Raw genomic sequence first — 115,343 nt, 5'->3', positions numbered from 1 at the left:
TAATTGCCAAAACATCCCTAACTTTTGGAAGTAGTCCATTTCTTCAAATCCTCTTAGAGATTTTTCTGGAGCTAAATATTTATATATGTAAGTATAATTAACTCTATCATCAAAACCTTGTTTTATATGAGCATTGTTTGCCCACATATTATTTGTTATCTCTGGCCATGCTCTAGCATCTATGTCCATTTGGTGACCAACTTCATGAACAGTCGCCCATAGTACAGACCCAAGACTTGATTTATCTGTTTTAAGCATCGATGTTTCATAATCTCTTTGTATACCCACATGATCAACATAAGCATATGCTAATCCATATGGTTGCATAAGTCTTATTGTTGTTTTTATATTTGTAGAGTCATTTGATGGGTCTGATATATCATCTTTTAATCCCGAAAAATCAAAAGCTTCTTGAATTTGGCTATTTAAATTATTTGTACTTTTCTCTATATCCACCCCTTCTTCTACATATACTTTATATGCTGATGATGTTGTTCCTGTGTAAAGTATTCTATTTGTATTAAACTCAAATAAATCTACTGTATTTTCTGGGTCTTCATCTAATTTTTTCTTATATTCTTTTAATTCTTTTAAGAATTGTTCTTTATCGTCACCTTCATTATATAAAGGAAAAGTTTCTCCACCTTCAATAGTTACAACTGGAGCTTTGCCTTGTTCTTCTTTTGTATATCTATTTAGCAGATATACAGCTCCACCTTTTGCTGTTTTCTTTTCCCATGAGTTGCTATAAATTTCTGGTACTGTTATAACATTTTTACCTGGCTTTAATTGATACCATCTCACCCAATTTGAATAAAATCCTTCATGTTGACTAAATGCAATTGTTGGTAGTGGTACATTTTCCTCAGCTTGCACATACACAACAAATTCTTCTCCTGGCTTTGCAACTATTCCTGTAGATTGATAATCTGTACCAAAATAAGTCATTTTTAAATTATCTCTTGCCTTTGCATGGGTATTTCCATTTTGAGCTACAGTAATAACTTTTTTAGCTTTACTTGTTTTTTTATTTTTCGAACTATCTTTTTTAATTACTTCAGTTGATGCAATTTTTTTTGAATTTTCTTTTATTTCATATGCTAAAACATTTGTTGTAAACAATGAAAAATTTGAAATAATTGATACTAAACTTAATAATGCTATTTTTTTCTTAAACATACCCTTCTCCTAATTAGTTTTAATCAAAAGGGCTAATCACCAATTGCGATAGCCCTTTTATATAAATATTATATATTATCAAGCATAAACATAAATTGTGACGTATAGTTGTCAACCTTATCTTCATATACTAAATAAATTGTATATATATATGAATCAAAACCTGTTGTATCTATTGTTACTACTCCATTTTTGTCCATACAATCATTTATATCTAAAGTAGTGTATTCATGGGTTTTATTATGTTTTACTACTACAGATGTTGGCAGTAATTTTTCACCATTTCTATTTATAACATCTAAACTTACTTTTGCTTTATTATCTTCAGCATAAACACGCCCAGAAATTAAGCCTCCTAGAGGATTTGCCTTTAAATCAGTTAATTTTTTAAGATTTTTTAGTGGTGATAAATCCCTTATTTCATTATATGATATATCTAAAGATTCTAAGTTTATAGCATATTGTAATCCTTCTAAACTTTCAGCATTTGATACTTTTAGTGAAACAAGTTGTCTCATTTGACCAATTGTTATTTCACCTGATGTATTAAGCTCTTTTTGTATACTTTGTTTTAAATATTCATCTTTTATATTTACTACTTTATTTAAGTTTAATTCTACTAGTGAATCTATAGCAGAGTTTAAACTTTCAACTGCACTATCTATTACTTCTTGATTAGTTGAATTTAAAGCATCTTCACCAAATTTTATGGCATTTTCTAAAACTTCTATAGATTGTTCAGTGTAATTATTTAAATCTAATTTTTTTGCTTCTTTTAGAGCTTTTTCCAATTGAACTGTACTAAATTGTGGCACATTTCTAAATCTTGCATCTGCCCAATTGGCATGGTCCCAATTATTTCCGTTAGTTGCCACATCTACTACTAATTTTATTTCACTAGAATTTCTAACATCTACTACTAAACGTTCTTTTGGTGTATTAGCTTTCATAACACCTGTTTGAGCTTTTAATTTTCCATCAACAAATATTTTAAATTGAACACTTGCATCATCTCTTTCTGATACATATTGGTCCATACCAACCCAAGTATCAAATATATCATATCCACTTGAATTATAAACTATTTCTGAATAAGCATGAGTTCCTATACCTTTTGTGAAAGTTTCATAATAACCATCTTCATTTAAAATCTTTATTGCTTGTTGTCTTACTGATTTATCTATACCTATGGCTCCCGAACCTATAGTTGCAGATTTCCACTTTAAGTCAGATATATAAGTTTCTTCTTCTGTAATTGCTACTTTTCTAGTGAACTTAGTTGTTAAATTATCACTATCTGTTACAGAATATACAACATCAAATACACCAAATTTGCCATAACTATAATCCGTATTTACTTTAACTTTTGAAGTTATATCTCCATCTTCATAATCTGTTGCAACTATACCTTGAAGTAAGTCAACTTTTTCTTTTGTATTAAATACTATTACATCATCACCCTTTATTACAGGTTTTGAATAATTTTGATATAATTTAGTATCAGCCCAAGATGCAAAATCACCTACTAAATTTCCATCCACATCATCTGCTATTAAGACAAGTCTTTTAACTCCCTTAATATCTAAACTAACAAATTCTGCTGGTGTATCTTTTCTAATCACATCTGATTTATATACTTCTTTTCCATCAGCAAGAATTCTAAATTTTATAGTTGTGCTATCCATATCAAAGTTTTTATCAGTTCCCACATATGTAGTGAAATAATCATATTGACCTTCTAAGTCATATACTATTTCTGCATTTGTTGCTGCACCAAAACCTTTATCAAAAGTTTTAACACTTCCATCAATATTAAGTTTTATCTTATCATTTGTACCAACTGCTTTATCTTTTATAACACTTCTCCATCCTGATTGTGCTGATATCCAGTTCATATCTGATAAATATTCACTTTTTCCATAAACTATTATTTTTCTTTCTTTTGTAACTGAATTTAAATCTTTATCAATTACTTTATATACTACAGTGTATTCACCTACTTTATCTGAAGAGAAACCACCATCATCTAATATAGTAACTTTTGATGTTATATTACCATCTTCTTGGTCATTAGCTGTAACGCCATCTTTTAAGTTAAAATCACTTTTTCTCTTAACATATGTTACATCTTCAACTTTTATAGTTGGGTATTTTGCTTTTATTATCTTTTCAGCATTATCTAATTCAACTTTAAATAATTCATATGCTGGATGATTTTCAACTTCTTTTCTTAATTCTTCTACCTTTTCTAAAGTATTGTAATTTTCTGATACATCTGTTTTATTTTCATCTTTGAATAAAGTTGACATTTTATCAGCTAGTTTATCTTCTTTATAGAATGATACTTCACTTAAACTTGCCCAATTTTCACGAGCTTCTACAAATTTAAGTTTTACTCTTCTTGCACTTACTTTGCTCATGTCGAACTGTACAATGTCATTAGGTGATCCAGAATATGATCCACTTCCTGCTAAATAAAAATCATCCCCTGATTCATTTTCAGATACATATATTTCAAATTTTGTTGCAAAACCTTTATTATACGCATCTCTTCTTGCACCATATGCCATTTTACTTATTTCTTGAACTTCTCCCAAGTCAAATATAACTTCATTTTTAAATGTGTCGCTATTTTGATTACCAGTTTCCCAATGAGTATTTATATTTCCATCTATTGCATTAGTTATTTTACTATTTCCATAATGACCTGCGTTATTTGTTACAGATGCTATAGGTAATTTAAATTCATCATTATACGATGATAAATTATTAAATTTACCAAATTTAGATTTTTTAACTACATAATCTTCCGATACTGTTACATATCCTTTTTGTATTTCAACATTATCATTTGAATCTTTTACTTTGTATACAATTTCATATCTACCAATTTTATTTGGAACAAAGTTGTTTGATTCAATTGTAATATTTTTTGTTAAATCTCCATCTTCTTGGTCATATGCTTTAATATCTTTCATCTCATCTAATGTGTCACCAAGTTTTAAGAACTTTTCATTTGCAGTTATCTTTGGTTTACCATTGTTTGTAGTTAATTTAGGATTAACTATTATACAGTGGTCTGCTGTATTTCCATTTCCACCATCATTTGCTTCTATTATTAATTCTTTAACACCCGATATTGGTACACTTATATAAGCTAAATTATCATAATATCCTATAACATTTGTAGTTGCTAATGTTTTTCCATCTGCTATTATCTTAAATGTTACACTTGAATTATTATTTGGTTGTATAGCTGAAGAATCAATACCTACTAACGCCTCAAATTTATCATATTCTTTATCAGATAAATCATAAGTTATTTTTCCATTTGCATGAATTCCAAAACCTTTTTCAAATTTTTTAGTTGTTGAATTTATTCTACCTTGTATATTAGAATTTCTTCTTGGTGTTCCCCATGAAGTTGTAGCTGATTTCCATTCAAAATCTGATAAATAATCGTAATCACTTACCACTTCAACTTTCATTATTTTTTCTATATTTGTATTGTTTTCAGTTATTATATATTTTACTTCGTAATTTCCACCTCTCGTAGTATCAACATTGCTCTCAACTTTTAATGACTCTGTTATATCTTCGCCTTCATTTGTAAATGCTTTTGCATAACTTTTAGCATCAAATTTTTCATTTAATTTCAATGTCAATTTCTTTTGTTGAACACTTATACTTGGTTTTAATGAGTTTAGCTGAACTTTATCTCCCGTTGATAAGTTTAATGCATATGGAACAACTTCATATTCGATGTTTTCATTTGTGTCTTTAGCTTTAGTATCTGTATAAGTACCTGATGTAGTAAATGCAATTACTTTTCCATTTTTGATAATTTCAAATCCAAGTAAGTCATTTTTCATATCTTGGTTTATATCCATATTAAGCCTTATACCTGCATCAGTTTTTGATAAAGAAACATCTAAACCTGTATTTTTATTTTCAAATCCATTCCCTTTATAACTTAATGCATTTCCATTTAAGTACCAGATTTTTTCACAATCATTAGAGAATTGTTTTAATTTTTCTTTGCAACTATCAGATATTTTAAATCCGTATTTTTCAAAATATTTAGTTAAATCCATATTTAAAATTTCTGATGAATACAATGCTATTGTATCTCTTTTTTCCTGCTCATTTCTAACACTTGGCTTTCTTTTTCTATAAAGCGATTCTAGTTCTGGCCAATATGTATCTTTCTTTAATTGTAGTTGCCAAAACATCCCTAATCTTTGGCTATAACTAATATCATCAAAATTTTGTGATGAATCATCTGGAGCTAATAAATTGTATAACTCATTATATGGAACTCTATCACCTGCATTATTTTTCATATATGCATTATTTGAAAACATGTTATTTGTTATTTCACCAAGTTCTCTAGATGATATATCCATTTGGTGACCAACTTCGTGAATCATCCCCCAAAGTATACTATTAATACTATCTTGGTCTGTTCTTAATGCTATTTCCTGGATATGTCTTTGAATACCAACATGGTCTCCCGCAGCATATGCAGCTCCATATGGTTGCATTAATCTTACTGTTGTTCTAACATTTGTAGAATCATTTGTCGGATCACTTTTATCATCTTTTAATCCAGCAAAATCAAAAGCATCTTGTATTTGTTTATTCCAAACATCAACACTTTCATCAACATCAACACCTTCATTTACATATACTTGATATGCAGCTTTTGTTGTTCCTGTATACATAAATCTTTTTGTATTAAATTCATATATATCAACTGTATTTTCAGGGTCTTTTTCTAATTTTACTTTATAAGCTTTTAGTTTTTCTAAAAAAGCTTCTTTATCATCTCCTACATTAAATAAAGGAAATTCTTCTCCACCTTCAATACGAACTATTGGAGCTTTTCCTTGCTCACTTGATGTGTATTTATTTATTAAATAAACAGCACCACCTTTTACAGGTTTGTTTGTCCATGAATTATTATAAATTTCAGGAACTGTTATAACATTAAGCCCTCTTTTTAATTGATACTCTCTTTTCCAATTATTATAATGTCCTTCTTGTTGGGTAAATGCTATTTTAGGAAGGGGTGCACCTTCTTGAGCCTCAACATAAATTTTGAATACTTCTCCTGGTTTCGCTACTATACCAGTAGATTGTAAATCTGTTCCAAATCTAGACATTCCTAATGTATTTCTTGCTTTTGCATGAGTATCTCCATATTGTGTCAACGTAAAAGTTCTATCTGAATAATCTTTGTCTCCTTGTAATATCTCTTTTGCTAGATTTATTGCATATTCTAAATCATCTTTTAGTGGATGTTTATTTACTTCATCTTCCAATTTATCTATTACATCTATACTGTTGTATTTATCTTTTAATTTAGTCATAGTACCATCTGTAAATAAATCATTTATAGTTTCAGATAGTGTATCTTTTTTATAAAGCATAAATTCTGAAGCTGATGCCCAATTTTGATTAGCTTTTTTAAATTTAAATTTTATTCTTTTAAATTTAGTTTCTTCAAATTTTATTTCTACGATATCTCCAGTAGAACCTGAGTATCCACCTTGGCTTACTAAAGTAAAGTCATCTTGGTCATCTGTTAGTGAAGCATATATTTCAAATTTCTCAGCAAAACCTTTACCTTTTGCTCCATCTTGTCTTGCTCCATATACTATTCTATCTAAACTTGTAACCTCATCTAATGTAAGTGTCACTTCATTTTCAAAGTCTTCTCTATTGTATCTTCCTGTTTCCCAATGAGTGCTAAAATTATTATCAATAGCTTTATATAGCTCTGATGCTGGATAATTACCACCATTGTTGTTTATTGCGATTATTTTAGATTTGTCTAATTTAAAAACTTTATTGTATTTTTCTAAATTTTTGTTGTTAAGTAAATCAAATTTACTAACTTTAGCTTGATTTGATTGTACATCCTTTTTACTTGATATACCTTGTTTCGGCTTAATTTGTTCTACTTCATGAGCCAAAACTCCTACAGTGTTTGATGAAAAGTTAAAAATTATTGCTGCCAATGTTAAGGCTGCTATTCTTTTTTTATGCATTTTTCTCCTCCCGAATGATTTATAATCTCCTCAGAAGTACATTAATAAAAAAAGTTACTCAAAAAGAGTAACTTAAATCTAGCCTAATAATTTAATGTTTCGTGTAAAAGTATACACTTGACATTAATACTAAGTTTAAAACAAAAAGTATTGTAATGTACCCTTTGGCAACTGGCTGACATAGTTAATAACCTTAGTCCCTATAGCTTTGTGTCCCTAGATTTCCCTAGGTTTACCTATTTAATTTATACATTATTCTACCATTTATATCATTTTTTAGCAATTAAATTATACATTTTTTGATAAATTTATTTTTTAATCTATAACGTATTCTTTATATTCTAAATTTCACCATAAATTTAGTAGATATTAGCTATAATTAAACACAATATTTTTAACCATTTTTTTCCTAATAAAAAATTATTGATATGAGTATTTGTGTATATTATACTGTAAAAAACAAAAGATTTAGAAAGGATTAAATTTATGATAAAAACAATAAAACTTGAAAAGAAGGGACTAGATAATATAAAATTGCTATCTGGTGCACAATTAAAATATATCGCCTTCTTATCTATGTTAATTGACCATGTAAACAAAGCTTTAATATATCCTATTTTAGATGGAGGATTACTTTTAGAAATAAGTGATTTTTTTGATGTTATTGGAAGAATTGCATTTCCTTTATTCGCATTTTTCATTGTTGAAGGATTTTTCAAAACAAAAAGTCGAAAAAAATATCTTGCAAACTTATTAATATTTGCAGTTATATCAGAAATACCATTTGATATGTTTTTCTCCCGCACATTTTTTAATACAAGAGCAAACAATGTTTTATTTACTTTAGCATTATCTCTTATAACAATATGGATTATAGACATACTAAAAAGTAAATTAAAAAATAAACCTAGTATTTTATGGTATTTCTCATCAGTAGTATTAATTCTTATTTCATCATTTATATCTATGCAATTTGGATTAGACTACGAGCATTACTCAATAATAATCGTCTACTTATTTTATATTTTCTATAATAATCTTGTTATAGGTTGTGCTCTTGGATACCTTACTTTAATTAAAACACTTTGGTCTATACTAGGGTTTGGTCTTGTTCTTACATATAACGGAAAACGTGGTAATCAAAATAAAATTATAAATTATTGGTTTTATCCTGTTCACCTTCTTATATTAGGAATATTAAGAATGTATTTTAAAATCTAAAAAAAGAGATTAGGCAAAACCTAATCTCTTTTTTTAGTATGTCAATTTCTTATCTTTTAATTCAAGTATGACATCTGATTTTTTTGCTAATTCCTTGCTATGAGTGACAACAATTACACATTTTCCCTGTTGATGAGCATTCTTTTTTAATATTTCTATAATCTCATCTTCTGTATCGCTATCTAAATTTCCCGTTGGCTCATCTGCTAGTATTACTGGTGAATTTGCTGCAAGAGTCCTTGCAATTGCAACTCTTTGTTGTTGTCCACCTGATAATTTTAATACATTTCTATTAATTTCATCATCCTTTAATCCCAAGTCATTCAATATTCTTTTATCAGCCTTTGAATTAACGATTCTTATATTTTCTAAAGGTGTCATATAATCAATTAAATTATAGTTTTGGAAAATCAATGAAATATTATTTTTTCTATGATTTTCATATCCCTTTGCTTTTATATCTTCATTATTATATAATATTTGTCCGCTACTAGGTTCATCTAGACCTGCTAATAAAGATAGTAGGGTTGTTTTTCCTGAGCCTGAAACTCCTAAAATAGTGTAAAACTTTCCTTTTTCAAATTCTATACTTACATCATTTAAAACTTTTTTTCCATTTTTATATGAATAGTTAACCTTATTTAATGCTAAAATTGACATTTGTCTTCCTCCTAGCTCATTTTTGACAATATTTCTTTTGGTTTTAATTTAATTATCGATCTTGAAGATATCATTACTGAAGTTATAATTATAGCTGTTCCTATTAAATAAACATATGCAACTTCTTTCAATTCTACATCTACATCAATTTCATCTGCAGTTTGAGTTGCTAAAGAACTATTTGCATCAGCTCCTAAAGAGAATCCCCCAAATCCTTGTTGAACTTCTTGTATAGCTTGTTTGCTGGCTTGGCTAACTATTGCATTGCCCATACTTTGTGAGATTGCTTTGCTTGAGAAGAAAGAAGCTCCAAAAGCTATAGTAGCTATAAGCAGTAATTCTATGATATATTGTGAAATAATTTTGAACTTTGGAACTCCTACAGAAAGTAATATTCCTGTTTCATGCACTCTTCCTTGAATCCAAAATGCTAAAACTAGTGAAAGTATTATTATACCAACTACAATCGCTCCTATTAAAATTATATTTATAATTTTTTCCATAGCATCAAATGATTTTGATAATGCTAAAAAAGTATCTTCACTTTTTAATATTGTATATAAACTCCAGTCTTCTGAAATTTTATTAAGACTTGAAATTACGTCATCTACATTTTTGCTAGTGTTATATACAGCGCTTGTATATTGAATTTGACCATCTGAATATCCATATAAAGTTTTTAAAGTGTTTATATCTGATATTATAAGATTTTCTGGAATTTCTAACTGACTTCCTTCTCTTTTTGTGTTTTCACTTTCAAAGATACCTACAATTTCAAGGTCATATTCATTTGGTGAATCACTAGTTGCTCTGTAATCTACAGTATTTTTTGTTCCTTTTATTTTATCTCCAACTTTTAATTTATTTTTTTCAGCTAAAGCCTTGTGTATCAATACTTTATTTTTATCTGTTGCTACAAGGTGTCTTCCTTCTACTAGTCTTAGTGATTTGCTTGTAAATTTAGTATCGTATTGTGTTGATGTATGTCCTTCTACTGAAAAAAGATGTTTGTATTCTTCTTCATTGTATTGAATCATATTATTTGCAGGGTCAACACTGCTTATGTTCTTAAAGTCCATTCCTGAACCGCCAATTATACCATCATAATTTTTTATTCCATCCACTTTAGATATTTTATTAACTAAGCTTTCTGGAATTAGTCCATCAAAGTTTGTAGCGAGATTTGTTTGAAGTTCAAATATGTTTGAAATACCTTTATTTGAATCTTGTCTTGCTACTGTTGCTGCTTTTTTGATAGAAATTCCACTTAAAACAGCTGTTGCTATACCAAATAATATAAATAACATTATAAGACTTTTCTTTTTCTTTCTTGTTATATATAAAATTGATCTTTTAAATGCATTCATTGTTTTCCTCCTCTGTTTGATTTTCTAAAAATATTATAATTTGCTTATGTGAAATATTTATGAAACTTTAAAATAAAAATTACTAAGTTTCTAAAGTGGATCCTATACAGTGGACACGATAAAAAAACGTGTCTACTTGTATAAGATTTATTTTTATATAAAATATTTATAAAGGAGTTGATTTTTTATAAGTAAAAAATATCTTCAAGTAAAGAAATTAAGGAATTATCTATAATCATATGAAATATGAGATTGATTGTAAAAATTGTAATACATTTGAAGAGTTGCAGATTTTAGTAGATGACTATATAGATTATTATAATAATTTCAGATAACAATGGAATTTAAAAAAGCTGACTCCTATTCAATTTAGAAATCAGCTTTTGATGGCGTCTTAGCCATGTGTTTTTTCTTTTGTCCTTGACAAGGGGGCCACTTTATTCAAACTTAGTAGTTTCTTATTATTTGGGTATACACATAGGTCTTTGCGTAATTGGATCAGAAATTACTATACTATCTACTCCAAAAACATCTCTTAACATGTCTTCATTAAATACATCCTCTACTTCTCCTTGAGAATATATATTTCCTTGTTTCATACAAACAAGATTATGAGCATATCTAGCCGCATGATTTAACTCATGTATAACTATAACTATTGTTTTCTTAGTTTTATTATTTAAATCCTTTAATAATTCTAAAATCTCTATTTGATGAGCCAAATCCAAATATGTTGTAGGCTCATCAAGCAAAAGAACATCTGTATCTTGAGTTAAAGCCATGGCAATCCACGCACGTTGCCTTTGTCCCCCTGATAAAGAATCTAACTGTCTATTTTCAAAATCTTCAAGACCAGTTGCTCTAATTGCCCAATTAACCATTTCTTCATCTTTTTGAGACCTTGTGCCAAATATGCTTTTATATGGATTTCTACCAAAATAGCAAAGTTCTTTTACTGTTATCCCTTCTGGTGCTATTGGGCCTTGTGGCAATATAGCCAGCCTTTTAGCTAATTCCTTTGGTTTATACTCATGTATAGATACATTATCTAATAATACACTTCCTTCTTTAGGTGTTAATAATCTACTCATACCACTAAGTAACGTTGACTTACCGCAACCATTTGCACCAATTAAGATAGTAATTTTACCTTTTGGTATAGATAAATTTATATTGTTAACTATTTTTTTGTCTTCATATCCTAAAACTAAATCTTTTATATCTAAACTCATTATTATCACTACCTTTCTAATTAGCTTTTTTTCTTAATAATAAATATAAGAAATATGGTGCTCCTATAATAGCTGTTACTATTCCTACTGGTATTTCCATTGGAGATATTATAGTTCTACCTATAATATCTGAAATTACTAAAAGATTTGCACCTATAAGTCCACTTAGTGGAATAACTAACCTGTGTTTATATCCTACTAAAGTTTTTGCTATATGTGGCGCTATAAGTCCCACAAAACCTATAGTTCCACTTACACTTACGCTGCTAGCTGTAAGTATTATTCCTATTAATAAAAGTCCAACTCTTAATAAAAGTATATTTTCTCCTAAGTTTATGGCTACTTTATCACCTAAAGATAAAATATCTATTTTATTAGCTAAAATTATAGCTAATGGTACAAAGATTGCTACATAAGGAATTAATATTTGAACCTCATCCCAATATCTTCCCCATACACTACCTGTTAACCAAAGAAGTATTGTTTGCACATTGGCTGAATTACTTATATTCAAATATTGAATACCTGCATCAAATAATGCACTCATAGCTATACCCATTATAACTATACTTGTATTTTTAAAATTAGTCTTTTTAGTTAGTAAATAAATAATAATACCTACCATAAGTCCGCCAATCATAGCTGCTATAGATATACTACTTTTTAAGTTAAGACTTATGACAAGACATGCAAAAAAACCTGCTCCTTTTCCTATTCCTAAAACATCAGTTGAAGCTAGAGGATTTCTAAGAACACCTTGAAAAATAGCTCCTGCTATAGCCAAACTCATTCCCACTATCATAGCTATTAGCAATCTAGGAATTCTATATTCAAACACAATAAAAGAATATCTAGAACTGGAGTAATTAAAAATTGCATCAAATACATTACTTATATTTAAAGATTTACTTCCAAAGAGTAAACTTATGAAAGATATTACTAATAGCATTACTATGCTTATTGTAAATATCAATGTATTTTTATTTTTCACTTACTCCACCTCTTTTCATTTCTTTATTAGCTAGGAATATATAAAATACTGCTCCTATAAATGATGTTACTGTTCCTACAGGTGACTCATAAGGATATTTTAAAAGCTTAGATATTATATCCGATAGTAAAAGTAAATTTGCACCATATATTCCACATAATATAAAGTTTTGTCTGAAGTTTCGACCTCCAAGTTTACTAATTATATGAGGTGTTATCAATCCAATAAAAGATATCGGGCCTGCTATTGCAACAGATGAACTTGATAATAAAATTACCACTATTGTAGCCACAGTCTTTGTTAACTTAACATTCTCACCTAAGCTAATAGCTACACTATCTCCCATTTTTAAAGTATCCATAGAATTAGATATTAATATCGTTAAAATTATAGATAAAATAAACCATGGTAATATAGCCATTATATGTATGAATTGTGCATGATGGACTCCTCCAATCATCCAAAATACTAAATCAGATGTTTTACTTTCATTAAATAACATTATAGACTTTGTTATAGAACTTAAAAATAGTTGTATACTTATCCCCACTAGTGTTATTTTTAGTGGAGATAAATTCTTAACGGTTCCAATTACATGAACAAATAATCCTATAACTCCAGCCCCTAAAAATGCACCTAATATTTTAGCCTTATATCCTAATAAAGGGAAAAATACCATTATTACAACTACCGATAATGTTGCTCCTGAATTTATCCCTAAAATTTGCGGTGATGCAAGGGGATTTCTAGTTAAATTTTGCATAATTAATCCTGAAATAGCCATAGATGCTCCTATTAATATGCAAAGTAATACACGTGGTAGTCTAACAGTTCTTATTATTAAATCTTGCTTGCTACCACTATAATTTATAATAGAATCAATAATTTCTTTTATTCCTATATGGCTCATTCCAATTAAAATATCTATTAATAATAACATTGCCACTGCAAATATACCTGCAAATGCAAATCCTATAAATTTACTCTTTTTTACACTATCCATATGAATAACCTTCTAGTTGTCTATTTATTTTCTAGTTATTTAATAACCAGCCTGACATTTCTTTTGTTAATGTATTTACAGAAATAAATCCTCTATATTGAGTCCATGGACCTCTTGCTACAGTTGTATATACTTTGTTATTTTTAACTGCATCTAATGATTTATATAACTGAGTATTTTTCCACTGTGTATATATAGTTGTATCTATATCATCTCTCATATAAACAATTATGTCTGGATTTATTTCAACTAATTGTTCTAAAGATAAAGATGCTTCTCTATCATCACTTTGAATTGCATTTTTAAAACCAGCTTTTTCTAAAACTTGTCCTACAAATGAACTTGAAGTATGTGCTGTATATTCATCGTTCTTTGGTGATACAGTTAATACCTCTTCATCGGATACTTTATCTTTCGCTTTATCTTTAACATCTGATAATACTTTTTCAGCTTCTTCTATTTTAGCTTTTGCTACATCTTCTTTACCAACAATTTCTGCAATAGTTTCAAAATTTTCTATGTATTCATCATATGAAGAATCAATACTATCTAATACTATTGTTGGTTCTATTTTGTTTAAATCTTCATATATTTCACTATGTCTGCTAGTATCTGCTATTATTAAATCTAAATCCATTGAACTTAATTCTTCTAAATTTGGTTCTTTACGATCACCTACTGATACATAATCTATTTTTTCACCATTTGTAACATCTGTTACTTTGTTAGATTCTCCATCATCAGCTATAGCCACTGGGTCTATATCTAAATTATGAAGAGAATCTAAAAATGATAATTCAAGTACTGCTATTTTTTTAGACTTGCTATTTAATTTTGTAGTTCCTAATTTATGTTGTACAGTAATTTGATTATCACTGCTATTATTTTCTTTATTTGTACTATTATTTGTAGTACATCCAACAAGAGCTATACTGCTTAGTATTACACTTGTTATTAATATTTTTTACTTAACTTACCTAATTTCATTTTTAATATAATCCTCCTACATATATTGATAATCATTATCAATTAACTCATGTTATCATATATTTCTTTTACAGTCAATATTCATATATAATTTTATTTTTATAGTACTAAATTTAGTAAACATTATAAAAGCTCCTTTATTAGTAATGATAAAATTATCAAAACGTTAAGGAGCTTTTTTAATAAGTTACATTCTTTGATGTATTTGATTATCTCTACATATTTTATCTATATATATATCTTTTTCTACATCTATGAATACTTTTGCTATTACTTCATAAGCCTCTGCCCATGCATTTAATACTTCTTCTGTTGCCACGTCCCCTAGTACTTCTTTTATTGCTAATAGTAAATTTTTACCTACTATTGGATAATGTTCTGCTTTTACATTAGAATTTACATGAATGCTGCCTATTTTTTTTACTGCTGGTAATAATATTTCTAAATTATCTATATTTTGAGCTGCTGCTAATATTGTCATTGCTAATGCTTTTGGTTGTTCTCCAGATTCTTGTTTATCCATATTGAACATTTCTTTTACTTCTGGGTTATTTGTAAACATTGTTTTGTAGAAAGTTTTTGTTATTTCTAGTCCATGCTCTTTTAACACAGGTACTGTACTTTTTACGATTTCTATTGTTTTTTGATTTAACATACTTACTCTCTCCTATAATGCGTATTTTGTATAGATTTTTTATATACTAAAAATATACCCTGCTATGTTATATATAAATATTTTTATATCCTTTTTCAATTTTAAATTGTGTTAGCACAATTTTCACTATTCCAACCATGATAAGAATAATAAACATAATCCAGTAAATCCAGCGATTAAGCCATGTTGTTTCAGTGTGTGAGAAAAGATTTACCGAAAAAATATATCCATTAATTGGCTTTGGGTAAAGTGATAAAACTATAAGTATAAAGGAAAATAAATCTACCATTCCAAATAGCAAGTCATCAATTGTTACACCAAAATAATTTGATATTTCCTTTAATGAGTCAATACTTAGATATCCCCTTCCTGATTCCCATTTTGAAATGGCAGTTCTGGACACATATAAAACCTGTGCTAATTCTTCCTTCGTAAATCCTCTATTTTTTCTCAACTCCTGAAACCAGTCTTCCTATTACCATAAATATAGAAAATAAAATTGCTGAAATACTAATAATTTTTTTAAGTGCATCGTTTTTTAATCTATAATTAACCTAATAAATAAGTGTTGGCATTGCACTTAATACAAGAAGTGTTGTCGATGATGGGTACGAAGCTTCCATAAATCCTTCGATTAGTATTGGTCTATAATTGATAGGAATCATCTCAAAAATAAGATAATACCCAATTACTATAATGTAATATATCCCCAATAATATAATATCACAGTCCACTTTAAAAAGACTTTTTCTCTTAATTAATTGAACAAATCCAATTCCACCGAATATGATACAGATAAATATTGGTACAAGTCCCAACCAATCAGTGATTGTATAGATTGTCATATGCACACCTGTTAATTTATGAAACCAACAGTTAAATGTTGCAAAACCTATATCAGTTCCATTTTGTCCAAGGGGCTCAACATCTACCGTCTTTATTAATAATGTCCAAATAGTAAATGCTATCACTAACATAATTCCTAAAATTAATAATCTCTTTTCATTCTTTTTCATTTTCCCACGTCCTTTCTTATTCTCTTTTGCCATTATGCTAATTCAAAAGTAACAAAAGGCGTGAAAAATATAAAGAATCGCAACGTCACATGCATGACACCAATGGTATCATCCGCATAAACACTGATGTTTCAAAATAAAATTTGATACATCCATCTAATTTGAATTTTCTCTTACATTCATATTAACCCAAAACATATTTCTGTACACAATAATATGATGTACAGATTTATACTTCAACTGTTGGTTTTAAGCTTATTTAAGATATATATAGTTAAATAAAAATATTGTATTTATTGCTTTTTGTATTCTAATAGATTTCTTTTATAATAAAATTTCATATTGTCGTTTTATGCAGTTTTTTATCAAATAAAATCACAAATACTAAAATCCCTACATATTATATATCAAATAGAAGTTTACCAAAATTTAACTTAAAATACTACTTTTTAGTAAATATATAAAAAATTTAATTAAGGAGAATGATTATGGATAACTATAAAGACATCATACAAATTTCTGGCTGTGAATTAGCTAGACCATATATAAACCGTCAAGTTTATAACAAATACTATGATTTAGATATAGCTTTGCTAAGAGGAACTTTATTCCCAGAACTAGATTTAGTAGAGTCAAATAATTACAACGAATGGCTATATAAAAATCCTAAAAATAGGGTTATGGCCAAAAAGGAGTGTAAAAAATAGTCATGAAATCAAATAAAAAAGAACTTTTAAATAGACTTTTAGAGTATCAATTTGCTTGTATAGAATTAAATTTATATTTAGATAATAACCCACATGATGAAAATGCTCTAGATTCATATAACACATACTTACGTAAATTTATGCAAACTAAGGAAGCCTATGAATGTGAATATGGACCATTGACTAACTTTGGCTATGTGCCAGGCTCAAGCCCTTGGCAATGGGTATGTAATCCTTGGCCATGGGACAATGAATTCTATAATTAGATTTATACAATATAAAGATTAATTTAATTTTTTAACACTTAAAGGAGGTCAAGTTAATATGTGGATTTACCAAAAAACATTGGAATACCCCGTTAACATAAAAAATTCAGATCCAAGGATGGCTAAACTTATACTTGCTCAGCTAGGAGGACCTAATGGAGAACTTGCAGCTGCAATTAGATATCTTCAACAAAGATATACTATGCCAACTGGAAAATCTCGTGGACTTTTAACTGACATAGGTACAGAAGAGATGGCTCACGTTGAAATAATATCTTCTATTTTATATCAATTAACTCGTAAATGTACTCCTGAAGAGCTTAAGGCTGCTGGATTTGGACCAAACTATGCAACTTTTGGACATGGACTACAACCAGTAGATGCTAATGGCGTAAATTTTACAACATCTTATATTAATGCCTTTGGAGATGCTGTAACTAATTTGCATGAAGATATGGCTGCTGAACAAAAAGCATTGGCAACTTATTACCAATTGCTAAATTTAACTGATGATTGTGATTTAAAAGATGTATTACGTTTTTTAGGCCAAAGAGAAATAGTGCATTATCAAAGATTTGGTGAGGCATTGATGGATATTTATGAATTTACTGAATGTAAGAAACAATTTTAGTAAGTACTAATAAAATATTTATAAAAAGTAAAATAAAGTGGCTGTCTCAAAATAAAAAGATAGTTCCACAAAAAGGAAGGGATGAACTCACATAAAGTTCATCCCTTTTGTGTACACTTAAAGTATTCAAAACTTCACTTTATATAAAAATTATTCCCAAATCTCAGAAAATTATCAATTAAAATTACCTATAGATTTGGATGTATTAATACCAGAGGATGATTCAGTGAGATTGCTAAGCCTAATGATGGAGGAATTAGATTATAAAAAATTATACGAGGCGTACTCCCAAAATGGGAGAAATCCTGCAGTTCCACCTAAAATCCTATTCAAAATATTAATTTATGCATACATGAATGATATTTGGTCAAGTAGAAAAATCGAACTTGCCTGTAAAAGAGATGTAAATTTTATGTGGCTATTAGAAGGTTTTAAAGCTCCTGATCATAATAATATTGTAAGATTTAGAACGGGAAGATTAGAGATTATACTTGATGATTTATTTAATCAATTTATTATAAAGTTATATGAAAATAATGAACTTGAATTAAAAAATCTATTTATAGATGGTACAAAAATTGAGGCTAACGCCAATAAATACACTTTTGTGTGGAAAAAAACAGTAAGCAAAAATGAAATAAAATTAGGCGAAGCCATAAAATTATTTATTAAAAATATAAATGATAAATTCAATAAAAACTTTTCAATTGTTGAAAATACACTTAAATGTAAATTACTCAATGAAATTTTAGAATTTTTAAACTCTATAAAATTATCATCAAATATAGAATTTGTTTATGGCAAAGGCAAGAGAAAAACAGAACTTCAAAAATTAATAGAGGAAGCCAATAAATACTTAGAAAGACAGTCTAAATATGATTTATATAATTCTATTTTTAATGGAAGAAATAGTTTTTCTAAGACAGATATAGATGCTACATTTATGCATATGAAAGATGATCACATGAAAAATGCTCAATTAAAACCTGGATATAATATTCAGATAGGAGTTGAGGGTGAATATATAGTTGGAGTTGATATTTCTAGTGAAAGATCAGATCAACTTACATTTATTCCATTTTTAGATAAATTAGGCGAAAGCCTTCCGGCTAAATATGAAAATATAATAGCTGATGCTGGTTATGAAAGTGAAGAAAATTATGTTTATTTAGAAGAAAATAATCAAAAATCATTTATAAAACCACAAAATTATGAAAATACAAAGAGTAAAAAGTTTAAGAATAATATTGGTAAAAGAGAAAATATGATTTATAACAAAATAGCTGATACTTATACTTGTGCTAATAATAAAGAATTAAAATTTATAGCTACAACTACGAGAAAATCAAAATCTGGATATATTTCGAAAGCTAAAATATATGAATGTGAAAATTGTAATGACTGTCCTATTAAATTAAAATATACAAAAGCAAAGGGTAATAAAAGGATACAAGTATCTCCTGTATTTATAACAAAAAGAAAACAATCACAAGATAATATAACAAGTGAGTTTGGTATTTTAACTAGAATGAATAGATCTATACAAGTTGAAGGTGCATTTGCGGTAATAAAAGAAAATCATAATTTTAGAAGATTTTTAACTAGAGGTAAGAAAAATGTAAAAGTAGAATTTACACTTTTAGCACTTGCTTACAATTTAAATAAACTTCATAATAAAATTCAACAAAATAGATTAGGTGTAACTTTTTATACAAAAGCGATAGCTTAAATATTTACATTATATGGGATATTTATAGATATCCTATTTTGTCATGTCCAAATATAATCTAATTTAACAAATAACGTAAAATATATTAAATTATCCTAGGTATAAAGTCATAAAAAAGAGTTGCCTCTTTTATGATTTTAAAATCATTTTGAGACAACCCCTCTTTTCCTCGTTTTCGAGGGTTTGAATGGTGGAGATGAGGGGATACTCTAACATATATTTTTTTAGTAAATTTTATTTTTTATTATACATTCTATTTGTGTATATTGCTTAATTACGTCAGTTCCATTTTTCATATAGCTTTTTTATTTTTCTTCAAACTTAATTATAATTGTGTGCTAAATGTGTGCTAATACATGTAATACTATAATTTTATATAATCCTCCATGTAAAACTTTAATATAATGGACTTAATAAAAAACATTAAGCTTTCTATCAAGTCCGTCGATTTTAATATATATATCATGCTTAGTATATAATAAACAATATTATTTTTAATCACCAATTGACACTATTCCAGTTTCCATTGATAAGGCTTGTTGTGCCATATTAATCAATTCATTCAACATAATAGTCCATATTTCTGATTCTCTAGCATCTTTTAATATTGTTGAAACTAGTATACTCTTACATGTATTAATTATTAATTGAATATCATCTGCTAAAATTACTACATCATCATACGGATCAATATCATACAGTTTGCTCATGTCAAATAAAACTTTGTCCCTTGAATTGTAAATATATTCAATTAATTCATCACTAAATTCAATATTTTTATTATTTAAATTAATATCTTTAACAGAATTACCAATATAAAAATTCATATAGTCCCTCCTAATTTTTAGGAAATGCTGTGATTACATTTCCTTTACTATCAATCACTACTTTTAGTATATTACTGTTTTTCCTTTACTATTTGTTCCTAAAACTTACTTTTTCGTTCTATACGTATTATACACAAATACGTTAACATAGAGATAACTAACTAATTTAGTGAGTTATCTCTATGTAAGTAGTTATTTTTCAATCTTTTAGGAGTACTTCGTATTAATAAATAACTATTGAAAACAATTAACATAATGTACAATATCTAATTTTAGATACTTTTAATGTATAATATTACTACTATATTTGAGTATGAGTTATAAGTAATTTTAATACGCTTATGCTATTTGAACTATCCTAGCACATTTACACAATGGATATGTATTAACAAATTCAAAAATATCTCTTTTCATATTATCAAAAGATTCCCCATAAAAATATATAGCTGTTTCTGTATCACCTTCCCAAAATCTTATAATATCATCATTGCAACCTGTTAATCTAAATATTTCAGAAACAACATAATTAGAATCACATTCTTTATATACATTTTCAGGAAGATTTACACCATCCAAATAAATAGCTAATCCTTCTCTTTTACCAAATGATATTTTTTCTTCTTTACCTTCAATTTCTATAAAGGAACCTTTTGCTGCTCCTAAACTTTCCAGTTTCATCTTTATCTCATCTACAATTTTCATAGTGTAATTGCTATCATAAATTAATACCTGAATATCAAAAAATTCTATTTCACCTGTTGGTGATTGCATAGTACCTCCACCAACAATTTCACCATAACCATTTTCATTCAAAAATTCTTCTAACGGTTCCTCATAATAGTCCTCCACATCAATTGGGTCAAGCTTCTCATTAAATTGAATAAGCACTTCAATTTCTTTTGCTTCATTATTTTTCAATATATTACTCATTGTAAATTCCTCCTATTTTCTTAATTAATCTATAGAATATCAATCTGGATTCCATATATCAATCCCCATAATTCTATCTACCACATGATGTCTATCCCAAGCTGCAGCACGTTCCAAATCCTTACATACTTCCTCAGTAGATGGTATTATCTCACCTTTAATATATAAAGAATATCCTCCACTAATACAGTCCTTTATAGATTGAGGTGGTGGCCAAGCGTCTTCATCTGTACTAAACGGACGATTATCAACAATCTTCCAAATACCATCTTGTAATAAATCTGTATAAACTCCTACAAAAAACTTATATTTTTCATTTTGAGATAATTCATCTACATTTGAGCATATCTTCTCATATATTGCTAATGTTGATTCTTTATAAAGACGTCCATAAGCATTCATTCCATTTGGTAAAGATATCTCGTAGATATCTCCCAGTTTTAATCTTTTTTTTCTCATTTTAACCAAATTCCTTTCTTTCTGCACGAAGGTATTTTTGTCTATTTTTATTCTTTTTACTTATACCATTAACAGCATTTCCTGAAGTCCCCCCATTGATTTAGCTCCACCATGCATATCAATTAATTGTTGTTCTCTTCCTCGTATAGCATTTTTATTCTTTGAACTTTTATCAAGTACTGCTGGACCAAATCCTTTTTTATTCATATGATGGTTAGCATCACGCTTTTTAACATTATCAAGGGGATTTCCTTTTCCACTTGTTCTACCAGAGTATACTTCACCTGTTTTTAGATTAGTTTTTGTATAAGTCTGATATGTTTTTTCTGCACATGATGCAGTATTATGTACCAACACACTAGCATCAGATACAAAATAAGTATGGAAATCTTCAACCTCAAAGTTATATACAGTTATCAGTTCATTGTGAACTACTTCATCTATCTTCTCAACTGTAGACTTATCACCTGACCGAAGAACTACTACATCTCCCTCTTCAATCATGCTTGCTGGTATCCAGCCTACGTTATCTATATAAAATACATGTTGCTCCGTAGCCTCTATAACTTCTCCAGCTACTTTAATATAAAGTATTGTATCTGTTTCTTTTACAAAAGTTTGTACTACTCTTTTAAAGGCTACTTCTCATGTTTCTGGATATTATGCCCATACCAGGTTTCCTTCTTTAATGTTACTTATACCAACCTTTGTAAATGTGGTTTGCTACATCGTAAGCAATCACTTCCATTATCAATGTAAGTAATTATTAAGACTAATACAAAAATGAGTCTTCATTTATTTTATTTATCACTATCATTATCATGTCTACATATTCTGATATCTTATCTAAGTATTTTATATTAAAACTCAACTACTGCATTATGATATCATGCCTTTTTAATTATAAAATAGAGAATATACAAACTATAAATCAATTATGCATATTCTCTATCTTTACTCACTTGAAAATGTTTTTGTTAAATATTTTTCTATTTTTAAATAGTTAATATAAATTTAAATTATAGTTTATTAAACTATTCAATCTCTTCTATATATTCTAGAAATATATCTTGTAATTCCCCATCCGTATCAATATCATTTAATAATAGTTTAGGTTGAATGTTACATTCATTAAGTGTACTACTACCATCAATTATTCCAAATATATTTGATACAGTATCAATCATTATTTGTTCTATAACACTAATAAATACTACTCTTTTATCTTCTGATAAGTCATTATATAATTGTAATGATTGTTTCCAGTATGTGTCACTTACCTCGCTTATATTTGTATTATTAAATAAATCTTTATATAATTCTTTATTTTCTTCAACTATAGTTTTGTAAATACTTTTAATAAAATCTTCATTCATTTTATTTTTTCCTCATTTCTGGATATAATTTTTTATTCATACTAATCAATTCTCTTAATTTTGAATTTGGAATATCAGGATAAACTCGTCTTAATTCTTTTATATCTCTTGCCAATAGTTGTCTTGAACTAGTTATACCCTTTGTCTTTCTTGATACAATACCTTTATCTCCTTTTAATCGTATGTCCTACCTTAGGAACATTTATTGCAGGAGCAGTCATTTCATCATAATTTTTAGCTAATTTTTTCATCACTGCTTTCTGTCCTGCATGATATGCATCTAATCCTTTTGATCCCTTTATATCTTTATAGGCTCCAACCTGATATTTGCAACCTTCTGTATTATGCACCAATACACTAGCATCAGATACAAAATACGTATGGAAATCTTCAACCTCAAAGTCATATACCCTTATCAGTTCGTTGTGAACTACTTTATCTATCTTCTCAACTGTAGTATTATTTAGGTTTGTTTTTATACGTTGGTATAGCTAATAAAACATATCTTTATTTTTCTATATCGTAAATTAAATTATTAAAAAAATCTATTTTTTCCTCCAATATTTAGAACCTTTTGCATATGTTATAATTACTTTTCCAGGTTGATTTAATAGAATAGTAGCTTATTTACTAACATATTTATATAAATACAATATAGATATTATAGCATTTAAAGCTAATTATTAATTATATATTACTTTTATAGTCGTATAGTATTTGTAGGATTTATTAGGATATTAAAAGTTTTACACAATATACAATAGTGAGGTTTTGTGAGGTTTTCATAACCTTAGCATTACTTAGCTTTTTAAGTTCAAGTTTTTTCAGGTCCTAATGTTAGCAATTGTTAGCACGATATCTCCTTATAATTACCACATTTCCCAATAGTAACACTCTATTGAATGTAAGCATTTGTAAGTGTTCAAATAGATTCTTATACAAGAGTTCACAAGGGTATTATATCAGCCTAATACTAAGTTTTACTAAGTTGATACTTTAACTTAGTACTCCATAAAATCAATAGTAACGTTCCTATTGTTTATTGGTAATGTTCTTTTTTAAGACTGCCGAAAGTGCCGAGTAATAACCGAGTATCTTTTTTAGGGAGTCGGAAAACTCGGAATGCTTCTTTTTAAAGATTCAGAATGAGCAGAATAAATAATAATATCTAAATTCTTTTATGTATTATTCTTAAATGAAACAAACTTCTCTGCATTTTTATTTTTTAGTTTAATATCTTTATTACTTCTTTTATATTTGAATTTCGAACTAAAAAATACCGTATGTTCCCTTTTGAAAAATACAGTATTTTTATAAATTTAATATTTAATTTTATATTTACAATACTCTATATATTTTAGAGAAAATTTATAAATAAATTAAAAAAAGATCTTCATAGTGATTTATTCATTAATACCCCACTAACAATTAAAATCACTGCAAGCAACGCTATTAAATATCTAATTAAACCACTTAAATTAAGCATAATAGCAGGTATAAGTAACAATATCCCGAAAAATAAACTTAAATAAGAAATCAAGTTCATTTATAAACCCCCCTAAATATTAAAAGTCACATTATACTTATTTATTTTTTCACATAAGCCAGTAAATATTAAGAAATAAAAAAGTTTATTTTGACTATAAAATATGATATATATAACGATTCGACATTGCTATAAATTTTACCTCTAAATTCTATTATTTTTTTAAACTTCCTATAACTCAATTTATTTAATATAAAGTTTTATAAAATAATCTTAGTATTACTTAGATTTTCTCGGACGCCATAATTTAAGGCATAATAAAAGTGAGTAGCATTTTGATGTATACTTTAGGTTTATCACTTTTTATGAAATAAATATAAGGCTGGCTCTTTGTCTACTCTAAGCTCAAAATTTAGCTCAGCGTTACCAAAAGTGGAAACGCTCCATATAACTACCTTAATTTATACTGGATAAGAAGCTTTATTGTTTAATTTTCGGATATGCATATAATGATCATCTAAATTTTTAACATCGGTTTCAGAAGTTTTCCCTTTTAAAAGGATAAAGTCCACTTTCATTTATTAGCCAACTACCTCTTTGACCTAACTCAACGGCAAAACACCCCTGAGTTTTACTGTTAACCCTATCTTCCTCATCAACATTATCCAATTGCTTTTTGTGTATCGTTATTACCGATAACAGAAAACTTATAACTGAACTTTCGGCATAAGTAAAAATTTACTTTTGTTGAAATTTCAAGGACGCCCCAAAACAAGTCCCCCCAATTTATATAGCTCTAAAGTGCATAGTATGCATATTAGAAATATAGCTTCTTATATAATTTTCTAAAGTGGCTATTAGTCACATCTGAACTTTCACAAAAAGTTGAAACTTAATTAGCCGAGAGAAAAATTTCCCCCGGTAGATGATCTCTTTATTTATGATTTATGACTGTACAATTTTGTCCACTCGATACCGTTTTGGTATTGAGTGGAAGGGCGAAATATTTCTCCATTGCCTAAATTTAACTTAGGGAGCATTTTGCCTATTCGTTTGTTTTGGAAGTACTCCAAAAAAGGTGCAACCCAAAGACTAAGGTTTCAAAAATATAATAATTACAATCGTTGATATTTCAATATTTATCCCTCTTAAACTATTGGAGTACTACGTTTATTCGTCGTTTTGGAACGTTCCAAAAAAATTCACGCCTAAATATTAATAAAACGTCATCATTTCAGTATTTAGCACGCTTAAATCTATTTGTAGTACTCCATTTATTCGTTTTGGAAATTTATATTAATAGGGTGCAAATTTGTACTCTATAAGTTAAAATCTTTATCCTTATTTCGTTCGCATTCGTTTCAGAAATTATTTGAGGTGTATATTGCATTTTTTATTGAAGTTTTTTGAAGCTACTGGTAGCCTATTTCTAATTTTATGTTAGCGTTTGTTAGCATGCTACTTCTAACTTTATGGCAACATTTTGCAATAGTGACCGCGTTTTTTATACTAGGTTTTACAAGGGTGTACATTCACCTTAATAGTAAGTATTTTTAAACATTCAAACAGTCTCCTATACTAGCATTTACTAGCATTCCAACAGGCTATATTACAAGGATTTATTAGGCTAAATCATTAACAGAGTACTCCATTGCAACGTTGCATTAAATCAATAGTAACGTTCCTTTACCTTATTGGTAATGTTACTTTATTTTATAGTAAAAAGAGTGCACCTATAAAATAGGCACACCCTAATATTCTAATAATCATAAACCTCGATAATATAATATTTATCTGATTATAATATAATTTTTACTGAAACTTTTTATTTATTAAATTTTATGTCTACTATCTGATGATACCTTAAGATTATTTATCTAATCTACTCAATAAATTAGGTTTTTACAGTATCTAAGTCATATTATAACTACATAATAGGTTATACTATGATGTATACCATAATAAATCTATCTAGGAAATTTTTTAGCTAAATATTCTTCTTCTTTTTGCCAACGTTTTTCTACTTCTTTAAGATATTGTTGCTTTTCATATGAATAAGTGCCACGCATAAAAGAAATATCATCATAAATTCCTTGTCCCCATGTTACATCAATTAGTTTCTCAAAATGATATGTTATTTCACTTGTACATCTTGATAGGGTATTATGTCCTTGGCTATTTAGAATAGTGTATGGATACTGATATTTTAATATCACATTATTCTCTTTTAATTCTTCATCAGAAATATTCTTATCCCAACAGATTAACAAAAATTGTACACTATTAAATCTAAATACATAAGAAAGTCTCATTTTTTTAAATTCTTGATTAGGATTTTCATCTCTACGATAAATTTCTCCTGTATTATAATCAATATACTTAATAATGCTATTTGAAAGAAAAACAGGGTCTTTACCCCATCGAATTTTATTATTCCCGAACATAAAATCATGTGCAGGAGACGTATTAACCGCAAGGCCTGCTAATACTGTAACATTTCTTAATGGCTCAATTATATCTTTGCTCATCAAAAAATCTAATATGTTTGATTTAAAAAATGATATATCATCTTTGTGGGAACGTAAATCATTAAACGCATATTTCAATAGCATTTTTTGAACTAAGGTATAATTATAAACAAAATCCAGTGTATCATCTTTTTCATATTTTTTTATAAAATAATTAGAAATAATATCTTTTGCATACGAATCAATATAAGAAATTTTATTGTTATTACATTCTACGCATACATCTTTCACTACAGGATCTCCCCTATGGACTACCTCTCTAATATTATCTATTGTAACAAAGCACTCTGGAAAAATATCTAATATTCCACAAGAAATAATATGTTCTCTTGTTCCTTTCGCTTCTTGACCACAGTAAGCACAAATCACTATTACTTCACTTCCTATTCTTTATAAACTCGTAATCAAAATCATCTCATAAAAGCCAGCTATAATACTTTTAGTTATTATTTATATTATAATCTTATTTATTTCTCTTAAATCTACTTGTACAATTATTATTTCTTAAATAATAATTAAAGTATAATTTAACTTTTTCTGCTATATATGAGAATCGTATTTTAAATATAATTAATATTACGATTATTAGGAACTAAAAACATGTAACTGTTACCTTACATGCTTTCCATTAACGCTAATTAGATGAGCATGTTTTTCTGCAGCTTTTTATAATTAAACACTAATTTTATAACACTGCACTAATCTAAATTCCTATAAATTTCAATATCAACTTTAGGTTGATTATTAAATCTATAATATAATCCCATAATATTATCATACTAAGCCCCTATTTAATTATATGATATAAATTATTTATCTCTCATTCATATAATAATCATAAGACTTAGTTATATTATACATATAAGTTAATCACCAAGTCAGCTAAAAGCTTAAATTCAAAATAAATATGTATAATCTATTTTATTTAATCCTAGTATTTTAGTTATAAACTTAAACCCAATATTTTTTCCGAATTTGTTGCTACCAAAATATTAAAATCTATTTAAAATAGCTTCTACACTAAAATAAATAGCTCTCATGCATATCCCTTATACACTTAGGATATATTATTTCACTAATTTTAAATATTAGCTTCTTTTTTAAATCATAATATGTACTTTTAGATATATTCATTTTGCACATTATATTAATAGGTCTTTCTTTGTTTATATATAGACTTTCAAATAATACATACTCATCATCACTCATATTATTAATAGCTATATTTATTTTTTTAATAATTATCTCATTCTTATTCTTGATATATTTCAGTTTATCTACATGATCTATATTAGTTTCTTCTTCTAATTCTAAATTAATAAGCTCTATTACATGCAACATATAATTATAATCTTTTAATATTTCTTCGGTCATCTTGTAATATTTATCTTTTTTCATTCTATTACCTCTTAAGTTTAGTACTACTTTCTTCCTTTAAAGGTAAAAAGTCTATTCTTTTAATAGCAGCTATAATAGCTCATAAACTCTCTATCTCTTTTTATTTGCTCCTCTTCTAATCTCTTAATTAGTTCTAGCCTAGAATTATAATAACCACTATCAGCTTCTATAATAGAAGGATTAGTATATATATTTTCACTCTTTTTCCTTTGTTCTATATATTTTTCATATTCTTTCCTTATTCTGAATGACTTTCTCATTAACTCACTTCTACACTGTCTTAGTATGCTATTAATTGCACTGTCCATTTTATTATACTTGGCAGATATATCTTTTATTTGAAGCTCATTCACATATCTATCAATAAAAATGTTGGCTTTTGTAGGTGGTAATATATTTTTAAACTCTTGTATATACTCTTGTAGTGTCATATCTTCTAGCACTTCACTCTCTACATTAACACTACTATTTGGAATAATATCATACATATTTGTATCTTCATCTATTTCATGATCTAGTGATGTAATAGCATATTGGCCATGTATTCTTTTAAGATTATGAAACTCTCTTTTTATACTCCAACTAATACAGCTATACATATAAGTATCAAAACTCATTCCTTTTCCTTCTTTATACGTTTCAAAGGCTCTAATCATTCCTAAACTACCTATTTGCATAATATCCTCTATATCAATTCCATAAGGATTATTTTTAAATTTATTAGCTATTTTAATAAGCATTGACTTATATTGTAAGTACTCTTTATCTGTCATTGTTACCCCCTATATACCCCATTGCTCTTTCAGTTTATTTATTAATATCATCATTTCAGTACATTCTTTATTATTTGTATTTCTATCTGGATGGTATTGCATGGCCATTCTTTTATATAACTTTTTTAGTAGTTTCTTTTCACTATCATTCATTTCAAGTTTTTTGTCACTACTCCGATTAAAAAATTTATCCTCTACTTTTATTCCATCCAATAATCCTCTGTCATATCCTTCCTGGTACTTTTCCATGAGTTCTTTATAGTGTAATGAGCTATATTCATTTTTAAAGTTTTCATATTCAAGAAGCTTATTTTCTTCTTCTTTTTTAATATCATCTCTTATCTTTAACATCATAGCTTTATATGTAGGGTAATACTCTTTTTTAACTTTAATTAATTTCTCCACTACATCATCAAAGTCTAAATTTAAATCTTCATCCCTTATACATTTACCTGTTATACTTCTCATTAAAATCACTGGTATATCATCTATTAAACCGTTTATTTCTTCGTTATCTTCATAAAGTGAGTGCCATGCATATGAATCCACCTTTATATCATTTGACACTACTTTCCCATTTACCCTCTTTCTATCACAAGCATAAATACTATATCCCCATTTACCTTTTCTTATTTTGCAAAACATTTGAAATACTCCTTTATAGTGTTATGATTTTACTTTTTTATCATTTTATTTGTCACTACATTTATTAATTAAAATAGTTACTAGAAGCTTAATTCTAGTAACTTAATATTAGTTGCATTTAGTTGCATTATTATTAGCTATTTAAATAACTATTTTTCTAATTTATTAAACCTTTTAACTCATTATAATTATCAAAAACAAATGTAAATATATTCTTAACTTTTTCAGAACCTCCGTCTTTGTCTATACATCCTAAAACATATTTTCTTAATTCTTTTAATTCTTCTATATCAAATTCACAACCAAGTGATTCTATAGCTTTATATACCTCTAGTGTAGCTTGGCCAACTGTCATATTCTTAGATTTTTGTACTTCCATTATAAAAATCCCCCTATAGTTGTTAATCTTCATGTGTAAAAACTATCACACAATTCTCTTTATAAAATACTGTTGCCATTAATCCAGTATCAAATTTTAATTCTTTTACTGATATTTCAATTATTCTATCATTTAATTTTATTTCCACATTATCTGAATCATTTATCAATATATCTTTTAGATCATGTACTGTCCTTTTATAATCCTCTGATATTTTAGTTCTAGCATTTACTATTACCTTTACATTTTCATGCCTTTTTATTAATGCTATAACTTTTCTAATACTCATATTTACACCTATATCTCCACATTCTCAAAAATACTGTAATTCTTTACAATAGCTTCTATTTCTGACGTTTCTTTTATGATTTGCTCTAGTGCCATATATTCTTTTGTTTCATATACATTCTTTTTCTCTTCTTCAGGCAATTCATTAAAATATTTTTCTGCATTGCTTAGTCTTTCTAACAAGTATTGGTAATAAGCTCTCATAGCTTCTATCATCTTATTTTTCATATGTCCTTTATCTCCCTATGCTGTATTTTGATTTGTAAAGAATAATAGAGCTTTATTTCTATCCAAAACATTATTTCAACAGATTCATCTTATCCATTAAATTTATTTGATTTTTTTGTAGTTGCTCAACATCTTTTCTAAGCTTAGTTGGAGTTACTCCTACTTCTTCTATAATCCTAGTACAAGCATTTACAGAAATAATCATTATTTCCCTTAAACCCTTTCCATATAACCCCAGCTCTTTAATTTTGTCTATTACTTCTTTTGGGTATCCCTCATACATTTACATCACCTCTTTAAAATGGCAATTCATTGCAAGATACTTGTACAAATTTCTTGTTTGTATCATATCCGTAATTTCTATTTAATTCCTCTTGGCTTGTGTAAAATCTCTTCCTATAGCTATCAAATGATATATTGAAAACTTTATTGGTTATGCCTCCCCATCTATTCTTTAACACTATGATCTTTGGCTCTTCCTCTTCCACTTCATCCTTATTATCTTTTTTTATTTTAAATCTTTCTATCCTTAGCACTGTATCCGCTGAACCAACTATCTCACTAGCTCCTGATACATCATACATATTAGGCTTTTCTCCCTTGGCTGGTTTCTTAGGATGTGCAACTAATAATATTACTAGCTTGTACTTTTTGGCCAACTGCTTTAATGCTAAACATAACTGTTTTTGTTGTTGATATTGCTTGTCACTTTCTCCTATATCAAAGGTCATTAGGTTATCCAAAACAAAGAAGCTAATACCTTGATTTATAGCTAAATATTCAATAACACTTAGTATATTCTCTTTGTTTGCCCTCGAATTACTTCCGTATATTTTAAACTTACCTTTTATCCATTTGCTTATTAATTCCCAGCTATAATCAGTTATATCTGTATATGTCTTTCCTTTTTTACTTGTTTTCTCTTCAATGTGGTAATCATTTGCTATCGTCCTATTAAACCAAAACATTAAATCTTCTTCTGGTAACTCGCCACTATACAAAAAAGCTTTATTCCCTTGAGCTATAGCTCCAGCTATTATTTGATTTATTATTGTACTCTTACCACTTCCAGGTACTCCAGTTATTATGTTTAATGATGTTCCTCTAAATCCACCACCTAGTAAATGGTCTAATGGTTCAAAACCAGTAGGTATATAAAAATTATTATTTTTACCTCTCTTTATGTCTGAAGCATCTACATATAACTGTTCGATACTCTTATTATTAGTAAATATACTTCTAATCGACTCTATTCCTGTTTTAACGACCTCTATTTTTTCATTGAATAATTTATCATTTAAGTCATTTAAAAGGCTCATAGCCACCCTTCTGTTGCTCTTATCAATAAGTAAATCTATATAGTAATTTATATTTGAAGAATTTGGAACTATTGTTTGTAAACTTGTAATATAACTAATACCTCCAACAGCTTCTAATAAATTATTTCCTTTAAGCTCTTCTATAAGCATAATTAAATCAATAGGTTTGCCTTGTATATGAATACTTAGCATGCTCTTAAATATAATTCGATGCACTTCTTTATAGAAAGTATTTACATCAATTCTTTTAGAAGCTATACTTATATTACTTGGATTTAGCAGTATAGACCCTAATACTGTTTGTTCTGCCTCCACACTATGTGGAGGTATCTTTTTGTTACTTTCCATTTTTATACCTCCTATTTTCTTAAATACTTTCATACTCATAACCATCTATGATTACTGATTTGCTTTTTTCTTCTACTGGATCCTTTGCCTTTGATTTATATTCCAAATATCTTTTATAAGACACTCCTTCTTTTAAATGTAACTCTAGTTGTCTTTCATTAGTTTTATCTTGAGTTCTAGTTAAAAATTCTATTAATGTCCACTTGTAGCTACAATATTTATAATCACTTTTATACATTTCTGAATAATTATCTATAGCTTCTTTTATTTGTTCTAATGTGTAATCTTTTAATGTCCTTTCAATGGCATTTTCCATATTTTTAGTAAGTTCTCTATGTTTATATACTCCTTTACTTATCCAGTAATCAAAAATCTCTGTATATATATTTTTAGTAATTCTTTTTATTAATTCTTTTTTAGAGTGGGTGTTTGCTTGGTCTTTAACCTGGTCTTTGCTTGGTCTTTCTTCATCTTTAGTGCATTGATTTTCCAATGTTTTACTTGGTCTTCGCTCGGTTTCTAACTTGGCTTCTAACTTGGTCTTTTCTTTTTCTAATATTTCAACCCTCTCCAATACTGATAAATACACATATATAGACTTTTTACTTGAGCTATTACCACGTTTTTTTAATTTAATTATTTCGTCATCAACAAATCTTTTGATTAAATTTTTAGCTTTGGTTTCTTTAATACCAAACGTATCCATTACAATACTTCTGCTCATTTCAAACTGACCTCTTGAAATATTATCATTTAATCTATTGTAATTTTCTTTCTGTGAAATCCAATGATTAAATAAAATATCCAGTAGGTCGGGGTATTTATTAAAATCTATCGTTTCTGCTCCGTTAATGCTTTTAGATAATATTTTGTTATTTGTTTGATAGAAGCTCAATTTAATACACCTACTCCACTAAGCTTTTAGAGAAACCTATATCCACGCTTAACTCTAAAAATTTAATGAGCTTCTTTAATGCAAATATTACATCAACTAATTCATATTGATTTTCACCCAATCCTGTATATGCTTTCTCATGTTGTTCACTCTCTAAATGGCTTGTAAATATTTCAAATTCTTTATTTCCTATTTTTATACTTACACAAGTGCCTTCTATACTATTACCAAAACAGTCTTTTGCAAATTCTATATGATTGTCAAAACTTATATATTTTAAATCTTCCATATTCTCCACCCCCTATTAAAACTGTTGTCCTATAGCTGTATTCTCTATCCATTCATCAACCTTACTAGTAATAACAAGTATCTTTTTTCCCACCTTAAACATTGGAAATCCTTTAGATCTTGTTAACTCATAAGCCTTTATGTACCCTATCCCTAGATATTCAGCAAACTCCTTCACTGTCATTGTTCTTTTCTTTTGTTCACTCATAATATTCAACTCCTATCTGTTAATTAGATTTAAAAATTCAACAATTGTCATATTTGGAAGTATGCTACTTAATAGCTTCAACTGTTCCCCAGTCATCTTTATACTCATACTAATCCCCCTCTTTCTATTCTTCTTCACTGAAAAATAATTCTACTACTGAAACATCTAATGCTTTTGAAAGCTTCTTCATAATATCTAAACTTGGATTTTTTGTAATACCTCTTTCAAGTGATGATATATAATCCCTTGAAAGTCCTGTATTTTCAGCTAATTCAACTTGAGTTAATCCTTTTTTATTCTTGTGATTTTTAAATTTAATCCCATGTTTTCACCTCATATAACTCAATTATTCATTACACTTTTCGTGTGATTCAACTTCAAAAAAAAGTTTATCTATATTTACATCTTCAAAAGTAGATTTAAATCTAGCTAGAAAATTGTAGCTAGGATTTCTCTTACCTACTTCTATTTTTGAATAAAAACTCAATGTAGTTCCCAGTTTTTTAGCCATCTGCTTTTGAGTTAAATCCTTTGAATTTCTAAAATCAACTAAACTATTCATTTTGTCACCTACCTTTTTAATTTCACACGTTTTGTGTGTTTATACTTATTATAGTATTCCACACACTTTGTGTTGTCAATATTTTTTACACATTTTGTGTTTTTTTGTGTTTGAATTACACATTTTGTGTTAAAATATTAAAGGAAAGGAGAGTTTTTATGTTCCCTAAAAGATTAAAAGAATTAAGATTAGAAGAAGATATGAAACAATTGGATTTAGGCAAAATATTAGAAGTTTCTGCTAGTACCATCGGTATGTACGAACAGGGTAGAAGATTTCCTGATCAAGAGACATTATTAAAAATAGCAAACTTTTTTGATGTTACCACAGATTATCTTCTTGGCCGTACTGACGAAAGAAATCCTAAAAAAGAAATTAACAATGCGACAACTATAGCTGCTCATAGACTTGGAGATATTGAACAGCTTCCAGACGATGCAATTGATGAAATAAATAATTATATTGATTTAATGAGGTTGAAATATTTAAAAGATAAAAATAATGAGTAGGTGATAATATGGCCAAAAGAAGAAGTAACGGCGAAGGCTCTATTGTTAAGAATATGAGAAATGGCATACAAATAGGCTGGAGAGCTTCTATCACCATAGGAACTGACGACAGAGGTAAATTAGTACGTAAACAATTTACTGGGAAAACTCAACAAGATGTTAAAAATAAACTTCAAGAATATAAAAAACAAATGCTTATGGGTGTATTAAATGAGGACAAACTAACTGTTTCAGATTGGTTTTATTCATGGTTATTTGACTATAGGAAACAAGATTTAAAGCCTAAAAGTTTTCAAAGGTATCATGGAATTTATAAAAACTATATAGAAAATACTGACTTTGGAAATATAAAGCTTAATGATCTAAGAACAACACACCTGCAAAGGCACTATAAAAAATTATTAGATAATGGAGTTACTCCTACAACAATAAAACAAATTAATACTAACTTAAAAACTTGTTTGAATGAAGCTGAAAGACAAGGATATATACAAAAGAATTGGTGTAAACTTGTTACTCTCCCTAAGAAAGAAGATAATAAAGAAGTCAAAGTATTGACTAAGCAAGAGCAAGAAAAGTTCCTGGAAGCTATTAAAGGACATGAGCTTGAATTATTATATATAGTTGCTCTTGGAACTGGTTTAAGAATTGGCGAAATATTAGGTTTAAAATGGTCTGATATAGATTTTAAAAATAATGAGCTCCATGTTAATAGAAGCTTACAGAAAGCTGCTATATATGAAAATGATAAAATAGTAAGGTATGAAGTTCAAGAAACTACTCCTAAAACTAAAAATTCATTAAGAACTATACCAGTACCTCAAAATATAATTAAAAAACTTATAGCTCATAAGAAAGAACAGAATGAGCTTATATTATTATTACAAGAAGAATACGATAATAAGAACTATGTATTTTGTAATAAATTAGGCAAATCTATAGAAGATAAAAGGCCAGGACGAAATTTAAAGACTATATTAACATCAATAGGAATTGAACCTATTAAATTTCATGCTCTAAGACATACTTATGCTACTAGATTATTTGAAGCTGGTATTCCACCTAAAACAGTACAACATTTAATGGGACATGCTGACATAGAAACTACCATGAATATTTATACTCATGTAATGAAAGAACAAAAACTTGAAGCTGTTGATAAGATAAATAGTATATTTGGATAAGAGCTATATAAAATATAGCTCTTTTTTATTTATTTAATATTGTCATTCTTCAATTATGTTCTTATGTATTTATATCAAATTTTAAGTTACTCATTTCTATTAAAATCTTACCTTAACATAAAATATCATTATCTATAATGTATACTATTTCTTTCTTATTAATATAAGAATCCTAAGATATTATAACTTTTATGTGGTTGTTTTTTATATAATTTATTCAACATTAAGCATATTATATTTAAACACTCAACTTAAACGGTAAAATTATATTTTATTTTTCGATATCATGAGTATATTCTTGAATATTATATGCACTATCAATTTGTTTTATCTTTTTAACAGTCTTTTTTCTAACTTCGGCAGCGTCAAATCCCATTAAAATCAATAAATGATATTCTAAAAGAGCTAAAAGATGAGCATTTATAAAAGGAAGCTCTGCTTTTGTAAATGCTCGATTAAGCTTCGCTGGATTATAGTGCGTATAATAATTCCGTGTATCTACAACCTTACGTACGTATTCAACAGGCGAATATCTATTTGGCCAGAATGGCAATACACCATTTGCAAAAACTAAATCAGCAAGACGACTCTTTAAATAAATTTTATAGGTATTTTTCTTTTGTCCATTGTCAAGCAAGAAACTTTTCCAACGTCCTGTATTACCAGAAGATTCAAATAAATTATCTACTCTAGCTGAATATTCCTTAGCATCGTCGGTGATAAAACGTGCATGATATGTTTCCAAAGCTTGTGTGATATTTAAGAACAACATTTCAGGCGTTCCAGAGGTCTGAGAAAAAGCCATAAAATACAAATCCAAAACTGGCTTAAGCATAGAATAATTCTCCTGCCATCTGATGAAAATATTACTTTCTTTTATATCACTCAATGTATACAAATAATTGTATGGATTCGTGTCTTTTGTTGGTTCTATCTTTCCAGTTCCTAAAATCATATCAACTGGACTATATACCTTTTCTGAAATCCCATCTTCTTCAGATAATTCAATATAAATTGATGAATGGCAGTATTGAGCACTATCAATTTCTACTTTCCGATTAATTCCTAGGCCAATTAAATATTGCATATATAGTGCATCTTCCATAATTAATTCCCATGTTACAGGATTATTATATGTAAACTCAATTAAAATATGTTGATTGGCTTTAATCTCTTTTTTGAACATATCTCCCCCTATGTTTCCTTGGCTAGGCGAAAATATTACTTCAAGATTTTCATTTAGTTTAAATTTTACAGGTTCTTTTTGGTTCCATATTAGATTAGATCCCCCATTCTCAGCAAATTCCCATTTGTAATTGCACAATTCAGACCAAGCGATGATATCTCCGAAATCAAATATTGCCTTATTAAATTTTATTTCTTCTATAGAGTTTACAGAAAGCCCCCAAAAAGCGTATTTAGCATATATGATTTGCTTCGTATATTGCATTAAACTAGTATACTCTTTATCAGTAAAACAATCATATAGAAGAATTTTGGCACCAGAGAAAAGTGTTCCACATATATATGGGATTTTCCCCTTGTATGGTACTCGTGGGAGCGGGCTTTCTTCACTTGCAGGAAGAAGTATTTCGAGCGCAATTAAACGATTATCATAATCTATATGAAGCTCTCCCTGATATAGTGTTTCCTTTTCAAAAATCCTCCAAGTACCACCAAATTTCTGAATATCTAACACTTATTTCACCTCCTGGTATTCTTTTAATTCATTTATTCCTCCATTAAAACAAAAGATTTGACAAATATATATAATAGATTATAAATGTACTAACTTTTTCTATTATTTCCTTATATTAATTTAAGATATATTACTTTAATTAATTTTTTCTATCTCTGAATATATATAATTTAGACTCCCTATAGACTCTTTTTGATATAGCAGTAAATGTATTTTTAAACAATATGCAAATGCATTATAATCTTCAGGAGTCACTCTTATATGTTCTTTTTCACTATGAATATACCATGATATATCTATGATAGGATACTCCTTTAATTTTTTATACTCTAATTTGAGATATCCTATTTCATTTTGATTATCATCATAAATCTTAAAACATTGTTCTTCATTTAATGATAGTAATGTTCCAGCCATCTGTAATGACCTTATTAATGCTTCAACAAGCTCAAAGTATATTTCAATATCTAGTAAATCAGGGACTCTATACTCATGCTCCATCTTATTTCTTACCCTATTTAACTTTTCTAATGATTTAGAGCTGAATAAACCTATAGATTCTATAAATTTTAGCTTCTTTTCAACCTTAAGATTTTTCTTTTTAAAGCAATTATGTAAATCTATTATAAATAAAAATGTATCAAGTTCACAATCCATAGCTCTTTTTAAATTTGATACACAATTTATTAATCCATCATCTCCTCCTTGATCAAAAGATTTTTGAGCAAATCTTAAGTAATCTCTAGAGTATAAGTCAAAGTTTGGAATTGAGGATGATGATCCACCCCCTCCATCACATTCTAAGTATTTGTAGTACTTTTTAATAAAGTGCTTAAACTTTTTTATATAATTATCAGTCATTTCTCTTTATCATCCTTCTATATTAAGTTAATCATTTCATACTTCTATATACTTAATCTGTTATATAGAAATAAAAAATCTTCGCCCTTTACTTATTTTAGGGTTAACTAATATTCATTATAAGTATTATTATTTTTTATATTTAAATCTGCATTTGTCTTATTTATGTTATTATATTTTTCTGATTGTGTGCTAAATGTGTGCTAAATGCCAAAATAAAAGGAACTACTAAACTTTAAAGTCTAGCAATTCCAACTATTATGTGTTTCCACGTGTATGTATTGGTGGAGATGAGGGGAATCGAACCCCTGTCCGCAAGCTTTTTCCTCGTTGCGTCTACGTGTGTAGTCAGCTGTTTTAGTATCTCGCCTCAACTAGCGTCCAGTGACAAACTCTAGTCTTGGCCAGCCCCAATTAGTCCACTAATAGTCGAGACACCCTAAAAGTAGTTCCCTGCATAAATGATGTCCAGGCCTAGCCGGCAGGAGGGCTCAGGCGGGACAAGCAGCATTATGCTGCTAAAGCGTAATTATCGTTTGCGTTTATTTTAAATTCCCCAGTTTTTACGTGACCCAGAGTAACACGACACGCTGCCCCAAGTTCCGAACCCACGTCGAAACCAGTACACCCCCATAGGATGTTCAAAGTCATTGAGACTGCTTAATTTGCAAACTTTTTTATTTTCACCAATTCAATATTTAATTTTATATGAAAGTATACACAAAATTGTTATACCCCTTAGTATTATCACTAATAACTTAGCTTGACTGTATATATAATATATTACTTTTTCAGATAAAAATCAACTAGAATTAATTTACTAATCTTCTTAGTATTTACCAGTCATTTCTCTTTCTATTCTTCTTTGTGCATCTTTCTTAGCAAGGTCTTGACGTTTATCGTAAAGTTTTTTACCTTTTGCTAAACCTAATTCCAGTTTAACTCTACCATTTTTCAGATACATTCTAATAGGAACTAAAGAATAACCTTTTATAGTAGTAGCCCCTATCAGTTTTCTAATTTCATGTTTATGAAGTAATAATTTTCTAACACGAAGAGGATCTATCTTGTAAAAAGAGTTTCCTTGGTCGTATGGGCTTATATGAACTTGTTTTAGGAAAACTTCAGAATTATCTACAGATGCGAAACCTTCTTTTAAATTGACTCTACCTGCTCTGATTGATTTAACTTCTGTTCCTTTTAATTCTATTCCACATTCGTAAGTTTCTTCTATGAAATATTCATGTCTAGCTTTTTTGTTTGTAGCTAATGTTTTTTCTCCTACCGCCATACTCTCACCTTCTTTGTTATTAATTAATTAATTCATTTATTTTATTAACTTTATACTTATATATAAACTTAATTTTAATAAACATTAGTATACCATATCCACAATAAAATCTCAATATTATTGCTAAATGTTTCTATTTATCACATTTCGTATAGTAAAAAGATAAAACAAACATCAACGTCTGCAATGAATAGATAACTAGTCTTTCTGTTAATCCCAATATATTCAGTCCCATTACTATGGAAATTGGACTGATTATTCCACATAACGTTATTATTATTGCCATTATTAGAATAAACTTACCAAGATTCTTCATTTTCTCCTGCACTAAATATCCATAAGCTAGAGTAAACCCTGATACTATGGTAGTTACAACTACTGCAACTGTAACTGTTATATGCATCATATTTTGGAAATTCATTACAGTCTTATCTCCCACAAGTGGAAATGCAGTATATCCAAATAAAGAAATTACCTCCATTCCCAAAAGAACCACATATCCTGTACGAGCTCCTAAATGATATTTTCTATCTGATTTTATAATCATTCCTATTATAAATAAAACCATACATATTCCATAAATCATGGTGAAAACTCTAAGTATGCCTTGGTTTGGGGCTCCATCTGCAGTTAATGAGCTAATATCCATGGTTATAGGATTATACTCTGGCCATAATATATTCCCCAAAATAGTATGCACCAAATAAAATATAACTCCTACCATTCCCAGTGGCATAAAAAATCTCTCTAATTTTTCTTTTCTGCTAAGTACCTTATTATCTTCCATTGAAAATCCCCCCTTTTCAAAAACTGTATCTATTTTATAAAAGTTAATCTTATAAAAATCTATTCTTCATCTTTATAATATAATACTGAAGATACAAGTATTGTAAGACATAATATGCTAATCAGTGAAATTATATTTATCAAAACCTTCAACGTTAAAATATAACTAATTGCTACTCCAACCAATCCTATCTTTCAGTTTTCGTCAAATTGCTTGGGAAATATTATCAATATTGTCATATACATGCTTATTATCAAATAACTTATTAATAAATCTGTTTTTATGTTCTAAACATTCGGCATCGCCCAAATTGTTTTTTCTTTCTTAAATTGTAACACAACACCTTCTTTTTCAATATATTGTTAATACAAAGTAAAATTCGCGTCATTATTGTCGCTAAAATATTTATACTTTGCTTCTTTAATAAGTTTTTTACAATATGTAAGTTGGGGAGGTATCTATGTTCAACTCACTAAATTCCTTATCTTCACTAGATGCAATTTTACTTGTTTCCGCACTTTCAATGGATGCATTTGTAGCTAGTTTTGCCTATGGAACAAGTAAAATAAAAATTCCCTTTAAATCAGCTATGACAATTAACTTAGTCTGCACTACTATTTTAGCTATTGCTCTTTTTCTAGGTAGTATTATAAGCAAATATATACCCAGTGTTTTTACTACAAGTATTTGTTTTACTGTGCTATTAATGTTAGGCATGGCTAAATTATTTGATAGTACTTTGAAAGCTATTCTAAATAAAAGTGGCACTTTAAGTCGCGATTTATCATTTAAATTATTTGATTTTAAGTTTTTTCTTAGAGTTTGCTTAGATGGTACAGAGGCAGACGTAGATCATTCTTATGAACTTTCTCCTAAGGAGTCTTTCTCTTTAGCAGTGGCTCTTTCTCTCGATGGTCTGGCAGCTGGTTTTAGTACAGGGCTTATGGTAACAAACTATGTTCAAATTATTTTATTTTCACTTGTGATAAATATAGTTGCTGTATTATTAGGTTGCTTTATAGGCAATAAAGTTGCACAAAAAAGTGAACTTAACCTTTCATGGTTGAGTGGAGCAACTCTTATTTTACTAGCTTTTTTGAAATTAAAATAATAATAGAGATTTCATAAATAAATGGAGTATGTTTTTCATACTCCATTTATTTACATATTTAATTGGCACAAACTTCCTATTTCATTGTATAATTTACATATATTTACTTTTGGGGATAATTTTATACAATACAAAAAAGGGGGAATTATATGATAAAAAGAGATAAATCACTTTTAGCTATGTCATTAGGTATTCTTATTTCATCTCAAGGTATGACCACTATATCAGATGCAGATTCTCTTAGCTCTAATATAGACTCAGACCCTATACTAAATAATAATCATAATATGGGCGGAAATTCGTCTAAAACCTATACAGTTGGAGATGATGTATTCAATTCAAGAAAAATAACATTATCTAACCCTAAGGCCATAGGAAGTGGAACTGTAACAGAAAGTTATTTAAATGTAAGAAGTACTCCTTCTACATCAAGTGAGTTAGTTGGTACCTTATCATATAACGAAAGAGTTGAAATTCTTGAAAAAAGCAATGGTTGGTACAAAATTGATTTTCGTGGCACACAAGGATATGTATATTCATCTTGTTTAAAACTAAGTCCTATTGAAAAGGGTATTGACGTAAGTAAATGGAATGGATCTATTGACTGGAATAAAGTAAAAAGTTCTGGTATAGATTACGTAATAATAAGAGGTGGATTTGGTACATCTACTGTAGATTCCAAATTCAAAACTTATATTGAAGGTGCTTCAAATGCAGGATTAAAAGTAGGAGTTTACTGGTTTAGTTATGCTACAACTGCTGAAAAAGCAGCCCAAGAGGCCAGAAAATGTGTAGAAACTATAGCACCTTACAAAAATAGTATTACATACCCTGTTTTCTTTGACTATGAATACGATAGTGTAAAATACGCAAACAGCAACGGCGTAATTATAACAAAAAATTCTGCTACTCAAATAGCTAATTCATTTATTAATACAATAAAATCCTATGGATATGACACTGGTATCTATACAAATAAGAATTTTAGTAACACTTATTTTACTAATGAACTTATTAACTCTACTAATTTATGGGTTGCTCAATACAACACTACAAACACATTTAATAATGATTATTCTATGTGGCAGTACTCAGAAAAAGGGCTTGTTCCTGGTATAAGTAACTATGTTGATTTAAATTATACTTATTTAAAAACACCTAAAAATAATATCAGCACATATTCTAGTTCATCTGTCCAAACACAGACTAGTGTTGATAATTCATCTGATGCGAAAAAAGGTGTTACTACTGTAAACCTTAATCTTAGAAAAGATTTATCTGCATCTTCTTCTATTATAAATACTATTCCTACTAATACTACTATCGAAGTTTTAGAACAGATATCATCAGGATGGTACAAGGTTAAGTACAAACATTTCATTGGATATGTTTCTGGCAATTATGTAAATATGTAAAAATTAATTTTGCTTAAATGCACAAAAATCTCAATCAATTTTAAATTAGTTGAGATTTTTATAGTTATATAAAAAATATTAAAGTTATCTACTATTTTTAATATGTTAAATTCTCTATTTGTGGAAAAATTACAGTAACTTTTGTCCCTTTATTTTCTTCTGATTCAATATTTAATCCTAAGCCCATTTTTTTACATAGTTTTTTACATAAGTACAAACCTATCCCCGTACTTTTGCCAAATCTTCTGCCGTTTTCTCCTGTAAATCCTTTTTCAAATACTCTATTTAAATCTCTCTCAATTATTCCCACACCATTATCTTCTATTATTAAAATTACTGAGTTTGCCAATTTTTTTGACTCAATCTTTATTTTATCTCCTTTACCTTTTGAATACTTAATAGCATTTCCCACTATTTGATTCAGTATAAATTCAATCCATTTTGCATCACTATAAATGACTTCATCAAGCTCTCCTAGTTGCAAGCTTATTCTCTTTCCAATAAAGTCCCTTTGATTTTTCTTAACTACACATTTCACAATTTGAGATAATTCTATCTTCTTTATAATATAATCTTTTCCTACTTCATCACTTCTTGAGTAGTACAAAACTTGCTCCACAAAGTTCTCGATTTTATCCATTTGTGTGTCTATTTTTCTTGTTATTTCATTAGTATTGTTTTCTATTAATAATTTAGTGGATGCAATAGGCGTTTTAATTTCATGAACCCACATTTCAATATATTCTCTGTATTCTCCCTGGATGTTCTTATAATATTTTACATTCTCATGCATATCTCTGCTTAACGTTTGGATAATATAATTTATCTCTTCACCTTCTATAAAATTAGGTTCTTTTAATATTTCAGGAAGTAAATACTTTTTATCTAGATTTTCTAATATATTTTCAACAGTGTTAAAATACTTTCTAAACGTTATATACTCTATTAACATATAGATAAGCAGTGGTAAAAACCATACACAAAATATAAGAAAAATTATAACTGAAGCCACATTTGCGGAATACATAAAAAATGAAATCACCATAAAAACCATTAAATTTATAGCTATAAAAAGCCCCTTATCTTTTATATAATCACTTATTTTCATGGCATTATATACCCCAGTCCTCTTCTTGTTTCTATCACATTTTCTATGCCTATTTCTTCTAGCTTTTTACGCAATCTTGTTACATTTACAGTCAATGTACTGTCATCCACAAAATAATCAGTGCTCCACAAATACTCCATAAGCGATTCTCGTGATACTATTTCGCCCTTGTGATTTATTAAATAAGAAAGTATTTTTACTTCGTTTTTAGTTAGTTCTACTTCTCTTTCCTTATATAAAATAGTTGCATTTGATAAATTTAACTGAAAATCTTTATAAGTTAAAATACTACTAGTGGTTGTGCTTGATCCACTTCTTTTTAGCAATGCTGTTATTCTTGCAAGCAGTATTTGTGTATTATAAGGCTTCGTAACAAAATCATCTGCCCCTAAATTCATACTCATCAGCTCATCCATATCACTATCTCTACTTGTGACAATTATGATAGGAACATCTGACTGCTTTCTTACTTCTCTACATATGTAATATCCATCGAAAATTGGAAGATTTATATCTAATAACACTAAATTAGCATTTTCCTTTAAAATAAATCCAACCACATTATCAAAAGTTGTTGGTGCTATTATTTCATATCCATATTTACTTAAAAAGTTTTTTAGCTCTTCTCTAATTATTTCATCATCTTCAATAATTATAATTTTAGCCATCTATTTTATCACTCCCATTATTTCAGTTTTATTTTTATAAATATTCTCTTACTTTATTATCGCTCTTATTATACCAAAAAAATCTATTTAAAATAGATTTTGCTACTTTAAATAGATTCTTTCTGTTTTATATATTATTTTTTACTATATTTTTATATCCACTATAAGTTATATAGAAATAAATCATATATACAATCATAAATATTCCTGCTGTTATAAGAGATGTTCTTCCTATATCTGGTTGACTAAACATTGCTATAAATTCATTTGCAACTTTTATTCCCACAACTGAGTGAACTACAGCTAGTGCTACTGGTATACTGAAGTAAGCTAAAGTTTGTACAAAAATTGTTTTATTTATGCTTTTTGTACTTGCTCCCAGTCTTTTTAATGATTTGTATCTTTCTATACTATCACTTGCTTCACTTAATTGTTGAAGTGCAAGAACTGCCATACTACTTATTAAGAATACTATTCCTATATATATTCCTATAAATAATATAATAGTCGTTAATCCCTTATTTTCTTCATAAACTTCATTTCTATTAGCTGATATAACAAATCCTAGTTTATCATAATCTGTATCTTCAGTTTTGTATGAATATATTTTATCACTAAAATCTTTTTCTCGTTTATCCTTATCATTTCCTACAAAATTAACATTTACATTACTTGAATACAACTCTTTATCTTTACATAAATCATCACTTACTATAACTGTTAAGATATTACTTTGCATATAATCTGTTTTTAAGTTGTCTTCTATCACTTCTTTATTTTTTATATTATATATTTTTCCATCAAGGTTTATTGTATCATTATTTTTCATATGCTTTTCCATTAATGGTAATAGGTCTGAGAAGTTTGATGTTATCAATACTTCATTTTCTTTTAAATCTATTGGTTCTTTATTACTTATTTCTCTTAACTTATTATAGTCTGAGATTTTTACATATGAAATTTGAGCATCAATATTATTCTTCTCTGACTCATCTTTTAAAGATATAATATCTTGTACTCTTGTTCCATCAGTATACTCATTGTAGTAAGCTACTTTATCATTCTTATTAAATTTTACCCCTATATGCTCAAGTGATTTTTCTATTTCTCTTGCTTTATCTTCTGGACTTATATACATATACGCACTAGCATCATATGGTGTTGATTGCTCTAATCCTGATTCCAAAGCATTTTTAAAACTAAATCCAGTAGATAATATTCCTATTGTTAAGAATAACATTAAGCAAATTACTGACATAGATATAAAGTTTGTATTAACTTTGCTGTTTATTTGTTTTACTATAAATATATTTAAACCTTTAAAGTAAACTTTTTTATTCTTTTTCACCACATATAAAATAAACCCTGTTAAAGAGAAGAAAAATAAAACTGTTCCAAGTATTCCAAGTCCTATAGATATCATAAATCTAGGATCGTCTATACCTTCTAGCCCTACTTCTAAAACAAATTTATATGCTACTGCCAAAGAAATCACACATAGTATAAATGTAACTAAATATACTATAGGGTTTTTAAACTTCATTTCTTCTGTTTTTCTTGCAGCTGTTAGTAAGTCTATTATTTTATATTTTGAAATTACAAAAGAGTTAAATATCATAACAAGTATAAACATTATTCCAAAATATAAAATAGTCTTTCCTATAGCTGGTGTAGATATTGCAAATGTATATCCTGACATTTTAAAGTCAAATAATTTTGCAACAAGTACTGATAATCCTTGAGATACTAGAAGTCCTAAAATCAATCCACTTATCAATGAAAACACACCAACAATTAATGTTTCTAATATTAATATTCTAGAGATTCTATTTTTTGACATCCCAAGAGTCATATAAATACCCATTTCTTTATTTCTCTTTTTAATTAAAAAGTTATTTGCGTAGAGAATAAGGCTTCCTAAAATAAATGCTACAAAAACAGATACGTAAGATATTATAGTTGAAAGACCTTCAACATATTCTAAGCTAGAATAATTCATCTCCATCATTGCTTTTTGTGATTCTATAGAATTAAAACTATAAAATATGCAAACTGCCAGTGTTAAAGTTAAAAAGTATATTGTGTAATCTTTAAAACTTTTCTTAACATTTTTAAACGCTATCTTAGAGTACATTGTTGTCATCGCCTCCTATTAGAGTAATAACTTCCATTATTCTATTGAAAAACTCTTTTCTCGAATTCTTACCTCTCACTAACTCTGTGAATATTTTTCCATCTTTAATAAACAGAATTCTATGAGCATAACTTGCTGTGAAAGCATCATGAGTAACCATAAGTATAGTTGCATTTAAATCTTGATTTAGACTTTCAAATCTTTCAAGTAATAATCTTGCTGATTTTGAATCAAGAGCACCTGTTGGCTCATCAGCAAGTATTAGTGATGGATCTGTAACTATGGCTCTAACAGATGCCACCCTTTGTTTTTGCCCACCTGACATTTGATATGGATATTTATTTAGTACTTTCTCTATTTCTAAATATTTTGCTACTTCTTTTATTTTCCCATCTATTTCAGAGGATTTTTCACCTTTTATAGTTAATGCCAATGCTATATTTTCATAAGCAGTTAATGTATCTAATAAGTTAAAATCTTGGAATATAAATCCTAGCTCACTTTGTCTAAATTTATCTAGTTTTTTTGATTTTAATCTTGTAATATCTTTATCATTTATTATTATGTTTCCTGTTGTAACAGTATCTATTGTTGAAATACAGTTAAGAAGAGTAGTTTTACCACTTCCACTAGGCCCCATTATCCCAACAAATTCTCCTTCATCAACCTTAAAGCTTATATTATCTATGGCTTTTGTTACATTATCTTTATTTCCATAGTATTTTTCTATTTTTTCAACACTTAATATATTTTTCATTCTTCTAATATACCTCCTCAGTTTATCTAACTTACTTTTTATTATAAACACCTTTTGCTTTTTTAAATATGTATGTATATTTCATTATCATTACGTTTTTGTAATGTAAAAAATATTATCACGACAGTAAAATTATATTTTTTTATCAAATTAATACTTTTTATTCCTATTAATTAAATCATTCCGAAAATATAAACTATATTATAAATTAATACGACAAATTCTTATCCATTTATTGTATAATTTATATATATTTTCTATTTTTATGTATTAAAGATGCACATTAACGATAATAAGATTGGGGGAAATATTATGAACAAAAGAGATAAATATTTTTTTGCTGTATCTTTAGGCATTGCTATATCATCTCAAAATGTAATATCTATATCCAATGCAGAGTCGCTTAACTCAAGCTCTGATAGTGATATATCTATTGCTAGTGATGATAATTACAATGTAAAAGTCACTGCGAACTCAAATAATTATAAATCAAATACTTTAAACAAAAAACAGCCAGATCCCGAAGAATATGGTACTTATAATATGGGTGGAAATGCATCTAAAGCTTATAGATTTAGTGATAATGTTTCTTCTATTAAAAAAATAAATTTATCTAATCCTAAAGCAATCGGTAGCGGAACTGTAACATCGAACTCTTTAAATGTAAGAAGTGGACCGTCTACTTCAGATAAAGTAATCGGAATCTTAAATATTAATGAAACTATTGAAATTTTAGGTAAAAGTGGTACTTGGTTCAAGGTTGATTTTAATGGTAAACAAGGATATGTATCTTCAAGTTATTTAAAGTTAAACCCTGTGGAAAAGGGTATAGATGTAAGTAAATGGAATGGAAATATAGATTGGAAAAGTGTAAAAAACTCTGGTGTTGACTATGTAATAATCAGAGCTGGTTATGGTACCTCAACTGTAGATCCAAAATTCAAAACTTACATTGAAGGTGCAAAAAGTGCTGGACTTAAAATAGGTATATATTGGTTTAGTTATGCTACTAGCACTGAAAAAGCTGTTCAAGAAGCACAAAAATGCTTAGAAACTCTATCACCTTATAAAAGTAGCATTACATATCCAGTGTTTTTCGATTTTGAATACGATAGTGTAAGATACGCAAAAGAAAATGGAGTTACTATAACAAAAACTTCTGCCACAAACATGGCAAATGCTTTTATAGACACAGTAAAAGCTAAAGGATACGCTACAGGTATATATACTAATAAAGATTTTAGTAGTACTTATTATACGGATAATCTTATTGATTCCAATACTTTATGGGTTGCTCAATACGCATCTACCAATACATTTGGAAGGCCATATTCTATGTGGCAATACTCTGAGAAAGGCTCTGTACCTGGTATAAGTGGATATGTTGATTTGAATTACACTTATTTGAAAAATTTTGGTAGTAATTCAAATATTGAAAATCCAAGTACCCCTTCTACAGAAAAAGGCGTTACTACTGATAATGTTAACTTTAGGAACAGTGCTTCTACTTCTTCTAGTATTATAACTACTATTCCTAAAAATACTACTATTGAGATTATAGATAAATCTATTTCTGGATGGTATAAGGTTGAGTACAAAGGTGTTACTGGTTATGTTTCTAGCAAATATGTTAATTTAAATGGTAATAATTCAGATGAGAATACCAATGATAAACCTTCTACTTCTACAGAAAAAGGTATCACTACTGCTAATGTTAATTTTAGGAAAAGTGCTTCTACTTCTTCTAGTATTATAACTACTATTCCTAAAAATACTACTATTGAGATTATAGATAAATCTACTTCTGGATGGTATAAAATTAAGTACAAAGGCAATACAGGATATGTTTCTAGTAAATATGTTACTCTAAATGGCAATAATAATAAACCTTCTACTTCTACACAAAAAGGTGTTACTAATGCTAATCTTAATCTTAGAAAAAGTGCCTCTACTTCTTCTAGTATTTTAGCTACTATTCCTAAAAATACTACTATTGAGATTACTAGTAAATTGTCTTCCGGATGGTATAAAGTTAAGTACAAAGGTCTTACAGGATATGTTTCGGGGCAATATGTAAAAATATAAAGGAGTATTTCTACTCCTTTTTCTTTATTCTAAAATTATTGGACAAACACGATCTACTGGTGTTTTGGCACCCTCTTTATTATCTCTGCCATTTCTATAAAAATCAGCAGCTGACTCAAATAAAACATATAGTAAGTTATCACTTCCAATAAATATATTCTCACTGGCTGGCGGTGCTATTACCGTTTTTATTGGGTCATATAATTTAGCACAATACACATTTTCTTTTACAGTATATTTAGGCATATCATATACATATATTTTTGAATCATTATTTCTACCACCAGACTGTGATAATATTACTCTGCTTGATTTATCAAATACCATTCCTTGTATTTTTTCAGGTATTTCAATTCTATACTTTGCTGTAAGTTCCAAATTTAAAGAGTTTACCTCTGATATATCATATCCATAAACATAGGTGTTATCTTTCTTTTTATATTGTCCTACCCATAGTATCTCCTTTGAATATGTGGCAAAGGATGCTACAACATTACCTCCTTCTGCTGTCTTAACTTCGTATTTATCACATTGTATAAATGCGCCATCTTTTGCATAAGTTATTGAACTTAATAATATCTTTGATACTGTTGACTGATTTCCGTTTGCTACCCATACATTTTTTCCATCATAAGCTAATCCACCAACATGAGATTTACTATCGTATAAATATATGGTTTTTACAAGATTTCCTGTGGATTTGTTTATGACATAAATACATGAGTTTTTTTCCTTTTCCTTGTCATAAGCCGATATCAAGATATAGCTTCCTGTATCACACATTCCCTGCGGTACCATGGAACTATTTAGTCCTGGTATTATAAAGTTTTTATTTGGTGTATAATCAACTTTTGTAAAAAAGTCTGAATATGTGTTGTACGCATTTGATTTCTTTATGTCTCCCACAACACTTTCCTGATTGTATATCAGTGATGTTGTTGAGTCTATTAATCCATAAGATGATTGAGCTTTATAAGTTAATATAATTGTAACTATTATAGTCATGATTATTGTGATTTTCTTTTTTGTCACTGATCTTATTCATCTCCAACTTGTCTTTAGTAGTTTATAATTTTTAAGTTCCGCAATAAGTTCTATATGGTAAATCTGATGGTTCAGCCAACTCTGTGTACTCATCCATCTCTTCTTTGTATTCATAAGGATTACTAAGTATAGAAAGTAATTTTTCCATAACTGTGAAATCTCCATTATCTGCTGATTTTAATGCTTCTTCCACTCTATGATTTCTTGGTATAACTACTGGATTTGATTTTTTCATAAGTTCATAAGCTTCATCTATAGATTCTTCTTGTCTTTCCAATCTTTCTTGCCAGTTTTTATGCCAATTAGTAAATTCAGATGTTGCAAACATTCCACTATTCATGTTTTTTCTATAAGTTAAAGATACAAAAGTATTTGTATAATCTTCTTTGTATTTTTCCATCATACTTAGTAAGTCTTCTATTATAGCCTTATCCATAGGCTCTTCATTGAAAAATCCTAACTTATTTCTCATTTGTGAAAACCAGTATTTAAAATGTAAATCAGAAAACTTAAATATCTCTTTTTGTGCCAAATCTATGGCAACATCAACATCTTCGTTTATTAATGGAAGCAATGCTTCTGCAAGTCTACAAATATTCCAAGATGCCATACTAGGCTGATTTTTATAAGCATATCTTCCCTGTACATCAATAGAGCTAAATACAGTATCTGGATCATAAGTATTCATAAATGCACATGGTCCATAGTCTATACTTTCTCCACTAATAGTCATATTATCCGTATTCATAACACCATGAATAAATCCGACACATAACCATTTAGATACTAAACTTGCATGAGCTTTTATTACCTCTTTTAGAAAACTCAGATATTTATTTTCATCATTTCTCACATAAGGATAATGTGTCTCTATGGCATAGTCAGCCAATTTTTTCACTTCTTCTTTTCCCAAGTAGTTGGATGCATATTCAAAAGTTCCAAATCTAAGATGACTGGAAGCAACCCTAGTAAGTATTGCCCCTTCTTTAACATATTCTCTGTAAACTTTTTCTCCTGTTTTCACCACTGCCAAACTACGAGTTGTTGGTATTTTCAGATTATACATGGCTTCGCTTATTATATACTCACGAAGCATAGGTCCAAGCACTGCCCTTCCATCCCCTCCACGAGAATAAGGTGTTCTTCCACTTCCTTTTAGTTGGATATCAAACTTTTTATAACTTTCTCCCGTAATGTTTATGCCAGTATCTACTTTTTGTTCACCAATTAGAACTGCTCTTCCATCTCCTAGCATGGTGAAATGTCCAAATTGATGACCACTATAAGCTTGAGCAATGCAAGCTCCGCCTTCAGCTTTCTTATTTCCTGCTAAAATCTCTACACCTTCTTTGCTTTTCAGTGCTTCCACGTTTAAATTCAAAGCCTTTGCTAAGGGTTCGTTAAGAATAATGAGCTCTGGTTTTCTCACAGGACTTAACTTTATTTCACTATAAAAAGGCTTTGGTAAATCCTTATAAGTGTTATGAAAGTTCCAACCTATATTATTTATTTGCTTTCCCTCCGACATTTTTCTACCTCCTTCTATTTATATTCTCTATGCAAAACTTGTCTTTTCCTTAGATTATGTAATTAGTTATAAATTATTTATACCCAAAATAAAATAAAGAACTCTCTAAGCCAAGATTACTCAATCGACTTAAAGAGTTCCTCTTCATTTATATATGGTATTTTAACTTCAAAAATAGTACTTTCATTATCACTAGTAGCGCAAATAATTCCATCATGAGCTTCTATGATATTTTTAGTAATAGCAAGTCCCAAACCTGAACCACCTTGGAATGTATTTCTGGATTTTTCAACTCTATAAAATCTATCAAATATATGAGGTAAATCAACTACAAGAATTTTACTTGACATAACTTCCTCCTTACTTTTACATTACACTATGTTAATGTATCTATCATAGAATCCACCTATAATAATAACAATATACGGAACTAATATGCAAATAGATAATATCTGTTCTTTTTTCATAAATTTTAATTCTATATTGATTTTCTTGTCAACTTCAGGAATCAAATTTTTAAACGCAAGTAATACTAAATAAGCTAGCATAGCTCCACTAGTATTAAGTATCAAATCATCAATATCTTCTATATCAATATAAAAACCACTCATAGGAGAAACCCCTGTTAGCGAAAATATAATAACCATGGTTATGGAAAATATGATAATACCTATATTATATAGGTAGGCTCCCATTTCATTTTTACATTTAACATGCATAAATATTATAATACTAATAAAAATTAAGCTTATTAAAATATCACGTCCTAATATTTGCACTATTATCTCATCCAAATTATCCTATCTTATTTAAGTACTCTTCTAAGGTAATATTTTTTTCATAAATTTTTTTTGCTACATCTTTGCCAACATACCTAATATGCCATGGCTCATAATTATACCCTGTAATATCTTCTTTTCCTTCTGGATAACGTAATATAAATCCAAACCTGTGAGCGTTATTTGCTAACCACTGTGCCTCTGGACTAGTTTTGTCAAAACATCTAGCTTCATTTGTCACATCAATTGATAATCCGCTTTGGTGCTCACTTTTTCCTGGCTTAGCCACATATTTATTAGCATAGTCTACACCTTTTGAACTAATCTCATCCTTAAGAACCCTAACCTGACTTTTGTATGATCTATATGCTGAAGAACCTATAAGGTTTATATTTTCTGACTTAGCTACTTGGAATAATTCTTCTAAAGCTTTTGCTGCAGTTTCATCCATATATCTTGATTCATCGCTAGTATCTCTTAAGAACTTAACATTGGGCTTAACCAAATTATCAGGTTCATAATCTAATCCCAACGGATTTTTTTTATTTACTAACATAAGGTATTTACTGCTGTTTGCACTAGCATTTGTACTTGTTTCACTTAGATAAGTATCTTTATGATTTGATAATCCTACTAAAGGATTTTTTCCTCCTATAAATGTAATCACACCTAAAACAACTATAATTCCTATAAATTTATTTTTTAATTTCATAATTTATCATCTCCTTTTCTATTACATAATAAAAAAGAATTATTAAGTAGTTTATAAGTAATTCTTAACTTTTGTTAAGAATTACATACACTTACAAAATTAACATCAAAAAATAAGAACCACCAATTACATTTATCTTGGTGATTCTTCTTTTATATATTTAACAAGCATTACAATAACTTCTATTATGATATTTATTGTCCTTAGTTTTCTGTTTTTTAGCTTCTATTAGCTCTTCTAAAATTTGTTTATATTTACTATCATTCGTAACCCTTATATGACTTTCTATTAAATAAATATTATTAGTTTTGGGTCTTTTCTTTTTTATACTATTGTCAATAATAGTCTTTGACATTTCAAAACTTTGAAGATGGGTATGACCATTTTCAAATTCTTTTTTTGTGTTATATACTATGTAGCCTTTCTTAACCTTTAAAATAATATACTCTTTCTTTTCATAAACCTTTTCTGCTCCTGCTGTTTTATTACACCTGCTTTCACATTTTCCATTACTACCTTCAACATCATTTCTAATAGAATTAATAACTTTAAGCATAACAACAACACTCCAATTATTTTAAATTTTGAAATATCTTAAGATAATTGTATATTAAATTACTACATAATATGTTACATAAAAGTTAAATAGTATAATTTATCCTTAGTTTTTATAATAAAAAATTCGCTTCGCCTGAGCGACGTGTCGGCGAAACACTTCATGTCGTCAACAATCTATCTTTGCTTCGCTTCAGATACATCCGTTGCTCCATTTAAATAGACTATAAATCCTTAGCTTAATTTATTATGTTATTTTCAATTAAAATATGTTTTAATTTATCTACTACAATATCCAAATCTTTTTTATCATGAGTAGACATTATAGTCATTCTCAGTATGGATTTATTAAGGGGAACTGTTGGATATCTGATGGCTGGTATATAAATTCCATTTTCTAATAAACTTTTACTAATATTCATAGCCAAGTCCTCATCACCTATAAATATTGGTATTATTGGTGAGTCTCTATTTTCATCTGTTTCTATACCTATTTCATTTAATTTTTTATTTATGTATTTTATATTATTATTTAGCCTTTGCACTCTATCTGTGCTTGCTATTAATTCAAAACTCTTAATAGATCCATTTATTATCCCTGGAGATAAGGCTGTTGAAAATATAAAACTTCTCGCTTTATTTTTTAGATAGTCAATTATATATTCATCTGCACATACAAATCCACCCTCACTAGCTACAGCCTTACTTAAAGTTCCTATAGTTATATCTACTTTGCAGTTAAAATACTCACTACTTCCTCTGCCATTTTTACCTATTACTCCAGTGGCATGAGCATCATCTACCACAGTAAGAAGATTAAATGCTTTTGCTATTTTCACAATCTCAGGTATATTGGCTATATCTCCATCCATACTAAATACACTGTCCGTTACTATAATCCCTTTAGTTGGATTTATGGTAGATATTTTATCATATAAGTCTTCCATATTATTATGTTTGTACACTATAGTTTTTCCTTTTGCTAGTTTACATCCATCTATTATGCTTGCATGATTTAATTCATCACTAAATATATAATAATTTTCATCACAAATTGCGGAGATAACACCCACATTTGCCATATATCCTGTGTTAAATATAAGCGCTGCTTCACAATTTTTAAACTTAGCTATTTTTTCCTCTAGTTTTTTGTGTAAATCATAACTTCCCGTAGTAAGTCTTGATCCACCAGAACCTAAGCCAAATTCATTTATACCATCAATAGCTGCCTTTTTTACTTCTTCATTATTGGCTAGACCTAGGTAATTGTTAGAAGACATTAATAATATTTCTCTTCCATCAATTACAGTATATTTATCCTGTGATTTACTTAAATATCTCATTTCTCTATATAAATTTTTTTCTTTTATTATCTGTAATTTTTCTTTTATATCATTCATATAAGATTACTCCCTATAGATTTAAAAATTCTTCGTATGTCATGTATGTCTGTTGAGATATATTATTTCTTATTATGGTTTTAGACTTTTCTATATAATCTATACAATCTTGTACATTATCTAAAGATGAATCATATAAAAATATTCTTCCACCACTTTCATCTCCAAACTCTTTTAGATGAGGAATTCTCACGTAGCCATATTTTTTAGATGATATATATCCTGCTGTATAGTTTGGATCATCAGAGTAACAAATCTCTCCTATTATATATGGACAATTTATAACTTTAGTAGCAAGTGCCAAGGCCTCTATAAAATGAGTATTCTGTCCAGATTCTTTTGTTAATCTATCTGTATTAGAATTTTCAAAATCCATATAAGTAGCTCTAATACCTCTATCTTTGTCTGGTTCCAATCTTTCAAGAGTGTTAATATCCAGCAGAATTGCGCCTCTCATACAAGAGGCTTGCTTAAATATTTTCAGTATTTTATTTGATTTTTCGTCATCTATACCTAATTTGTTTAGCAAGTACTTGACGCATTTAAATCCCTGAATAGTATTTTCAACTTCTACTGTTGTCACTTTCAATGGTTCTAAAAAAATTATTTTTTCTTCATCAAGTTTTTCAATTTTTATATTTATATTCTCTGCCTTACCCTTAGAATGAGTTAATGCTCTTTTTATAAGCCTGCTAACTGCTGTTTCTAAATTATCCTCGTCTACTATGCTTTCTGCTCCCGATATATGTTTGTTATCTTTAGACGATCTCATTTTTATGCTATGTAATGCCATTTTCTCACCCTACTTTTATTATTTTTTCTTTAGATCTTATAAAGCTTTTATAAGGAGTTTTTTTCATTATGTTTTCTATTACTTTGTAAATTAAGTATGAAGATATTAGTGTATATATCATTCCTGGAAATGCTGCCACTATTAACATTTTAAATGGCGTTCCGACTATGTTTGACATAACTATTCTACCTGCTATAGTTCCTATGGGACCTGCAATAGATACTACTAACAAACTTGGTCCTAGTATACCTATTATTCCACCACCTACTACTCTAAACGCCATGGCTACAATTATATTTAAAATTGTATGTGTACCCATGATTAAGTTTATAGTGCTGGCTATAACCCCTGCTGCTATATATCTTTTAAATCCAAAGGCCGCACATATTGCTATAGCTATTGGTGCTGACAGTTGGAACTCAGTCCCTGGTATAATACCTGGTATTTTAAAACTTCCTGATATAGCAATTATCACAGCTAATAAAGATATTAGAGTTAACTCTTTAGTCTTACTATTATTCATTTATTCCTATTCCTTTTTTATTATTAAAATATTCATTTATACTATCTCTTGCTGTTTCTACCATGAAATCTATTTCGCCTTCACTTATTACGAAAGGCGGCATGAAATAAACTATGTTGCCTAATGCTCTTAGTAAAACTCCTTTTTCCAGGGCTATTTTATAAATGTTGTATCCTACTCTTTTTTCACCTTCAAATGGTTCTTTAGTTTCTTTATCTTTTACTAATTCAATAGCACCAATCATTCCTATCTGACGGTATTCTCCCACATAAGGAATGTCTTTTATTACACTTTCAACTTTTCTTCTTAGATATTCACTTTTATCTTTGTTAACATTTATAACATCATCATCTTCAAATATATTTAAAGTTTCCAATGCCACGCTACATCCCAATGGATTACCTGAATAACTGTGACTGTGTAAAAATGCCTTCATTGTATTATATTCATCATAAAATGCATCGTAAATTTTATTACTCATAAGTACTAATGAAAGTGGCATATATCCTGCTGTTAATCCTTTTGATAAGCACATTATGTCAGGTGATATATTGGCATGTTCACAAGCAAACATCTTGCCAGTTCTACCAAATCCTACTGCTATCTCATCTGCAATTAAGTTTATATCGTATTTATCGCATAACTCTCTTAGCTTCACTAAATATTTAGGTGAGTATATTTTCATTCCTGCTGCACATTGCACCATTGGCTCTATAACTATTGCACTTACTTCTTCATGAATTTCTGCTATGGTATTTTCCATATGAACAAAACATTCGCCATTGCAATTTTCTCTATTTTTATTAAATTCACATCTAAAACAATCAGGTCCCTTAACTGTTGTAGTTTCTAATAAAATTGGCTTATATATTTTGTTATATAAATCTACGTCTCCTATTGATAAAGCTCCTATTGTTTCACCATGATATGCATCTGATATGTTTACAAATTTAGTTTTTCTTGTTTTGCCAATTTGTTGATGATATTGAAAGCTTAATTTCAAAGCTATTTCTATGGCTGATGAACCATTATCACCAAAGAAAACTTTTTGTAATCTATCTGGAGTTAGATTTATGATTCTTTCACTAAGTTCTATGGCTGGCCTGTGAGTAAAGTTTGCAAATATAACATGTTCTAATGAATTTGACTGATTATATAAAGAATTGTTTATACGCTCATTGGCATGTCCAAATAGGTTAACCCACCATGAAGATACTGCATCTAAGTATTTTTTCCCGTTCATATCTTCTAAAAATACACCTTTACCATTTTTTATTACTATAGGTGGAAATTTTTCGTAGTCTTTCATTTGTGAACATGGATGCCATATATATTTCAAATCTTTTTCTTGTAAATTTTTCATGTTATTTTTCCCCCTTGAATACCAATTCTATTATCTTATTTATATCTATTTTTTTATATTCTTCTTCTATTGATTTCTTTGAAAAGTCTTCTAACTTATTAAATTTATGAATTATATTCAAATTAGTAAGTTCTTCTATTTGTTTTATATTGTCATTTTCATATAACTTATTGTTATATTGATTTATTATTATGCCTTTAACTTTTATGTTTTGTGCTTTTAGAAACTCGTTAGTAAGTACGGTATGATTTATAGTTCCAACTCCTGCTCTAGCAACTATTACAACATCTAAATTCAAATCTTTAATTAAGTTATACACATAATATTTATTATCCACAAGAGGAACTACTATTCCTCCGGCTCCTTCCACAATTACATAGTTATGACTGTTTATAAGTTTTTTATAATGATTTAATATAACTTCTTTATATATCTTCTTATTTTCTAATTTGCAAGCTAAATGAGGAGATACAGCTTCTTTCAGTGTATATGTATTCATTTCTTCTATGCTTAAATCTAGATTAGCCATTTCTTTGTAGAACCTAGTATCTCCATTACCTCCACTTTGTACAGGTTTATAAGGTATGACATCTTTGTTGTTTTGTTTTAGAGCATATGTTAAACCTGCTGTTACAAAAGTTTTTCCTGCATCTGTATCTGTTCCAATTATGAATATTCCTCTTCCCATGCTGTGCCTCCAATTTAACTTAAAAGTATTTTATAAGACTATTTATATTTCGTACCCTAGTTCAATTATCATTTTCACATCATCGTCTATTTGATTACCGCAAGTAGTTAACATATCTCCTGTTATAGTAGCATTGGCACCTCCTGTGAAAGCTTTCTTACCAAATTCACTTAGCAGATTTCTTCCTCCTGCCAATCTTATTTCAGCAGTTGGATTTATAAATCTATATATAGCAACCATTTTAAAAAAATCTTCTTCTATTATAGAATTTTTTCTTTCTATAGCAGTACCTTCTATGTAATTTAGCACATTAAGTGGTATGGATTTTATATTCAAATCTCTAAGTTCAAAGGCCATATCTATTCTATCTTCTTCACTTTCACCTAGACCCATTATCCCACCACTACATACTATTAGTCCTGCTTTTTGTGCAGCTTTTATAGTCTCAATTTTTTCATCATATGTATGTGTTGTACAGATTTTATCAAAGTAATTTCTAGATGTTTCTAAGTTGTTGTGATATCTTTTTACACCTACTTTTGCAAGCTTTGTCAAAGATTCTTCTCCTAGTAATCCATGAGATGCACAAGTTTCTATTCCAACTTTATCTATTATTTCTTCAAAAGATTCACAAACTTTGTCAATTTCTCTATCACTTAATTTTCTTCCTGATGTTACTATCGAATATCTTCTTACTTGTTTGTCTTTATGATGTTTTGCATCCTTTAGTAAATACTCTGTATCAAGTAATGGGTAAACCTCTGTGTTAGTTTTATGGAATGATGATTGAGCACAGAATTTGCAATTCTCACTACACTTTCCACTTTTTCCATTTACTATTGAACATAAATCAAACTTATCCCCTAAAAAATGTTTTCTCAACTCATCTGCACAATCTGCCAATATTTCTAAATCATATGTTAATAAGCTCTTAGCTTCTTCTTTATTTATTAAGTATCCATGTTTTATTTTTTCTTTTAATTTATATATCATATTAATTCTCCTTGAAATTCATTTGAATATTTTGCCATATGATAATAATATTCTATTATATTTTTTAGGTCAACCTTTATTTTTTTTAGGTTAACCTTTATGATATAAAAAAGAGAGGATATAACTCCTCTCTCAATAAATTTATTAATTTTCTTCTTTTAAATCTTCTTCTGTATGACTATCTTCTAATTTAGCTATTAATCTAAAATCTATTTCTCTAAAGTCAACATTTACATTTTCAACTTGGATTTTCACAGTATCACCAATTTTGAAAGTTTTATGAGTTCTTTCACCTATAATTGTATACTTTTCTTGGTCGAAAATATAATAATCATCTCTCATATTAGCTAGTCTTATAAGACCTTCTACTGTATTGTCAAGTTCAACGAACATACCAAATGAAGTTACACTTGATACTACACCTTCAAATTCTTGACCAACTTTGTCTGCCATATAGCACGCTTTGTAGAAGTCGTGAACATCTCTTTCAGCAAGTTCTGCTGCTCTTTCTCTTTCTGATGATTGAGTAGATGCGTATTCAACTATATGAGCTAATTGCTCTTGTCTCTTATTATTTATTTTATTGTTTAATTGCTCTTTTATTATTCTATGAATTTGTAAGTCTGGATATCTTCTTATTGGAGAAGTAAAGTGGCAGTAGTATTTTGCCGCTAATCCAAAGTGACCTATACATTGTGGTGAATATTTAGCTTGTTTCATAGAACGAAGCGCTATTGTACTTATTGATTCTTCTTCTTTTGTACCTTTTATTTTTTCTACTATTCCTTGGATTTCTTTTGGATGAACATTTTCCATATCACCTTTTATAGTGTATCCAAATGTCGCTATGAATTTCTTAAGATCTTCCATTTTTTCTGCTGATGGAGTCTCATGTATTCTATAAACAAAAGGTAGTTGTAACCAATAGAAATGTTCTGCTACTGTTTCGTTAGCTACAAGCATGAACTCTTCTATCATTTTGTTTGATATTCTTCTTTCGTAGTGTTTTATATCTACTACTTCACCATTTCCATTTAATATTATTTTAGCCTCTGGGAAGTCAAAGTCTATAGCTCCTCTTCTTTGTCTTCTCTTCATTAAAATTCTAGCTAGTTTCTCCGCTTTTATAAAATCATCAACTTGAGCAGCAAAAGTTTGTTTTAATTTTTCATCGTCTTTTTCTAGTATGTCAGATACTTCAGTATAAGTCATTCTAGCTTTTGAATTTATTACAGTCTCTGCTATATCAGAATTAACAACTTTACCTTCTGAATCAATTTCCATGAAACAAGATAAAGTTAATTTATCTTCAAACGGATTTAGTGAACAAACACCGTTTGATAATTGTTTTGGTAACATTGGTATTACTTTATCTACTAAATAAACAGAAGTAGCTCTTTTTAAAGCCTCTTTGTCTAGTTTACTCTTTTCTTTAACATAATGAGTAACATCAGCAATATGTACTCCAAGTTTATAATTACCATTTGGTAATTCTTCTATTGAAATGGCATCATCTAAGTCCTTTGCATCTTCACCATCTATTGTAAAAATATTAAGGTCTCTTATATCAAGTCTTCTTGCTATTTCATCCCTTAAATCTTGATCTGCCACATGATTAGCTTCGTCTATTACTTTTTTAGGAAATTCCTCTGGAAGTCCATGGGCTCTTATTATTGAGTCAATTTCTACTCCTCTTTCACCTTTTTGACCAAGTACCTCTATTATTTTACCTTCTGGTTTTCTATTTTCTTGTGGCCAAACTGTAATTTCACAAACTACTTTATCATCATTTTTAGCCCCAGAGAAAAATCTCTTTGGTATAAATATGTCTTGATTAAATTTCTTGTCATCAGGCACAACAAAACCAAAGCTCTTGTTTTCTTGGAATAAACCAACAACTCTAGTTACTTCTCTTTTAATTATTTTTATAACCTTACCTTCTGCTCTTCTATCTTCTGTAGCAGGTGTTATGATTTCTGCCATAACTCTGTCATTGTGAAGAGCTCCATTTATATCATCTTTTGGAATAAATAAATCTTGTGTAAATTCTTCGTCAGATTCAACAAACCCAAATCCTTTTCTATGAGATACAAATTTTCCTACAAATAATCCCATAGTATTTGGCGACATAATTCTTCCCTTTTTCGTTTTAACAATATATCCGTCTTCCTCTAATTCTTCTAAAAAATTATAAAACATTGGCATTTCTGCTGGGTGTATATTAAAAATTAGTGCTAATTCTTCCTTTTTAAGAGGATTGTAATGGTTATCATTAATTAGCCCTAGTAATGATTCTCTTAGTTTCTCTGTCATATAATACCTCCTATTATACTTATTATTATCTTTATTTTATTTATTTATTAAATTATTAATATTATTTCCCAGATCAATTCAAGGTATTTTTTTAATTAAAAAATAACTCTTTAATTTATATCTATCAACCTATTTTAACTAAAATATTCTAGTTTGTCTAATTTTTGTATATTTGCATTTTTATTACTTCTTATTTATACTTTTATTATGCTAAAAAAGGGGGAATGACATATATGGAAAATCTAATTTTATCCTTTAATGTGGTGGCACCACTATGTATAGTAATGGCTCTTGGTTATTTTCTTAAATACATAAAGGTCCTCGATAACAGTTCAGTAAAAGTCATGAACAACGCTACCTTTAAAGTATTTTTGCCAACTTTACTATTTTATAACATTTATACAACAGATTTATGTAATGTCTTTAATCCAAAACTAATGATATTTGCTGCCACCTCTATTATCGCTTTATTTGGAGTTTTATTTTTAATTATACCCATAATTGAAAAAGACAATAAAAAAAGAGGAGTTATGATTCAAGGTACATTTCGTAGCAATTTTGTACTTTTCGGAATACCTGTTGCAACTTCCTTAGTAGGTGAAGGAAAAATTGGAACAACTGCTCTTTTGATAGGAATAGTAGTTCCTTTATTTAACTTTTTATCTGTAATTGCCTTAGAAACTTTTCGTGGTGGAAATATTAATATAAAAAAAATCATTCATGGAATAATTACAAATCCTCTTATTATAGGTGCTTGCTTAGGTTTATTATTGTTAATTTTTAGTATAAAACTTCCGGTATTTATTGTAAGCACAATTAAGGATATTTCAAAAATGGCAACACCTTTATCATTAACATTACTTGGTGCTTCATTTTCCTTTTCTAATGTAAAAAAATATCTAAAAGAGACAATTATAGTCGTTTTAGGGAAATTAATTATTACTCCACTTATATTTATAGTAATCTCATATTACTGTGGATTTAGAGATGTTTCTCTTTTATCCCTTATGATTATGTTTGCATCACCAACTGCTGTATCAAGCTTCCAAATGGCAATGCAAATGGATGGAGATAGTGATTTAGCCAGTCAAATAGTAGTATTTACTTCTGCCTTTTCCATAGTAACAGTATTTAGTTGGATTTTTGTGTTAAAACAACTATCCTTAATTTAATTATATGATTCAAAATTATAAAACCGAACCACAAGGCTGCAAAAATAAAAAAGTAGATATCATCTCATTTAATATGATATCTACTTAAAATTTATCTTAAAATACAGTGAGCAATAAGTCTATCAAACTCCCTCACATCTACACCTTTTTGTAGAGTTATTTTTATCTGACCAGCTCTAGTCCAAAGTTCTACCTCTGCACTTAAATCAAATAACAAGCCTGCAGTCTCCGTTGACCACATGTTTATTGATGAGTATGGTATAGAATAAATCTCTACCTTCTTGCCAGTTAGCCCTTGTACATCCCTTATTATTATTCTTTTATCTGTAAAAGTTGCACTATCACGTAGTGTCCTGTATGCTGCAACTGCCACTTCCCCTGGAGCCAATACATCTACGACATCTTCTGGTATTTTACATTTTGATACGAAAACCCACTCTAAAATATTATCTATTTCAGCCATATTTTTCCCTTCCTTGTCATAAATTTTATATCATACTTACATTATAACAAAAAAAATGACTACACTTTTGTATAATCATCTTCTTGGTTTAAAAATTAAATTTAACCTTTAACTTTTTGAATATTAAATTTGGCCATTTATTTAATATTATTTGTTTACTACTAATAATGCTAACGCATTTATAAAAAATAGTATTGATACTATTTTAGTTGATTTTAAAAGAAATGCTTGTTTTCCTTTTGGCTTGAAGTAAGCTTGTGAACCTTCTTCTGAACCACTAAAATCTGACTTAAAGTTATCTTTACCTTCTTGTGGCATAATTACTAACATTAAGAATACTGCTAAAACAAGTTGTACTCCCATTAATGCATTATTTAACATAGGTAACCTCCTATTTACGATATTAATAAATATTCAACCTTTAGTTTATCATAGTATGGTGTATTTTACAATGAATTGCCCTATCTTTTATCTGCAAATTAGAGCCACTCTTACTACTTTTCTATAAGTACTCTAAGTATTGTTCATATCCTTCTTCTATCATTTTTTCCTTTGGAATAAATCTCAATGATGCAGAGTTAATACAAAATCTAATACCTCCCATTTCTTTTGGTCCATCATCAAATACATGACCCATGTGAGCTCCACTTTTGCTACCTTTTACTTCTACTCTTTCCATGTTGTGAGAATAATCTTCGTAAAAATCTAGTATTCCTTTTCCAATCGGCTTTGAAAAACTAGGCCATCCACACCCTGAATCAAATTTATCCTTAGATGTAAATAAAGGCTCTCCACTTATTATATCTACATAAATACCTTCTTCAAAATTATTGTAATATTCATTGCTAAAAGGTGGTTCTGTTGCAGAGTTTTGTGTTACTTCATATTGTAGTGCTGTAAGATTTTTCTTTGCCCATACTTTCTTAACATGTTTTGCTCTTCCAGAACCTTCGTAGTATCTATTATAATGATCTGGATTTTTCTTATAATAATATTGATGATAGTCCTCTGCTGGATAGAAAGTTTCAGCTTTTCTTATTTCTGTAACTATAGGTTTATCATATAATCTACTTTTCTCCAAATCTTCTTTAGATTTTTCAGCTTCTTGCTTTTGATAATCATCATGATAAAAAATCACTGTCTTGTAATGATGTCCTAAATCAGCAAACTGGCCTCCTACTTGAGTAGGATCAATAACACTCCAATATATGTCTAAAAGTTCTTTGTAACTTATTATTTCATCATCAAAAGTAATTTGTATAGCTTCGATATGTCCTGTTAAATCAGTACAAACTTCTTCATAAGTGGGATTTTTTGTATATCCACCAGTATAACCAGATATGACAGATTCTACTCCTTCATACTCATCAAAAGGCTTTACCATACACCAAAAACATCCACCTGCAAATGTTGCTAACTTCTTCATAAAAACGCCCCTTTCATATTGACTTCATCTTTATTATTTTTATTCCCTAAATAGTTTTATATAATCTATAAATTTTTATTAATATATTATTTTAGTATAATTTTATATTAAATTTATATTTTCTTAGTATATCTATAATTTTTAATATTGATATAATATAGGTAAGAGATAAAAACACAGTCTGGCTGATAGTACAGACCTATTGAAAAATAGAAGTAACCTGACATCCTGGGGTTGCCCACTCTCTTGTAATAAACAAAACAGAAGGAATTTATTATGGACAAAGTTAGTGGAAGTTTCACTCTATTATTTGAGAATCCTTTTAGGGTAGGTGCATTTGAAAGTGATATTGGAAAAAACAATCAAAATTAAGCAAAGAGCAAGCCGAAGAACTAAGATTTTCCTTAAGACAGCAAAAGAAAAAGCATAAAGATTATTAAATTTAATATAAAAATAGCAACTATATAACATAGTTGCTATTTTTAATATGATTTATTATAAAATTTCATTTTTGCTTAAAATTTTTACAAGATTAAAAATTTGTGTAGAAGTATTAATTATATTGTTTTCTGCATTTTTATGGTCCATAGCTTCTTTTAAAGTAATTGCTGTGTTAACTATTGAAAAAAATGCATCAATTCCTTCTTCATTACATGTTATGGCATCATCTGTTGTACACCCTGCTATTGCTATAACCTTGGCGCCATACTTCTTAGCTAGTTTTGCAACTCCAATAGGTGCTTTACCCATGGCAGTTTGATTATCCAACCTTCCTTCACCAGTTACAACTATATCAGCATCTTTTACTGATTCTTCTAATTTAATTTCATCTAATATTATTTTTATTCCAGACTCTAATTTTGAATTTAAGAATGTTAAAAATCCATATCCTAATCCTCCTGCTGCTCCTGCTCCAGGTGTGTTCGCTAAATCCTTATTTAAATCTCTTTTTACTATTTCAGCAAAATTTTTAAGCCCTTTATCTAACTCATCAACTATCTCTGGTGTAGCTCCTTTTTGTGGACCATATATATGTGCCGCTCCATTTAATCCAAATAAAGGATTATTTACATCACAAGCAATTTTAAAGTTACATTCATCTAATTCTTTTAATTTTCCACTATCATCTATTCTTTTTATTTGGTTTAATACTTTCCCACCTAAATTAACTAAGCTATTATTTTCATCATAAAATTTAAATCCTAAGGCTTGAAGCATACCTACTCCTGCATCATTTGTAGCACTTCCTCCAATTCCCATTATGAAGTTTCTACACCCTTCATCTATGGCAGCTTTTATTATTTGTCCAACTCCGTAAGTTGTAGTTTTTAAAGGATTTTTTTCTTCTCCTGAAACTTGAGTAATTCCCGCTGCTTGAGCTATTTCCATAATTGCCGTTTTATTATCATCTAATATGCCATAAGTTGCTTCAACTAACTTTGTAGCTGGACCACAGACCTTTACAACTTTTCTTCTTCCATTCATTCCATCTACTAAGGCATCAACTGTACCTTCTCCACCATCTGCCAACGGTTTTATTTCTATATGTGCATCAAGTTTAGAATTTTCTATTCCTTTTTTTATAGCATTAGCTGCTTCTATTGAACTTAAACTTCCCTTAAAAGAATCTATGGCAATTACAATTTTCATAAGTATATTACCTCCTACTAATATTATATATTATTAAATATACTATATTTTTCATAATAACAAAAAATCCTAGCCATAAAGTAAATTATACTATTATTGACTAGGATTTTTATTAATTTAAGGTTTTTATTAAACTGTTTCTACTTTTATTAAGTTAGTAGTTCCATTACCACCAGCAGTTATAACTACTACATCATTTTCGCTTACGTAGTTAGCTGCTTTAGCTGCCTCTATAGAATTTACTATAACTTGATCCGTATTTGTTGACTTTTCTCTTATAACTGGAAGCACACCCCAAGTTAAAGATAATTGTCTTCTAACACTTTCATGACTAGTTGTTGCTATTATTGTGCAGTCTGGTCTGAATTTAGATACCATTCTTGCAGTGTGTCCTGAAGAAGTTGAACTAAGTATTGCTCTTGCTTCTAAATCCATAGCAGTTGTACAAGTTGCATAACTTATAGCATCTGTAACATTCTTAGATTTATTTATCATATCTCTTTTATTTTTCATTGTTTCTTCTGCTCTTTTAGCTATTGTAGCCATAGTTCTTACCGCTTCCACTGGATATTTACCTGCAGCAGTTTCTCCTGATAACATTATTGCATCTGTTCCATCGTATATAGCATTTGCAACGTCTGTAACTTCTGCTCTAGTTGGTCTTGGATTTCTCATCATAGAGTCAAGCATTTGAGTAGCTGTTATAACTGGTTTTCCAGCTTCGTTACATTTTTTAATCATTAGCTTTTGAACAACTGGTATTTCTTCTGTTGGTATTTCAACTCCAAGGTCTCCCCTAGCTACCATTATTCCATCAGAAACCGCTATTATTTCATCTAAATTATCTACACCTTCTTGGTTTTCTATTTTAGATATTATTTTTATATGATCAGCATTGTTTTCTTCTAATATTTCTCTTATAGCAAGTACATCAGATACTTTTCTTACGAAAGATGCTGCTATAAAATCTATTCCTTGCTCTATCCCAAACTCTATATCACTTCTATCTTTTTCAGTTATAGCTGGAAGATTTACTTTAACTCCTGGCACGTTAACCCCTTTGTGGTTTTTAACTATTCCTGAGTTTTGAACTTCACAAACTATATCATCTCCATTTATCTCTTTAACAGTAAGCCCTACTAGACCATCATCTATTAATATAGTGTCTCCTGCTTTAACATCATTTGCTAAACCTTTGTAACTTACTGTACACATATCTTTATTCCCCATAACATCTTTCATTGTTACTGTGAAAGTTTGTCCTTCTTCTAAAAAAACTTCTGGTACATCAAATTGTCCTGTTCTTATTTCTGGTCCTTTAGTATCTAAAAGTATAGCAGTAGGTTGACCTAATTCTTCTCTTAATTTTTTAACTAGATCCATTCTTCCTTTATGTTCCTCATGAGATCCATGCGAGAAGTTCATTCTACACACATTTAATCCACTTTTCATAAGCTCTCTTAATACTTCTTCTTTTTCACTAGCTGGCCCTAATGTACAGACAATTTTAGTTCTTTTTATGTTGTTTATCATGATTTGCTCTCCCTCTTGTTATTTAATACACACTTTTTATATGTTTTAGTGTATAATAAATAGTGTTGTTTATTTTATTGTGTTATATTAAAATTTACTTCAAACATATTTTAAATTAAATACCATTATTGGCAGTAATGGTATTTTATATTTAAAAAAATCCTAGTCAGTAGTCCAACAATAATACTACAACGACTAGGATTTTTTATATTAAAGTCTTATCAATTAAACTTTATTTACTTTCAAACTATTTTTTTAAGTTGTAGAAAGAGTTTAATCCACAGTATCTTGCACAGTCTCCAACCATTTCTTCTATTCTTAATAATTGGTTGTATTTAGCAACTCTATCAGTTCTTGATGGAGCACCAGTTTTTATTTGTCCTGCATTTACAGCTACAGCTAAGTCAGCTATAGTAGTATCTTCAGTTTCTCCTGATCTATGAGATATTACTGCAGTGTATCCAGCTCTCTTAGCCATTTCTATAGCATCTAAAGTTTCAGTTATAGTACCTATTTGGTTAACTTTTATTAATATAGAGTTAGCAACACCAGCTTCTATACCTCTTTCAAGTCTTTCAGTGTTAGTAACGAATAAGTCGTCTCCTACTAATTGTAATTTATTTCCTAATCTTTCAGTAAGAACTTTCCATCCATCCCAATCTTCTTCGTCTAATCCATCTTCTATAGTTATTATTGGGAAGTTGTTAGCCCAATCTTCATATAATTCAACCATTTGCTCAGCTGTTAATTCTTTTCCTTCTCCAGCTAAAACATATTTTTTAGTTTCTTTGTTGTACATTTCTGTAGCAGCAACGTCTAGTCCTAACATAACGTCTTTTCCTGGCTCATATCCAGCTTTAGCTATAGCATCAACTATTAATTCTAATGCTTCTCTATTTGATCCTAAGTTTGGAGCGAATCCACCTTCGTCACCTACCCCACAAGCTAATCCTTTTTCTCCAAGAACTTTCTTTAATGAATGGAATACTTCTGCACCCATTCTTAAACCTTCTTTGAATGAAGGAGCTCCAACTGGTAATATCATGAATTCTTGAACGTCAACGTTATTATCAGCATGTTCTCCACCATTTAATATGTTCATCATTGGAACTGGTAATTGTTTAGCATTAACTCCACCTATGTATTGGAATAATGGTAATCCTAATTCTTCAGCAGATGCTCTAGCAACAGCCATAGAAACACCTAATATTGCATTAGCTCCTAATTTACCTTTGTTGTGAGTTCCGTCTAATTCTATTAATAATGCATCTATTCCTGGTTGATCAGTAGATTCCATTCCTTCTAATTCTTCAGCTATTATGTTGTTTACGTTATCAACAGCAGTTTGAGTTCCTTTTCCTAAGTATCTTCCTTTGTCACCGTCTCTTAATTCAACAGCTTCGAAAGCTCCTGTAGATGCTCCAGATGGAACTATTGCTCTACCTTCTGCTCCTGATTCTAATACTACTTCAACTTCTACAGTTGGGTTTCCTCTTGAGTCTAAGACTTCTCTTGCGTATACTGATTCTATTACTGACATGGTATTTCTCCCTTCAATTTGAAAAATTTATTTGCTAACTTATAACTTCAAATTTAAAATGTGTAATTTAAAATTTATTATACTTATTGATGGGTAAGCCATAAATTTCTTAATTATCCCTTTTTAAATTATTTATTATAAATATAATTTTTTCCTAAATTAGCAACCTTTTTATAATTTTTGTTTTATAGTTTTGCTAATAGACTAATTTTAATCTATTATATTATAATATTTATAAATTTTCATTATACATTTGAATGAAAACTATTTACTTATTAATGATTGACCAGTCATTTCTTCTGGCTTTTCTAAATTCATCATATCTAATATAGTTGGTGCTATATCAGATAATCTACCACCACTTTTTAACTTAGAGTTTTTATATTCTTCTCCTGTTAATATAAGTGGTACTGGGTTAGTTGAATGTGCTGTTATAACTTTTTTAGTTTCATCGTCTATCATAACCTCAGCATTACCATGGTCTGCTGTTATTATAGCACTACCACCTACTGAATTTAATTTATCTACTAATTTACCAACACAATCATCTACTGCTTCTATAGCTTTAACTGCTGCTTCCATAACTCCCGTATGACCAACCATATCAGGATTTGCGAAGTTAACTACTATAAAGTCGTATTTATCTTCATCTATTTTTGCCATAACTTTTTCAACTAGTTCTGGTGCAGACATTTCTGGCTGTAAGTCATATGTTGCAACCTTTGGTGAAGGTATTAATAATCTATCTTCACCTTCGTTTGGCTCTTCCACACCACCGTTAAAGAAGAATGTTACGTGAGCATATTTTTCTGTTTCAGCAGCTCTTAATTGAGTTTTGTTATTCTTAGCTAAGTACTCTCCTAAAGTATTAGCTAGTGATGCTGGACCAAATGCTATATGCACGTTTGGTATAGTTACATCGTATTCTGTTAAGCATACAAAGAAACATTTTATTGGAGATTTTTCAAATCCACTAAATTCATCACTTACTATAGCTCTAGTTATTTCTCTAGCTCTATCTGGCCTAAAGTTGAAGAATATAACTGAGTCTCCATCATTTATTTTTCCAACTGGCGCATTATCTTTAGTTATAACAGTTGGCATGATAAACTCATCGTTATTTCCTGCTTTATATGAGTTTTCTACGGCTTCACTAGCAGAAGAAGCAGTTTCTCCTTCTCCTAAAGTCATAGCATTATAAGCTTTTTCAACTCTTTCCCATCTTTTGTCTCTATCCATTGCGTAGTATCTACCGCTTACTGTAGCAAATTCTCCACATCCTATCTCTTCAATGTATTCTTCTACTTCTCTTACATAGTGGATAGCACTTTGAGGATCTGTATCTCTACCATCAGTAAATGCATGAACGTAAACTTTCCCTACGCCTTGTTCCTTAGCCATTTTTAATAAAGCTTTTAGGTGATCTATATGTGAATGTACTCCACCATCAGATAATAATCCCATGATGTGTAACGCTTTTTCTTTACCATTTTCCATAGCTTGGCATAGTACTTCATTTTTAAAGAAGTCGCCATCTTCTATTGATTTTGTTATTCTAGTTAAATCTTGATAAACTATTCTTCCTGCACCTATGTTAGTATGACCAACTTCTGAGTTACCCATTTGACCATTTGGAAGTCCAACATCAAGACCACTAGCATTTATTAATGTATTTGGATATTCTTCTATAAGTCTTTTTATATTAGGAATGTTTGCTTTATCTATAGCACTACCTTCCTTTTTAGTTGTATGACCAAATCCATCCATTATGATTAAAGCTACTGGTTTTTTCATTAACTATTTCACTCCTTGATAATTTACAAGTGCCATATAATCAGCTGGTTGTAAAGATGCTCCACCAACTAATGCACCGTCTATGTCGCTTTGTCCCATTATTTCTACAACATTTCCTGGTTTAACACTTCCACCATATTGTATTCTAACTTCATTAGCTAATTCTCCATATAAAGAAGCTATTACTTCTCTTATGTAAGATATAACGTCGTTAGCCTGCTCAGCAGTAGCAGTTTTTCCAGTTCCTATTGCCCAAATTGGTTCATAAGCTATAACTACTTTTGCTAAATCTTCTGCTTTAACATTAGCAAGACCTGCAACAACTTGAGTTTTAACAACATCTTTAGTTTTGTCAGTTTCTCTTTCTTCTAACGTTTCACCACAGCAAAGTATTGGATCTATTCCAACTTCTAAAGCTTTTAATACTTTTTTGTTGCAAGTTTCATCAGTCTCATTGAAGTATTCTCTTCTTTCTGAGTGACCTATTACAACATAGTCCATATCTAACTCTTTAAGCATTGATGGAGATACTTCTCCTGTGAATGCTCCATTGTCTGCAAAATGCATATTTTGAGCACCAATTTTTACATTAGTACCTTTTGTAGCTTCTTTTAAATCTTTTAACATAGTGAAAGGTGCACATATTACAGCATCTACACTTTCATCATTTAATTTACCCTTTATATCATTAACAAATTCAACAGCTTCTGCTATTGTTTTATTCATTTTCCAGTTTCCCGCAATAATAGGTTTTCTCATGGTTATTCCTCCACCTTCAATATTATTTGTTATCTAAAGCAACTATTCCTGGTAATTCTTTTCCTTCTAAGAACTCTAGTGATGCTCCACCACCAGTTGAAACGTGAGTCATTTTATCTCCGAATCCTAGTTGGTTAACAGCAGCAGCACTATCTCCACCACCGATTACAGTTGTAGCATCTTCTAAGTTAGCCATAGCTTTTGCTATTGCTAAAGTACCTTTGGCGAAAGCTTCAAATTCGAATACTCCCATTGGTCCATTCCATACTATTGTTTTTGAATTGTTTACAACATCAACAAATTTAGCTTCTGATTTAGGTCCTATATCAAGTCCCATATGACCTGCTGATATGTTTTGATCTTCTGTCACAACAACTTCAGCATCAGCAGCAAATTTAGAAGCTGCTCTTGAGTCAACTGGTAATAAGAAGTTAACACCTTTTTCTTTAGCTTTTTCTAACATTTCTTTTGCGTAATCAACTTTATCTTCTTCACATAAAGAAGTTCCTATTTCGTATCCTTGTGCTTTTAAGAATGTGTAAGCCATTCCTCCACCGATTATTATGTTATCAACTTTTTCTAATAATTGATTTATAACTGCTATTTTGTCAGATACTTTTGATCCTCCAAGTATAGCTGTGAAAGGTCTTACTGGATTTGCTACTGCTTCTCCTAAGAATTTTAATTCTTTTTGGATTAAGTATCCACAAGCTCGCTCAGATAAGAATTCTCCAGCACCTACTGTTGAACAGTGAGCTCTATGAGCAGTACCGAAAGCATCATTTACAAATATTTCTGCTAATGAAGCTAATTCTTTTGAGAAGTTTTCTTCGTTTTTAGTTTCTTCTTTTCTATATCTAGTGTTTTGTAGTAATACTACATCACCATTTTCCATTTTTTCTACAGCCGCTCTTGCATTTTCCCCAACAACATTATCATCAGCAGCAAATACCACTTCTTTACCTAACATTTCAGATAATCTAGCAGCAACTGGTGCTAAAGATAATTCTGGTTTAGGTTCTCCTTTTGGTTTTCCCATGTGTGAGCAAAGTATAACTTTAGCCCCATTTTCTATTAAATATTTTATAGTAGGAAGAGCTCCATTTAATCTATTTTCATCAGTTATTTTTCCATCTTGTAGTGGAACATTGAAGTCACATCTTACTAATACTTTTTTTCCGCTTACGTTTATATCTTCGATTGTCTTTTTGTTTAACATTGACATGGTACAATCTCCTTTCAGTATAATTACTCCGTCTCTATTATATATCTTTTCATACTATTTTGTATATATTATACGCACAATTTTATATGAATTATGTTATACTATTCCCTATTTCGTATATCATTTTTAATTTAAGGTTTAATTTTATATGATTATTGATATATTAGTCATATATCAAAGTAGAATTGCTAATAAAAAAGTCCTGAGCCCGTAGTATAAAACTACAAACCCGGACTTTATGTCATACTATTTAGCTAATTTAGCAAAATATCCTAATGTTCTTATTAATTGAGAAGTGTAAGACATTTCGTTGTCATACCAAGAAACAGTCTTAACTAATTGTTTTCCGTCTACTTCCATAACTCTTGTTTGAGTTGCATCGAATAATGAACCGTAGCTTATTCCTATTATATCAGAAGATACTAAGTATTCTTCAGTGTATCCGAATGATTCGTTAGCAGCTTCTTTCATAGCAGCGTTTATTTCTTCTACTGTTACATTTTCTTTTAATGTACAAACTAACTCAGTTAATGAACCAGTTACAACTGGAACTCTTTGAGCAGCTCCGTCTAATTTACCTTTTAATTCAGGTATAACAAGCCCTATAGCTTTTGCAGCTCCTGTAGTATTAGGAACTATGTTAGATGCAGCAGCTCTAGCTCTTCTTAAATCACCTTTTGGATGAGGGCCATCTAAAGTGTTTTGGTCATTAGTGTAAGCATGTATAGTAGTCATAAGACCTTTTTCTACACCGAATTTATCGTTTAATACTTTAGCCATTGGTGCTAAACAGTTAGTTGTACAAGAAGCTCCTGATATAACTGTTTCAGATCCATCTAATATATCTTGATTTACGTTGAATACTACTGTTTTAACATCTCCACTTGCTGGTGCAGATATAACAACTTTTTTAGCTCCTGCTTCTAAGTGAAGACCAGCTTTTTCTTGAGAAGTAAAGAATCCAGTACACTCTAATACTATATCAACTCCAAGTTCTCCCCATGGTAAGTCAGCTGGGTTTCTTTCAGCTGTAACTTTTATTCTTTGTCCATTTACTACGAAAGCTCCATCTTCAACAACTATTTCACCGTTGAATCTTCCTTGAGCTGAATCATACTTAAATAAATGAGCTAATGTTTTAGCGTCAGTTAAGTCGTTTATTGCAACAACTTCAAACTCTTCTGTTTGCTCCATTAATTTTCTTAATGCTAATCTACCTATTCTACCAAATCCATTAATTGCTACTTTAACCATTTGATATACCTCCTATGTGGTGTAATTTTCATTATATTTTTTACTAGGCAAGCTAGTTATTTACAGTAAGTTCAAGAATTTTTCTTGCACTATCTTCATCTGTAACAAGAACTAAATTCTTGTTTAGTTTGGAAATTGGAATAAAAGCTTCTGCCTTTTTTCTCCCCGCAAATACAGCTATAGTCTCTCTTTTATTTTTGAAAGATTCCATATCAATCCCCACTGTATTTAACTTGTAAACAATTTCCCCTTTTTTATTAAAATAATGACCAAAGGCTTCACCTATAGCTTCTTTGTCCATTATCTCTTTTGCTTTTTCATCTGATAATTTTCTTCTTTTTACCATCTCATCAGCTCGGCCAATACTAAATACTAGCACATTGGAATTTTGTATTAATTCTAGTGTTTTCTTTATTTCTGGCTCTTGTGTAAGCGTCTTTATTGATGCCTCACAAAGCTCATCTGGTATATTTAATAACTTATACGTTGAGTTTATATTCTTACTTACTTCCGCTACTACATTATTTGATTGTGTCTCAATATCAAGACCAACACTGCCTCTTGCTGGAACTACTACTGTAGAGCTAAATTTTTTATCACATTTAATTGATTTAGCAAATTCAAGCATTGTACTTCCACCAGCAATGGAAACTATGTCATCATCTTTAAGTATACTTAAAAAATACTTTGAAGCTCGTTTTCCAACATCTTTTAGTAAGCTGTTGTTTTGTTCATAGCTACCAGGTATTAGCAAGACTTTTTTTATTCCTAAAGCAAGTCTAAGCTCTTCTTGAAGAGAATTAATTCCCATTACATCATTCATGCTATCTTTTAGAACATTTAGTATTTCTTTACCTTCTTCAGTAATAGTCATTCCTTTTAAATTTACATCTATAAGACCTTGATTTTTTAAAAGCTCTGTTTCTGATCTTATTATTCTCTCTCCACTTTGAAGATTTGCTGCTAAAGCACGTCTTCCTATTGGTTCACTTAAAGATATCTCCCTTAAGATCAAATATCTCTTTGTCATAATGTCGATAACTTCAGGAATCAATTTTTGCTGAATTTTTAATAAATTTTTCATTATTACATCCTCTTGATTTAATAACCGGGACTTTTAATGTCCCTTACGTTTATTTTGTGTCCCACAAGATAATTTTATTGTACTCTACTGAAAACCATTTTTCAAGTAATTTTTTCTATTTTCTAAAGTAAATTTTTTTTAACTTTTGACAAAAAAATGCCCTTAATATCTATATTTTATTTTATCCTGCAAAAAGCATTTTATCCTTTTTTACAAAGATGAGTATTCTACTAATTTATAGGCTTTTACTATTTATTTTCTATTTACAAATCTCTAGATTAATATATATGACATGCCACACTAGTTCCATTGTCTAAAGTTTTCCATTCTGGACTTTCCTTTACGCAACGTTCTGTTTTGTATGGACATCTAGTATGAAACCTACATCCTCTTGGTAAATCAACAGCACTTGGCATACTTCCTTTTAGCTCAATTCTCTCTTTTACTTCACCCGGATGTTGAATTGGCACTGACGAAATCAATGCCTTTGTATATGGATGTTTTGGATTGTTATACACTTCATCAGCTTTTCCCTTTTCCACAATCTGTCCTAAATACATAACAGCTATTTCATCACAAAATGATTTAACTACACTAAAATTATGAGATATAAATAAATATGTCAAACCAAACTTATCTTTTAAGTCTAGCATTAAATTTAAAATTTGAGATTGTATAGATACGTCTAATGCTGCCGTTGGCTCATCACATACTATAAATTTAGGATTCATAGCCAACGCCCTTGCAATACTGATTCTTTGTCTTTGACCTCCACTAAATTCATGTGGATATCTAAATATACTTATCTCATCTAATCCACATAACTCTAGCATTTCTTTTGTTTTTTCTTCAATCTTATCTTTTGGAACTATTTTATGCTTTTTAATTCCTTCAGATACTATTTGTCCTACACTTTTTCTTGGATCCAAACTTGCATAAGGATCTTGAAAAATTATTTGTATATCACTTCTTAATTTAGTCATTTCATTATTCGATATTTTTATGTTATTTTCCACATCAAAAATGACATTATCTTTGAATGATACTTTTCCACCTGTTGGAGGTATTAATCCTAAAATAGTTTTTCCTATTGTTGATTTTCCACAACCTGATTCACCTACTAGCCCTAGTATTGTATTCTCTTTTATAGAAAAACTAACTCCATCAACAGATTTAACATATTGTTTTTCTCTTTTAAAAGATTTCCTTCTAACTGGGTAATATTTTTTGAGATTTGAAACTTCAAATATGATTCTATCCCCTTTATTCATCATTATTTTTCGTCTCCTTTCTCATAATTAAAACAACGTACCCTATGGCCTTCATTTAAATTTACCATTGGTGGTTGTGAATTTTCACATTTCGATATTCTTTTTTTACATCTTTTATAATAAGCACAACCCTTTATATCTTCATATAGATTAGGAACATTTCCTTCTATAGATTTGAATCGTCCATTAAAATTTTCAGGCATAGCTCCTAACAAATCTTTTGAATATGGATGTTTTGCATTATCAAAAAATTCTTTAACATTACACTCTTCAACAACTTTACCATAATACATTACAACTACTCTTTGCGCCATTTCTGCTATTATTCCTAAATCATGGGTAATTAACATTATTCCGCTATTACTTTCTTCCTTAACCTGCTTTAAAAGCCCTATAATCTCAGCTTGTGTTGTTACATCCAATGCAGTCGTTGGTTCGTCAGCTATTATAAGTGAAGGATTGCAAATCATTGCCATAGCAATCATTATTCTTTGTTTTAATCCACCACTTAATTCAAATGGATACTTGTTTAAAACAGCCTTAGGATCTGGTATATTTAATTTGTTTAAAAGATCTATTAGTTCACCTTTACAATTATTTTTCTTATCCGGTCTATGAATTTTGTATACTTCTCTCAATTGTTTATAAATTGTTACTACTGGATTAAGAGCTGTCATAGGTTCTTGGAATATCATTGAAATTTTATCCCCTCTTACCTTACACATTTCTTTTTCAGTTAAATCTATAAGATTTTTCCCCTCAAATAATATCTTACCTGATTCAACTTTTCCACTTTCGCTATTGATAAGCCCCATAATAGCCAAAGAGGTAACGCTTTTTCCGCTTCCTGATTCCCCTACAATACCCAATACTTCACCAGAATTTACACTTAAATCTACACCTTTTACTGCTTCAACCTTTCCCATTACTGTATGAAAGGAAACTTTAAGATCTTTTACTTCTAACATACTCATTACTATTTCCTCCTACAGACGAGTTTTCGGATCTAGAGCATCGCGAAGCCCATCTCCAACAAAGTTTATTGATAATACCATTAAAATGATTAAGCTACCTGCTGGTATCCAAAGCCACCATTCTCTTTGTAACGTTCCTATATTTTGTGCAGCAATTAACATATTCCCCCAACTTGGTTGTGGTAACTTAACCCCTATTCCTAAAAAGCTTAATGAGGCTTCTGTTAAAATACCATTTGCTATCGCTAATGTTGATGCAACTAATATGGGTGACATTATATTAGGAAGTATGTGACTCTTTATTATTTCAAAAGAAGATAACCCCATGGCTTTAGCTGCCATAATATAATCATTCTCTTTTAACGATAAAATCTCCGCCCTTACTATTCTTGCTATATTAGGCCACATTAAAAAACCAATTATTATAATCAGATTCTTAACCCCTGGACCTACTACTGCTGCAACTGATATTGCAATAACAAAGAATGGGAAACACATTATTACATCAATTATTCTCATAATTATTTTTTCAGCTATTCCCCCAAAATAGCCTGCGATGGCTCCCATTATTACCCCTATAACTAATTGCAATGTCATTGATGCAACACCAACTACTATGGATACCCTACCTCCATAGATCAATCTCGTAAACACATCTCTTCCAAGTTCATCTGTTCCTAATATATGTTCACTATTTGGTGCCATTTTTATATTAAATAAATCTGTTTCACTAATTGTATAATCCGTAAGTAATGGTGCACATACTGAAAGTAACACTAATATTAAAATTATAAATACACCTATTACCGCTAATTTGTTGTTCTTAAACTTACGAAAGGATATTTCTGTTAATGATACATATTTTTCTTTTTTTGCCTTGTCTTCTCTTTTTAAAGTATTTGCAACCATAGTATCCTCCCTATTGACTTAATCTAATTCTTGGATCTGCTATTGCATATAAAATATCTGCTATTATATTTGCTACTACAATAACAACTGCTATAAGCATTGTTATACCCATTATCAACATATAATCTCTATTCATAATTGCGTTGTAATTTAATGTCCCTATTCCTGGCCATACAAAAACAGTTTCAGTAATTAATGCACCTGAAACTAACGCTGGCAATTGCATACATAAAACTGTAATTATGGAAATCATAGAGTTTCTAAGACCATGAGTCCAAACTGCTTTATTTCTAGTAAGCCCTTTAGCTTGAGCGGTTCTCATATAATCTTTATTTAAAGAATCAAGCATAGAAGACCTTGTATATCTTAACAAGGTAGCAGTTTGAGTAAGTGATAGCACTATAACAGGCATAATCATATGCTTGATTATATCTATAACTCGCTCAAAACCTGTATATGATGCTGTTAAAGTTTCCATTCCTGACGATGGTAAAATAGCTAAATCATATCCAAGCCATTTTACTATCAACAAACCAAAGAAAAATGTTGGCATAGATATTCCTACAAATGAAAGAAAAGTAACTATATAATCTATCCATGTTTTAGATTTGGCTGCTGTAATAACTCCAACTACTATTGCCAATATTGAGCTTAATATAAATGAAACTATTGATATTAATAATGTATTTTTTAATGCTTCAACTATTATTGAAAATGCTGGTGCATTGTATTGAGTTGAATATCCAAAATCACCAACTATTGCTCTCCCTATCCATTTCAAATACTGAAGTGGAATGGGATCATAGTATCCTAATACCCTTAGTTTTTGTTCTACTACTTCGGGTGGAACATTAGGATCGATCATGTTTAAATATGGATTACCTGGTTGAAGATGAATCAGTGTAAACACTGTAACAGATACTCCAAATAATACAATCAGTGCAACCCCTAATCTTTTTGCTAAGAATTTTCCCATACTATCATTGATCTCCTTCATAAAAAAGGTTGTTTGCAAGAAACAACCTTTTCTAATTTATATTATTTAATTACCCAATTATGAACATTGTAGAATTCATTAAATGTAGATGGTTTATATCCTTCTAATTTACTGTTATATACACGTTCTATATCTTGGCAGAATAAATATGCTTCTGGTACATCTTCATTTAATATTTTCGCAAATTTACCATAGATTGCTTCACGTTCTGATTGATCTAAAGTAGCATTACCTTCTTCAATTAACTTATCTGTTTCTTGGTTATCATAAGCAACTATGTTATATCCAATCACACCTTTTTCATTCGATATAGCATCTGAATGCCACATTGGTCTTGGATCTGGATCTAAAGATAATGTATTACCCATCATATATAAATCAAATTCATGATTAGAAACTACTTTATCCATAACAGATGAAAACTCCATAGAATCTATATCTATTTTAATACCTATTTCTTTTAAGTTTTCTTGTATTACTACTGCTGTTTTTTCTCTAACTGGATGACTAGTTTGACAAACAAGAGTTAACTCTAATTTTTCCCCATCTTCATTTTCAACTATTCCATCTCCATCTTTATCTTCCCAACCAGCTTCTTTTAATAAAGATTTTGCTTTTTCAACATCATATTCATATGAATCTAATGTTGATTCTTCTGGATAAGCCCAACTTGATGGTAATAATGGCGCATTAAGAACTTGTCCACGTCCTTCTACCACATTATCTATAATACCTTGACGGTTAATTGCGTGCATGAAAGCCTTACGTAAGTTTACATCTTGTAGTTTTTCATTTCTTAAATTGAATCCCATATATGTAAATAGGTAATTATCAAAATCAACCTTTTTATAGCCTTCTTTAACTAATGAATCTACATCAGCTTTTGTTAATGCTTCTACATTAGCAACATCTATTGATCCGCTTTTAAATTCAGCTTGAGTAGTATCAGCATTAATAACTTTAAACACTAGGTTTGCTGTTTTTACTTCCCCATCAAAGAAGTCTGATGCAGCTTCGAATTTTACATGAGAACCACTTTTATATTCAGCTATTTTATATGGTCCACATCCTATTGGATTATTTAATAATTCCGTTTTATTTGTCCATTCTCCTACAGCTACTTCTGACCATATATGTTCTGGTAGTATTTGTACTGTCCCTAAGTTTGTTACAGCTGGTGCATATACCTTTTCAAATTCTATTTCTATTGTATCTTCATCAATAACCTTTAATCCTTCAATTTCATCAGCGTTTCCGTCATGATATTCTTGAGCACCTTTTATATTTTGAACATCACCATAATATCCACCTGAATAATCACTTGCTGCCATACTTGTGAATGTGAATGCTACATCATCAGCTGTTACATCTTCTCCATCATGCCATTTAGCATTATCTTTTATTTTGTATGTAATCGTTTTCTGATCATCTGAAACTTTATATTCGTCTGCTAAGTACGTTTCTAATTCTCCTTTATCATTAACTGTCATTAAGGATGCATAAACAACTGATTCAACATAGTGATCACTTGCTGTATCTGAAACAAGCGGATTGAATATTCCTTGTGGCGCTGTGTTCATAGAATATACTATAGTATCTTTTGCTTTCCCTTCGCTACTTTCTGCTCCCTTTGAACTACATCCTGTAAGTGCCGTACATAATAAAGATGTGCTTAAAAATAAACTAAATATCTTTCTTTTCATATTTCCTCCTATCGAAACTCCCTACATTTGATTTTATATATATTTCTTGTATCGCTTCACCATTATAATTTATAATTATTCTCTATGTCTAATTGATAGTTTTTATAATTTCAGGTAAAATATAGAATTTATTAATAATAAATCCATAAATATAAGTCTAAAGCTAAAACTTAATAAATCATCATCAAAAATAAAATAAGCCTATAATTTTTTTATTTTATAATAAAAATTTACAGGCTTTTATTATCTATCTTCTATTTATGTTACAAAATTTTTCTTAATTCGTCGTTTTCATATTCTTGACATACATTACTTATAGTTTTAGTACTAACTATATCCACTCCTGTATCTAGTATATTTTTTACAATTATATCTCCCACTTTTACTGGAGCAGTAATTTTTATCGTTGATAATATATTCATTATCTCAAACACTAAATCTTTTGGTACAGAAACTGATGTTTTTACTGGAAGCATATTTAAATAAGCCCCTTCTAATCTTACTGTCGAAGTTATCATTCTTTTTGGGCTGGTAACTTCATCCACACCATATTTTGCTCCCCTAATACAGCTATTTCCTTCTACTATATATTGTCCATCTATATTACTAACTATCATTTGACATCCTTTTGGACATACTATACAAGTTATCTCTCTTTTCATGATTAAACCTCCTCCACACAAATACTTATATCTTCTTTTATTAGAGATAATTTTTCTTTGTCTATTTTTAAAGTTTCCATTTCTGATGGTATCATATAAGGTCTCTTCTTTTCTAAAATTATATTATCTCCACTTCTAACAACTAATGTTTTCTTGTTACAAATATTTCTGACTCTCATAAATAGATTTATATCTTTTTCTGAGTCTAGATTTAAACTTTGTGGCACAATATAAGATATTCCATCTCCTGCCACAGTGTTTATTTTTTTATCTTCTGATTTGCTTAATCTTTCTTTTTTATTTTTAACGTATAAAGCAGCTTCTCTTCCCGCTATTCTACTTTCTTTCGTAACGAAATCTACCAAGTCGTGAACATGAACCACATTTCCACAAGCAAAAATTCCTTCTATATTAGTGGACATACTACTATCCACAATTGGTCCGCTAGTTTTTCTGTCTAGCTCCACTCCCACATTTGTTGAAAGCTCATTTTCTGGTATTAATCCTACCGAAAGTAGTAAAGTATCGCATTCTATAAATTCTTCACTGCCTGATACAACCTCTCTATTTTCATCTAATTTTGCTAAAGTTATACCTTCCACTCTATCTTTTCCATGTATGTAGTTTATACATGTTTGTAACTTTAAAGGAATATTAAAATCATCTAAACATTGAACTATATTTCTTGTTAATCCACTTGAATGAGGATTTATTTCTACCACACATTTAACTTCCGCACCTTCTAGAGTCATACGTCTTGCCATTATTAGTCCTATATCTCCCGAACCATAGATTACTACTTTTTTACCTACCATGTAACCTTCCATGTTCATATATCTTTGGGCTGCGCCTGCATTATAAACTCCTGATGGTCTATATCCCGGAATATCTATAGCGCCTCTTGTTCTTTCCCTACATCCCATAGCAAGAACTATAGTATCTGCCTTTATGTTTTCTAATCCATTTTCTCCTAAAGTTCTTACTACTTTGTTTTCTCCATCATCGTCTATGCTAAAAACCATAGTATTTAACACATGATCTATATTGTTTTCTGCTGCCATTTCAATAAATCTCCCTGCATACTCTGGTCCTGTTAATTCTTCTTTAAACTCATGTAAACCAAATCCATTATGAATACACTGATTTAAAATTCCGCCTAATTCTCTATCTCTTTCTACTATTAAAACACTTTCTGCTCCGTTTTTCTTTGCTTCAACAGCTGCTCCAAGCCCTGCTGGACCCCCTCCAATTACTACAACATTATATTTCAACAGTCTCACCTCTTACTTCCTTAAGTTTTCCAACTAACATATTTGAATTCTCATAATCCTTTAGAACTTCTTCCGGTGTAATATTTAATTCTCTTGCTAGAATTTCAACTACCTTTGGTCCACAGAACCCTCCTTGGCATCTTCCCATACCAGGTCTAACCCTTCTTTTTACACCATCTACTGTTTTTGCTCCACAAGGTCTATTTATAGCATTAACTATTTCGCCTTCTGTGATATTTTCACATCTGCAGATTATAGTTTTATATCTTCCATCTTTATTTAAAATCTCTATTTGCTCCATTGAACTCATTTCCATAAAAGGTTTATTTTTTACTCTTCTTGGATTGAAGTTTTTATTTGGTTCTAAATTCCTATTATCTTCATCCATAACTTCTTTTAATAAATCTTCCACATATAAAGCTATGGCTGGTGCTGACGCTAATCCTGGTGATTCTATTCCAGCCACATTTATAAATCCTTTTGCCACTTGTGACTTGAATATCATGAAGTCTCCTGTGTTTGGTGTAGCTCTAACTCCAGCAAAAGATGTTATTGTTTTTGAGAAATCTACATTAGGAATTGATTTTCTTCCACCATCCATAATTTCTTTTAAACCTGCTTTACTTGTAGCTATATCTTCTTTTTCAACCACTTGTGCATTTGGACCTACTAGTAAGTTACCATGAACTGTTTGAGTTACTAGCACTCCCTTTCCTTTTTCTGTTGGACATGTAAATAAAGTATGACTTGCTTTGTATCCTTCAGATTTATCAAGAATTTTGTATTCTCCTTTTCTCGGTATAATATAAAATTCATTTCCACAAATAAGGTTATTTATTTTATCTGAATAAACACCAGCTGCATTTATCACATACTTTGACTTTATCTTCTCTTTATTAGTTTTTATTTCAAAACAATTCTCTTCTTCTATTCTTTTTATATTTAGAACTTCATTTTCCAACTTTAGCTCTACTCCATTTGTAATAGCATTTTCCATAAGAGCTATATTAAAATTGAATGGACATACTATTCCAGAACTTTTACACCAAAGAGCTCCAACTACTTCTTTATTGACATTAGGCTCTATTTCTTTAACTTTGTTACCATCTATTATTTCAAGGCCACTTACTCCATTTGTTAATCCTCTTTCATAAAGCTCATGTATGTGTTTCATATCCTCTTCATTGAAAGCTAAGACCAATGATCCATTATTTTTGTATTCAACACTTAACTCTTCACAAATACTAGGATACATTTTGCAACCTAGGACATTTAATTTTGCTTTTAAAGTTCCTTCTTGTGCATCAAATCCACCATGCACTATTGCGCTATTTGCCTTTGTTGTTCCTTGGCAAACCTCTATACCTTTTTCTAAAACTACTGTTTTTAAATCATATTTTGATAGTTGTCTAGCTATTGCACTTCCTGTAATACCAGCACCTATAATTGCTACATCAAACATATTATTGCCTCCTTTTTAGCAACAAAAACAGAGAGCCCCCTATAATAACTTATAGAAAAGGCTCTCTGTTCTCATGCCATATATATTAACTTTTTTTGTTTTCTGTTTAAAATTTCCTTTTACATTAATCATTATATTCAAATGAAATCGTTTTGTCACTACTTTTATAATAATATTACCATAATTCTTTTTTTGTAGTAGATACTGCCATAGCACCACACTTTAATACATCTATAATTTCTTGCTTATCATCAATTAATCCCCCACAAATTATAGGTAAATCTGGAAATTCTTTGTGTAATCGTTCTACTACTTTAGTTATTACCCCTGGCATAATTTCAATGGCACTTGGTTTTACCCTTCTTATATTTTCCATTGATGTTTGTAATGATATAGAATCTAATAAGAATATTCTTTGCACTACATGTATATTTTCTTCCAATGCTTTTTTCACTAAACTTGTCTTTGTAGTTATTATTCCATCTATATGAAATTCATTTTTTAAATACTTTACAGTTACAGGATTACTAGATATTCCACCTATCATATCTAAATGGACAAAAACACTTTTGTCATTTAGCTTAAGTCTGTTTACTTTATCTTTTAACGTTAGAATATCTCCATTTAGCAAAAACACAACATTACAATCAGAATCTATAACTTTTTCTAAATCATGATCATCTTTTATAGCTCCTATTATAGGATTACATTCTAATAATTCTCTCATAATTATTTAATTTATTCCTTCCTAAAACTCCACCAATATTTTCTTTATCTAAACTCATTATACATTAAGCCCCACAATAATCAATGCTAATATTATTGTCTACTGCATAAAATGATTTTGCTATTTCGCTTATTTTTCTATTATCTTTATAAACAATAGTAAAATTAACTATCCACTCATTATCTTTTTTATTTATAGTAAGTTTGTGTGATTCGACACCCATATCATCTAATAAACTTAATACAAGAGGTATAGTATTGTCATCATCTATTTTTAATACAATTTGCCCTGACTTTGTTCTTTTTAATAATGAATCTATAAATTTTGAGATATATAAAACTATAAGTAATATCAGTCAGGATACCATCTCTAAGAAATAATATCCATACCCTATAGCAATTCAAATACATGCTGTTGATCATATGTAGTAAGACCTACCACCCTATTTGAAGTTTTCATTATTGTTTCTGAACATAAGAAACTTATACCAGATAAAACTTTTGCTGATAATCTCGCTGGATCTAAATTACTAATTGTATGAAATTGTAAAAATTATGTTAAATACTTGTCAACCGTTGACAGAAAACCTTCTCCAATCTATACTAAGTTTAATCAAATTTGTTTATATTATTTATAGCACGGAGAATATATGAGAGAGCTATTGTTAAACCACGGAACTTTTCTATCCGTCTTTTAATATACTCTCTTTCTTTTTTATTTTTTGTGTAAACAAAGGGAGGAAAGAAGATGAAAGTTTTTGCTCATAGAGGAGCAAGCGGTGACTATCCAGAAAATACTATGTTGGCTTTTTCAAAAGCTTTATTCATAGGTGTTGATGGAATTGAGCTTGATGTTCACAAAAGTAAAGACGGGCACTTGGTTGTTATCCATGACGAAGATGTTCAAAGAACATTTAAGGGAAAAGGACTTATAAAAGATTATACACTTGAAGAAATCAAAAGCTTTATGTGTAGAAAATTTGAATTTATTGAAAATGAAGATTGTAAGGTTCCAACATTAAGAGAAGTTTTTGATTTAATAAAAAGCAAGGATGTTATTTTAAACATTGAAGCAAAAACTGATTTAATACATTATGATTTAGAACAAGATCTTTTAGACTTAATCAAAGAATATGGCATTGAAGATAAAATATTCATGTCTTCTTTTAATCATAAGTGCTTAGATATTTTGCACAGCTTAGACAATAGTTTTAAATATGGTGCTCTTTATGAATATGAAAAAGATTATGCTCCAGAATCCAATGTTGTAGAGCATGCAAAAAAATTAAACACAAATATTTACAGCATCAATCTTTCTCAAGAATTAGTTTCAAAAGAAATAGTAGATCTTGCTCATGAAAATAACATAAAAGTATTTGTTTATACTATTAATAAACCTACTGCAATGAGAAAAATGATTGAGTTCAATGTAGATGGTGTATTCTCAGATTATCCTGATTTAATGAACGAAATTATAAAAGAGTATTAAAAATAACAAAAATATATTTTACTTGGAGGCTTCAATGGAACAAATTATTACAAGAATCAATGATATCATATGGAGTAACTGTCTGGTTGGATTATTCTTAATTACCTGTATATATTTCTCTTTAAGAACACGCTTTTTACAAATCAGACAAGTTAAAGAAATGTCTGTACTTGCGATAAACAGAAAAATCAGAAAAAGGTATATCTTCTTTCCAAGCATTATCAGTTTCACTTGCTGGTAGAATAGGTGCTGGTACTGCTTTTGTCGAATCAACTTTAGGACAATTGTACAAAGTCAAAGAAGATGGACAATACAGATGTGAACCTGCTTACTAAATAGAAAAAGGCCTTTGTAAAAAAGTGAGTTGCCATAAGACAACCCACTTCTTAATTAAAATTACTTTTATACTATTACTTTCGCAAATTGATTTATACGTGTATTCTTATTTTCCCTAAATAGTTCTGCTGGGCTTCCTTGTTCTTCTATAACACCATTTTCCATAAATATAATTCTATCTGCTATTTCCCTAGCAAATTTCATCTCATGACTTACTATTATCATAGTCATATGAGCTTTTGCTAAAGATCTTATAACATCTAAAACCTCCCCAACTAATTCTGGATCAAGTGCTGAAGTTGGCTCATCCATTAGTATAACTTCTGGATCTACAGCTAAAGCCCTTGCTATTGCAACTCTTTGCTTTTGCCCTCCAGATAGTCTAGATGGATACTGATCTTTTTTATCCTCTATTCCTACCAATCTTAGTTTCTCTAGTGCTATTTTATTTGCACTATCTTTATTCATTTTTTTTACTACAATTAATGGCTCAGTTATGTTTTCTATTACGGTTTTATTATTAAATAAATTATAATTTTGAAAAACCATAGCTGTTTTTCTTCTTATTTTCAATATATCTTTCTTATGTAACTCTGCCAAATCTACATTTAAATCTCCTATAGTTAAGCTTCCACTATCAGCTTTTTCTAGTATATTTATACATCTTAGTAAAGTTGATTTTCCTGTACCTGATGGTCCTATTAAAACAACAACCTCACCTTTCTTAACTTCCAAATCAATATTCTTTAATACCGTATTTTGGTCAAAATTTTTACATAAATTATTTATTTTTAACATAAGTACTTCTCCATTTAATATGCTTCACTTAGCTTTTTCTCAAGTTTATTTTGAACATATACAACTAATAAATTTATAATCCAATAAATGATTACTACACAAGTAAATGCCTCTAAATACTTATATGTTGCAGCTGCTTCTGATTGAGCTGTAGCCATTATTTCAGTAACACCTATTGTAAAAGCTAATGAAGATCCTTTTATAATATCTGCAAAAGTGTTTGTCATAGCTGGTATGGCAACCCTAATAGCTTGTGGTAAAATAACTCTTACCATAGCCTGAATATAGGTCATACCAAAAGCATAACATGCTTCAGCTTGTCCTTTGTCTACTGAAGATATTGCTCCTCTTAAACTTTCAGCAAAATATGCTGATGAATTAAGACCTAATACAATCACTGCTGCATTAAAAGCACTTAACTCTTTAAGTGCTGGAATTATTTTTATTAATCCAAAATATATAAAAAATAATTGAGCCACCAAAGGAGTTCCTCTAAAAAAAGATATATATATTTTTGATAATCTCTTAAGCACAGGTATATCAGCATCTACAATAAAGGCTATTATCATAGCTACTACAATTCCTAGTACTAATGCTAATAATGACATTTTAAAAGTTACCCCAAGGTATTTAATCATTATTGGTATTAAGTTTACTATAAACTCAAAATCAAATATTTGCATTTTTTCACCTTTTATTCTTTAGTTGTATCTAGACCAAACCATTTATCTGATAATTCACTAAATGTTCCATCTTCATGCATAGATATTATAGCTTCATTTACTTTTTCTATTCTTTCTTTGCTCGCATCTTCTTTTCTAAAAGGATATTGATTTATCTCATAAACACCTGTATCTATATCAGCTATTTTTAGAGCTAACTTACCTTGTTCAATAGTAGTTTTTGCTTTTACTTCTGATAACCACGCTACATCTATTCTTCCATCTACAACATCTTGTTCCATAGGAACTCCATCATATGTAACTATTTCTAAATCTAAGTCATATTTTTCATTAAGGTCTTTTATAGTTTTTTCACCATTTCCACCTAATACACATCCAACTTTCATACCTTTTACATCTTCTATTTTGCTTATTTTGCTATCTTTTGGAACTATAAATTTATATTTACTGTAAGCATATGTTTCAGTAAAATCATATTTTTCTCTTCTTTCTTCTGTTGTTGACATTTGATGTGCAACTGTATCTATCTTTTCAGCATCTAACATACCAACTAATCCACTGAATTTAGCTGTTTGGAATTCTATATCATATTCTGTTCTTTTTCCTATCTCTTTCCATACATCAACTTCAAAACCTTTATTCTCGTCATTTTCTTTAAAACACCATGGATAATATTCTGTAGAAACGCCTACTATTAATTTGTTTTTTGAATCAGAATTTGATTCTTCTTCTGATTTTTCATTTGAGCTACTACACCCTACTAACATAGTTGCCCCAATCATTAAACATGATAAAATTGCAATAATTTTTTTGCTTGTTATTCTCATCTCTTTTCTCTCCTTAAGATTAAATATTTTTATGATAACATTTTCCAAATTAATTCTATCACAGTTATAAACTACTTTCTTATTGTGTTTTTATATATATACAACCAAATTATTACATTTTTTTATAGTATAATTTTGACATAAGTTTTAAATACAAAAAAAAGATGCATTAAGCATCTTTTTTCATAATTTATAATCTATTTAAGGCCTTTTCTATTCTATTTAAACCATCTTCTAGCTGATATCTTGGGCAAGCTATATTAATTCTTGCAAAGTTTTTACAGTTTTTATCAAAAACATCTCCTTTATTTAATGCAACTTTAGCATGTTCTTGTAAATACAAATTAATATCTTCTACTTTATACTCTGAAAAATCTAACCAAACCACATAAGTCCCTTCTGGTCTTACAAACTTAACCTTTGGTAAATTTTCATGGATAAAATAACTTAAATAATTTAAATTATCTTCTAGATAATCTAATAATTGACTTAGCCACTCTTCACCTTCATTAAAAGCTGTTTCTACAGCTGCCACACTAAAAGAATTATTTCTTGCAATATGATATTTACCCAGTGCTTTTTTAAATTTTTCACGCTCATTTTCTTTTGGTATAGATACAAATGATGCTTGTAGTCCAGCTAGATTAAATGTTTTACTTGCAGAGAAACATGTTATTGTTATTTCTTCAACTTCTTTTGATAAAGATGCAAAAGGAGTAAATTTATAATCTTTAAATACTAAATCTCTCCATACTTCATCGCTTATTACCCTTACATTATATTTTAAACATATATCAGCTATTCTCTTTAACTCATCTTTTTCCCACACCCTTCCAGTAGGATTATGCGGATTACATAATATATACCATTTTATATTATTTTCCACTATTTGATTTTCAAAATCTTCAAAATCAATTACATACTTATTGTCTTTAATGATTAATTCATTTAAGAATAATTTTCTGCTATTGTCTAACACACAATCATAAAATGGAGGATATGCTGGCGAACTAATCATAATATTATCATCTTTTGATGTCAATAATTCAACTGCTAGAACCAATGATAATACCACGCCTGAAGTATGTATTAAAGTTTCTGGATTCATTCTATATCCGTATCTTTTTTCTGTCCAATTGCACGCACTTTCAAAATAACTTTCCCCCGTATTTACATATCCAAATATATTTTGGTCTAAGACTTTTTTCATGGATTCACTTATATTTGGACATATTTCAAAATCCATATCTGCTATCCAAAATGGTAGTAAGTCATTTGATATAAATCCACCTTCCATACCTGACCATTTAGTAGAGTTATTATTTTTTCTATCTATTTTCTTGTCAAAATTGTATTTCATATTTATCCCCCTTAATATAATTTGTTTTGTTATCTGTATATAATTTTCCCTTGATTTAAATTATATGGTTCTTACAATAGTGATTATACTACAAATATAGATTATTTCTACAAGGTTATTTTAATTAATATTCTACCCATTTGGTACACCAAAATTACAGGAGTGCTATTCTACAAAAATAAAAAAGAGGTGTCTAACGACAACTCTTTTGCATATATTAACTACATTTCGTTTAATATTTCTCTTAATTCTTCTTCAGTATAGTGATAAGTACTGTTACAGAAATGGCAACTTATTTCAGCTTGCTTATCTTCTTCTATTATTTCAGTTAAAGTTTCTCTACCTAATGATATTAAAACCTTTTGTATTCTATCCTTTGAGCAGTTACAGTCAAACTTAACATCACATATATCTAATATTTTTGGATCTAATCCTTCTAACACTAGATTTAGTATGTCATCTGGAGTCATTCCTTCACTTAACATTGTAGTAATTGATTTTAATTTAGCTACGTTTTTCTCTAAAGTAGCTATAGTTTCTTCTGTTGCATCTGGCATTAATTGAACTATTAGTCCTCCAGCTTGCTCAACTTCTGTTGCTGTTGTAAGAACTCCTAAAGAAACTACTGATGGAGTTTGCTCAGATAATGCAAAATAGTGAGTAAAGTCTTCCGCTATTTCTCCGCTCACTAATGGATAAGAACCAACATAAGGCTCTCTAAGTCCTAAATCTTTTATTACTTTAACATATCCATCTTTTCCTACTGCTCCAGCAACATTTAATTTTCCATTTGGATAGTCTTCAACTTGCACACCATTTAAGTCTGGGTATTGTACATAACCTTTAACATTTCCTTTTGAGTCAGCAGTTGTAAGTATAGTACCTATAGGTCCTCCACCTTTTATGATTACACTTAATTCATCTTTCTCATTTTTCATCATTAAACCCATCATAGCTGTAGCTGTTAATGTTCTTCCAAGTGCTGCAGTAGCAACTTTTATTGTATTGTGATTATCTCTAGCAGTTTGAACTAAGTTTTTAGTTATACCAACATAAGCTCTTACTTGTCCATTTCCACTAGTTGCTTTTATAACGTAATCCTTCATTGTTTTCCCTCCATTATGTTGTTATTTTTTACACACAAAAAATACTCTTTCGCTGTCTTCTTTTGGAGCTTCTAATTTGAAATCTCCATAAGTTTTAATATAATCAAAACCTGCATTTTTTAGTAATTCTATTATTTCTTCATTTTTATAAGCTCTTTGTAGGTGATTTTCTTCAAACTTATCAAACCTACCATCTTCACCTCTGACAAAGAATGCTAAGTCCATTTCCACTAAGTTTTCGTAATCATCGAAATAGTTTTGCCACATATAAGCTACATTTTCTCTGTTTTCACCATACATGTTGTTTCCCAGTACTTTTGATAATTTGTAATAAGAACTTATATCAAATATGAAAATTCCATTTTCTTTTAGTAACTCATGACATTTAACAAATACACCTTCTAAATCTTCATCATAAGTTATATAGTTAAATCCATCGCATCCACAAAGGATACAATCTAAGTTAGGTACATCAAAATCAAGTTCTACTATATCTTGTTCTAGTAATACTAACTCAACATTTTCTTTTTCTGCTTTTTCCCTAGCAACTTGTAACATTTCTTCTGAAATATCTATGGCTGCTATGTCATAGTTTTTCTTAGTAAGTGGTATAGTTAAATTTCCTGTACCACAAGCTAATTCTAATATATTTTGTACTTCAACATTTTCACTTTTTATTATATCTTCAATGTATTTAACCCAATTGTCGTAATCAACTTCGTTCATAAGTTCATCATAGACAAAGGCAAAATCACTATACTGATTCATCCTTTTTATCCTCTTCTTCAGCTTTCTTTTTTAATTGTTTTTTGCGTGATGTGAGGATTCCACCAATTCGACCAGCTTCCTTAGCAGTAAGACCTGCCCATCCTCTTTCATCAACTTTATCTAGTAATCCTAACTCCTCAGCTATCTCATATTTCATTATATCATCTTTTGTCAATGGTTTTACTTTCTTTTCATTTTTCTTTCTCTGCTTTTCGCATTTATAAATGAATTCTTCAGTTAATTTATTTTTATTCATAAAAAAACACCCCTTCTTTTTTTGTAGTTTTGTCATATAGACAAAAATTTATACAAATAAACTAAGGGGGTATATTTTATTAACTAAATAAAAACAACTCGTTGGCTCTATGAACCCAGTGAATTTTTATACTCTAATAATAATTTATATATATTTAAGCCATTCATTAATATATCTTCATTGAAATCAAATTTTAAATTATGAAGACCATTTACATACCCTTTTTCTTCATTTCTAGCACCTAACATAAAGAATAAGCCTGGCACTTCCTTCTGATAAAAAGAGAAATCTTCTGAAATCATAAGTGGTGATGTTTTAGCTATTTTGTCCTTTCCAATAGCTTCTACAAATTCTTCAAATAGTTTTTCATCATTATTTACTGCCAAGTATCCACCTATAAATTCTAAATTCACATGACAGTTATAAGATATCTCAAATCCCCTCGCAAACTCTTCAATATGAGTAATAATTGTGTCATAAACTTCAGGATTAAAACATCTCATCGTCCCTTCTAATCTTACACGTTCAGCTATAATATTTCTTGCAGTTCCTCCACAAATTTTCCCAATAGTAAGAACTGCACCTTCCATTGGATCAATATTTCTTGAGATTATACTTTGAAGGCTTGTTACAAAATGAGAACCTATAAGAATAGAATCTGTTGCATTTTGAGGAATTGCCCCATGACCTCCCTTACCTATAATATCTATATTAAGTTCTCCATTTTGAGACATTAAATATCCTGCTTTACATCCCACATATCCTTCTTCAAAATCAGGATGTATATGAAGTCCATAAATTTCATCAACTTTATATTTTTTCAATACTCCTGCTTCTACTAATCTTTTAGCTCCACCAGTATCTTCTTCTGCTGGCTGGAATATAAATACTATATTATCATTTAGTTTTTCTTTATTATCAATTATATATTTTATTAATCCTAACAATATACTCATATGTCCATCATGACCGCATAAATGCTCCGCACCTTTAGGACTAGGTAGTGCGTCTATATCCGCTCTAAACGCAATTGTTTTTTGAGGATTTTTCCCCTTTATTATTCCTACTGTAGCTGTTTCTAAATATACATCGTATTCTACACCTAGCTTTTCTAGATAATCCCTTATATATTTTGCTGTGTTAAATTCCACATGAGAAAGTTCAGCCAATTGGTGTAAATTATGTCTGTGATTCCTCATTATTTCATCTAAATATGTTATTTCCAAAAAAATCCCCCCTTACTTGTAAATTATAGCTATAATCATAATAAAAAATCCACATATTATTTATGTGGATTTATCCTTCTATTTCATCTAAATTATTTATAGTACTTATTTCTTTACCATTATCATCTAAAAATTTTATACTCATAATATTTTCATTACTTTCGTCACTATATATTTGATTTAATTCAATCTCATTAAAAGAAATCATTTCTGGATATATAACCATGAAGTAATCATTTTTATTTATTTTTTGCTCAAATTTCTCTCCTTTTATATTTATAAGAATCTTATCTGCATTTTTATTCTTTCCATATATTATAGGAGACATTTTATTATCTTCATTAGCACTATTTACATTTTCATAAATCCATTCTTCTCTATAACCATATTTATTATTTTCAATATAAGAATATCCCATGCGGCTATCTACATATCTATCCATGACAAATTTATTTATCTGCTTCACTTCTACTCCAAACTCATTTCTGATTAAATAAAACTTATTTTCATTAAATTCTTTAATTTGAAGTATATCATCTATGTTACAATTGAAAGCTTCTTTTGCCATGTCTTTATCATTAAGATTACTAGGCATAGTCTGATCATAAAAAGCATACATGTATGATATTAAAATTACTACGGAAACAATCAATATTCCTTTAATAACTTTTTTAAATATGTTATTAGTTTCAAAATCTCTTATCTTATCTATTTTTTCTTTTAAATTAATCTTACTTGTAATCATTTCAAACGTTTTAAAACATATGAAGCCAACTAAAACCCCTAAAGTATTGTAAATAATATCGTCAATATCACAAACATTATACCCTACAAATAATTGAGTTATTTCTATTGCTAAAGATGATAAAAAACCTACCTTCAACACTTTCTTATAGTTATTAAACTTTTCAAATAATAATGATATAAAGAACCCTAGTGGCACAAATGCTATTATATTACCAATTACATTCCTCATAGAATTCATTGCGCCTGCTTCACTATGCATGAATGTCACTATTGTCTCTTTAATTGGCACAATGTTAATTATTCCTATTAACCCATATTCATTATACATATATTCCTTAAATGGATTTCTTAGTGTTATAAATCCACCTTTAAATATTGTTAGTAATAACAACCATAAGAAATATATATAAAACAGAAGTAACACAATTTCACGACATATATTAACTTTTTTATTCTTCATAATTATACTTATTCTAAATATAATCCATATAAATATAGATATAAGTGATACTATTATAAAATTATTCTCTATCATCAACCTTCCCCTTACTCAATTTCATCATTCGTAACAATGCCCATATTTACTCTATAATTAGAATTTATTTCTATATTTCCTTCATAAAGCTTTTCACCATTATTTTCATCGAATACGTAGAAAGTATATGGCGAACTATAAGTTTGTCCATACTTATCTGTATCAATATATCCTGCTGATACTGCATATATCTTTCCATTGTATGTTCTTAATCTATTTGTATAAACTGGTTGTTCACCGTATTTCATGTCTAATTTATATGTATTTTTTAAGTTTCTATTTTTCAAATCAACTAGAATACCTTTTACATCTTCAGTGATGTCACTAATATAACCATCAACCGTTGACATAGATATTAATAATATTTCGTCATTCTCAATAGTACAAGCTCTAGTAATATAATCATCTTTCGTTCCTAAATTTATAAAGTTTATTTCTTTTGTTTTTATATCGAACTCTAATAAATTAGTTTCATATGTATCTGACTTATCATCTTTTTTATCAACTACAAAATATGATTTATTTTCATTACTAAAAGCTGATTTTTTTAGATTTAAATTTCCGTCTTCATAATCTTTACTTATGACACATTTAGAAGTTTTATTAACTAAATTTAATTTGTATAAACTTAAGTTTGTACTTTCACAATATTTAGATAGTAATTTTGAATCATCCACATATTCTTCACCTGATGGATAATTATAATATGAATACATAACTACTACATAAAGAATGTCTCCTTCTTTTTTTACAGGAAGTGAATCATATCTATAATTTTTATTAGTATTAATAGACTCTCCTGCCTCAATTTCATAGGATTCTATTTTTCCACTTTTCTTATCTTTTATCTCAATATTAGCAGCCATTTTTTCTTTATTATCAATAATTGTACTTGGTGACACATTAGCCATGCCTACCGTAATTTCATCTTCAAATAAAAGATTTCCATCATGTTCAAATTGAAATAAATATCTATTATCTATATTTTCTTTAGTTAAATTAAGAAGCTGACTCCCTTGCTTAGCAAATTTATTTATACTTTCACCGTTTTTGTTTACAAGAATTGCATCAGTTTCAAATACTCCTCCTGTTTTTTGAAGTAAGATATTCATATCTCCTAACTCTTTTCTATCTCCATATACATCGTTTACTACTATATCTGTTTTATATATATTAGCAAGACAAATACCAACTAATATGGTTCCTACTACTGAAACTATTAATATTATTTTTGATAATTTTATTTTCATGATATTTCTCCTCCCTAATCGTACATTCTATTATTTAACGATATATATGAAACATAAATTGAAATTAAAAATGCTACTATAAAGAAGATTATATTGTTTTTTAAAATAGTATCGGAGTATTCATAGATGCCTATTATTGTAGCTAAATATACCATTGCTAGACTTACTATGTATATAATTCCTAAGACTCCACCTATTTTTTTTATGGACTTAGAAATAAGAGTTGCTGCAAATATGGAAGATACACCTACTATTGGACCAATTATAAATATCATTAAATACTCTACCGGATAAATCGGCACTGATATTTCAAAAATACCATATCTATGTATATTATTTATGCTATATATCATGTTTATAATTGGTATATTAGCATATTTATTTACTATAAAAGCTCCTATTCCCCATAATAAATGCTGAACGAATATTATGCTATAAATTAATGCAAGCATTGTTATTAATTTTGAAATGAATATAATAAATCTATTTTCTGGTAACATAAATAATGTATATATGGATTTTGATTTGCTTGAAAAATCTCTATACCATATTAATACGCTATAAAATGCACACCCTATCAAAGCCAAAATCATAAGTAAATTTGATAAAGCATATATAAAATTAGGTAATTGAAGCTCTAAAAACATATGCTTCCCCATATCAGTCTTTAATATGGATATTCCTTGTGAAACACCTATTTCGGCCTTTACATCTTCCGTTACTCTATATATTCCATAAGCAAAAATAGCTATATTACCTAATATTAGTAAAGAAATTACGGCAAAAAATATTTTCTGTATTCTTTTGAATTCTATATCAAAAAGAGTTAAAATTTTATTCCCCATGATACACCTCCCTCATCTTATCTACTATTGATTTTCCTTCATTTTGTCTCACTTCTTCTGCATTAAATATATTGGCAATTTTCCCATTACTCAGGATTATTACATCATCTACTATATGTTCAATTTCATCAATCTCATGAGTAGTTATTATTATACTTTCATCATCATTCATAAATGTTAGTATTGCCTTTATAAACTCTTCTCTTTTAAAAATATCTATTCCTGAGAAAGGCTCGTCCAATAATGTATACTTGGCTCTTTGAGCAAATCCAATTATTATCTTTACTCTTGCTTTGTTACCCTTAGATAATTTACTTATCATTTGATCATCAGTCAAAGAAAACATTTTAAGCATTTCACAAGCTCTTTCTTCATCCCAATTTTTATAAAACAACTTCATAAACTCAAAAGTTTCTTTTATATTAAGATGACTAAAGTGTATATCTATATCTGGAACAAAAGCTAATTTGTTATAAGTTTGTTGAGTTGGTTTTTCCCCATCAATTAAAATTTCTCCGCTGTCTGGTTTTACTAAACCTGCTATAGCTTTCAAAATAGTAGATTTACCTACACCGTTAAACCCAAGTATACAGGTGATTTTTCCTTGTTCTATTTTAAAAGAAATATCATCTAGTGCTTTTACTTTTTTGTATTTCTTTTTAACGTTTTTAACTTCAATCATTATTTTCCTCCCTATATTCTCACCGTGATTATATATACTTTTTACTAATAATTTCTTTAATCTCTTCTATTGGTACATTAATTGCTTTCATCTGCTCTATAAAAACATCTGCTGCTTCATTTATTAAATCAATTCTTATTTGTCTTATTAAATTATCGTCTTCCGTAATTGTACTTTGGTTATTTTTAATCGTATTAATAATCCCCATTTCTTCCATCTCCTTATAAGCCTTTTGTACTGTATTTGGATTTACATTTATATTAACTGCCATCTCTCTTCTAGAAGGCATTCTATCTCCTTTTTGTAGTTCACCTGTAACTATTTTCTGTTTTACGTTTCTAATAATTTGGATGTAAACTGGCTCTCTATCATTTACTATAAATTTCAAGATACATCTCCTTTCTTTATTTTTAACAAAATAAGTTTAAGTTTAGTGTATTAGTTATATAATACACTTGTTATATAGTGTATTATATTATTAATACACTATATAAGTCAATAATCATTTGATTTAATACCAAAATTAATTTCACAAAAAGCCAATAATTATTTCACTGACTTTGTTTTTGTATAATAAAAAATCCTATATAGTTATACTCACAATCTTGGTATATTTCTACATAGGATTTTTCTCTATATTAAAATTTAATCTATCTTTATTAAATTACATTCCTATAAACATAAGACCCATAGATATTATTACACCTGAATATAATAAATCTATTATACAGAATCCCATGATATCTTTTGCACCTAATCCTGCTATTCCTAGCGCTGGTAAAGCCCAGAATGGTTGTATCATGTTTGTCCATGCATCTCCCCAAGCTATCGACATTGCTGTTTTAGCCGGATCAACTCCAAGTGCAGCTCCTGCTGGCATCATTATTGGAGCTTGTACTGCCCATTGTCCACCACCAGATGGAACAAAGAAGTTTACTATCCCTGAACTTAAGAAACTGAATAGTGGGAATGTAAATTTCGTAGCAACGTTTGCAAAGAAGTTTGATATTAAAATTGCTAAAGATACCCCATCAGCATTTACACCTGTCATCATTCCTATTATACCTGCGTAGAATGGGAATTGTAGCATTATTGGACCTGCTGATTTTGATGCTGACATTAAAGCATGTAAAAATCTCTTTGGTGTTTTATGCAGCGCTATTGCTGAGAATAAAAATATAAAGTTAACTATATCTAAGTTTAAGCTAAATCCATTATTCACAAAGTAATAAACTATATAAGCAAATCCCATTAAAGATATTAATATACTTATTATTGGACTATTTTCTAACTTGTCTGCTGGAGTCATGTCTTCTACTGACATAGCAACAAACTCATCTTCATCTTCTAATAAACTTTTATCAACTATTATCGCTTTTCCTTTAGCTGGATGCATTGCTTTATTTAATAATGGTAAAGTTAATATTAAAACACCTACTATTATCATATTTGATAATGAGAATATTGTTTCGCTAGTTGGTACACCTGCTTCTGATATTACGCCTGCAGTTGCAGATACTACTGCTTCTCCACCTGTTGCTAGTGTTAGTGGTATTGATGCTGATAATCCTGCATGCCATAATAAAAATCCTGAATAAGCTGATGCTATTAATAATCTATAATCAACTCCATCAACTTCTTTAGCTAATTCTTTAGCAAATATTGCCCCTATAACTAATCCAAATCCCCAGTTTATTAAACAAGCTAAACCTGATATAAATGTAACCATTAATATTGCTTGTCCTGGAGTTTTTGGTATTTTTGCCATTTTCTTAAGTACTTTTTTAAATGATGGTGCACTTGCTAAAGTATGACCTAATACAAGTACTAGAGCCATCTGCATAGCGAATGATAACAGCCCCCAGAATCCACCAGACCAGTGAACTATCATGTCCATTGGACCTTGTCCTGTAAATATTATTCCAGATAAAAATATTGCAAACGTTATTATGATACAGAATAAGAATGGATCTGGTAAGTAGTTTTGAACTATATTAACGCACCCATTAGTAAATTTTTTAAACATTGTGTCTTCTCCCTTTTGTGTATTTTAAGATGCTTTAATATTATTTAAAGCATCTTATTTGTGCTTGTTACTTATATTTAGGATTTATACCTTTATTACCTGATTTTATGTATTATTTATTTCATAGGTACTAAGTTCTCACTTATAATTAACTTAGCTTCTGTTGCTGCTTGAATTTCTTCTATTGTAAACTCTTCGTTTATTTCAACTAATAATAAACCTTCTTTTGTAACTTCCATAACACCCATTTCAGTTACTATTAAATCAACTTGATTTTTAGCTGTTAATGGTAAAACACATTCTTTTAAGATTTTGTGTTTTCCTTTAGCTGTATGTTCCATTGCAACAATCACTTTTTTTGCCCCAACAACTAAGTCCATAGCTCCACCCATGCCTGGAACTAATTTCCCTGGAATCATCCAGTTTGCTAAATTCCCTTGCTCATCTACCTGTAATGCTCCTAGTACTGTAACATCTACATGACCACCTCTTATTATTCCAAAAGAAGATGAACTATCGAAGAAAGCTCCTCCTTCATTTATACTTACAGGTGCACCGCCAGCATTAACTATATATTTATTAACATTTTCCTCATCTGGAGTTGGCCCTATTCCAACAAATCCATTTTCAGATTGCAATGTTATATCCACATCGTGAGGTAGATAATTGGGTATTAATGTAGGTAAACCTATTCCTAAATTTACTACATCTCCATCCTTTAATTCTTTAGCAACCCTTTTTGCTACAAAACCTTTTATTTGACTTCTATCCATTTATTTTACCTCCATCTATAATGTAGTCTACAAATATATGTGGAGTCATAACATGCTCTTGATCTATTTCTCCAACTTTAGCAACTTCATCTGCTTCAACTATTACAACATCTGCTGCTGTTGCCATTATAGGCCCAAAGTTTCTTCCTGAACCACTGTAATAAGTATTTCCTTTTTCATCTACCTTACTTGCACCTATTATAGCTATATCAGCTTTTATAGGTTTTTCTATTAAATACTCTTTATCATCTATTACAATAGTTTCTTTTCCTTCAGCTACTAACGTGCCTATTCCTGTTGGTGTTACTACAGCACCAAGTCCTGCACCAGCACTTCTTATTCTTTCAGCTAAAGTTCCTTGAGGTATAAGTTCAAATTCTGTTTCTTTATCATTTAATTGTCTAATTGCTTCTGGATTTAGACCTATATGACTAGTTTGTATTTTCTTAAATTGTTTGTTAACAACCATCTTACCTACTCCGTAATCTACAAATCCAGTATCATTACATACTAAAGTTAAGTCTTTTACTCCTAACTCAACTAATTTATCTATTATTTTGTGAGGACTTCCACACCCCATAAATCCACTAACCATTACAGTCATTGAATCTTTAACTATTTCATTTAGATTTTCTAATTTTATTAATTTATTCTTCATTAAATATCACCCCTATTCGCTATACTGATTTAATAATTACACAAGTTCCCATTCCACCACCTATACAAAGTGATGCTAAACCATGTTGTAACTCTCTCTTTTTCATTTCATGAATAAGAGTTGTAATTATTCTTGCACCTGATGCTCCTAGAGGATGACCTATTGCTATTGCTCCACCATTTACATTAGTTTTATCTTCGAACCAATCTTCTGTAACATTATGATTTTCTGTTAATTCTTTTATAACCCCTAAAGATTGAACTGCAAAAGCTTCATTTAATTCTAATAAATCTATTTCTTCTAAATTCATATTAGCTCTATCTAATGCATTTTTTATAGCTGGTACTGGTCCTAATCCCATAACTGATGGATCAACTCCACCTTGTCCAACTGATACTATCTCTGCTATTGGATTTAATCCATATTCTTTAACTGCTTTTTCTGATGCGACAACTATTATACTTGCACCGTCATTTATTCCTGACGAATTACCAGCTGTTACAGAACCATCTCTTTTAAATGCTGGTCTTAAGCTAGAAAGCTTTTCAATATTTGTTGTTCTATTTGGATATTCATCTGTATCAAATATAGTAACTGCTTTTTTTGTTTTTACTTCTATAGGAACTATTTCATCTTTGAATCTTCCTTCATCAACTGCTCTTATTGCTCTTGATTGAGATCTTATAGCAAAGTTATCTTGTTGTTCTCTTGTGATATTGTGTTTATCTGCTATATTTTCTGCAGTTATTCCCATATGGTAATTATTAAATGCATCTGTTAAACCATCATGAACTAGTGAGTCTTTTAAGTTCATTTCGCCCATTTTATTACCTGTTCTTGCACTTGCATCTGTAACATAAGGAGCTTGGGACATAACCTCTACTCCACCAGCTACTATTAAATCTGCCATTTCACCTTTTATTTGTGAATAAGCCGTCATTACTGTTTTCATTCCGCTTCCACATATTATATTTATTGAATAAGCAGGAACTTCACTTGGTACCCCTGCATATAATGCAGCTTGTCTTGCAATACCTTGCCCTTGACCTGCTGGTAATACATTTCCTAGTATTACTTCATCAATTTTGCTTGCATCTATGTTATTGCTTTCTATTACTGATTTCATAACTTGGCCTGCTAATTCTGCTGGCGATACTGTTGATAATCCTCCTAAGAACTTACCTATAGGACTTCTTTTTGCATCTACTAAATACACATTGGACATCGTTTTCCTCCATATTATCTCATCTTTTATTTTCATAAATTTAATTAATAATTTTTAATTATTTTCATTCCTAAAAAGATTAGCGCTCTTTTCATTATTTAGTATAAGTCCTATAATTTATTTTGTTAAATACCTCTTTTACATACAACTATAATTTTTAGTTATGATTAAGTAATAGCAGTGCTTATTATATATTTTTTTATTTATATTTTTCTATTGTGAATTCTATAAATGATTTCAAATACTTTGATATATGCTTATCTTTTTTTAATATAAATCCTACATTCCAACTTATATTTGGATTTTGTATTGATATTAATTTAAAGTCTTCTCTTTTAAACCTTCTAACTATAGGTTCTGGCATAAGACTTACTCCTTGATTAAGAGAAACCATTTCCATAATATAATCCCATTGAGAAGTTTTTAATATTATATCAGGTTCAAATCCTGCTATTTTACATGCCTCTATAGTCTTGTTATACATCATAAACTTTTCGTTAAAAGTTATAAATTTTTCATTTCTCAAATCTTCTAAATTAACTTCATCTTCACATCCTAGCCTATGATTTTTACTTACAACTAACATTACCTTACCACTAGAAATAAGCTCTGTTATCAAATCATTATCATCTATAGGTAAGATTACAGCTCCTAAATCTATTCGTTCTTCTTCCACACTAGATTTTATTTTATTGGCTCCTTCTTCAATAATCCTAATATCAATAGCAGGATTTTCCTTTTTAAATTCAGCAATAACAGATGTAAAGTAAACACTACTTATTACTGGTGGTAAACCTAAGTTAATTACTCTATTACAGCTAGTAAATGTATCTTGTAACTTGTTTAACTCATCTTGAATAACTTCTATTGATTTCTTTGCATTATTATAAAATATCTCTCCCTCATAAGTCAGTCTAAATGACTTTGAGTTACGTTCAATTAACTGCGCATTTACTTCCTTTTCTAAGTTTTTTATATTTTTACTAAGCGCTGGTTGTGATATGTAAAGATTACTAGCAGCCCTAGTAAAATTTCCTTCTTTAGCTACCTCTAAAAAGTATGTAATGTCTTTAATTTTCATATTGATAAGCTCCTCTGCATGCAAAATATGTCTCTGTAATATATTAAATTTATTAATTATAAAATTATTTTATAAATTTTTAAGCATAAAAAAAGAGAAATAAGATAATCTTCTTTCTCTTTTTTCTTCAATAAATTTATTTAAACTAGCAAGTAAAGAATAATTTAGCTATTCCACCTTTTGAAGTTTCTCTATATTTATCCATCATATCTCTACCAGTTTCGTCCATTATTTTAACGATTTGGTCGAAAGTAACATGATGCTCTCCATCTGTTAATAGTGCATAGTTAGCAGCATCTAAAGCTCTTTGAGCTCCCATTGCATTTCTTTCTATACATGGTATTTGAACATATCCATAAGCTGGGTCACAAGTCATTCCTAAGTGATGCTCTAAACCTATTTCAGCAGCATACTCTATTTGTCTTAATGATCCACCTTTTAAGAATGCTATTGCTGCAGCAGCCATTGCACATGCAACACCTACTTCACCTTGACATCCTACTTCAGCACCTGAAACAGATCCGTTTCTCTTAACAAGAACACCTACTAAACCTGCTACAGCTAAAGCGTCTAATATCATATCATCGTCATATCCATAGAAATCTTGCATTGCAAAGAATATTCCTGGTAAAACACCTGCAGAACCACATGTTGGAGCAGTTACTATAACATATCCTGATGCATTTTGCTCAGAAGCAGCTAAAGCATAAGTGTATACTAATGTATTTAATTGTTTATTAGCTAGATATTGCTTGTAGAAGTATCCAGCTTTTCTCTCTAGGTTTAATTTTCCTGGTATTACTTCTGTAGCTTTTAAACCATCTTCTACTGATTTTTTCATAGCATCTTTTATAGTTACTAAGTAATCCATTATATCAGCATCATCGTAAGTTTTTACGTAATCTACAAAGTTTTTGTTGTTTTGTTTACACCAAGCTATTATTTCTTCCATTGTTGAATGAGGGTAAGTGTCATTTCCTCCAGCATTTCTCATTCCTTCTTCAGCTATTGTACCTCCACCAACAGAGTAGATAGTCCAATCTCCAATTACATTTCCGTCAGCATCTATAGCTTCTAACATCATTCCATTTGGATGATATGCTTTAACTATATCTTCTCTCCAAAGTATTTCAACATGCTTTGGTTCAAGAGTTTTTTTGATTATATAATCAGTTAAATGCCCTTCTCCTGTTGCAGCTAAACTTCCGTATAAGTGAGCTTTGTAGCTAGCAGCTTCTGGATACTTATTTTTAAATTGTTCAGCAGCCCTTTGAGGTCCCATTGTATGTGAGCTCGAAGGTCCATTTCCTACTTTGTAAAGTTCTTTTAGTGATTCCATTTTATTCCTCCTTGGGGTTTGCATATTCTTTATTCATAATAAGAAAACATATTCCTAATTAACAATTATACCTCTTTAATAATAATAATTTAAGAATTATTTAATTATTATCATTATTAAAAGGCTTTTTCATAATTTTAAAATAATATATAAAATATAATACCTAAAATCCGAAAAAAAATCTAGACATTGAATAAGGTAATTTTTTACATTTTTATTGATTTTTTCAAATTTATGTACTACTATTATTAATAATTTAATAAAATATCTTAACCTAGGGTAGAGGTGCGGTAATTAAAAGTATTTGAAAGTAGTCGGCAGATGATGATATTCAAAGAAAGGAATTATTGCCGAAAAGGTAATCTTTGCAAAGATTATTTTTGGGGTTATACATAATATGTATAGCACTGTCACTTATTTTTAAGTGGTGAGCTACAAGGTTTACTTTGATATGGCGTTATTAAACGTACAAAGTATACCTTTGTACGTTTTTTTATATATATATAAATATAAGCTCTCCCTTAAATTTTTCTCTATGTTATTAATGTTAAATATAAAATATATTATTACGGGGTGATTGAAATGAAAAAAGTTAATGTTGCTTTAGTTGGTGCTACTGGTATGGTGGGCAGAACTTTCATAAAAGTTTTAGAAGAAAGAAATTTTCCAATAGATAATATCTATATGTTCTCTTCTGCAAAATCTGCAGGTTCTATTGTAAAATTTGCAGGCAAAGATATTGTTGTTGAGGAGCTTAATGAAAATTCTTTTGATAAGGATATTCAAATAGCTTTATTCTCTGCTGGAGGGTCTATAAGCGAAAAATATGCACCAATAGCAGCTTCTAAAGGTGTAATCGTAGTAGATAACTCAAGTCAATGGAGAATGAATCCTAATGTTCCTTTAGTTGTTCCAGAAGTTAATCCAGAAACAGTAAAAAATCACAAAGGAATAATTGCAAATCCAAACTGCTCTACTATTCAAGCTATGGTACCTCTTAAACCATTACACGATAAATATGGTTTAAAAAGAGTTGTTTACTCAACTTATCAAGCTGTATCAGGCTCTGGGGTTAGAGGCGTTCAAGATTTGGAAGACGGAATACAAGGAAAACCAAATACATTCTATCCTCATCCAATAGCTTTTAACTGTCTTCCTCATATAGATGTTTTCGAAGAAAATGGATATACAAAAGAAGAAATGAAAATGGTAAATGAAACTATGAAAATCTTAGAAGACTACAATATCAAAGTTACTGCTACTACTGTAAGGGTCCCTGTAAGAGGTGCTCACAGCGAATCTATAAACTTAGAATTTAATAAACCATTTGAGTTGGAAGATATATTTACTATTCTAAAAAATGCTGAAGGTATAACTGTTGTGGATAATCCAGCTAACAATGAATATCCTCTAGCAGTTGATGCTGAAGGTCATGATGAAGTTTATGTTGGAAGAATCAGAAGAGACTTCAGTGTGGATAATGGTGTTAATATGTGGGTTGTTGCTGACAACATAAGAAAAGGTGCTGCTACTAATGCAGTTCAAATAGCTGAATTATTATTAAAGTATGATTTAGTATAAAAACAAGTTTTGATAAATATTAATTAATAGAGGTTAAATTTAAGAAAAAGGGGAGATTTTTTATGATATTTAAAGGTTCTGCAGTTGCTTTAGTTACACCATTTGATGAAAGTGGGAATATTAATTTTGAGAAAATAAAAGAATTAGTAGAGTTTCAAATTGCAAATGGCACCGATGCAATAGTTGCTTGTGGTACTACTGGGGAGGCTAGTACTATGAATGACGAGGAACACTTATCAGCTATAAAAGCTATCGTTGATGCTGTTAATAAAAGAATTCCTGTAATAGCTGGAACTGGTGGAAATGACACCGCTCACTCTATCTATATGAGCCAGGAAGCTGAAAAATTAGGCGCAGATGCTCTTTTAATTATAACTCCTTATTACAATAAAGCTAATAAATCAGGACTTAGAAAACATTTTGTATCTATTGCAAATAGTGTTAAACTTCCTATAATTTTATACAATGTTCCTTCTCGTACAAAAGTTAATATACCACCTGCTCTTGTTGCTGATTTAGCTAACAATGTGGATAACATAGTAGCTCTTAAAGAGGCTTGTGGAGATTTAGCTCAAGTAGCTGAAGTTTGTAGATTAGTTCCAGAAGGCTTTGCTGTATATTCTGGCAATGACGATTCCATACTTCCTCTACTTTCAGTAGGTGGATCTGGAGTTATATCAGTGCTTGCTAATATTTGTCCAAGAGAAACTCATGATTTGGTAGCAAAATTCTTTGAAGGCGATATAGAAGGTTCTAGAAAATTACAATTAGGCATGAAACCTTTAATAGATGCTTTATTTATAGAAGTTAATCCAGTACCAGTAAAAACTGCTGTAAATTTAATGGGATTCAATGTGGGAGACTTAAGACTTCCTCTCGCTGAAATGGAAGAACAAAATTTAGAAGTTTTAAAAAGAGAATTAGTTAATTGGGGACTAAAAATACAGGAGGCAACATGTTAAGAGTAATTATAAATGGATATAGCGGTAGTATGGGTAAAGTTTTAACTAAATGTGTTAATGAAGACAGCGAGCTTCAACTTGTTTGTGGTGTATCTAGAGATGAGTTAGAAGTTCCATTCAAAACTTATTTTAAAATGAGCGATGTGTCTGAAACTGCTGATGTAATTATAGATTTCTCTCATCACTCTACTATAAATGATACTTTAAGTTATGCTACTAAAACAAAAACTCCTTTAGTAATAGCTACTACAGGATTTAATGAAGATGAATTAGGAAGAATAAAAGAAGCTTCTACTATTGCTCCTATATTCCACTCTTCTAATATGTCACTTGGTGTAAATGTATTAGTTAAATTAGTTAAAGAGGCTGCTAAAGCTCTTAATGAATTTGATATAGAAATAATAGAAAAACATCATAATAAGAAACTGGATTCACCAAGTGGTACAGCTATTATGATCGCTAATGGAATTAAAGATGTTCTGCCAGGCAGTGAATGCATCTATGGAAGATATGGTCGCTCTGAAAAGAGAAAGCCTACTGAAGTCGGCATTCATGCCATAAGAGGTGGAACAATTGTAGGTGAACACACTACTATCTTTGCAGGGCATGATGAAGTAGTAGAAATAAAACATACAGCTCAATCTAAGGATATTTTTGCTAAGGGTGCTATTGCTGCTGCAAAATTCTTAGTAAATCAAGAAGCTGGATATTACAATATGAATAATATGCTAGACTAAAAACTAGACAATTTGGGGAGGATGACAATGGTTAACTTAAACGATGCTTATGAAATAGCTAAATATATAAAAGATGCAGAAAAACAAACACCTGTAAAAGTTTATATTTCAGGTGATATAAAAATAGAAAAAAATGATAAATACAAAGTATTTGGCAATGAAGGTTCTTATGTTTTAATTGGGGATTATAAAACTATAATGAATGATGTTGAAAACTTTAAGTCTTCTGTGGATAATATTCATGTTGAATATGACAGAAGAAATTCAGCTATCCCTCTTTATAACTTCTTACACGCTGAGGCTAGAATTGAGCCAGGTGCATTAATAAGAGATATGGTTACAATAGAGAAGAACGCTGTTATTATGATGGGTGCCGTTATTAATATAGGTGCTGTTGTTGGAGAAGGATCTATGGTAGATATGAACGCTGTAATAGGCGCTAGAGGAATACTTGGTAAAAATGTACACCTTGGTGCTTGTTCTGTAGTTGCTGGTGTTCTTGAGCCACCTTCTGCTACTCCTGTTATAATAGAAGACGACGTTTTAATCGGTGCAAATTCAGTTATCCTTGAAGGTGTAAGAGTTGGAAAAGGTTCTGTTGTTGCTGCAGGTTCTGTTGTTACAAAAGACGTTCCTCCAGGTGTTGTAGTTGCCGGTTCTCCTGCTAGAATAATTAAGAATAAGGATGGAAAAACTGCTGATAAAACTAAATTAATGGAAGGTTTAAGAGATTTAGATTAATTAAATTAAAAATCCTTACAATTTAAAAAGGCGAACAAACTATTTATGATTAGTTTGTTCGCCTTTTCTATTCATAGTAGCTATCCGATAAAATTAATTAGTATTGGTACTATAATAACTGTCATTACTCCTGATATTCCTATTGATAAAGAAGACATAGCGCCTTCCACTTCACCTATTTCTAAGGCTTTACTCGTCCCTAAAGCATGAGCAGAAGTTCCAATTGCAATTCCCTTAGCTACTGGATGCTTAACTCTACCTATTTTTAAAAGTTGTTCTGCAAATATATTTCCAAATATACCTGTTATTATTATACATACAACAGTTATTGACTCTACTCCTCCTAATTGATTTACAAGAGATATTCCCATAGGAGTTGTTATAGATTTTGGAATCATAGAGTAAATTATTTCATTACTTGTAGATGTTAATTTTCCTACTAGAACAACTATTATAAATGAAGTTACTACTCCTCCTAAAATACCTACTAAAATTTCCTTAAAATGCTTTTTTAACAAGTCAAATTGTCTATAAAGAGGAACTGCTAATACTACTGTTACAGGTCCTAACATAAAGTTTATTATATCTGCACCTGTTTTAAATTTTTCATATGGTATATTAGTTATTTTTAAAAATAGTATGATTAATATTATGCTTATCAACAAGTTATTAAATATTGGTTTCTGTGTTTTTTTCTGAATGTATAGACTTATGTTATAAAAAACCAAAATTGTTATTAGTCCAAATAATTGAGTATTTAATATTTTTTCCATTTAGTCTACCTTCCTTTACGCTGATCTTTCATCATTAATATCTGATGATATATTCTTTCTATTAATCATAAATTCTACGATCATTCCTGTAACAAGCATTACTATAATTGTTGCAGCAGTTCCACTTAATAATAAAACCAGCATATTATCTGTTATTAATCCCAGTGAATTTATAAGAGACACACCTGCAGGTACGAAAAATATAGCCATGTTTCCTAATAAGAAGTCTGACACATCTTTTATAGTTTCTTCTTTCATTATTTTAAATTGAAGTAATAGGAACAGTATTATCATCCCTATAATTGTTCCTGGCATAGTTATAATGTTACTTAATAAAGAACTAATTAACTCTCCTACTGCCCATATTCCAAGTATTATTCCTAATTGATTGAATATTTTCATGAGACTCCCTCTTCTTTAGTATTTTGTATTTTTTATAATTAAAATTATACAGCAAAAGGTGTCGTTAATAAACAACACCTTTATATCTATTTTATAAACCTTTGAAATATTCAATTCCCATAGCTTCTCTTACTTCTTTTAAAGTTTGAGCTGCTACTGCTTTAGCATTTGCACTACCTTTTTTTAATACTTCATATAAATATTCTTTGTTTTCTTCTAATTCTCTTCTTCTTGCTCTTATTGGAGCTAACTCTTCTTCAAGTACTTTTATTAATAATCTCTTAAGCTTAACGTCTCCTAGTCCACCCCTTCTATAATGTTCTTTTAATTCTTCTAAATGTTCTTTATCTTTGTAGAAAGCATCTAAGTAAGTGAATACTGTATTATTTTCCACATTTCCTGGATCTTCTACTCTTATGTGGTTAGGGTCTGTATACATGCTCATAACTTTCTTTTTAACTGTTTCTTCATCATCACTTAAATATATAGCATTTCCTAAAGATTTACTCATTTTAGCCTTACCATCAATTCCTGGCATTCTTCCTTCTATTCCTTCTGGATACATTCCTTCTGGCTCAACTAAAACTTCTCCATATATGTTATTGAAACTTCTTACAACTTCTCTAGCTTGCTCTAACATTGGCTTTTGATCATTTCCAACTGGTACTAAATCAGCTTTAAAAGCAGTTATATCTGCTGCTTGACTCACTGGATAAACAAAGAATCCTGCTGGAACACCTTCTCCACCAAATGATTTTTGTTTTATTTCTTCTTTTACAGTAGGGTTTCTATTAAGTCTTGCTACTGAAACTAAATTTAAGTAATAAGCTGTAAGCTCTGCTAATTCTGGTATTTGTGATTGTATAAATATATTAACTTTCTCTGGATCTAATCCAACTGCTAAGTAATCCATAGTAACTTCCATTACAGAATTTATTATTTTTTGTGGATCCTTTGCATTATCTGTTAATGCTTGTTGATCAGCTATCATGATATACATATCATACTCACCTGTGTTTTGTAATGCTACTCTGTTTCTTAAAGAACCTGTATAATGACCTAAATGAAGTTTTCCAGTAGGTCTATCTCCTGTTAATATTCTTTTTTTACTCATTTCTTCATCTCCTTGTGATATTTAATGTTCAGTAAATCTATAATTTTTTATAATAAAAAATTCGCTTCGCTCATATCGCCAACGGCTTCGCCCGTTGCTCAAATAACAAAGTTAGAAATTATACGTTATCCACAGAACAGATAACATATAATTTCCTTACAATTAAAAAAACTCCGTCCTAATACAATAGGACGGAGTGTTATATCCGCGTTGCCACCTAAATTGTGTACTATAAAATACACCTCTTAATTATTGATACTATCATACCTCAATTGCTGTAACGTGCAACTCACGATAAAGTCTACTCTCTAAATAGATTTCGATTTACTCCTAAAAGGTCCATTCATTAAATCTTTCTTGTTGAGATTCCACCATCCTCAACTCTCTATATTGAATCTTAATTTAACTACTCTTCCTTATCATCGGATTTATTATATGATTTTCTATTTTAATATTATTATCTTTTAGTTTAAATGTCAATAAATTTACTTACTATATATTATTAATCAGTTAATTTATTGTTATACTATTTTCAATAAATTATTTATAATATAATAATTAATAGAACTGTAATAAGAATGTTAAAATAATAGTAAGTAGTGTGGATAAAGAGGTGTTAAAATGAATATGCAAAAATATAATCAAGAAAATCCTCAACTAGTTAATTCTATTGTTTGTGCTATAGATATATTAGGATTTTCGCAGATGATAGTTGATTCTTGTAATAATGGTAGTGGAAGTCAATTACTTAGGGAGATTAATTATCTTATAAATAAAAATAAACAATGTATCATTCCTAATAAATACAGTCAAGGTAAAATAAAAATCTATACTGACAATATGATTGTTGGATACCCAATTAAAGATGATGGTGAAGAGGAATTAGATGAAATATTAGATAATGTATCAGAGTATCAGTTCAACTTATCATTGGAAGGTCTTTTTGTTAGAGGTGGAGTAAGTGTAGGTGATTTTTACATAAATGAAGATATTGTTTTTGGTCCAGCTCTTTTGGATGCACATAATACTGAAAGTAAATTAGCCTGCTATCCAAGAATAATATTAGATGATAAAACAGTAACAAGACTACAAAAATATATAAATTATTATGATATAGCTCCACAACATAATAAAATACTTATAGATAATGATGGTCAATGGTTCTTAAATTATTTAAATACTATTTTTAAATATTATACTGAGTGCAATAATGAATATGAATTTGAGAGAATTCAATTGGAGTTACTGCTTAGACATAAAGAAAAAATAGAAGAAATGTTAGAAATACATAAGACAAATATAAGAGTATGGGATAAGTATGTTTGGACTGCAAATTACCATAACTATTTTTGTGATTTGAATTTTCCAGATAAAAAACAATTAAAGATATCTAGAAAAACTTTACTTTCTTGGCCAAGACAAATTTCAAATAATGATTTTTAAGTTAAATATATAATAAAAAACTCCGTCTCAAAATAAAGTGGATCCTATACAGTGGACACGAGAAAAAAACGTGTCTACTTGTATAGGATTTATTTTTATGTAAAATAGTTATAAATGAGTTGAATTATTATGAGTAAAAAATATTTTCAAGTGAAGAAATTAAGAAATTATCTATAAATAAATATGTTAAGAACATAACTGAAAAAGGAATTACATATACTAATGAATTTAAATTACATTTTATTGATGAATATGAAATAGGGAAAACACCTAGACAGATATTTGAAGATGCTGGATTTGATATTGATATAGTTGGAATTGAACGTGTTAAATCCTCTAGTCGTAGATGGCGAAAATCATATAGTGATAAAGGTGTTCTTGGTTTAGATGATACAAGAACATTAAATTCGTGTAGAACTCTTAATCGTGAATTAACATTAGAAGAAATTTTAGCAAAAAAAGATACTGAAATTGAATATTTAAAAGCGGAGCTTGAACTTGTAAAAAAGTTAGAAGTGAACGAAAGGCAGGTGAGAGATAATAAATTAAAGCCATCTAAAGTTTTTGAATTGATATATAATTTGATTTCTAAGTTTAATTTAAAAGAAATGACCAAACAACTATGCAAAATTTCAAATGTTTCCACTTCAGGATTTCATAAATTTCTAAATACACAGACCTACAGAAATACTAAGGAAGATAACGATTTAAAGTCAAGAGATATTATTTTAAAAGCGTTTAATCATCGTGGATATAAGAAAGGATCTAGAT

At 29.2% G+C, this 115,343-nt stretch carries 113 protein-coding genes, 1 other RNA gene, 5 pseudogenes, 2 riboswitches and 1 other annotated feature (1 of these 122 running past the window's edge); of the genes and pseudogenes, 21 read left to right on the top strand and 98 right to left on the bottom strand.

What is annotated here, in order from left to right:
* A protein-coding gene (locus tag QX51_RS07495; RefSeq protein ID WP_052232945.1) for an NPCBM/NEW2 domain-containing protein crosses the window boundary here: on the bottom strand, positions 1-1,179 show its 5' end (the start). It extends 2,400 nt beyond the left edge of the window; 1,179 of the gene's 3,579 nt are visible here — the first part of the coding sequence; it begins with the start codon at positions 1,177-1,179; the stop codon falls past the left edge of the window.
* Between the two features lie 68 nt (positions 1,180-1,247).
* Positions 1,248-7,232 (bottom strand): NPCBM/NEW2 domain-containing protein, encoded by a 5,985-nt coding sequence (locus QX51_RS07490; RefSeq protein WP_039679276.1) that lies wholly within the window; start codon positions 7,230-7,232, stop codon positions 1,248-1,250.
* Positions 7,233-7,395: 163 nt separating this feature from the next.
* A riboswitch (cyclic di-GMP riboswitch) is annotated at positions 7,396-7,479 on the bottom strand.
* A gap of 239 nt (positions 7,480-7,718) precedes the next feature.
* On the opposite strand from QX51_RS07490, the gene QX51_RS07485 reads away from it, so the two are divergent.
* Positions 7,719-8,453 (top strand): TraX family protein, encoded by a 735-nt coding sequence (locus QX51_RS07485; RefSeq protein WP_039679275.1) that lies wholly within the window; start codon positions 7,719-7,721, stop codon positions 8,451-8,453.
* 33 nt (positions 8,454-8,486) lie between these two features.
* Here QX51_RS07485 and QX51_RS07480 read toward each other — a convergent pair whose 3' ends face one another.
* On the bottom strand, positions 8,487-9,113 hold the full coding sequence (locus QX51_RS07480) for an ABC transporter ATP-binding protein (protein ID WP_039679274.1): 627 nt from the start codon (positions 9,111-9,113) through the stop codon (positions 8,487-8,489).
* Between the two features lie 11 nt (positions 9,114-9,124).
* Positions 9,125-10,480 (bottom strand): ABC transporter permease, encoded by a 1,356-nt coding sequence (locus QX51_RS07475; RefSeq protein ID WP_039679273.1) that lies wholly within the window; start codon positions 10,478-10,480, stop codon positions 9,125-9,127.
* A 230-nt stretch (positions 10,481-10,710) separates the two neighbouring features.
* Here QX51_RS07475 and QX51_RS19930 point away from each other — a divergent pair.
* Positions 10,711-10,815 (top strand): annotated as a pseudogene (locus tag QX51_RS19930) (IS3 family transposase); the annotation flags it as partial.
* A 126-nt stretch (positions 10,816-10,941) separates the two neighbouring features.
* Here QX51_RS19930 and QX51_RS07470 read toward each other — a convergent pair.
* The 7 genes from QX51_RS07470 to QX51_RS07440 all read right to left on the bottom strand — a co-directional run bounded on the left by QX51_RS07470 (position 10,942) and on the right by QX51_RS07440 (position 16,364).
* A complete protein-coding gene (locus tag QX51_RS07470) occupies positions 10,942-11,712 on the bottom strand; it encodes an ABC transporter ATP-binding protein (protein WP_039679272.1) in 771 nt (256 codons plus the stop codon).
* 16 nt (positions 11,713-11,728) lie between these two features.
* A complete protein-coding gene (locus tag QX51_RS07465; RefSeq protein ID WP_082007810.1) occupies positions 11,729-12,703 on the bottom strand; it encodes a FecCD family ABC transporter permease in 975 nt (324 codons plus the stop codon).
* On the bottom strand, positions 12,693-13,706 hold the full coding sequence (locus tag QX51_RS07460) for a FecCD family ABC transporter permease (RefSeq protein WP_039679271.1): 1,014 nt from the start codon (positions 13,704-13,706) through the stop codon (positions 12,693-12,695). Before QX51_RS07460 ends, QX51_RS07465 begins: the two co-directional genes overlap by 11 nt.
* A 31-nt stretch (positions 13,707-13,737) precedes the next feature.
* Positions 13,738-14,517: an ABC transporter substrate-binding protein gene (locus tag QX51_RS07455; protein ID WP_278246217.1), complete on the bottom strand. Its 780-nt coding sequence runs from the start codon at positions 14,515-14,517 to the stop codon at positions 13,738-13,740.
* Positions 14,518-14,880: 363 nt separating this feature from the next.
* Positions 14,881-15,348, bottom strand: coding sequence for a globin domain-containing protein (locus QX51_RS07450; RefSeq protein ID WP_039679269.1), 468 nt, complete (start codon positions 15,346-15,348; stop codon positions 14,881-14,883).
* 67 nt (positions 15,349-15,415) lie between these two features.
* Complete coding sequence (locus QX51_RS07445; protein WP_052232944.1) at positions 15,416-15,802, bottom strand: helix-turn-helix domain-containing protein; 387 nt, start codon at positions 15,800-15,802, stop codon at positions 15,416-15,418.
* A gap of 100 nt (positions 15,803-15,902) precedes the next feature.
* Positions 15,903-16,364, bottom strand: coding sequence for a phosphoesterase PA-phosphatase (locus QX51_RS07440; protein WP_242842704.1), 462 nt, complete (start codon positions 16,362-16,364; stop codon positions 15,903-15,905).
* Positions 16,365-16,852: 488 nt separating this feature from the next.
* Between QX51_RS07440 and QX51_RS07435 the strand changes: the two genes are divergently transcribed.
* The 4 genes from QX51_RS07435 (at position 16,853) to QX51_RS07420 (ending at position 19,697) form a co-directional block, all read left to right on the top strand.
* Positions 16,853-17,071: a spore coat associated protein CotJA gene (locus QX51_RS07435; RefSeq protein ID WP_039679268.1), complete on the top strand. Its 219-nt coding sequence runs from the start codon at positions 16,853-16,855 to the stop codon at positions 17,069-17,071.
* A gap of 2 nt (positions 17,072-17,073) precedes the next feature.
* Complete coding sequence (locus tag QX51_RS07430; RefSeq protein ID WP_039679267.1) at positions 17,074-17,337, top strand: spore coat protein CotJB; 264 nt, start codon at positions 17,074-17,076, stop codon at positions 17,335-17,337.
* Positions 17,338-17,395: 58 nt separating this feature from the next.
* The gene (locus QX51_RS07425) at positions 17,396-17,968 is read left to right on the top strand and encodes a manganese catalase family protein (protein ID WP_039679266.1); all 573 of its coding nucleotides are present in this window, start codon (positions 17,396-17,398) and stop codon (positions 17,966-17,968) included.
* A gap of 160 nt (positions 17,969-18,128) precedes the next feature.
* Positions 18,129-19,697 carry an IS1182 family transposase gene (locus QX51_RS07420; protein ID WP_039679265.1) on the top strand — a complete coding sequence of 523 codons (1,569 nt, stop codon included), beginning with the start codon at positions 18,129-18,131 and terminating at the stop codon, positions 19,695-19,697.
* A gap of 494 nt (positions 19,698-20,191) precedes the next feature.
* On the opposite strand, the gene QX51_RS07415 is transcribed toward QX51_RS07420, so the two are convergent.
* The 21 genes and pseudogenes from QX51_RS07415 to QX51_RS07320 form a co-directional block, all read right to left on the bottom strand.
* Entirely contained in the window at positions 20,192-20,524 is a 333-nt protein-coding gene (locus QX51_RS07415; protein WP_039679264.1) for a hypothetical protein, read from the bottom strand.
* Positions 20,525-20,863: 339 nt separating this feature from the next.
* Positions 20,864-21,454, bottom strand: coding sequence for a hypothetical protein (locus tag QX51_RS07410; RefSeq protein WP_052232943.1), 591 nt, complete (start codon positions 21,452-21,454; stop codon positions 20,864-20,866).
* Between the two features lie 39 nt (positions 21,455-21,493).
* Positions 21,494-21,913 (bottom strand): Imm26 family immunity protein, encoded by a 420-nt coding sequence (locus QX51_RS07405; protein ID WP_242842703.1) that lies wholly within the window; start codon positions 21,911-21,913, stop codon positions 21,494-21,496.
* Between the two features lie 60 nt (positions 21,914-21,973).
* Positions 21,974-22,546 (bottom strand): annotated as a pseudogene (locus QX51_RS20895) (polymorphic toxin-type HINT domain-containing protein); the annotation flags it as partial.
* Between the two features lie 401 nt (positions 22,547-22,947).
* Complete coding sequence (locus QX51_RS07395; RefSeq protein ID WP_039679262.1) at positions 22,948-23,289, bottom strand: hypothetical protein; 342 nt, start codon at positions 23,287-23,289, stop codon at positions 22,948-22,950.
* Positions 23,290-23,453: 164 nt separating this feature from the next.
* Positions 23,454-23,705, bottom strand: coding sequence for a hypothetical protein (locus tag QX51_RS21165; RefSeq protein ID WP_278246216.1), 252 nt, complete (start codon positions 23,703-23,705; stop codon positions 23,454-23,456).
* A gap of 977 nt (positions 23,706-24,682) precedes the next feature.
* Entirely contained in the window at positions 24,683-24,835 is a 153-nt protein-coding gene (locus QX51_RS20625) for a hypothetical protein (protein ID WP_161791913.1), read from the bottom strand.
* Positions 24,836-26,742: 1,907 nt separating this feature from the next.
* Positions 26,743-27,672 (bottom strand): hypothetical protein, encoded by a 930-nt coding sequence (locus tag QX51_RS07385; RefSeq protein ID WP_039679261.1) that lies wholly within the window; start codon positions 27,670-27,672, stop codon positions 26,743-26,745.
* Between the two features lie 651 nt (positions 27,673-28,323).
* Positions 28,324-28,701 (bottom strand): DUF1492 domain-containing protein, encoded by a 378-nt coding sequence (locus QX51_RS07380; RefSeq protein WP_039679260.1) that lies wholly within the window; start codon positions 28,699-28,701, stop codon positions 28,324-28,326.
* Positions 28,702-28,760: 59 nt separating this feature from the next.
* Positions 28,761-29,474: a sigma-70 family RNA polymerase sigma factor gene (locus QX51_RS07375; RefSeq protein ID WP_039679259.1), complete on the bottom strand. Its 714-nt coding sequence runs from the start codon at positions 29,472-29,474 to the stop codon at positions 28,761-28,763.
* A gap of 9 nt (positions 29,475-29,483) precedes the next feature.
* Positions 29,484-30,119 carry a DnaJ domain-containing protein gene (locus tag QX51_RS20885; protein WP_039679258.1) on the bottom strand — a complete coding sequence of 212 codons (636 nt, stop codon included), beginning with the start codon at positions 30,117-30,119 and terminating at the stop codon, positions 29,484-29,486.
* Between the two features lie 157 nt (positions 30,120-30,276).
* The gene (locus QX51_RS07365; RefSeq protein ID WP_039679257.1) at positions 30,277-30,498 is read right to left on the bottom strand and encodes a hypothetical protein; all 222 of its coding nucleotides are present in this window, start codon (positions 30,496-30,498) and stop codon (positions 30,277-30,279) included.
* A gap of 22 nt (positions 30,499-30,520) precedes the next feature.
* Positions 30,521-30,787 (bottom strand): hypothetical protein, encoded by a 267-nt coding sequence (locus tag QX51_RS07360; protein ID WP_039679256.1) that lies wholly within the window; start codon positions 30,785-30,787, stop codon positions 30,521-30,523.
* A gap of 8 nt (positions 30,788-30,795) precedes the next feature.
* Positions 30,796-31,014 carry a hypothetical protein gene (locus tag QX51_RS07355; protein WP_039679255.1) on the bottom strand — a complete coding sequence of 73 codons (219 nt, stop codon included), beginning with the start codon at positions 31,012-31,014 and terminating at the stop codon, positions 30,796-30,798.
* 70 nt (positions 31,015-31,084) lie between these two features.
* Positions 31,085-31,297, bottom strand: a complete 213-nt coding sequence (locus QX51_RS07350; protein WP_039679254.1) for a hypothetical protein — start codon at positions 31,295-31,297, stop codon at positions 31,085-31,087.
* Positions 31,298-31,310: 13 nt separating this feature from the next.
* Positions 31,311-32,681 carry a replicative DNA helicase gene (locus QX51_RS07345; RefSeq protein WP_039679307.1) on the bottom strand — a complete coding sequence of 457 codons (1,371 nt, stop codon included), beginning with the start codon at positions 32,679-32,681 and terminating at the stop codon, positions 31,311-31,313.
* A 19-nt stretch (positions 32,682-32,700) separates the two neighbouring features.
* Positions 32,701-33,576, bottom strand: a complete 876-nt coding sequence (locus QX51_RS07340) for a hypothetical protein (RefSeq protein WP_152607221.1) — start codon at positions 33,574-33,576, stop codon at positions 32,701-32,703.
* Between the two features lie 10 nt (positions 33,577-33,586).
* A complete protein-coding gene (locus QX51_RS07335; protein WP_039679252.1) occupies positions 33,587-33,865 on the bottom strand; it encodes a hypothetical protein in 279 nt (92 codons plus the stop codon).
* 15 nt (positions 33,866-33,880) lie between these two features.
* Positions 33,881-34,072 (bottom strand): helix-turn-helix domain-containing protein, encoded by a 192-nt coding sequence (locus QX51_RS07330; protein ID WP_039679251.1) that lies wholly within the window; start codon positions 34,070-34,072, stop codon positions 33,881-33,883.
* A 124-nt stretch (positions 34,073-34,196) separates the two neighbouring features.
* Positions 34,197-34,391: a helix-turn-helix domain-containing protein gene (locus QX51_RS21655; RefSeq protein ID WP_039679306.1), complete on the bottom strand. Its 195-nt coding sequence runs from the start codon at positions 34,389-34,391 to the stop codon at positions 34,197-34,199.
* 27 nt (positions 34,392-34,418) lie between these two features.
* Entirely contained in the window at positions 34,419-34,634 is a 216-nt protein-coding gene (locus tag QX51_RS07320) for a helix-turn-helix domain-containing protein (protein ID WP_039679250.1), read from the bottom strand.
* A 158-nt stretch (positions 34,635-34,792) separates the two neighbouring features.
* Here QX51_RS07320 and QX51_RS07315 point away from each other — a divergent pair, with 158 nt between their 5' ends.
* Positions 34,793-35,143: a helix-turn-helix domain-containing protein gene (locus QX51_RS07315; RefSeq protein ID WP_039679249.1), complete on the top strand. Its 351-nt coding sequence runs from the start codon at positions 34,793-34,795 to the stop codon at positions 35,141-35,143.
* 8 nt (positions 35,144-35,151) lie between these two features.
* On the top strand, positions 35,152-36,327 hold the full coding sequence (locus tag QX51_RS07310) for a tyrosine-type recombinase/integrase (protein WP_039679248.1): 1,176 nt from the start codon (positions 35,152-35,154) through the stop codon (positions 36,325-36,327).
* 271 nt (positions 36,328-36,598) lie between these two features.
* On the opposite strand, the gene QX51_RS07305 is transcribed toward QX51_RS07310, so the two are convergent.
* The 5 genes from QX51_RS07305 to QX51_RS07290 form a co-directional block, all read right to left on the bottom strand.
* The gene (locus QX51_RS07305; protein WP_039679247.1) at positions 36,599-38,026 is read right to left on the bottom strand and encodes an ApeA N-terminal domain 1-containing protein; all 1,428 of its coding nucleotides are present in this window, start codon (positions 38,024-38,026) and stop codon (positions 36,599-36,601) included.
* A 135-nt stretch (positions 38,027-38,161) separates the two neighbouring features.
* Complete coding sequence (locus tag QX51_RS07300; RefSeq protein WP_039679246.1) at positions 38,162-38,887, bottom strand: hypothetical protein; 726 nt, start codon at positions 38,885-38,887, stop codon at positions 38,162-38,164.
* A gap of 282 nt (positions 38,888-39,169) precedes the next feature.
* Positions 39,170-39,519: a transfer-messenger RNA gene (gene ssrA, locus QX51_RS19910) on the bottom strand.
* A 197-nt stretch (positions 39,520-39,716) separates the two neighbouring features.
* The gene (gene smpB, locus QX51_RS07295; protein ID WP_039679245.1) at positions 39,717-40,178 is read right to left on the bottom strand and encodes an SsrA-binding protein SmpB; all 462 of its coding nucleotides are present in this window, start codon (positions 40,176-40,178) and stop codon (positions 39,717-39,719) included.
* A gap of 133 nt (positions 40,179-40,311) precedes the next feature.
* On the bottom strand, positions 40,312-40,965 hold the full coding sequence (locus QX51_RS07290) for a DUF998 domain-containing protein (RefSeq protein WP_242842702.1): 654 nt from the start codon (positions 40,963-40,965) through the stop codon (positions 40,312-40,314).
* Positions 40,966-41,425: 460 nt separating this feature from the next.
* Here QX51_RS07290 and ytaF point away from each other — a divergent pair, with 460 nt between their 5' ends.
* Together ytaF and QX51_RS19440 are read left to right on the top strand one after the other, a co-directional pair.
* Entirely contained in the window at positions 41,426-42,076 is a 651-nt protein-coding gene (gene ytaF / locus QX51_RS07285) for a sporulation membrane protein YtaF (protein ID WP_039679244.1), read from the top strand.
* A 149-nt stretch (positions 42,077-42,225) separates the two neighbouring features.
* A complete protein-coding gene (locus QX51_RS19440; RefSeq protein WP_052232940.1) occupies positions 42,226-43,491 on the top strand; it encodes a GH25 family lysozyme in 1,266 nt (421 codons plus the stop codon).
* Positions 43,492-43,588: 97 nt separating this feature from the next.
* On the opposite strand, the gene QX51_RS07275 is transcribed toward QX51_RS19440, so the two are convergent.
* The 4 genes from QX51_RS07275 to QX51_RS07260 form a co-directional block, all read right to left on the bottom strand.
* Complete coding sequence (locus QX51_RS07275) at positions 43,589-44,599, bottom strand: sensor histidine kinase (RefSeq protein WP_039679243.1); 1,011 nt, start codon at positions 44,597-44,599, stop codon at positions 43,589-43,591.
* On the bottom strand, positions 44,596-45,267 hold the full coding sequence (locus QX51_RS07270; protein ID WP_039679242.1) for a response regulator transcription factor: 672 nt from the start codon (positions 45,265-45,267) through the stop codon (positions 44,596-44,598). Before QX51_RS07270 ends, QX51_RS07275 begins: the two co-directional genes overlap by 4 nt.
* A 127-nt stretch (positions 45,268-45,394) precedes the next feature.
* A complete protein-coding gene (locus QX51_RS07265; protein ID WP_039679241.1) occupies positions 45,395-47,401 on the bottom strand; it encodes an FtsX-like permease family protein in 2,007 nt (668 codons plus the stop codon).
* Positions 47,391-48,158, bottom strand: coding sequence for an ABC transporter ATP-binding protein (locus QX51_RS07260; protein ID WP_039679240.1), 768 nt, complete (start codon positions 48,156-48,158; stop codon positions 47,391-47,393). The genes QX51_RS07265 and QX51_RS07260 overlap by 11 nt, the downstream gene beginning before the upstream one ends.
* Before the next feature lie 312 nt (positions 48,159-48,470).
* Between QX51_RS07260 and QX51_RS19435 the strand changes: the two genes are divergently transcribed.
* On the top strand, positions 48,471-50,243 hold the full coding sequence (locus QX51_RS19435) for an SH3 domain-containing protein (RefSeq protein WP_052232939.1): 1,773 nt from the start codon (positions 48,471-48,473) through the stop codon (positions 50,241-50,243).
* Between the two features lie 24 nt (positions 50,244-50,267).
* Here QX51_RS19435 and QX51_RS07250 read toward each other — a convergent pair whose 3' ends face one another.
* The 13 genes from QX51_RS07250 to rnr all read right to left on the bottom strand — a co-directional run bounded on the left by QX51_RS07250 (position 50,268) and on the right by rnr (position 62,934).
* The gene (locus QX51_RS07250; protein WP_039679239.1) at positions 50,268-51,275 is read right to left on the bottom strand and encodes a YncE family protein; all 1,008 of its coding nucleotides are present in this window, start codon (positions 51,273-51,275) and stop codon (positions 50,268-50,270) included.
* 43 nt (positions 51,276-51,318) lie between these two features.
* Complete coding sequence (locus QX51_RS07245) at positions 51,319-52,815, bottom strand: protein adenylyltransferase SelO (RefSeq protein WP_039679238.1); 1,497 nt, start codon at positions 52,813-52,815, stop codon at positions 51,319-51,321.
* A gap of 116 nt (positions 52,816-52,931) precedes the next feature.
* Positions 52,932-53,165, bottom strand: coding sequence for an ATP-binding protein (locus QX51_RS07240; RefSeq protein ID WP_039679237.1), 234 nt, complete (start codon positions 53,163-53,165; stop codon positions 52,932-52,934).
* Between the two features lie 21 nt (positions 53,166-53,186).
* Complete coding sequence (locus tag QX51_RS20345; protein ID WP_139045093.1) at positions 53,187-53,426, bottom strand: hypothetical protein; 240 nt, start codon at positions 53,424-53,426, stop codon at positions 53,187-53,189.
* A 184-nt stretch (positions 53,427-53,610) separates the two neighbouring features.
* Positions 53,611-54,306, bottom strand: coding sequence for a M15 family metallopeptidase (locus tag QX51_RS07230; RefSeq protein WP_052232938.1), 696 nt, complete (start codon positions 54,304-54,306; stop codon positions 53,611-53,613).
* A gap of 160 nt (positions 54,307-54,466) precedes the next feature.
* On the bottom strand, positions 54,467-54,862 hold the full coding sequence (locus QX51_RS07225; protein ID WP_079764849.1) for a hypothetical protein: 396 nt from the start codon (positions 54,860-54,862) through the stop codon (positions 54,467-54,469).
* 238 nt (positions 54,863-55,100) lie between these two features.
* The gene (bioF, locus tag QX51_RS07220) at positions 55,101-56,261 is read right to left on the bottom strand and encodes an 8-amino-7-oxononanoate synthase (RefSeq protein WP_039679234.1); all 1,161 of its coding nucleotides are present in this window, start codon (positions 56,259-56,261) and stop codon (positions 55,101-55,103) included.
* A gap of 13 nt (positions 56,262-56,274) precedes the next feature.
* Entirely contained in the window at positions 56,275-57,054 is a 780-nt protein-coding gene (locus QX51_RS07215) for a 6-carboxyhexanoate--CoA ligase (RefSeq protein ID WP_039679233.1), read from the bottom strand.
* A 4-nt stretch (positions 57,055-57,058) separates the two neighbouring features.
* On the bottom strand, positions 57,059-57,577 hold the full coding sequence (locus QX51_RS07210) for a hypothetical protein (RefSeq protein WP_039679232.1): 519 nt from the start codon (positions 57,575-57,577) through the stop codon (positions 57,059-57,061).
* Complete coding sequence (bioA, locus tag QX51_RS07205; RefSeq protein ID WP_039679231.1) at positions 57,570-58,940, bottom strand: adenosylmethionine--8-amino-7-oxononanoate transaminase; 1,371 nt, start codon at positions 58,938-58,940, stop codon at positions 57,570-57,572. The genes QX51_RS07210 and bioA overlap by 8 nt, the downstream gene beginning before the upstream one ends.
* 1 nt (position 58,941) lies before the next feature.
* Positions 58,942-59,628 (bottom strand): dethiobiotin synthase, encoded by a 687-nt coding sequence (gene bioD, locus QX51_RS07200; RefSeq protein WP_039679230.1) that lies wholly within the window; start codon positions 59,626-59,628, stop codon positions 58,942-58,944.
* Positions 59,629-59,670: 42 nt separating this feature from the next.
* Positions 59,671-60,621, bottom strand: coding sequence for a biotin synthase BioB (bioB, locus tag QX51_RS07195; protein ID WP_330376049.1), 951 nt, complete (start codon positions 60,619-60,621; stop codon positions 59,671-59,673).
* Positions 60,622-60,765: 144 nt separating this feature from the next.
* A complete protein-coding gene (rnr, locus tag QX51_RS07190) occupies positions 60,766-62,934 on the bottom strand; it encodes a ribonuclease R (protein WP_039679228.1) in 2,169 nt (722 codons plus the stop codon).
* Positions 62,935-63,167: 233 nt separating this feature from the next.
* Here rnr and QX51_RS07185 point away from each other — a divergent pair, with 233 nt between their 5' ends.
* A complete protein-coding gene (locus QX51_RS07185; protein WP_039679227.1) occupies positions 63,168-64,106 on the top strand; it encodes an AEC family transporter in 939 nt (312 codons plus the stop codon).
* 91 nt (positions 64,107-64,197) lie between these two features.
* On the opposite strand, the gene QX51_RS07180 is transcribed toward QX51_RS07185, so the two are convergent.
* From QX51_RS07180 to QX51_RS20620, 21 genes and pseudogenes are all read right to left on the bottom strand, one after another.
* Positions 64,198-64,569: a PH domain-containing protein gene (locus tag QX51_RS07180; protein ID WP_039679226.1), complete on the bottom strand. Its 372-nt coding sequence runs from the start codon at positions 64,567-64,569 to the stop codon at positions 64,198-64,200.
* Positions 64,570-64,716: 147 nt separating this feature from the next.
* Positions 64,717-64,950, bottom strand: a complete 234-nt coding sequence (gene secG / locus QX51_RS07175; protein ID WP_039679225.1) for a preprotein translocase subunit SecG — start codon at positions 64,948-64,950, stop codon at positions 64,717-64,719.
* Between the two features lie 121 nt (positions 64,951-65,071).
* Positions 65,072-65,995 (bottom strand): peptide-methionine (S)-S-oxide reductase MsrA, encoded by a 924-nt coding sequence (gene msrA, locus QX51_RS07170; RefSeq protein WP_039679224.1) that lies wholly within the window; start codon positions 65,993-65,995, stop codon positions 65,072-65,074.
* Positions 65,996-66,490: 495 nt separating this feature from the next.
* Positions 66,491-67,645: a glycerate kinase family protein gene (locus tag QX51_RS07165; protein ID WP_039679223.1), complete on the bottom strand. Its 1,155-nt coding sequence runs from the start codon at positions 67,643-67,645 to the stop codon at positions 66,491-66,493.
* Positions 67,646-67,777: 132 nt separating this feature from the next.
* Positions 67,778-69,178, bottom strand: a pseudogene (gene pyk, locus QX51_RS07160) (pyruvate kinase); the annotation flags it as partial.
* 247 nt (positions 69,179-69,425) lie between these two features.
* Positions 69,426-70,718, bottom strand: a complete 1,293-nt coding sequence (gene eno / locus QX51_RS07155; RefSeq protein ID WP_039679221.1) for a phosphopyruvate hydratase — start codon at positions 70,716-70,718, stop codon at positions 69,426-69,428.
* A gap of 264 nt (positions 70,719-70,982) precedes the next feature.
* The gene (gpmI, locus tag QX51_RS07150) at positions 70,983-72,512 is read right to left on the bottom strand and encodes a 2,3-bisphosphoglycerate-independent phosphoglycerate mutase (protein WP_039679220.1); all 1,530 of its coding nucleotides are present in this window, start codon (positions 72,510-72,512) and stop codon (positions 70,983-70,985) included.
* A gap of 3 nt (positions 72,513-72,515) precedes the next feature.
* Positions 72,516-73,271, bottom strand: a complete 756-nt coding sequence (tpiA, locus tag QX51_RS07145) for a triose-phosphate isomerase (RefSeq protein ID WP_039679219.1) — start codon at positions 73,269-73,271, stop codon at positions 72,516-72,518.
* A 22-nt stretch (positions 73,272-73,293) separates the two neighbouring features.
* Entirely contained in the window at positions 73,294-74,496 is a 1,203-nt protein-coding gene (locus QX51_RS07140; RefSeq protein ID WP_039679218.1) for a phosphoglycerate kinase, read from the bottom strand.
* Between the two features lie 246 nt (positions 74,497-74,742).
* Positions 74,743-75,750, bottom strand: coding sequence for a type I glyceraldehyde-3-phosphate dehydrogenase (gap, locus tag QX51_RS07135; RefSeq protein WP_039679217.1), 1,008 nt, complete (start codon positions 75,748-75,750; stop codon positions 74,743-74,745).
* 52 nt (positions 75,751-75,802) lie between these two features.
* The gene (locus tag QX51_RS07130; protein ID WP_039679216.1) at positions 75,803-76,834 is read right to left on the bottom strand and encodes a sugar-binding transcriptional regulator; all 1,032 of its coding nucleotides are present in this window, start codon (positions 76,832-76,834) and stop codon (positions 75,803-75,805) included.
* Positions 76,835-77,112: 278 nt separating this feature from the next.
* Positions 77,113-78,108 (bottom strand): ABC transporter ATP-binding protein, encoded by a 996-nt coding sequence (locus tag QX51_RS07125; protein ID WP_039679215.1) that lies wholly within the window; start codon positions 78,106-78,108, stop codon positions 77,113-77,115.
* The gene (locus QX51_RS07120; RefSeq protein ID WP_039679214.1) at positions 78,108-79,079 is read right to left on the bottom strand and encodes an ABC transporter ATP-binding protein; all 972 of its coding nucleotides are present in this window, start codon (positions 79,077-79,079) and stop codon (positions 78,108-78,110) included. The genes QX51_RS07125 and QX51_RS07120 overlap by 1 nt, the downstream gene beginning before the upstream one ends.
* Before the next feature lie 12 nt (positions 79,080-79,091).
* On the bottom strand, positions 79,092-79,988 hold the full coding sequence (gene opp4C, locus QX51_RS07115; protein WP_079764851.1) for an oligopeptide ABC transporter permease: 897 nt from the start codon (positions 79,986-79,988) through the stop codon (positions 79,092-79,094).
* A gap of 10 nt (positions 79,989-79,998) precedes the next feature.
* Entirely contained in the window at positions 79,999-80,985 is a 987-nt protein-coding gene (locus QX51_RS07110; RefSeq protein WP_242842701.1) for an ABC transporter permease, read from the bottom strand.
* 41 nt (positions 80,986-81,026) lie between these two features.
* Complete coding sequence (locus tag QX51_RS07105; RefSeq protein ID WP_039679212.1) at positions 81,027-82,688, bottom strand: peptide-binding protein; 1,662 nt, start codon at positions 82,686-82,688, stop codon at positions 81,027-81,029.
* 263 nt (positions 82,689-82,951) lie between these two features.
* Positions 82,952-83,350, bottom strand: a complete 399-nt coding sequence (locus QX51_RS07100; protein WP_039679211.1) for a DUF1667 domain-containing protein — start codon at positions 83,348-83,350, stop codon at positions 82,952-82,954.
* A gap of 2 nt (positions 83,351-83,352) precedes the next feature.
* Positions 83,353-84,624 (bottom strand): NAD(P)/FAD-dependent oxidoreductase, encoded by a 1,272-nt coding sequence (locus QX51_RS07095; RefSeq protein ID WP_334291541.1) that lies wholly within the window; start codon positions 84,622-84,624, stop codon positions 83,353-83,355.
* Entirely contained in the window at positions 84,611-86,083 is a 1,473-nt protein-coding gene (locus tag QX51_RS07090; RefSeq protein ID WP_039679209.1) for an NAD(P)/FAD-dependent oxidoreductase, read from the bottom strand. Before QX51_RS07090 ends, QX51_RS07095 begins: the two co-directional genes overlap by 14 nt.
* Before the next feature lie 175 nt (positions 86,084-86,258).
* A complete protein-coding gene (locus QX51_RS07085; RefSeq protein ID WP_039679208.1) occupies positions 86,259-86,810 on the bottom strand; it encodes a glycerol-3-phosphate responsive antiterminator in 552 nt (183 codons plus the stop codon).
* 64 nt (positions 86,811-86,874) lie between these two features.
* The gene (locus tag QX51_RS20620; RefSeq protein WP_161791912.1) at positions 86,875-87,033 is read right to left on the bottom strand and encodes a hypothetical protein; all 159 of its coding nucleotides are present in this window, start codon (positions 87,031-87,033) and stop codon (positions 86,875-86,877) included.
* Positions 87,034-87,557: 524 nt separating this feature from the next.
* Between QX51_RS20620 and QX51_RS07080 the strand changes: the two genes are divergently transcribed.
* The gene (locus QX51_RS07080) at positions 87,558-88,298 is read left to right on the top strand and encodes a glycerophosphodiester phosphodiesterase (protein ID WP_039679207.1); all 741 of its coding nucleotides are present in this window, start codon (positions 87,558-87,560) and stop codon (positions 88,296-88,298) included.
* A 136-nt stretch (positions 88,299-88,434) separates the two neighbouring features.
* On the opposite strand, the gene QX51_RS21905 is transcribed toward QX51_RS07080, so the two are convergent.
* Positions 88,435-88,596 (bottom strand): hypothetical protein, encoded by a 162-nt coding sequence (locus QX51_RS21905; protein WP_161791911.1) that lies wholly within the window; start codon positions 88,594-88,596, stop codon positions 88,435-88,437.
* Here QX51_RS21905 and QX51_RS21900 point away from each other — a divergent pair.
* Positions 88,583-88,633: a hypothetical protein gene (locus tag QX51_RS21900; protein WP_330376050.1), complete on the top strand. Its 51-nt coding sequence runs from the start codon at positions 88,583-88,585 to the stop codon at positions 88,631-88,633. The two genes, QX51_RS21905 and QX51_RS21900, sit on opposite strands and share 14 nt — an antisense overlap.
* Before the next feature lie 67 nt (positions 88,634-88,700).
* Here QX51_RS21900 and QX51_RS07075 read toward each other — a convergent pair whose 3' ends face one another.
* The 19 genes from QX51_RS07075 to QX51_RS06985 all read right to left on the bottom strand — a co-directional run bounded on the left by QX51_RS07075 (position 88,701) and on the right by QX51_RS06985 (position 106,819).
* Positions 88,701-89,432 carry an amino acid ABC transporter ATP-binding protein gene (locus QX51_RS07075; protein WP_039679206.1) on the bottom strand — a complete coding sequence of 244 codons (732 nt, stop codon included), beginning with the start codon at positions 89,430-89,432 and terminating at the stop codon, positions 88,701-88,703.
* 14 nt (positions 89,433-89,446) lie between these two features.
* Positions 89,447-90,115 (bottom strand): amino acid ABC transporter permease, encoded by a 669-nt coding sequence (locus tag QX51_RS07070; RefSeq protein ID WP_039679205.1) that lies wholly within the window; start codon positions 90,113-90,115, stop codon positions 89,447-89,449.
* Between the two features lie 11 nt (positions 90,116-90,126).
* The gene (locus QX51_RS07065; protein WP_039679204.1) at positions 90,127-90,942 is read right to left on the bottom strand and encodes a transporter substrate-binding domain-containing protein; all 816 of its coding nucleotides are present in this window, start codon (positions 90,940-90,942) and stop codon (positions 90,127-90,129) included.
* A gap of 190 nt (positions 90,943-91,132) precedes the next feature.
* Positions 91,133-92,302 carry a MalY/PatB family protein gene (locus QX51_RS07060; protein ID WP_039679203.1) on the bottom strand — a complete coding sequence of 390 codons (1,170 nt, stop codon included), beginning with the start codon at positions 92,300-92,302 and terminating at the stop codon, positions 91,133-91,135.
* 221 nt (positions 92,303-92,523) lie between these two features.
* Positions 92,524-93,408: an Hsp33 family molecular chaperone HslO gene (hslO, locus tag QX51_RS07055; RefSeq protein WP_039679202.1), complete on the bottom strand. Its 885-nt coding sequence runs from the start codon at positions 93,406-93,408 to the stop codon at positions 92,524-92,526.
* 21 nt (positions 93,409-93,429) lie between these two features.
* Positions 93,430-94,176 carry a class I SAM-dependent DNA methyltransferase gene (locus tag QX51_RS07050; RefSeq protein ID WP_039679201.1) on the bottom strand — a complete coding sequence of 249 codons (747 nt, stop codon included), beginning with the start codon at positions 94,174-94,176 and terminating at the stop codon, positions 93,430-93,432.
* A complete protein-coding gene (locus QX51_RS07045; RefSeq protein ID WP_039679200.1) occupies positions 94,163-94,432 on the bottom strand; it encodes an alpha/beta-type small acid-soluble spore protein in 270 nt (89 codons plus the stop codon). The genes QX51_RS07050 and QX51_RS07045 overlap by 14 nt, the downstream gene beginning before the upstream one ends.
* A gap of 107 nt (positions 94,433-94,539) precedes the next feature.
* Positions 94,540-95,658, bottom strand: a complete 1,119-nt coding sequence (locus QX51_RS07040) for an amidohydrolase (RefSeq protein ID WP_242842700.1) — start codon at positions 95,656-95,658, stop codon at positions 94,540-94,542.
* A 70-nt stretch (positions 95,659-95,728) separates the two neighbouring features.
* On the bottom strand, positions 95,729-96,940 hold the full coding sequence (locus tag QX51_RS07035; RefSeq protein ID WP_039679199.1) for a VanZ family protein: 1,212 nt from the start codon (positions 96,938-96,940) through the stop codon (positions 95,729-95,731).
* Between the two features lie 11 nt (positions 96,941-96,951).
* Positions 96,952-98,190, bottom strand: coding sequence for a hypothetical protein (locus QX51_RS07030; RefSeq protein WP_039679198.1), 1,239 nt, complete (start codon positions 98,188-98,190; stop codon positions 96,952-96,954).
* Between the two features lie 14 nt (positions 98,191-98,204).
* Positions 98,205-99,035 (bottom strand): hypothetical protein, encoded by an 831-nt coding sequence (locus QX51_RS07025; protein WP_039679197.1) that lies wholly within the window; start codon positions 99,033-99,035, stop codon positions 98,205-98,207.
* Positions 99,025-99,717 carry an ATP-binding cassette domain-containing protein gene (locus QX51_RS07020; protein ID WP_039679196.1) on the bottom strand — a complete coding sequence of 231 codons (693 nt, stop codon included), beginning with the start codon at positions 99,715-99,717 and terminating at the stop codon, positions 99,025-99,027. Before QX51_RS07020 ends, QX51_RS07025 begins: the two co-directional genes overlap by 11 nt.
* Positions 99,718-99,745: 28 nt before the next feature.
* Positions 99,746-100,105 (bottom strand): GntR family transcriptional regulator, encoded by a 360-nt coding sequence (locus tag QX51_RS07015; RefSeq protein ID WP_039679195.1) that lies wholly within the window; start codon positions 100,103-100,105, stop codon positions 99,746-99,748.
* 276 nt (positions 100,106-100,381) lie between these two features.
* Positions 100,382-101,743, bottom strand: coding sequence for a short-chain fatty acid transporter (locus QX51_RS07010; protein ID WP_039679194.1), 1,362 nt, complete (start codon positions 101,741-101,743; stop codon positions 100,382-100,384).
* A 116-nt stretch (positions 101,744-101,859) separates the two neighbouring features.
* On the bottom strand, positions 101,860-102,516 hold the full coding sequence (locus QX51_RS07005; RefSeq protein ID WP_039679193.1) for a 3-oxoacid CoA-transferase subunit B: 657 nt from the start codon (positions 102,514-102,516) through the stop codon (positions 101,860-101,862).
* On the bottom strand, positions 102,509-103,174 hold the full coding sequence (locus QX51_RS07000) for a 3-oxoacid CoA-transferase subunit A (protein ID WP_039679192.1): 666 nt from the start codon (positions 103,172-103,174) through the stop codon (positions 102,509-102,511). The genes QX51_RS07005 and QX51_RS07000 overlap by 8 nt, the downstream gene beginning before the upstream one ends.
* A 19-nt stretch (positions 103,175-103,193) precedes the next feature.
* A complete protein-coding gene (locus tag QX51_RS06995; RefSeq protein WP_039679191.1) occupies positions 103,194-104,399 on the bottom strand; it encodes an acetyl-CoA C-acetyltransferase in 1,206 nt (401 codons plus the stop codon).
* Positions 104,400-104,598: 199 nt separating this feature from the next.
* Positions 104,599-105,480, bottom strand: a complete 882-nt coding sequence (locus QX51_RS06990; RefSeq protein WP_052232937.1) for a LysR family transcriptional regulator — start codon at positions 105,478-105,480, stop codon at positions 104,599-104,601.
* 145 nt (positions 105,481-105,625) lie between these two features.
* Complete coding sequence (locus QX51_RS06985; protein ID WP_039679190.1) at positions 105,626-106,819, bottom strand: L-serine ammonia-lyase, iron-sulfur-dependent, subunit alpha; 1,194 nt, start codon at positions 106,817-106,819, stop codon at positions 105,626-105,628.
* Positions 106,820-107,091: 272 nt separating this feature from the next.
* Positions 107,092-107,262: riboswitch (Lysine riboswitch) on the top strand.
* Positions 107,263-107,401: 139 nt separating this feature from the next.
* Between QX51_RS06985 and QX51_RS06980 the strand changes: the two genes are divergently transcribed.
* From QX51_RS06980 to dapD, 4 genes are all read left to right on the top strand, one after another.
* Positions 107,402-108,400 carry an aspartate-semialdehyde dehydrogenase gene (locus QX51_RS06980; protein WP_039679189.1) on the top strand — a complete coding sequence of 333 codons (999 nt, stop codon included), beginning with the start codon at positions 107,402-107,404 and terminating at the stop codon, positions 108,398-108,400.
* Positions 108,401-108,462: 62 nt separating this feature from the next.
* Entirely contained in the window at positions 108,463-109,362 is a 900-nt protein-coding gene (gene dapA / locus QX51_RS06975; protein WP_039679188.1) for a 4-hydroxy-tetrahydrodipicolinate synthase, read from the top strand.
* Complete coding sequence (dapB, locus tag QX51_RS06970) at positions 109,356-110,099, top strand: 4-hydroxy-tetrahydrodipicolinate reductase (protein ID WP_039679187.1); 744 nt, start codon at positions 109,356-109,358, stop codon at positions 110,097-110,099. The genes dapA and dapB overlap by 7 nt, the downstream gene beginning before the upstream one ends.
* Before the next feature lie 27 nt (positions 110,100-110,126).
* Positions 110,127-110,840 carry a 2,3,4,5-tetrahydropyridine-2,6-dicarboxylate N-acetyltransferase gene (gene dapD / locus QX51_RS06965; protein ID WP_039679186.1) on the top strand — a complete coding sequence of 238 codons (714 nt, stop codon included), beginning with the start codon at positions 110,127-110,129 and terminating at the stop codon, positions 110,838-110,840.
* Between the two features lie 80 nt (positions 110,841-110,920).
* Here dapD and QX51_RS06960 read toward each other — a convergent pair whose 3' ends face one another.
* From QX51_RS06960 to trpS, 3 genes are all read right to left on the bottom strand, one after another.
* Positions 110,921-111,613 carry an LrgB family protein gene (locus tag QX51_RS06960; RefSeq protein ID WP_039679185.1) on the bottom strand — a complete coding sequence of 231 codons (693 nt, stop codon included), beginning with the start codon at positions 111,611-111,613 and terminating at the stop codon, positions 110,921-110,923.
* Positions 111,614-111,628: 15 nt separating this feature from the next.
* Entirely contained in the window at positions 111,629-112,015 is a 387-nt protein-coding gene (locus QX51_RS06955; protein ID WP_039679184.1) for a CidA/LrgA family protein, read from the bottom strand.
* Between the two features lie 91 nt (positions 112,016-112,106).
* Complete coding sequence (gene trpS / locus QX51_RS06950; RefSeq protein ID WP_039679183.1) at positions 112,107-113,129, bottom strand: tryptophan--tRNA ligase; 1,023 nt, start codon at positions 113,127-113,129, stop codon at positions 112,107-112,109.
* Between the two features lie 184 nt (positions 113,130-113,313).
* Positions 113,314-113,561, bottom strand: a binding site (T-box leader).
* Between the two features lie 189 nt (positions 113,562-113,750).
* Here trpS and QX51_RS06945 point away from each other — a divergent pair.
* The 3 genes and pseudogenes from QX51_RS06945 to QX51_RS20610 all read left to right on the top strand — a co-directional run.
* Positions 113,751-114,572, top strand: coding sequence for a hypothetical protein (locus tag QX51_RS06945; protein WP_039679182.1), 822 nt, complete (start codon positions 113,751-113,753; stop codon positions 114,570-114,572).
* A 140-nt stretch (positions 114,573-114,712) separates the two neighbouring features.
* Positions 114,713-115,057, top strand: a pseudogene (locus QX51_RS21780) (HTH domain-containing protein); the annotation flags it as partial.
* A 30-nt stretch (positions 115,058-115,087) separates the two neighbouring features.
* A pseudogene (locus QX51_RS20610) lies at positions 115,088-115,343 on the top strand (hypothetical protein); the annotation flags it as partial.

This window comes from Terrisporobacter othiniensis, assembly GCF_000808015.1.
GTDB lineage: Bacteria > Bacillota > Clostridia > Peptostreptococcales > Peptostreptococcaceae > Terrisporobacter > Terrisporobacter muris.
The sequence above is the reverse complement of the archived record's forward strand: the minus strand, read 5'-3'. Positions and strand labels throughout refer to the sequence as shown.

Coding starts and splice junctions, on each gene's coding strand:
- QX51_RS07490 (WP_039679276.1), bottom strand. CDS start 7,232: ATGCATAAAAAAAGAATAGCAGCCTTAACATTGGCAGCAATAATTTTT.
- QX51_RS07485 (WP_039679275.1), top strand. CDS start 7,719: ATGATAAAAACAATAAAACTTGAAAAGAAGGGACTAGATAATATAAAA.
- QX51_RS07480 (WP_039679274.1), bottom strand. CDS start 9,113: ATGTCAATTTTAGCATTAAATAAGGTTAACTATTCATATAAAAATGGA.
- QX51_RS07475 (WP_039679273.1), bottom strand. CDS start 10,480: ATGAATGCATTTAAAAGATCAATTTTATATATAACAAGAAAGAAAAAG.
- QX51_RS07470 (WP_039679272.1), bottom strand. CDS start 11,712: ATGAGTTTAGATATAAAAGATTTAGTTTTAGGATATGAAGACAAAAAA.
- QX51_RS07460 (WP_039679271.1), bottom strand. CDS start 13,706: ATGGATAGTGTAAAAAAGAGTAAATTTATAGGATTTGCATTTGCAGGT.
- QX51_RS07450 (WP_039679269.1), bottom strand. CDS start 15,348: ATGTTAAATCAAAAAACAATAGAAATCGTAAAAAGTACAGTACCTGTG.
- QX51_RS07440 (WP_242842704.1), bottom strand. CDS start 16,364: ATGAAAAAGAATGAAAAGAGATTATTAATTTTAGGAATTATGTTAGTG.
- QX51_RS07435 (WP_039679268.1), top strand. CDS start 16,853: ATGGATAACTATAAAGACATCATACAAATTTCTGGCTGTGAATTAGCT.
- QX51_RS07430 (WP_039679267.1), top strand. CDS start 17,074: ATGAAATCAAATAAAAAAGAACTTTTAAATAGACTTTTAGAGTATCAA.
- QX51_RS07425 (WP_039679266.1), top strand. CDS start 17,396: ATGTGGATTTACCAAAAAACATTGGAATACCCCGTTAACATAAAAAAT.
- QX51_RS07415 (WP_039679264.1), bottom strand. CDS start 20,524: ATGAATTTTTATATTGGTAATTCTGTTAAAGATATTAATTTAAATAAT.
- QX51_RS07410 (WP_052232943.1), bottom strand. CDS start 21,454: ATGAGTAATATATTGAAAAATAATGAAGCAAAAGAAATTGAAGTGCTT.
- QX51_RS07405 (WP_242842703.1), bottom strand. CDS start 21,913: ATGAGAAAAAAAAGATTAAAACTGGGAGATATCTACGAGATATCTTTA.
- QX51_RS07395 (WP_039679262.1), bottom strand. CDS start 23,289: ATGAATGAAGATTTTATTAAAAGTATTTACAAAACTATAGTTGAAGAA.
- QX51_RS20625 (WP_161791913.1), bottom strand. CDS start 24,835: ATGAACTTGATTTCTTATTTAAGTTTATTTTTCGGGATATTGTTACTT.
- QX51_RS07380 (WP_039679260.1), bottom strand. CDS start 28,701: ATGAAAAAAGATAAATATTACAAGATGACCGAAGAAATATTAAAAGAT.
- QX51_RS07375 (WP_039679259.1), bottom strand. CDS start 29,474: ATGACAGATAAAGAGTACTTACAATATAAGTCAATGCTTATTAAAATA.
- QX51_RS20885 (WP_039679258.1), bottom strand. CDS start 30,119: ATGTTTTGCAAAATAAGAAAAGGTAAATGGGGATATAGTATTTATGCT.
- QX51_RS07365 (WP_039679257.1), bottom strand. CDS start 30,498: ATGGAAGTACAAAAATCTAAGAATATGACAGTTGGCCAAGCTACACTA.
- QX51_RS07360 (WP_039679256.1), bottom strand. CDS start 30,787: ATGAGTATTAGAAAAGTTATAGCATTAATAAAAAGGCATGAAAATGTA.
- QX51_RS07355 (WP_039679255.1), bottom strand. CDS start 31,014: ATGAAAAATAAGATGATAGAAGCTATGAGAGCTTATTACCAATACTTG.
- QX51_RS07350 (WP_039679254.1), bottom strand. CDS start 31,297: ATGTATGAGGGATACCCAAAAGAAGTAATAGACAAAATTAAAGAGCTG.
- QX51_RS07345 (WP_039679307.1), bottom strand. CDS start 32,681: ATGGAAAGTAACAAAAAGATACCTCCACATAGTGTGGAGGCAGAACAA.
- QX51_RS07335 (WP_039679252.1), bottom strand. CDS start 33,865: ATGGAAGATTTAAAATATATAAGTTTTGACAATCATATAGAATTTGCA.
- QX51_RS07330 (WP_039679251.1), bottom strand. CDS start 34,072: ATGAGTGAACAAAAGAAAAGAACAATGACAGTGAAGGAGTTTGCTGAA.
- QX51_RS07320 (WP_039679250.1), bottom strand. CDS start 34,634: ATGAATAGTTTAGTTGATTTTAGAAATTCAAAGGATTTAACTCAAAAG.
- QX51_RS07315 (WP_039679249.1), top strand. CDS start 34,793: ATGTTCCCTAAAAGATTAAAAGAATTAAGATTAGAAGAAGATATGAAA.
- QX51_RS07310 (WP_039679248.1), top strand. CDS start 35,152: ATGGCCAAAAGAAGAAGTAACGGCGAAGGCTCTATTGTTAAGAATATG.
- QX51_RS07300 (WP_039679246.1), bottom strand. CDS start 38,887: ATGACTGATAATTATATAAAAAAGTTTAAGCACTTTATTAAAAAGTAC.
- smpB (WP_039679245.1), bottom strand. CDS start 40,178: ATGGCGGTAGGAGAAAAAACATTAGCTACAAACAAAAAAGCTAGACAT.
- QX51_RS07290 (WP_242842702.1), bottom strand. CDS start 40,965: ATGGAAGATAATAAGGTACTTAGCAGAAAAGAAAAATTAGAGAGATTT.
- ytaF (WP_039679244.1), top strand. CDS start 41,426: ATGTTCAACTCACTAAATTCCTTATCTTCACTAGATGCAATTTTACTT.
- QX51_RS19440 (WP_052232940.1), top strand. CDS start 42,226: ATGATAAAAAGAGATAAATCACTTTTAGCTATGTCATTAGGTATTCTT.
- QX51_RS07275 (WP_039679243.1), bottom strand. CDS start 44,599: ATGAAAATAAGTGATTATATAAAAGATAAGGGGCTTTTTATAGCTATA.
- QX51_RS07270 (WP_039679242.1), bottom strand. CDS start 45,267: ATGGCTAAAATTATAATTATTGAAGATGATGAAATAATTAGAGAAGAG.
- QX51_RS07265 (WP_039679241.1), bottom strand. CDS start 47,401: ATGTACTCTAAGATAGCGTTTAAAAATGTTAAGAAAAGTTTTAAAGAT.
- QX51_RS07260 (WP_039679240.1), bottom strand. CDS start 48,158: ATGAAAAATATATTAAGTGTTGAAAAAATAGAAAAATACTATGGAAAT.
- QX51_RS19435 (WP_052232939.1), top strand. CDS start 48,471: ATGAACAAAAGAGATAAATATTTTTTTGCTGTATCTTTAGGCATTGCT.
- QX51_RS07245 (WP_039679238.1), bottom strand. CDS start 52,815: ATGTCGGAGGGAAAGCAAATAAATAATATAGGTTGGAACTTTCATAAC.
- QX51_RS07240 (WP_039679237.1), bottom strand. CDS start 53,165: ATGTCAAGTAAAATTCTTGTAGTTGATTTACCTCATATATTTGATAGA.
- QX51_RS20345 (WP_139045093.1), bottom strand. CDS start 53,426: ATGAGTGGTTTTTATATTGATATAGAAGATATTGATGATTTGATACTT.
- QX51_RS07230 (WP_052232938.1), bottom strand. CDS start 54,306: ATGAAATTAAAAAATAAATTTATAGGAATTATAGTTGTTTTAGGTGTG.
- QX51_RS07225 (WP_079764849.1), bottom strand. CDS start 54,862: ATGCTTAAAGTTATTAATTCTATTAGAAATGATGTTGAAGGTAGTAAT.
- bioF (WP_039679234.1), bottom strand. CDS start 56,261: ATGAATGATATAAAAGAAAAATTACAGATAATAAAAGAAAAAAATTTA.
- QX51_RS07215 (WP_039679233.1), bottom strand. CDS start 57,054: ATGGCATTACATAGCATAAAAATGAGATCGTCTAAAGATAACAAACAT.
- QX51_RS07210 (WP_039679232.1), bottom strand. CDS start 57,577: ATGAATAATAGTAAGACTAAAGAGTTAACTCTAATATCTTTATTAGCT.
- bioA (WP_039679231.1), bottom strand. CDS start 58,940: ATGAAAAATTTACAAGAAAAAGATTTGAAATATATATGGCATCCATGT.
- bioD (WP_039679230.1), bottom strand. CDS start 59,628: ATGGGAAGAGGAATATTCATAATTGGAACAGATACAGATGCAGGAAAA.
- bioB (WP_330376049.1), bottom strand. CDS start 60,621: ATGATATATAAATTAAAAGAAAAAATAAAACATGGATACTTAATAAAT.
- rnr (WP_039679228.1), bottom strand. CDS start 62,934: ATGACAGAGAAACTAAGAGAATCATTACTAGGGCTAATTAATGATAAC.
- QX51_RS07185 (WP_039679227.1), top strand. CDS start 63,168: ATGGAAAATCTAATTTTATCCTTTAATGTGGTGGCACCACTATGTATA.
- QX51_RS07180 (WP_039679226.1), bottom strand. CDS start 64,569: ATGGCTGAAATAGATAATATTTTAGAGTGGGTTTTCGTATCAAAATGT.
- secG (WP_039679225.1), bottom strand. CDS start 64,950: ATGTTAAATAATGCATTAATGGGAGTACAACTTGTTTTAGCAGTATTC.
- msrA (WP_039679224.1), bottom strand. CDS start 65,995: ATGAAGAAGTTAGCAACATTTGCAGGTGGATGTTTTTGGTGTATGGTA.
- QX51_RS07165 (WP_039679223.1), bottom strand. CDS start 67,645: ATGAAAATTGTAATTGCCATAGATTCTTTTAAGGGAAGTTTAAGTTCA.
- eno (WP_039679221.1), bottom strand. CDS start 70,718: ATGTCAGTAATAGAATCAGTATACGCAAGAGAAGTCTTAGACTCAAGA.
- gpmI (WP_039679220.1), bottom strand. CDS start 72,512: ATGAAAAAACCAGTAGCTTTAATCATAATGGATGGATTTGGTCATACA.
- tpiA (WP_039679219.1), bottom strand. CDS start 73,271: ATGAGAAAACCTATTATTGCGGGAAACTGGAAAATGAATAAAACAATA.
- QX51_RS07140 (WP_039679218.1), bottom strand. CDS start 74,496: ATGTCAATGTTAAACAAAAAGACAATCGAAGATATAAACGTAAGCGGA.
- gap (WP_039679217.1), bottom strand. CDS start 75,750: ATGGTTAAAGTAGCAATTAATGGATTTGGTAGAATAGGTAGATTAGCA.
- QX51_RS07130 (WP_039679216.1), bottom strand. CDS start 76,834: ATGAAAAATTTATTAAAAATTCAGCAAAAATTGATTCCTGAAGTTATC.
- QX51_RS07125 (WP_039679215.1), bottom strand. CDS start 78,108: ATGATGAATAAAGGGGATAGAATCATATTTGAAGTTTCAAATCTCAAA.
- QX51_RS07120 (WP_039679214.1), bottom strand. CDS start 79,079: ATGAGTATGTTAGAAGTAAAAGATCTTAAAGTTTCCTTTCATACAGTA.
- opp4C (WP_079764851.1), bottom strand. CDS start 79,988: ATGGTTGCAAATACTTTAAAAAGAGAAGACAAGGCAAAAAAAGAAAAA.
- QX51_RS07110 (WP_242842701.1), bottom strand. CDS start 80,985: ATGAAGGAGATCAATGATAGTATGGGAAAATTCTTAGCAAAAAGATTA.
- QX51_RS07105 (WP_039679212.1), bottom strand. CDS start 82,688: ATGAAAAGAAAGATATTTAGTTTATTTTTAAGCACATCTTTATTATGT.
- QX51_RS07100 (WP_039679211.1), bottom strand. CDS start 83,350: ATGAAAAGAGAGATAACTTGTATAGTATGTCCAAAAGGATGTCAAATG.
- QX51_RS07090 (WP_039679209.1), bottom strand. CDS start 86,083: ATGTTTGATGTAGCAATTATAGGTGCTGGTATTACAGGAAGTGCAATA.
- QX51_RS07085 (WP_039679208.1), bottom strand. CDS start 86,810: ATGAGAGAATTATTAGAATGTAATCCTATAATAGGAGCTATAAAAGAT.
- QX51_RS20620 (WP_161791912.1), bottom strand. CDS start 87,033: ATGGGTGTCGAATCACACAAACTTACTATAAATAAAAAAGATAATGAG.
- QX51_RS07080 (WP_039679207.1), top strand. CDS start 87,558: ATGAAAGTTTTTGCTCATAGAGGAGCAAGCGGTGACTATCCAGAAAAT.
- QX51_RS07075 (WP_039679206.1), bottom strand. CDS start 89,432: ATGTTAAAAATAAATAATTTATGTAAAAATTTTGACCAAAATACGGTA.
- QX51_RS07070 (WP_039679205.1), bottom strand. CDS start 90,115: ATGCAAATATTTGATTTTGAGTTTATAGTAAACTTAATACCAATAATG.
- QX51_RS07065 (WP_039679204.1), bottom strand. CDS start 90,942: ATGAGAATAACAAGCAAAAAAATTATTGCAATTTTATCATGTTTAATG.
- QX51_RS07060 (WP_039679203.1), bottom strand. CDS start 92,302: ATGAAATACAATTTTGACAAGAAAATAGATAGAAAAAATAATAACTCT.
- hslO (WP_039679202.1), bottom strand. CDS start 93,408: ATGAAGGATTACGTTATAAAAGCAACTAGTGGAAATGGACAAGTAAGA.
- QX51_RS07050 (WP_039679201.1), bottom strand. CDS start 94,176: ATGAATCAGTATAGTGATTTTGCCTTTGTCTATGATGAACTTATGAAC.
- QX51_RS07045 (WP_039679200.1), bottom strand. CDS start 94,432: ATGAATAAAAATAAATTAACTGAAGAATTCATTTATAAATGCGAAAAG.
- QX51_RS07035 (WP_039679199.1), bottom strand. CDS start 96,940: ATGATAGAGAATAATTTTATAATAGTATCACTTATATCTATATTTATA.
- QX51_RS07030 (WP_039679198.1), bottom strand. CDS start 98,190: ATGAAAATAAAATTATCAAAAATAATATTAATAGTTTCAGTAGTAGGA.
- QX51_RS07025 (WP_039679197.1), bottom strand. CDS start 99,035: ATGGGGAATAAAATTTTAACTCTTTTTGATATAGAATTCAAAAGAATA.
- QX51_RS07020 (WP_039679196.1), bottom strand. CDS start 99,717: ATGATTGAAGTTAAAAACGTTAAAAAGAAATACAAAAAAGTAAAAGCA.
- QX51_RS07010 (WP_039679194.1), bottom strand. CDS start 101,743: ATGTTTAAAAAATTTACTAATGGGTGCGTTAATATAGTTCAAAACTAC.
- QX51_RS07005 (WP_039679193.1), bottom strand. CDS start 102,516: ATGGATAGAAGTCAAATAAAAGGTTTTGTAGCAAAAAGGGTTGCTAAA.
- QX51_RS07000 (WP_039679192.1), bottom strand. CDS start 103,174: ATGAAGAATAAATTAATAAAATTAGAAAATCTAAATGAAATAGTTAAA.
- QX51_RS06995 (WP_039679191.1), bottom strand. CDS start 104,399: ATGTCCAATGTGTATTTAGTAGATGCAAAAAGAAGTCCTATAGGTAAG.
- QX51_RS06990 (WP_052232937.1), bottom strand. CDS start 105,480: ATGAAAATTAAAGACATTACATACTTTTTAGAGGTAGCTAAAGAAGGA.
- QX51_RS06985 (WP_039679190.1), bottom strand. CDS start 106,819: ATGGAATCACTAAAAGAACTTTACAAAGTAGGAAATGGACCTTCGAGC.
- QX51_RS06980 (WP_039679189.1), top strand. CDS start 107,402: ATGAAAAAAGTTAATGTTGCTTTAGTTGGTGCTACTGGTATGGTGGGC.
- dapA (WP_039679188.1), top strand. CDS start 108,463: ATGATATTTAAAGGTTCTGCAGTTGCTTTAGTTACACCATTTGATGAA.
- dapB (WP_039679187.1), top strand. CDS start 109,356: ATGTTAAGAGTAATTATAAATGGATATAGCGGTAGTATGGGTAAAGTT.
- dapD (WP_039679186.1), top strand. CDS start 110,127: ATGGTTAACTTAAACGATGCTTATGAAATAGCTAAATATATAAAAGAT.
- QX51_RS06960 (WP_039679185.1), bottom strand. CDS start 111,613: ATGGAAAAAATATTAAATACTCAATTATTTGGACTAATAACAATTTTG.
- QX51_RS06955 (WP_039679184.1), bottom strand. CDS start 112,015: ATGAAAATATTCAATCAATTAGGAATAATACTTGGAATATGGGCAGTA.
- trpS (WP_039679183.1), bottom strand. CDS start 113,129: ATGAGTAAAAAAAGAATATTAACAGGAGATAGACCTACTGGAAAACTT.
- QX51_RS06945 (WP_039679182.1), top strand. CDS start 113,751: ATGAATATGCAAAAATATAATCAAGAAAATCCTCAACTAGTTAATTCT.